The sequence below is a fragment of the Mycobacterium sp. NGS62 genome, from assembly GCF_059812285.1.
The window spans coordinates 169,814-282,845 of the sequence record NZ_JCALCK010000003.1; the positions used below are offsets into that span (position 1 = coordinate 169,814).

A 113,032-nucleotide genomic window follows, 5' to 3' on the forward strand; every position below is an offset into this window, starting at 1 on the left:
GCAGTCCTCCGTCCGTGCGCTTCATGGTCCGAAGATTCTGCAGCACGTCAGGGGACTTGCCGCAAGCCCCCCCGCCTGTCATATGGTGAGAAGGGGAGGACGCAGACCGATCTCGCCGGCAGTCAAACTCCGAACTTTGCGCGTGCCTCTTCGGTGACCGGGGTGAACAGGTTGACGAGATTTCCATCTGGATCCCGAAACAACAGCGCACGATTGCCCCAGGGCATGGTTGTCGGTGCTGTCACGACCTCGTCTATGCGCGCGCGCAGCCGCTCGTACTCGGCGTCCACGTCCTCGACAATGAACTCCATGATCGCGCTGCGGTTGGCCGCCGGCTCGGCGGATCCTTCGCCGAACAGCGGGACGGTCTTGTCGCTGCCGATGGCTAGCGTGCCGATCGGCGTCGGAATCTCGGCGAACAACTCGTTTCCCCATACCGCTGAGACGCCGGTGACCGTTTCATAGAAATCGACCAGACGATTGACGTCGGCTGTGATGATTCGGGTCGAAATGAACTTCATGCAGCCATCCTTGTGAGTCGTTGCGCGCGCCAGCGGCGTGCAGTACCTAACGGCCGGAATGCTAAGCATCGCCTCCGACAACCAATGTGATACGTCACCGTGAGAGGCGCCCGGCGGCGCGCATCTCCTCCGTCACGTCATCGAGTGTGTAGACCTGGCCGTGGTCGGCCTCAGCCTCGACCTCACGTAGCTCGCGCATCAGCTCCTGCTCGCCAAGGATTGCCACGGTTTCCATAATTGAGTCATAGTCGTCGCCGCTCAGAATCGCCGCGGCCCTACGTCCCTGTCGCGTGACTTCGATCCGCTCATGCGTACGGATCGCCTCCTCGACGAGCTTCGACAAGTCCCGAATTCGGCTAGCGGAAGCGTCGCCATGTCCAGAATTACAGCCTGACCGCTCAGTCTGCTGGAGACTTCTCAGCCTGTTCCAGCGCCGCCAAGAGGGCCTTCGTGTCGGGGAGGATGGTCTCTTCAACGACCTTCCCCCACACAACCCGCCCAAAGTAGACACCGCGGTAGACGAGTTGCCCGTCCTGCTCGGTGTGGTAACGCGTTGCGACTCGCGTCGACCACGGCCCACCCTCGACGAGCGTTTCGTCCACGACGAAGCGCAGGTTCGGTAGCCGACGGAGCAACTGGTCGCGCAGCCATTCGCGAACCGCAGCGGCGCCGCGGATATCTGCCGCCAGCGGATGGTCGCCGAGGAACACGAAGCGCATGTCGTCGGCCAAAGGCGTCTCGTCAAACCGTTGTTCGGACAACCGCTGCCATCCCGCGGCCGCCTGCTTGCGCACCAACCAGCGATAGATCATCGTGCGAGCGTAATCAGAATGCTTTGCCGCGACTCGGGAACCGCGGGAGCTAGTGGCCCGCGGTGTTACCGCCAGACGTTGTATGGAATCAGAACTCCGCTACGTCGTCGCGGTCCCGTTGTCGCGCGAAGACGGGAAGCCTTCAAGCCGTCGGGTTTCAGCGACCGCGCGCCGAACTTCCGCATTCTCCCGTTCGGCAGCGGCTTCCCGGCGCTCGGACCCTTCCTCGATCCGTTGTAGTCGCTCGCGCTCACGCTGCGCGGTCGCGCCCTCACGTTCGTCCGCACGCAGTTCTCGGTCGTCCGCTGTCTGCTCGCGATCGCTTGCGATTCGGTCTCGCTCATCGGCAATGCGGTCTCGTTCGTCAGCGACATATTCGCGCCTCAAGAGTTCGCGCTCGCGCCGCGCGAGAGCCGCCTCACGGTTATCCAGGTCAGCCGCACGCTGATCGTTTTCAGCACGAGCGTCGTCCCGTTCTTCGCCGACCACGGCCCAACTCTAACGCCGCACGGGTCACGGCGGGACTAGCGAGGCTTCGCCGCTCGACGTTGAACCGAACGCCAGCGACTGAGACTGAGCGCGTACCTGCGCTTAGCAGCGCCGCCAACGCGAGCAGGAGACCATAGACTGGGCACAACAATTGGAGGCGGTATGGGCACCGGACACGAGCCGCCGTCGCGGCCGCAGCAATCAATCCCACCTGCAGCCGAGTTGCAGCAACCCGGAAGCACACTCCCGGCAGGAGAGTCGGTCACCTCGGAAGACGCCGAAATCGCCGAACGCCGAGCCGAGGAGGCCCGCCAAGGCGCCGCACACTCAGCCCTCTCAGCCGCTCGCAGCTTCGAGGAAACCGCACGCCTCCAAGAAGAGGTCGCGCAAATCGAAGACCAAACCATCGAGCAAGGGTTTGGCCAGTCAGACACACTCCAGGCATCGGCGAAACGCCATCGCCACGACGCCGACGAAGACCGCGCGCTCGCCGAACAGAAGCGCAGAGAAGCCGAAGCCAATCTTCCGCCCGAGACCAGCCACTAGCAACACGACACTGCTTGGTAGTCGGGGCCTACGTCTTGGTTGTTGCTCCGCCTCGCCTCGCCTACACGTTGAACCGGAATTCCACCACATCGCCGTCGGGACTCACGAGAAGGCAGCCCTCAGTTCACGTCACCGAGGAACTCGACGAGCAGTTTTTCTACGGTCGCGGCTTGGTCCACCATCACCATGTGGTTCGCATCATCGACGACCTCGATCCGTGCATTCGGTAGCGATTCGCGCAACATGCCTGCGGCCTTCGGGCCGTTCAGCGCCGACTCGTCTCTGCCGATGACAGCCAGTACAGGAATCGCCATGAGTCGATCTAGATCGAAATCGCTTCGAAGTGGCCAAGGCCGAGGCTGAGGGTTCCTGAAGGACATCTTGAAATCCATTGCACCACAGACGAATTGACGCATAGATGACATCCACGGCTGTTGGCGCAGCAGTTTGCGGCTCTGAGGCACCACCATTGTGTCGAGCACTCGCCAGACGTGCCCCTCCTTGAGTGGCAGAACCAGCGACGCGAGTCCCCGGACCATAAAGCTCGGGCTCATGCCGCCCGCGATGCCAACTGGACACAACAGCGCCAAGCGCTCCACCTTTTCGGGAAAGACAGTCGCGTAGTGAGCGGATATCCACGTGCCACGCGAAGCGGCCACAAACGCCGACCGCTGAATATCTAAAGCGCGCAGCGTTTCATCAAGCCAAGTCACGATGTCAGCGATGGTCTTGGTCGGTTTCGCAGCAACGCTCTTGCCGGCTTCGTCGATAGCATCGATCATGGTGACGCTATGGCTAGCAGTAAGAGCGCCAAGGAGCGGCACCCAGGATGTGGAGCTGATCGACGACCCATGGAGCGCCACAAGCGACGGCTTCGACCGATCGCCCGCGTGAAGCACATGGGTGCTGCCAAAAGATGTCTCGACGTCCGATTCCGTGACTTGGACAGAGCTGGTTGAAAGCGCAGCGTCGTACAGCCGGAGATAGGTGGCACGCGCGTCCTCAGAACGGAACTTCGAGATTCTGGCCATGTTCTCACCTGCCTACTACGCGCTACTGCTTACTCCTACACGTTGAACCGGAATTCCACCACATCGCCGTCGGCCATCACGTAGTCCTTGCCCTCCATGCGGACCTTGCCGGCGGCCTTGGCCGCGGCCATCGACCCAGCGTCGATCAAGTCGTCGTAGGACACGATTTCGGCCTTGATGAAACCTTTTTCAAAGTCGGTGTGGATCACCCCGGCGGCCTTCGGGGCGGTGTCGCCCTGGTGAATGACCCAGGCTCGCGCCTCCTTTGGTCCGGCCGTCAGGAAGGTCTGCAGCTTCAGGGTGTGAAAACCCGCTCGGGCCAACGCATCCAAGCCCCGCTCGTGCTGCCCAATGGACTCCAACAGCTCGGTGGCCGACTCGTCATCGAGCTCGGCCAATTCCGCCTCGATCTTGGCGTCCAGGAAAACCGCATCGGCCGGCGCGACGAGCTCGCGCAGCGCGGCGACTCGGGCCGCGTCGGTCAGCACCGCCTCGTCGGCGTTGAAGACATACAAGAACGGTTTAGTGGTCAGCAGGTTCAATTCCCGCAGCACCGCAGTGTCCAGCCCGGCACCGAATAGGGTCGTTCCACCGTCGAGCACCTGTTGGGCAGCCACGGCAGCCTCGTGCACGGGTTTGCGGTCCTTGTTGTTACGGGCTTCCTTCTCCAGCCTCGGCACCGCACGCTCGAGAGTCTGCATGTCGGCCAGGATCAACTCGGTCTCGATGACCTCGATGTCGGATTTGGGGTCGACCTGTCCGGCGACATGAGCCACGTCGTCATCGGAGAACACCCGCACCACTTGGCAAATCGCGTCGCACTCGCGAATGTTGGCCAGGAACTTGTTGCCCAGTCCGGCCCCTTCCGACGCGCCGGCGACCAGCCCGGCGATGTCGACGAAGGTCACTGGCGCCGGCACGATCCGCTCGGAATCGAACATCGCGGCCAGCTTGGCCAACCGTGGGTCGGGCAGCGGCACCACGCCTTCGTTGGGTTCGATCGTCGCAAACGGGTAGTTGGCAGCCACCACGTCGTTCTTGGTCAACGCGTTGAACAGCGTCGACTTGCCGACATTCGGCAAACCCACAATTCCGAGGCTCAAGCTCACAGGGAGCCAAGTGTAGGGGCGATCGCAAGCGCGGCGAAGCCGGGCGCAGCGGGTCGTCCCTACAAACCAAGGCAGGTCTTTACGGGCCTTTCCGCGCTGAGCCGGTACGGTCGACATGTGTCAGCACAGCGGGCGAGGTCGGCAGTGACGGCAGGTCATCGCTCGATCCACCCCAATTTTCCTGGTGTGCCGTGGTGGGCAGCGATCGTCATCGCAGGGACCGCGACCGCCGTCGGGTTCGCTTTCGACGCTGGCTCGGGCAACAAAGAGTTGACCGAGGTTTTCTCCGCGCTCTACGTGGTGGGCTGCTTGGCTGCGGTGTTGGCGGTCCGGCAGTCAGGCGTGTTCACCGCCGCCATCCAGCCCCCGCTGATCCTGTTCTGCGCGGTTCCCGGCGCGTACTGGCTGTTCCACGGCGCCAGATTCACCGGGCTGAAGGACCTGCTGATCAACTGCGGCTATCCGCTGATCGAGCGCTTCCCGCTGATGCTGTTCACCTCGGCCGGGGTGCTGCTGATCGGCATGATCCGCTGGTATCTGGGAATGGCGGTACGAACGGCCGCGAACACCGAACCCGAAACGGAGGACACCGGCGGGGGTCTCAGCGCCGTCATCGCGAAGCTCGCCGCGATGATCGGTGGCGACGCAGCCGAACCCGAACACAGCAGGAAACCCGCCAAAGCGCCAGCCCGCGCGCGGCGCACCGACACGGCGGGCCGCCGTACCAAATCAACCCAAGCCACCGGAGCCCGGACCGCCAAGCGTCCCGCCCCGACCCGGTCCCGCCATATTCGGCCGCCGCTGGAGGAGCCGCTCGACCCCGCGATCGAACGCACCCGGCGCCGACGCCCGGCCCGTAGCCGCGACGTCGACGCACCAGAGCCGCCCCGCCGCGGCCGAGTGCCGCGCGATCCCGACCTGCGCGGCCGACCGCCGCGGGAGATCCGGCGCGACCCGCATCTGCGTCGCGGCAGGCCGGCGGCCCGCAGCAGCCGCTTCGACCCGTACGAGCCCACCGAGGGTTACGAACCCGCCCCTCCCGCCGAACCGCGTCGCCGCTCCGCACCCAGCGGTGCGACCGCGACGCACCACCCCATTTCACAGGTGCGCTACCGGCGGTCAGCCGGGACCGACGACTCACGCAAACCGCGTAAGTCCAAGGCGGACTCCTGGGAATACGACGTCTGACCGGCCCCGCACGAGCAGGATCAGGAACGGCTGGGGCGGATCTCTCGCGGTAGCGCGAACACCAGCGTCTCATTGGCGGTCGTCACCGGCTGCACCACGTCGTAGCCGGATTCGGCCAGCCGCTCCAGCACGCCGCGCACCAGCACCTCCGGCACCGATGCACCGGAGGTCACACCGACCGTGGTGACGTCGTCCAGCCAGGCCGGGTCGATGTCGTCGGCGCAGTCCACCAGGTGCGCGGCACGCGACCCGGCGCCCAGCGCTACCTCGACCAGCCGCACCGAGTTCGACGAATTGGCCGACCCGACCACAATGACCAGCTCACACTCCGGCGCCATCGCCTTGACCGCGACCTGCCGGTTCTGGGTGGCGTAGCAAATATCGTCGCTGGGCGGATCCTGCAACTTCGGGAAGCGCTCGCGCAGCCGCTGCACGGTCTGCATGGTCTCGTCGACGCTCAACGTGGTTTGGGACAGCCAGATGACCTTGTTCTCATCGCGGACCGTGACCTGCTCGACGGCGTCGGGGCCGTCGACCAGCTGCACGTGGTCGGGGGCTTCACCGGCGGTGCCGATGACTTCCTCATGGCCCTGATGACCGATCAGCAGGATGTCGTAGTCGTCGCGGGCGAAACGCTTGGCTTCGTTGTGCACCTTGGCGACCAGCGGGCAGGTGGCGTCGATGACCTGCAGATCCCGCTCGGCGGCCGAGGTGTGGACGCTTGGCGCGACGCCGTGCGCGGAGAACACCACGATCGCGCCTTCGGGCACCTCGTCGGTTTCGTCGACGAAGATCGCCCCGGCTTTGGCCAGCATGTCCACCACATGCCGGTTGTGCACGATCTCGTGGCGGACGTAGACGGGCGGACCGTGCTTCTCCAATGCGCGTTCGACCGTCTCAACGGCGCGGTCCACGCCGGCGCAGTATCCGCGGGGCTCGGCCAGCAGCACCCGCCTACCGGCTGCTGGCTCGACTGCCGTGCTGGACGCACCGGGAATCCCCATGTTGACGGTCGGAGACATGACAACCAGGGTACGGTCCGGCGACCCGACTACGCCATTTCCCCGCCAGCTTGGAGTTGACCGGCCGGGTAAGGCAGTCTTGGACCCATGGCTACTGCACCGTATGGGGTTCGGCTGCTGGTCGGCGCGGCGACCCTCGCCGTCGAGGAGACGATGAGGCTGCCGAAAACCATCCTGATGTACCCGATGACGCTGGCCAGCCAGGCCGCGCACGTCGTGATGCGATTCCAGCAGAACATGGCCGAACTGGTGATCAAGGGCGACGCCACGCTCGATAGTTTCTTCCCGCCGAAGGACGAACAGCCCGAATGGGCAACCTTCGACGAGGACGTGGACGACGGCGAGCTGGAGGCCGGGCCGGAGCCGGTCGACGCCGAACGCCGCGCCGAAGGACGATTCGCCCTCTACTCGGCGTCGGATGGCGGTGCGCCGGCCGATCCCCCGACCACACCCATGCCCTCCAAACGTGCCAAGAAGCCGGCCGCATCTACGGTGTCGGCGCCGGCCGTGGCCGACGAGCTCGATTACGAAACGTTGACTCTGGCTCAGCTGCGTGCCCGGCTGAACACGCTCGACGTCGACGAGCTCGAGGCGTTGCTGGCCTATGAAGAGGCCACCAGGGCGCGGGCGCCGTTCCAGACGCTGCTGGCCAACAGGATCACTCGCGCGACCGCCAAGTGACCGAAGCGGCGCAGCCGAACTCGGCCGAGAACCCGTTCCCGGTTCGCGCGGTGGCCATCCGGGTGGCCGGCTGGATCGACAAGCTGGGCACCGTGTGGGTGGAGGGCCAACTGACTCAGATCAAGGTGCGCCCAGACGCCAAGACGGTGTTCATGGTGTTGCGCGATCCGGCCGCCGACATGTCGCTGACCGTGACCGCTCCGCGCGATCTGGTGCTGAGCGCGCCGGTCAAGCTGGCCGAAGGCACCCAGGTGGTGGTGTGCGGCAAGCCCAACTTCTATACCGGGCGTGGCACGTTCTCGTTGCGGCTCAGCGAAATACGAGCGGTCGGTATCGGCGAGTTGCTGGCCCGCATCGAGCGGCTGCGCCGGCTGCTGGACGCCGAGGGGTTGTTCGACCCGCGACTCAAACGGCCGATCCCCTTCCTGCCGTGCACAATTGGGCTAATCACTGGCCGGGCCAGCGCCGCGGAGCATGATGTGACGTCGGTGGCCGCTGCGCGCTGGCCCGCGGTGCGCTTCGCGGTTCGAAATACCGCCGTGCAGGGGCCGAATGCCGTCTCGCAGATCGTCGAGGCGTTGTCTGGGCTGGACGCCGACCCGGAGGTCGACGTGATCGTGTTGGCCCGCGGCGGCGGCAGTGTCGAGGATCTGCTGCCGTTTTCCGACGAGACGTTGTGCCGCGCGATTGCGGCATGCCGCACACCAGTAGTCAGCGCGGTCGGTCACGAGCCGGACAACCCGCTGTCCGATCTGGTCGCCGACCTGCGCGCGGCCACACCCACCGACGCGGCGAAGAAGATCGTGCCGGACACCGTCGCCGAGCAGCGTCTGGTCGACGATTTGCGCCGGCGCAGTGCCCAAGCGCTGCGCAATTGGGTGTCCCGGGAAGAACGGGCGCTGGCCCAGTTGCGTAGTCGTCCGGTGCTGGCCGAGCCGCTGGCCGCGCTGCGGGTGCGCGCCGACGAAATTCATCGTGCGCGGTCCGCGGGCCGCCGGGACATCACCCGGCTGGTCGCCGCGGAGACCGATCGGGTCGGCCATCTGTCCGCCCGGCTGGCCACCCTGGGGCCGGCGGCGACGCTGGCCCGCGGCTACGCGGTGGTGCAGACGGTTCCGGCCTCGGGGCTAGCGGCGGTGCTGCGGTCGGTCGACGACGCCCCTCCCGGCACCAAACTGCGGGTACGAGTCGGCGATGGCGCGGTGGCGGCAGTCAGCGAAGGATCTACGGATGGCGAGTGACGAAGCTAAGCCCATTAGTCACCTCGGCTATGAAGAATGCCGCGACGAACTGGTCGAAGTCGTGCGAGCCCTGGAGCAGGGCGGCTTGGACCTCGATGCGTCGCTGAAGCTATGGGACAGAGGCGAACAACTGGCTAAACGGTGCGAAGAGCACTTAGCTGGGGCTCGCAAACGCATCGAGGATGCACTAGCCGCCGACGGGCCTGAAACCGCCGACGAATAGTTGAAATCAGAACCAGTTTGACAAGTTCCGCTCCGAATTGGAACACGTTTCAGTTATCCTCGTCGAATGGGTGATGCATCGTTGACGACTGAACTCGGCCGCGTCCTGGTCACCGGCGGCTCCGGCTTTGTGGGCGCCAACCTGGTGACCACACTGCTGGAGCGCGGACATCAAGTGCGCTCCTTCGACCGGGCGCCGTCGCCCTTGCCGGACCATCCGAAGCTGGACGTCGTCGAGGGCGATATCTGCGATCCTGACACGGTCGCCGCTGCGGTGGCCGGAATCGACACGATCATCCACACCGCGGCCATCATCGAGCTGATGGGCGGCGCATCGGTGACCGATGAATATCGCAAACGCAGCTTCGCGGTCAACGTCGGCGGCACCGAGAACCTGGTGCGTGCCGGGCAGGCCGCCGGAGTGAAACGCTTTGTCTACACGGCGTCCAACAGCGTGGTGATGGGCGGTCAGCGCATTGCCAACGGCGACGAAACGCTGCCCTACACCGACCGGTTCAACGACCTCTATACCGAAACCAAAGTCGCCGCCGAAAAATACGTCTTGTCCCAGAACGGTGTCGGCGACATGCTGACCTGTTCTATTCGGCCATCCGGGATCTGGGGTCGTGGTGACCAGACCATGTTCCGCAAATTGTTCGAGAGCGTGGTCGCCGGTCACGTCAAGGTGCTCATCGGCAGCAAGAACGCCAAACTGGACAACTCCTACGTACACAACCTGATTCACGGCTTCATCCTGGCCGGCGAGCACTTGGTGCCCGGCGGTACCGCGCCCGGTCAGGCCTACTTCGTCAACGATGGCGAGCCGATCAACATGTTCGAGTTCGCCCGGCCGGTGATCGAAGCCTGCGGGCAGCACTGGCCCCGGCTGCGGGTGAACGGTCCGCTGGTCCGCTGGGTGATGACGATCTGGCAGCGGCTGCACTTCCGGTTCGGGCTGCCCAAGCCACTGCTGGAACCTCTTGCGGTGGAACGTCTTTACCTCGACAACTACTTCTCCATCGCCAAGGCAGAGCGTGACTTGGGCTACCGGCCGCTGTTCACCACCGAGCAGGCCACGGCCGACTGTCAGTCCTATTACTGTGAGTTGTTCGAGCAGATCAAGGCCACCACTACGCCGCGTCCGGCGGCGGTCGTTGCTGCACCGCCACCTGAATAGTCGTTACAACTGCGGTTCCATTCCGCGTCGGCGTGTAGCGTAATGCGCCATGGCTGAGACTGCGCTGGTCACCGGAGCGTTCGGACTGGTCGGCTCCGCAACGGTGCGACAGCTGCGTGCCGACGGCCACCGGGTGATCGCCACCGACCTCGACGTGCCGGCCAACCGCAAGGCGGCGGCCAAGCTGCCGGAGGCCGTCGAGGTGCGCTGGGCCGATCTGACCGATGTCGACGCCGTCGACGCGCTCCTGCAGGCGGTTCGTCCAACGACCATCATCCATCTGGCGGCAGTCATCCCGCCGCTGTGCTACGCCCGCCCGGCGCTGGCGCGCAAGGTCAACGTCGACGCCACCGGCCTAGTGCTCAACTCCGCCAAGGCATTACCGGAGCCGCCGCGATTCATCCTGGCGTCGAGCATCGGCGCCTACGGGTCGCGCAACCCGCATCGCATTACCGACTTGCTCACCGCGGAGACCCCGCTGCGCCCATCCGACAATTACGGCGCACACAAGGTGGAATCGGAGCACCTGGTGCGCGACTCCGGGCTGGAGGCAGTTGTCCTCCGGCTCGGCGGCGTGCTGACCGCAGAGCCGCAACTCGATGTGGACCTCGACACGTTGTATTTCGCGGCATCGCTGCCCGTTGACGGGCGAGTCCAGACCGTCGACGTGCGCGACGTCGCCCGCGCATTCGCCGCGGCCACCACGGCCCCCGTCGCGGGTAAGACGCTGCTGATCGGCGGCGACAGTTCACACCGGCAGCTGCAGGGTGATATCGCCGCGGCCACGGCAGCCGCGATGGGATTGGTCGGTGGGATACCTGCGGGCCGGGTCGGCGACCCCGCCAGCGACGACGGCTGGTACCACACCGACTGGATGGACACCACCGAAGCGCAGGGACTGCTTGATTTCCAACGGGTTTCGTGGCCACAGCTGCTGGCCGAGACTGCCGATCGGGTGGGTTGGCGACGCTACCCGGCACGGCTGGTCGCCCCGCTGGCGCATTGGTTCCTCAACCGTCGTTCGCCTTACTTTCGCTATCCGGGCCGCTACGCCGACCCGTGGGCCGTGATCGACGCCAAGTGGGGTAATTCCCGACCCGATAGGAGCACCGCATGAGCAAGCGGACAGCGGTCGTCGTCGGCGGAGCCTCCGGCATCGGACGAGCGGTCGCCCATGCACTGGCCGCCGATGACTGCCGCGTTACGGTCGCCGACCGCAACACCGACGGCGCCCAGGCGGTGGCCGCCGAACTCCGCGGTTCGCATGAAGCCACGACCGTCGAAGTCACCGACGAAGATTCAGTTCAAGAGTTATTCGCAGAGTCGGGTCCGCTCGACGTCGTCGTCAACACCGCGGGATTCAGCGGCGTTGGACTGATCACCGATCTGGCGGTCGAGGAATTCCGATCGGTTGTCGACGTCTGCCTCACTGGCGCCTTCCTGGTGATCAAGCATGGCGCGCCGCAGTTACGCGACGGTGGCGCACTGGTGTCGTTGAGTTCGCTCAATGCCCGCCAGCCCGCGGCGGCGATGAGCGCCTACTGCGCGGCCAAAGCCGGACTGTCGATGCTGACCCAGGTCGCCGCACTGGAATTGGCGCCGCGCCGGGTCCGGGTCAACGCCGTCGCACCCGGTTTCGTGCACACACCGCTGACCGAGCCGGCCACGCTCATTCCCGGGGTACTCGACGACTATCTGGAAAACACCCCGCTCGGCCGGGCCGGCACGCCCGAGGACGTCGCCGACGCAGTGGTGTTTGCGACCAAGGCCTCGTGGCTGACCGGCGAAGTGCTCGACCTCAACGGCGGCGCACACCTGAAGCGATACCCCGACGTGTACGGGCATGTGATGAGACTGGCAGGTGGGCAATGAGTTTCACTGGAAAGCAGGCGATTGTCACCGGCGGCGGCTCGGGAATCGGCGCCGCGCTGTGCCGGGCACTGGTGGCCGCCGGCGCTGACGTCGTGTGCACCGACGTCGACGGCGCCGCTGCGGCACGCACTGCCGATGCCATCACCGGTCCCGGCACCGCGCGCTCGGCCGTCCTCGACGTCACCGACGCTGGCGCAGTACAAGCCTTGGTCGACCAGGTCGTGGACCGGGCTGGTCGGTTGGATTTGATGTTCAACAACGCCGGGATCGCCTGGGGCGGCGACACCGAACTGCTGACGTTGGACCAGTGGAACGCGATCATCGACGTCAACATCCGCGGTGTCGTGCACGGCGTGGCGGCCGCTTATCCGGTGATGCTGCGGCAGGGGCATGGCCACATCGTCAACACCGCGTCGATGGCCGGACTCGCTGCGGCCGGGCAGATCACCAGCTACGTGATGACCAAGCACGCGGTGGTCGGGCTGTCGCTGGCGCTGCGGTCCGAGGCGGTTTCGCGCGGGGTGGGCGTACTCGCGATCTGCCCGGCCGCCGTCGAGACGCCGATTCTGGACAAGGGTGCGGTCGGCGGCTTCGTCGGCCGCGACTACTACCTTCGCGGCCAGGGCATGAAGACCGCCCACGACCCCGACCGGCTCGCCCGTGAGACGCTCAAAGCGATCCAGCGCAACAAGGCGTTATTGGTGGTGCCCAAACGCGCGCACGCCTCCTGGCTGTTCGCTCGGTTGGCACCCGGGCTGCTGCAACGATTTTCGGTCAGATTCATCAGCCAGCAGCGCACACGGCAAGCCGCTCGATCAACTGCTGCACCATGAACACCGAATTCACCCGCACCCAGAAGCGGGCGCTGGCGGTGTTCACACTCATTGCCCTGCTGTTCGCGGCGTACTTCCTGCGCAGCTACTTCGTGCTCATCGTGGTAGCCGCGGTCGGGGCGTATTTGTTCACACCACTTTTCACCTGGTTCGACCGCCGGCTGCCGACCGGACTGGCGGCGACCTGCACGCTGCTGGCGGCGCTGGTCGCCGTCATCGTGCCGATCGGGCTGCTGGTGCTGCTGGCGATCGTGCAGATCTCTCGGATGGTCACCCACGTCGCCGAATGGGTCGAGCGGACCGATCTCAGCCAGCTCGGCGACAAGGGTTTACGCCTGGCGAACGACCTGCTCGCGCGGGTGCCGTTCGTGCACACCACGATTACCGGCGAGTCGCTGCGGAAAGCGATGGTGACGGTTGCGCAGAAGGCCGGCGAATGGTTTCTGCACGTATTGCAGGACACCGCCGGAAGCGTCTTCGGCGCCGTCACGTCGGCCATCATCTTTCTGTATGTGTTCGTCGCGATGCTGACGCATCGCGAGAAACTGTTGACGCTGATCCGCCAGCTCAATCCGCTCGGCGAAGAGGTCACCGACCTGTACCTGCGCAAGATGGGCTCGATGGTGCGCGGCACGGTCAGCGGCCAGTTCGTCATCGCGCTGTGCCAGGGTGTAGCCGGAGCTGCGTCGATCTACATCGCCGGATTTCACCATGGCTTCTTCATCTTTGCGATTCTGCTCACCGCGTTGTCCATCATCCCGTTAGGCGGTGGAATTGTCACAATCCCGTTCGGGATCGGGATGATCTTCTTCGGCAACATCTTTGGCGGCGTGTTCGTGGTGCTCTGGCATCTGATCGTGGTCACCAACCTGGATAACTTTTTGCGTCCGGTTCTGGTGCCGCGGGATGCTCGGCTCAATTCCGCGCTGATGCTGCTGTCGGTGTTCGCGGGTATCGCGATGTTCGGGCCGTGGGGCATTGTCATCGGTCCGGTGCTGATGATCGTGGTCGTCACCACGATCGAGGTCTATCTCGCGGTGTACAAGGGCGTCGAGCTCGAAAATGGCGAGCACGCCGAGAAATCGGCTAAGCCAGCCGCGCAGTGAGGAACTCGACCACCCGCTTGCGGGCCTCGTAGGCCGGGTGGCCGTCGACCTCACGCACCTCGTCGGTCAGCACCGAGTGCGCCATCGTGGTGAAACCGTGCTCGTTGCCTGCACCGGAAGGGATTTCGATGACTTCGAACGCGCCGCCGAGCCGCTTCTTGAGTGTCGCGAAGCGGTCGCCGGGTGACATCTTGTCCTCGCTGAAGCGCAGCCCCATCGCACACAGCCCCTCATTGGCGGCGCGGTCGGCGACCACGTCCAGCTCGATGCGGGAAACGCCCGGGTCGCGCCGCTGCGCCGGCGTCAACGGCAACGGCAACGACGGCTGGCTGAGCACCGGTGCCAGCACACTGTCGTCGACTGCGGCGGCCAGCGCGAAACCGCCGGTGAAGCACTGGCCGATCACCCCGACGCCCTTGCCGGGTGTCGACGCGTTGAGGTCGCGGGCCAGCGCGCGTAAAAACGACGCCACCGGCCGCTGCTTATCGGTCGCGAATGCCGCGAATTCCCTTGCCACACAAGCACGTGCCAGTGTCGTTACCATGCCCAGGACGTCGTCGCGGGGTGCTCCGGGGGTGCCGAACAGTGACGGCATCGCAACCGTGAACCCGTTGTCCACCAGGTGATTTCCCAAGGCCAGCACGCCGGGATGGATGCCAGGTATCTCAGGGATCAGCACCACGCCAGGCCCCTCGCCCTTGCGGTAAACGTCGTGGGTATAGCCGCCGCCGGTGAACGGCGACACCGACCAGCCGGTCAGATCGGCCTCAGGTGCGGTCATTGACGGTCCCTTCTAGCGCGGCAGCGGTGGTTGTGACTGGGTGGCCGCCGCCAGCGTACGGAACTGGTCGACGTTTCCGGCACCGGTTATCGCAATCTGCGCGCGACCGGCCGAACTGTCCAGCCGGGTGGTCCACACGTCCTCGGTTTTCCCGTCACCCTGGTAGACGATCCAGCCGGTGCCGTCGACGTCGACGGTGCCGGTGGGGTACATGGAGGGATGGATCGAGCCGACCAGCTTGTCCTCATCGGCGTTGCTCTGCGTCAGCCTCAAATACATGCCGGTCGGGCTGATGTATCCCACCGTGGACGTCACCGCCCGCATCTTCTGACCGGTCGCCGGGTCGATCCGGCCGTCCGGGATCTCGCCGCGACTTCCGGAGTTGGGTTGCCAGCCTTGCGGCAGCCGGGGCAGCCGGACCGGGAATCCCAGCATCTGGGCATCTGCGTGCAGCGCGGCCGCCGCGTCGTAGGACGGCACCTGTCCCCGGTTGTTCGTGCCGGGCGCGAAGGTGCACATTCCGACCAAGCCGGCCAGCACGATGCACGCGACCACCAGCGGGACCAGCGACCAGAACATGTCCCGGCCGTCCTGCAGCAACCGTGGCTTGGCCGGCGGAGGCGCGGGCTGCGGCTGCGTGGTCACCAGGCCAGTATCCCAGCTCCGGACGGTCGACCCGCCTCTGGGACAATGAGCGCCATGACTGACCCCGGCGCCCCAGGCCAGCCTTCACGCCGCGAAGCGCCCGATCGCAACCTGGCCATGGAGCTGGTCCGGGTCACCGAGGCCGGGGCGATGGCCGCCGGCCGCTGGGTGGGCCGCGGCGACAAGGAGGGTGGCGACGGCGCTGCCGTCGACGCCATGCGCGAGCTGGTCAACTCGGTGTCGATGCGCGGTGTGGTCGTCATCGGCGAGGGCGAGAAGGACCACGCGCCGATGCTCTACAACGGCGAGGAAGTCGGCAACGGCGACGGCCCGGACTGCGACTTCGCCGTCGACCCCATTGACGGCACCACCTTGATGAGCAAAGGCATGACCAACGCCATCTCGGTGCTGGCGGTGGCCGAACGCGGCGCGATGTTCGACCCGTCGGCGGTGTACTACATGAACAAGATCGCCACGGGTCCCGACGCCGCCCACGTGTTGGACATCACCGCGCCGATCGCCGACAACATCCGCGCGGTCGCCAAGGTCAAGGGCCTGTCGGTGCGGGATATGACGGTGTGCATCCTGGATCGGCCCCGGCACGCGCAGTTGATCGACGACGTGCGCGCCACCGGGGCGCGGATCCGGCTGATCACCGACGGCGACGTCGCCGGCGCGATCTCGGCATGCCGACCGGAATCCGGCACCGACATGCTGGCCGGGATCGGCGGGACCCCGGAGGGCATCATCACCGCCGCGGCGCTCCGGTGCATGGGCGGCGAGATCCAGGCCCAGCTCGCACCGACCGACGACGCCGAACGGCAGAAGGCGATCGACGCCGGCTACGACCTCGACCGAGTGCTGACCACCGAGGACCTGGTGTCGGGCGACAACGTGTTCTTCTGCGCCACCGGCGTCACCGACGGCGATCTGCTCAAGGGGGTGCGCTACTACCCCGGCGGCTGCACCACCCAGTCGATCGTGATGCGCTCCAAGTCGGGCACGGTGCGGCTGATCGAGGCCTACCACCGGCTCTCGAAACTCAACGAATACTCCGCGATCGACTTCACCGGCGACTCCACCGCTCAATACCCCCTGCCGTAACCGACAACCTTAGCGAGGATCACCCCCTATGGCCGATAGCGCCGAATACCGCATTGAACACGACACCATGGGCGAGGTCCGGGTGCCGGCAAAAGCGTTGTGGCGTGCCCAGACTCAGCGCGCGGTAGAGAATTTCCCGATCTCGGGACGCGGCCTGGAGCGCACCCAGATCCGGGCGTTGGGTCTACTCAAGGGCGCGTGCGCGCAAGTCAACAAGGACCTCGGGTTGCTGGCGCCGGAGAAGGCCGACGCGATCATCGCCGCCGCCAACGAGATCGCCGACGGCCAGCACGACGACCAATTCCCCATCGACGTGTTCCAAACCGGGTCGGGCACCAGTTCCAACATGAACACCAACGAGGTGATCGCGTCGATCGCGGGGGCCAACGGTGTCACGGTGCACCCCAACGACGACGTCAACATGTCGCAGTCGTCGAACGACACTTTCCCGACCGCTACCCACATCGCGGCCACCGAAGCCGCCGTGCGCCACCTGATCCCGGCGCTGCAGGTGCTGCATGACGCGCTGTCCGCCAAGGCCCGCGAGTGGCGCACGGTGGTGAAGTCGGGCCGCACGCATTTGATGGATGCGGTGCCGGTGACACTGGGCCAGGAGTTCTCCGGATACGCCCGCCAGATCGAAGCGGGTATCGAGCGGGTGCAGGCGACCCTGCCGCGGCTAGGAGAGCTGGCAATCGGCGGTACTGCGGTCGGCACCGGCCTCAACGCGCCCGACGGCTTCGGCGCCAAGGTGGTCGAGGTGCTGGCCGACCGCACCGGTCTGGCTGAATTGCGTTCGGCGTCCAACTCTTTCGAGGCCCAAGCCGCCCGCGACGGACTGGTCGAAGCGTCCGGCGCACTGCGGACGATCGCGGTGTCGCTGACCAAGATCGCCAACGACATCCGCTGGATGGGATCGGGGCCGCTGACCGGGTTGGGCGAAGTTCAGCTGCCCGATCTGCAGCCGGGCAGCTCGATCATGCCCGGTAAAGTGAATCCGGTACTGCCGGAAGCTGTTACGCAGGTTGCCGCCCAGGTGATCGGTAACGACTCGGCGATCGCCTGGGGCGGGGCCAACGGCGCGTTCGAGCTCAACGTCTACATCCCGATGATGGCGCGCAACATGCTGGAGTCGTTCAAGCTGCTGACCAATGTGTCGCGGCTGTTCGCCGAGCGGTGCATCACCGGGCTGGCGGCCAATGTCGAGCGGCTGCGCGAGCTGGCCGAGTCGTCGCCGTCGATCGTGACACCGCTGAACTCGGCGATCGGCTACGAGGAGGCTGCCGCGGTGGCCAAAGAAGCACTCAAGGAGCGCAAGACCATCCGTCAGACCGTGATCGACCGCGGGCTGATCGGCGACAAGCTTTCCGAGGAAGAGCTCGACCGTCGTCTCGACGTGCTGGCGATGTCCAGGGTGGCCGACGAGTCGCGATGATCAGCGACGAGCTTCGGCGGCGCCGGCTGGCGACCATCGAAGAGCACATGGACACCGAGGTGACCAAGGAGTTCGACCGCACGCTGGCAACGTTCAACGGGCACCCGCGCTACGAGATCATGGCCACCGGCCAGGTCTTCGACGGTGACGACGAAGTGATGGGGTACTACCGGACCACCCGGACCGCGTTCCCCGACCAACGCCACGACAACGTCCGATACCACGTCGCCGACGACGCGGTCATCACCGAATTCGACCTGCTGGGCACCAATCTCGGCGAGTTTTACGGCCTGCCGCCGACCGGCAAGGCGTTTCGGGTTCCGATCATCGCGGTGTTCTTCTTTGACGGCGATCGAATCACCAACGAGCGCATCTACTTCGACTCGGCCAGTCTGCTCAGCCAAATCGGACGTAGTGAACTGCTGACGCTCGCTGCTGCCGGCGAGTTGCCGGACCCGGGCAGATAGTCCTCAGCTGCCGTTGTTCGGCCCGCCCGAATTGGCGCCGGGGATGTCGGTGATCGGGAAGTTGGGCATCGGCTGGGGCGACGGCGTATTGGGCAGCGACGGAATCTCGGCGGCCGGGATGTCGTGCAAATCGTTGGCGGGCGGGCCGTTCTCTCGGCTGCCGTAGACACTGCCCGGCGCGCGCGGTCCCAGCAGCTGACTGACCGTCACCAGGTGGTAGCCGTTGGCCTTGAGCACCGGAATGAACTGGTAGACCAGGTCGACAGTAGACGAGTAGGTGTCGTGGAACAACACCACCGAGCCCGGCTTGATCTGCGTCATCAGCACCGCGCGAGTGGCTGCGGTGTCGGAGTCGTTGATCCAGTCATACGGGATGACATCCCAGAGAATGGCGGCCTGACCGAGTTTGGCGGCATCCTGGTTCACCGCCGCGTTGGTCAGCCCGCCGGGGGGCCGCCACAGCGTCGGCGTCATGCCGGTGGCCGCGCGGATCGCGTCGTTGGCTTTCGACAGCTGGCCGGGGACATCGGCGGGCGGGGTCGTCGTCATGTTGGGGTGTTCCCAGGTGTGGTTACCGATCTCCATGCCCGCCTCGGCAATACGCTTGGCGCCCGCCGGGTTGGCGGCGACCTTGTTGCCGATCAGGAAGAAGGTGGCCTCGGCGTTGTTCTGCTGCAGGGTTTCCAACAGCCGATCGGTAAACGGGCTGGGGCCGTCGTCGAATGTCAGCGCCACACACTTGAGTTGCGCGCAGTCGACGTTATCGGCGTCGGCCCGTCGTACATGGCCCGTGCACGCCCCGATCACCAGCACACCGGTGGCCGCGACGACACCGAGAACCGTACGCCAGTACCGCCAGGCCGGGCTGTCGCAGAGTCTCGGCACGCTGGCAGCCTACCGCGGCCGCCGCTACGGCAGCGGCCCCTGGCTGATCTCCTCCAGCATCTCGGTGACCAGCGCGGCGATCGGCGACCGTTCGCTGCGCAGCAGCGTGATATGCGCGAACAGCGGATGTCCTTTGAGCTTCTCGATCACGGCTGCGACGCCGTCGTGGCGGCCCACTCGCAGGTTGTCGCGCTGAGCTACGTCATGGGTCAGAACGACTCGCGATCCTGCGCCCAGCCGGGACAGCACTGTCAGCAGCACGTTGCGTTCCAGCGATTGCGCCTCGTCGACGATCACGAACGAGTCGTGCAATGAGCGGCCCCGGATGTGGGTCAACGGCAGCACCTCGAGCATGCCCCGGGATAGCACCTCCTCGAGCACCGCTGGGCTGGCCAGACCCTCGAGGGTGTCGAAGACCGCCTGCGCCCACGGGCCCATCTTGTCGCTCTCGCTGCCGGGCAGGTAGCCCAACTCCTGGCCGCCAACCGCATACAGCGGGCGGAAGACCACCACTTTGCGGTGAGTTCGCCGTTCCAGCACCGCTTCCAGACCCGCGCACAGCGCCAACGCCGACTTACCGGTGCCGGCTTTGCCGCCCAGCGACACAATGCCCACCGACTCGTCGAGCAACAGGTCCAGTGCCACCCGCTGCTCGGCGGAGCGACCGCGCAGCCCGAACACCTCGCGGTCACCGCGTACCAGTTGAACCTGCTTGTGCACGTTGACTCGCCCGAGCGCATGCGAACTGCCGCCCAGCAAGCGGATCCCGGTGTGGCACGGCAGGTCTCGGGCAGCCGCCAGATCGATTTCGCCGTCGGCGAAGAGAGCGTCGATGTCCTCGGCCGCGGCTTCGATCTCTGCCATCCCGGTCCATCCGGACGTGACGACGTCCTGCGCGTGATATTCGTCGGCGGCCAAGCCGACGGCACCGGCTTTGACCCGCAGCGGAATGTCCTTGCTCACCAACGTGACCCGCTTGCCTTCGGCGGCAAGGTTGGCCGCACAACTGAGGATCCGCGAGTCATTGCTGTCGGTGCGGAAACCCACCGGCAACACCGCCGGATCGGTGTGGTTGAGCTCGACGTGCACCGTACCGCCTTGCGCGCCAACGGCAATGGGCTGATCAAGCCGTCCGTGCTCCAGCCGAAGGTCGTCGAACAAGCGCAGCGCCTGGCGGGCGAACCAACCGAGCTCGTGGTGATGGCGTTTGGCTTCCAGTTCGCTGATCACAACCAGCGGCACCACCACGTGGTGTTCGGCGAACCGGGTACACGCCCACGGGTCGGACAACAGCACCGAAGTGTCCAGCACAAACGTCCGGGGATCAGTCACGGAGCGCTCCTTGCGCGAACCGCGCGGCCCCCGCGCGGATGTGTCGGCGGGGCTGCGGCACCAGGACCGGGGGCGGTCCTGGCGATCGCCAGCGCGGCGGAGCCGGGCGCAGCGGGTCGCCACCATAAGGTCTTGCCGATGTCGTGACAAGAGGTGCCGTCGGGACAGCAGAGCACGTCGCTAGCCATCGAATGCGACGCTACTCCGGTCGGCACATACCCGCCGTGCAGGCGCGCCGGATGCCTGATGCAACAAGGGCGAGTGTGCGTGTTCGTACACGACACGGCGCGCGACTACGTGCAACTGCGCACGTTCGTCACAGAAGAGGGTCAGGCGATGAACTGCTGCAGCTCAGGCTGGTCCGCCAGCCCCCACGCTGTGATGCGGTCGGAAATCACCTGCTGCAGCTGCGAGTCGCCGAAAATCCCGGCGTCGGCCATGCTCTGCACCTTGTCCTGGTAGGCATCGATGTCGCCGCCGACGACGCCGAGCTCGGCTGCGCGAGCGGCGATCGCGGCCAGCGTCTCGTCGCGGGTGTACTCCAGGCAGTGCGCCACGATGTTTGCAAAGAACTCCTCATGGCGCTCTTCGTCTTTGGCGATCCGGGTGATCAGCCCGGCCAGCACGGGCTCTTCGATCTGCGCCGCCAGGTTACGGCAGAACACCGCGTGGGCACGCTCGAAAAACGCCATGAACACCAGGGTCTCGACCTGACTTAAGCGATCGGCGCGGTAGCCCTTCATCACGTGCTCCACCCGGACCTGCTCGTTGGCGGTCGGGTCCACTTCTCGGGTCACCACCAAGTACTCACGCAATGCGATGGCGTGCAGATGCTCCTCGGCGGTCCACCGGCCAAGCCAGCGGCCCCACCAGTCTTCGAGGATGAAATGCTCGACGAGCTCGCGGTGGTAGCCGGCGAGGTTGTCCTTGGTGATGAGCAGGATCTCGCAGGCGTCGGTGATCAGCCGCGGCAGCGACGCCTGCGACGGTTCCCAGTCGCGTCCACCAAGGAAAGCGAAGTTCTCGCCCTGCTCGAATGGCACGTAGTCGTGCGCGAACCAGATGTCCTCGGTGGTCAGATGGCGGTCCAGGTTTGCCTCGACCACCGGATCGAGCTCCAGGATCAGTGCATTAGCTACAGGTTTCTGTGCCATAAAGTAACTGTAACCCAGGTTCACATCTTTCGTGAAATCATCCCGGACGTGTCGTCAGGAGCCGATCAGCTTCCAGTCCTCAAGCCCGTCATAGAGCGGAAATGCCCTGGCCAGCCGGGTCACGCGGTCCCGCAGCGCTGGCACGTCGGCCGCCTCGCCGCCGGCCAGCGCGGTGCCGATGATGTCGGCGACCTCGCTGAACTCGACGTCGCCGAAGCCGCGGGTGGCCAGTGCCGGTGTACCGATCCGCAGCCCGGACGTCACCATCGGCGGTCGGGGGTCGTTCGGCACTGCGTTCCGATTGACGGTGATGCCAACCTGGTGCAGCAGATCCTCGGCCATCTGCCCATCCAGCGGAGAGTTCCGCAGGTCGACGAGCACCAGGTGGACATCGGTGCCGCCACTGACCACCGACACCCCGGCCTTGGCGACGTCAGCTGCCAGCAACCGCTCGGCGAGGATGCGCGCCCCAGTCAGCGTGCGTTGCTGGCGCTCGGCGAACTCCGGCGAGCCGGCGATCTTGAGGGCCACCGCCTTGGCCGCGATCACGTGCATCAGCGGCCCGCCCTGCTGCCCGGGGAACACCGCGGAGTTGACCGCCTTGGCATATTCCTGCTTACCGACGATCAGGCCCGACCGCGGCCCGCCCAGTGTTTTGTGCACGGTGGTGGACACCAGCTGGGCATGCGGCACCGGCGACGGGTGCAGCCCTGCAGCGACCAGGCCGGCGAAGTGGGCCATGTCCACCCACAGCGTGGCGTCGACCTCGTCAGCGATCGAGCGGAACGCCGCGAAGTCGAGGATTCGTGGATAGGCCGACCAGCCGGCGATGATCACCTTCGGGCGGAACTCGCGGGCCTTGGCCCGTACGGCGTCCATGTCGATCAGATGCGTCGCGGGGTCGACACCGTAGAAGCCGACGTCGTAGAGCTTGCCGGAGAAGTTCAGCCGCATGCCGTGAGTCAGATGGCCACCGTTGGCCAGATCCAGGCCCAGCAGCCGCTCCCCCGGTGTCATCAGAGCGTGCAGCACCGCTGCGTTGGCCTGGGCGCCCGAATGCGGCTGCACATTGGCGAATTCGGCGTCGAACAGCGATTTGGCGCGGTCGCGGGCGATGTTCTCCACCGCGTCGACGTGTTCACATCCGCCGTAGTAGCGCCGGCCGGGCAATCCCTCGGCGTATTTGTTGGTCAGCACGCTGCCCTGGGCCTGCAGCACCGAGCGCGGCACGAAGTTCTCCGAGGCGATCATCTCCAACGTGTCACGCTGCCGGCCGAGCTCTTTGCCCAGCAGGTCGGCGACATCGGGGTCGACCTCGGTGAGCGGGGCAGACATCACGGACGTAGCGGTGTCGGGTGCAGCAGTCACGTCGGCCAGTCTGGCATGTAGGGCCCTATACGGTCAGCCCCGGATAGAGCGGGTTGGCGGCCAGCAGTTCGGCTGCGGCAGCGTGCACCCGGTCGGCGGTGCCGTCGGCCAAGGTGTATTTGGCTTTCGATGTGCCCTGCGGTGTGGTGTTAGCCAGCACGTCGACCACGAGTTCGGCCACCCGGTCGAAGTCGTCGGTGCCGAACCCGCGGGTGGTCAGCGCCGGGGTGCCGAATCGGATACCGCTGGTGTACCAGGCGCCGTTGGGGTCGGCGGGGATGGAATTGCGGTTGGTGACGACCCCGGAATCCAGCAGCGCGGATTCGGCCTGCCGCCCGGTCAGCCCGAACGACGTGACGTCCAGCAGCACGATGTGGTTGTCAGTGCCACCGGTGACCAACCGCGCCTTTCGCTTGAGGAACCCTTCGGCCAGCGCCTGCGCGTTGTCGGCAACCTGCTGGGCGTAGCCCCGGAACGCCGGGCGGCGAGCCTCGGCCAGGGCAACTGCCTTGGCGGCCATGACGTGTGCCAGCGGCCCGCCCAGCACCATCGGGCAGCCTTTGTCGACGGCGTCGGCGTACTCCGGTTGGGCCAGGATCAACCCGCCGCGCGGTCCACGCAGCGACTTGTGCGTGGTGGTGGTGGTGACGTGGGCGTGCGGAACCGGATCCTCGTCGCCGGTGAACACCTTGCCGGCGACCAGCCCGGCGAAGTGCGCCATGTCCACCATCAGGGTGGCGCCCACCTCGTCGGCGATCTGGCGCAACGTGGCGAAGTTGATCCGCCGCGGGTAGGCCGAGTAGCCGGCGACCAAGACCAGCGGCTTGAATTCCCGCGCCGACGCGGCGACCGCGTCGTAATCCAGCAGCCCGGTCTCGGGGTCCGTGCCATAGCTGCGCTGGTGGAACATCTTGCCGGAGATGTTGGGCCGAAACCCGTGGGTCAGGTGCCCGCCGGCATCCAGCGACATGCCCAGCAGCCGCTGGTTGCCGAGCTTGTGCCGCAGCGCTTCCCAGTCCTGCTCGGACAGGTCGTTGACGTGTTTGGCGCCAGCCTCGGCCAGCGACGGGGACTCGACCCGCGCGGCCAGGATGGCCCAGTAGGCAACGAGATTGGCGTCGATACCCGAATGCGGCTGCACGTAGGCGTAGGGCGCATCGAACAGCTCGCGGGCATGCTCGGCGGCGACGGTCTCGACGGTGTCCACGTTCTGGCAGCCGGCGTAGAAGCGGTGACCGATGGTGCCCTCGGCGTATTTGTCCGACAACCAACTACCCATCGTGAGCAGCACCGCCGGTGACGCGTAGTTTTCGCTGGCGATCAGCTTGAGCGAAACACGTTGGTCGGCAAGCTCTTTGCGGGTGGCGGCGGCGATCCGGGGTTCGACGGATTCGACGAGCTGCAGCGCTGCCCGGTAAGCGGCGCTCGCGGTGTCCGCGTATTCGGCGTCCATAGTGTCAGCCTAAGCGCAGGGCTGACGGGATCAGCGGCTCGTCGAGCAGCCGGCCGAATCGTTCGATGAGACTGACACCGGCCGGCCGATCATCCAGCCACCCGCGCAGCAATCGATAACCCTCGACGTAGGTGCTGGTGTAGGCGCGCCACAGCGGCGAGGACAGGAAGCGCAGCATCTGCCGGGCGCGGGTGTCGTTGACCAGCAGCCAGCGCCGCAGGAAGTCGGTCACCTCGTCGACGTCGCGGTGTTCGTCGTGCAGCATCAATGCCGCGTCCTGGCGGACACCGGCCAGCGCCGCCGAGGCCTCCGACACCGCCTCGGCCCGGTCACCGTCGAAGCGCAGCCCCAGGTCGGCGTAGATCTCGGTGGCCCAGCTGCCCCAGCCGGCGCCGACCGCGACGTGCAGGGCCAGATCGGCCAGGCCCTCGGCGATCAGGCACTGCGGGGTGTTGACCAAAAAGATGGTCTGCTCAACCTGGCCCAGCCGATTGACCAGCCCGGCTTCTTTGCGGCAGTGCTCGGTGTGGTGCCCCGGGTAGGACTCGTGGGCGACCAGCCGCGGCAGGTTGGACATCAGTTGTTTGAGGTCGGCGTTGACGGCCACCGTCGAGCGGTAGTCGCCCAGGTAGTAGTTGAAGCCTGACCACGGCTTGTCACTGACCACCTGATAGTCGACGGTTTCGGTGTCGGGCAGCGGATACTCGCTGCGCACCCGGTCGCGCAGTGCGCTGGAGAACGCGTCGATGCACTCGGCCAGCCGCTGCGGCGGGATCTCTTCGGCGCCGCGATGGGCGGCCATCCGGTCAGCCAGGGGGCCGCTGCCGCCCAGCACCTCGTCGAGCCGGGTGTGCGCCTGCCGATAGGTGTCGGGGTCTCCCTTGGCGATGTCGACGTCGAAGTAGTCGCGCACCTCCTGCACGAAGCCGACATCTTCTCCGGCGAATTTCCGCCCGGCACAGGCCAGCGCACGCAGGTGAGCGCCGAGGTAGTCGGCGCGGGCCTGGTCAAATCCGTTGCGGCGCGGAATGTCTGGCAGAAGTGCGCTCAGCCGTTCGGCTTGCCGGACAAGGTCGGCCGGGTCCGGCGCCGGTTCGTTGGCCACCTCCCGGCGCAGCGCGGGATCGCCGGTGAACGCGTCGACGTAGCCGGTCTCGACCCGGTCGAAGCGCAAACCCAGCAGCAAGTACTCACGGATCAGCGTGGCGGGCTCCATACCGGTTAACGCTATCCGCGTCGCCCCTGCAAGACTGACGCTATGCCGCGGCTGAGCGAGCCGAGCCCCTATGTGGAGTTCGACCGACGTCAGTGGCGTGCGTTGCGCATGTCCACGCCGCTGCCGCTGACCGAAGAAGAAGTGGTCGCGCTGCGTGGTCTGGGCGAGCAGGTTGACCTGCTGGAAGTCGAAGAGGTCTACCTACCGCTGGCCCGGCTGTTGCACCTGCAGGTCGCCGCGCGTCAGCGGCTGTTCGCCGCGACCGCCGAATTCCTCGGCGAGCCGCAGCAAAACCCCGACCGACCGGTGCCCTTCATCATCGGGGTGGCCGGCAGCGTGGCGGTCGGCAAGTCGACCACCGCCCGTTTGCTACAGGCGCTGTTGGCCCGCTGGGACCACCACCCGCGGGTCGACCTGGTCACCACCGACGGCTTCCTCTATCCCAACGCCGAGCTGGAGCGGCGGAACCTCATGCACCGCAAGGGTTTCCCGGAAAGCTACGACAGGCGTGCGCTGATGCGTTTCGTCACCTCGGTGAAGTCCGGTTCGGAGTACGCCTGCGCGCCGGTCTATTCACACCTGCACTACGACATCGTGCGCGGCGCCAAACACGTGGTGCGCCACCCCGACATCCTGATCCTCGAGGGCCTCAACGTGCTGCAGACCGGGCCGACGTTGATGGTGTCGGACCTGTTCGACTTCTCGCTGTATGTCGACGCACGGATCGAGGACATCGAGCAGTGGTACGTGTCGCGGTTCTTGGCGATGCGCTCCACGGCCTTCGCCAACCCGGCCTCGCACTTCCACCACTACGCCGGGTTGAACGACCCGCAGGCCGTCGTCGCCGCCCGCGACATCTGGCGCTCCATCAACCGGCCCAACCTGGTCGAAAACATCCTGCCCACCCGGCCGCGGGCCACTCTGGTGCTGCGCAAAGACGCCGACCACTCCATCAACCGGCTGCGTCTGCGCAAGCTGTAGTCGTTGGGCGCCGAACGTCGAGTTGTTGTGAAAAATCCGGGGTTTTCGCCCGACAACTCGACGCTCGGCGCGGGTTAGACATGAGCCGGTGCGGGGCCGCGCACCGTAAACCTCAAACGGCGGCGCCCCGCACCGACACCGGAGGGAGTCACGCCGACAGGCGGCGCACTCCGAGGTATTGCAGGTAGCCGAAGAACGCGGTGTACACCCCGCTGGCCAACGTTGCGGCAACACCGGTTGCAGTCAACGGCAGCCAGTCGGCCGCCACGACAGCAACCGTCGCCACGGTGAACACGATGTTGGCGATCGCGACGCCGATGCCGGCCCGGCGCAGGTTGGGCAATGCGGCCACGCTGAACACCACGAGCCCGTAGAGCACGAAGAATGCGCCCAGCGCGTACTCCTGCACGGAGCTCAGTCCGGTCAGCGACGAGATCGGGTCGGCGGCAACAGCGACGGCCAGGCCCGCCAGCCCGGTCAAGGTGGCGTCGGCGCGCATGGCGAACCGCAACAGCGAGTCGGTCGAGTCGGCCAAGGGCCGGGTAGGTAATCCGGTAACGGCGGTCATGTCAAAACTCCTTGGGTGGTGGGTCGAACACCTCTGAGCGTGCCGTTCGGCGACTGCCAGATCGACGCGTGACACTGCCAAGTGATGCCATGCGCAGGTCAACCGGCTTTCGACGGGCGACTGCGCTAGCTCGAAACGGGCACCCGGCCACGCAGGTCGGCAGCGATCAGCCGGGCGGCGGCGTTCTGCCAGTTGTGCAGCGACCGCTGCGGCACTTCGGTGACCAACCACTGCCAGGCTTGCCGGGCCGTCGGATCCAGTCCGGCGGCCGTGGCGTTCTGCGCATAAGCGCGCACGCCGACGACATACGGGAAATACAGCGCGTTGTAGTAGCGCCATTGCTCGGTGGTGCCGAAGTCGCCGCCATCCCGCGGTTTGAGCGCCGTGATGCGATCGGCAAGCAGCGCCTTGAGTTCGATGGCCCGCTCCAGCGGCTGGTCGGGCGCCCCGCGGGCGGCCAGTCGCTGGTCGATGGTGGGCAGCGCGGTCAGCGGACTGGCGACCAGCTTAGACAGGTCGCCGTAGTGACCCAGCGCGCGCCGGGTGAGCCGGGCGAAGCTGTCGTCGTCGACACCGTCGAGCGGGTGACCCGAGCGCAGCGGCAGCGCTGATTCGGTGCGGCGCAACGTCGCCCGGTCGGCGCGCAGCGTCGGCGAACGCGAGAAAGCGAGCCGGTCCAGCAGCCCCGCCAGCGGGTCGGCAAGGACCTGCACGTCGATCGCGATCGCCAAACTGGTAAACAGCAGCACCATCAGCGCGGGCTGCTGGCTTGTCAACGCGATCCCGATGAGCACCTGACCGCCGAACAGCACCGCCACCGCGACGCTGCCCCAGAACGAGCGCAGCATGTCGGCCCGCAGCGCCTGACCCTCGTCGAAGGCGTCCCACAACGCCACCGCCACACCGAGCGCCAGCACGTCGCATCCCGTCGACGCCAGCGCCAGCCAGCTGGGCAACAAGCCCAGCGGAATGATCAGGATGGCGTTGCTCAGCGCGAAGAACAGCGTCGCGACGACGACCAACCCGGCGACCGGGACCGGTTGGGCGGGCCGGACCAACGCCTTGGCCATTGCGCCGAGGGTGGAAAGCGATACCACCGCAAACATCACCCAATGGCCGGACCGGACCGGCCCGTCGACGCTGCCGGCCATCGTCGCTCCGACCAGGACGGCGGCCGCGACCCCGCCGACCAGGAGCAGCTCGCGGGCGCGGCTAGACCAGTGGTCGCACGGTCGCGCTAACTCCAGCAGCACCGCGAACCACGCCACGCCGGGAACAGCCGCCAAGTAGATCTCAACCTGGCTGAGCAAGCCGCTGTGCGTCGCCAGCCGCACCGCGTCCAGCGCCACGACGGCCGCGAAGCTACACAGTCCCGTCGCCGCCAACACCAGCGCGGGCTTGCGCGGATCACGGGCCAGCAGATACGCGCCCAGCCACCAGCTCAGCGCGAACACCACCGCAGACAGCGCAGCCATGGATCAAGTGTGGCACGCGCACCACGCACTCACCGCGCGTGTCTTCAGCGCGAAGCGTTCAACTGCCAGCCGCCGAGCACAACGGCGATCCCGCCGGCGGCGACGAGCGCCCAGTTACCCGACGCACTGAGCGGCAACCAGCCATACAGTGCCGTCACCCACACGACCGGGGCGAAGACGAAGTTGAACGCCCCGAATCCCCGCACCAGGCGGCGCGGAATCGGGCGCATCCGGTTCAGCCAGAACAGTAGGCCGACACCGCCGACGAGAAACGCCAGCCCACCGGCAAGCAACACCGGCTGCGGCACGCTCCACCAGTCACCGAGCGGTCCAGATAGTGCGGCGACGATCGCGCCCGCGAGGCTCCAGAACGCCAGGTCGGCAGCGATCGATTGCCAGCGCCCGCGGTCACCTCCCAGCAGGGGGCGGTTGTGACTACCTGAAATTATTTCGCGGGTCATGTGCCGATGGTGCGGCCGCCAGCAGTGCCAACTCCAGGCACGGCGCTGCCAAACGCTGCCAGCTACGCTGCGTTATCCGCCGTAGCGGCGGTGGCGCTGGCTGTAGTCGCGCAGCGCGCGCAGAAAGTCGACTCGACGGAACGCCGGCCAGTGCGCCTCGGTGAACCACATCTCCGAGTAGGCGCTCTGCCAGAGCAGGAAGCCCGACAGCCGCTGCTCCCCCGATGTCCGGATGACCAGATCGGGGTCGGGCTGCCCGGAGGTGTACAGGTTTTCCGAGATCGCGTCGACGGTGACCGCCTCGACGAGTTCCTCGGCACTGGCTCCGTTGGCGAGTTCCTTGTTCAACAGGCCGCGCACCGCGTCGGCGATCTCCTGGCGGCCGCCATAACCGACCGCCACGTTGACATGAAAGCCGCCGTTCTTCTCGCGGGTGGACTCGACGGCCTCGCGCAGCCGCCGCGCGGGCTCTTCGCCGACCAGCTCCAAATCTCCGACCGTGCGCACACTCCAGTGGTTCACCGGGGCACAGAGCTCCTCGACCACATCGGTGATGATCTCGATGAGCGCGGCCAGTTCGTCGGGATCGCGTTGCAGGTTTTCGGTGGACAGCAGATAGACGGTGGCCATTTCGATGCCGGCTTCTTGGCACCAGCGCAGCATCTCGGCGATTTTGATCGCGCCCATCCGGTAGCCGTAGCTGACATCGTCGTAGCCCGCGCTGCGCGCCCAGCGCCGGTTCCCGTCGCACAGCACCGCGATGTGGCGGGGCAGCGCCGACCGGGAAGCAGCCAGGCCCTGCCGCAGCCGCAATTCATAGATGCGATACAGCGGTTCCTTGAGCCGTGGCGGGATGATGTCCACGAAGAACCAGATTACTGTGAGGGGCAATGGTTACCGGCAATCCCGGAGAGTCCCGGAAAGGCACATCGAGCCAGACCGACGCCGCTTCGCGATCTGATCAGTCTGGACCGATGGCGGCTGTCCAGGAAGTGGCCGACGACATCGTCGAGGGCGCCGCCCAAGTCCTGATCAAGCCCCGGATGCGCGGCTGGATCCACTTCCACTCCGCCTGGTTGGCGCTCATCTGCGGCGCAGCGCTGGTATCGGTGTCATGGGCGGCCGAATCGCGCCGCGCCGGCCACGCGACGCTGATCTACGCCGCGGCCACGGTGGCGATGTTCGCCGTCAGCGCCACCTATCACCGCGTCCAGTGGAAATCGGTGATAGCCCGCAAGCGAATGAAGCGGCTGGACCACTCGATGATTTTCGTGTTCATCGCCGGCAGTTACACGCCGTTCGCAAGGCTGGCCATGCCGCATGACACCGGCCTGCTGGTGCTGTGGATCGTGTGGGGCGGTGCAGTGGCGGGGATCTTGTTGAAGATGTGCTGGCCTACGGCACCACGCTGGGTCGGCGTCCCGCTGTACCTGCTGCTGGGCTGGGTGGCGGTGTGGTTCGCCCCGACGATCGTGCACACCGCCGGGGTTGCCGCGATGGTGTTGCTGGCGGTCGGCGGCGTGCTATACAGCGTCGGCGGCGTGCTGTACGGACTGCGCTGGCCCGACCCGTGGCCGGCCACGTTCGGATACCACGAGTTCTTTCACGGCCTGACTGCGCTGGCCGCGATCTGCCACTACATCGCCATGTGGTTTGCGGTGTTTTACGTCGGCCACCCGCTATAACTGCGTGACGTTCTCCGGCGACCAGTAGGCCTTCATCCCGGCTACCTTGCCGTCGTCGCCGAACACCATCACGTCGATCGGCTCGATCACCATCCGGCTGTCGCCGTATGCCACTGTCAGCCTGAAGTGGAAGGCCGCCTCGTTACCGGCGACCCGCAGTGTCACCAGCTCGCAGTCCCGTTCGCCGGATTCCAGCGCCGCATAGAAGCCGCGGATGGCCTGTCGACCGATGTGTACCTCGCCGCCGACCGGATCCTCGACGGTGGCGTCGTCGGCGTAGAGCTCAACGATGTCGTCGGCGCTGCCCTTGGCGACCAGGCTGATGTAACGGTTGACGGTGTCGGCGATGGTTTCAGCACTCGGCATGTCAGGCACGCTACCGGGCGAGTGCGGCAGCCAGGTCCTCGGTAGTGGTGACCGGCATGTCGCACACCCGCCCACGGCACACGTAGGCTGCGTCGGCGCCGGCGACCCGATCGCGTCCGGCCAGTAGTTCCGAGGAGTCGACCGCCCCGCCAACCACGATGGCCCCGCCGGGTGCGAGTCTGCGCGCATCCGCCAGCAACGACGATCCCGGCGTGTCAGTGGTGGCCACCGCGATCTGCAGCGGCCCACGGACCGCGGCTTCGGCGACCGCCAGCCAATGGCCGGCTGAGCGCGGCGCCCCGGCCAGTAGCGGTGAATGCGCCAACAGCGCGTCGGCCGCTGCTTCTCGGTAGCGATCCGCGCGGTCAGCGCCCACCAGGTGCGCGGCGGTCAGCAGCGCCTCGGCGATCGTCGAGGCGCCGGACGGTGTCGCCCCGTCGATCGGATCCGCGGGCCGATACATCAGTTCCTCGGCGTCGTCGGCGGTGTCGAACCAGCGGCCGGGCCGGTCCGGGTCGGCGAAGCGCGCCAACGCGATGTCGAGCAATTCGGTGGCAGTAGCCAGCCAGGTGTTCTCGGCGGTCAGCTGGTAGAGCGCCAACAAGCCGGTGGCCAGCGCCGCATGGTCGTCCAGGATGGCCGCGGTGTCGCCGACTTGTCCGCCCAGACTGGCGCGACGCAGTCGACCGTCGACCATGTGCAGTTCCACCAGGGCCGCCGCGCAGCGTCGGGCAGCAGACAGCAATTCCGAATCATTCAGGGCCACACTGGCTTCCGCTAACGCGGTGATCGCCAACCCGTTCCAGGCGGTGACGATTTTGTCGTCGCGGTCGGGCTGCGCCCGGGTCAACCGCGCGGCCAGCAGTACGGTGCGGACCCGATCGAAGCGATCCACGTCGTCGGGCTCGCTGCGCAACTGCAGCACCGACGTGCCCTCCTCGAACGTTCCGGTGTCGGCGACGCCGAATAGTGAAGCGGCCCAATCCCCGTCGTCGTCGCCCAACACTTCACGCAGTTGAACGGACGTCCACACGTAGGTCGAGCCTTCCCGGCCCGCGGCGTCGGCGTCCAGCGACGAGGTGAACATGTCGCCGGCACCCAGGTCGTCGATGATGAACCGTGCGGTCTGGCCGGCGACGCGGCGCGCCAATGGGTCTCCGGTGCGACGGGCCAGGTGCGCATAAGCTCGCAGCAGCAGCGCGTTGTCGTAGAGCATTTTCTCGAAATGCGGTACTACCCAAGCATCGTCGACGCTGTAACGGGCGAATCCGCCGGCCAGTTGGTCATAGATTCCGCCACGGGCCATCGCGGTGGCCGCGCGCTCCACGACGCCGAGCGCCTCGGCCGAGCCGGTGCGCTCGTGGTCCCGCAGCAGCGCCTCCAGCAGGGCCGACGGCGGGAACTTCGGCGCCCGACCGAATCCGCCACGCACTGGGTCCTCCTCGCTCAGCACGGCGGCTACGGCCTGATCGCAGAGCGATGGCTTGACGTCCGGCCCTCCTCCCGGCATACCGGAGGCCATCGATCGCAGCTCGCCGGCGATGTGGTCGGACGCCTGCTCGACTTCGTCACGGCGTGTCCGCCAGGTGTTGACGACGGCCGAAAGTAGTTCCAGGAACGCCGGTTTCGGATAGTAGGTGCCGCAGAAGAATGGCCGGCCGTCCGGCGTGAGGAAGCACGTCATCGGCCAGCCGCCGTGCCCGGTGAGCGCGACGGTGGCAGTCATGTAGACGGCGTCGATGTCGGGCCGTTCCTCGCGGTCCACCTTCACGCACACGAACCCCGCGTTCATGACCGCGGCAACGTCGTCGTCCTCGAAGGACTCGTGGGCCATGACGTGGCACCAGTGGCAGGCGGCGTAGCCGACCGAGAGCAAGATCGGCACGTCGCGTTCGACGGCCTCGGCCAGCGCCTGCGGCGTCCACTGCTGCCAGTGCACCGGGTTGTCGGCATGCTGGCGCAGATATGGGCTGGCGGCCCCGGCGAGGGTGTTGCTATTCGTCGGGTTCACGCGGCGATCCGTTGCGATCCGCCGGCTGATCGACGCCGACTGTGCCTTCGTCGGCGGCCTGGTCCGGCTCCGGGTGCTGCGGGTCGAAAGACTCGGGCACCTTCTTCAGCTGCCGGTTCATCGAGCGCACCAGCAGAAAGGTCCCGATCAGCAGCAGCACGATCACGAGCAGCCCGAACGGGCTGGCCTTGCCGAAATCCGGTCCAGTGTTGCGGGGAGCGTCGTCAGCCAAGAACGTCACCACATCGAAAAGCTCAATCACTGGTCGGTCTCGATTCCTGCGAACAGATCGGTCTCGGGAAGGCGCACCGGCACCCGCGAGCGGGCCAACTCGAATTCTTCGGTCGGCCAGAGCCGCTGCTGCCATTCGATCGGTGCGGCAAAGAAATCGCCTTGGGGATCGATCTGGGTGGCGTGGGCGCGCAGGGCGTCGTCGCGCTGGCTGAAATACGCCGAGCACTCAACTCGGGTCGTCACCCGGTCGGCGAAGATGTCGTGCTTGGGGTCCCAGTGTGCCAGCCATTTTCCGAACGGGCCCTGCTGGTCGTGGTTGGCGAACTCGTCCTGCAGCAACTGCATCCGCTCGCGCAGGAAGCCGTGGTTGTAATAAAGCTTGGGCACCGTCCACACGTCGCCGGCCGCCGGGAAGCGGCGGTAATCGCCGGCTGCTTCGAACGCCGCCAGCGAAACCTGGTGACAGCGGATGTGGTCGGGGTGCGGGTAGCCGCCGTTTTCGTCGTAGGTCGTCATGACATGCGGCCGAAACTCGCGCACCACCCGCACCAGCGCCTCGGTGCACGCCTCCAGCGGTGCCAGCGCAAAGCAATCCTGCGGTAGCGGTGGCGGTGGGTCGCCCTTGGGCAGGCCGGAGTCGATGAAGCCGAGCCAGGTGTGCTCGACACCGAGAATTTCGGCGGCCTTGGCCATCTCGTCGCGGCGGATGTCGGCGATACGTCCGTGCACTTCCGGCAGGTCCATGGCGGGATTGAGGATGTCGCCGCGTTCGCCGCCGGTCAACGTCACCACCAGCACGCGATGACCTTCGTCGGCGTAGCGGGCAAGGGTGGCGGCGCCCTTACTGGACTCGTCGTCCGGGTGGGCGTGCACCGCCATCAACCGCAGTTCGCTCACGTGCTCCCTGTCCGTGCGTTGTTGCGCCGATACCCTAATAGTTCCATCCTGGCGGTCCGGGTTCGAAACCGACTGAAGAGATGCGTACAACAATGAGCCAACCTCCGCTGGTGCCTCCGGAGAGCCGCTACGGGCGTGCCCCGCTATCGGCCGCTTCGCGGCGTCGCGTCGTGATCGCACTGGGGCTGCTGGTGGTCGCCGCGGGCATCATCGTCGCGGTCGTCGCCTACCAGCGGCTGGGCACCGGTGACGTGAAGGGCACGCTGGCCGGCTACCGGCTGATCGACGACGAGACGGTGTCGGTGACGATCAGCGTGACGCGGTCGGATCCGTCGCGTCTGGTCGACTGCATCGTGCGGGTCCGCGCCAAAGACGGCAGCGAGACAGGCCGGCGCGAAATCCTGATTCCGCCGTCGCAGGAGGCGACGGTGCAGGTGACGACGATCGTGAAGTCCAGCAAGCCACCCGTGATGGGCGACGTCTACGGGTGCGGCACCAACGTGCCCGACTACCTGCGCAGTTCCTGATCGCGCGGCCACCCGGACGGATGCCGAACTGCGAAAATGTGTCCGGCCGAAGGCTGCGCGGTGCTACCATGTTTTGGTGCACGGTTCCTGCTGGAACCGTGTATTGCTGCATTAGCGGGTATACGCAGCTATAAAGCCGTAGTACACGCGGGGGAACCGCAGGTGCGCAGGCACGCGATTATCGCGCAACCGACACCACAAGGAGCACGACGAGATGACGGACACCCAGGTGACCTGGTTGACCCAAGAGTCACACGACCGACTCAAGGCCGAACTCGACCAGTTGATCGCAAACCGTCCGGTCATCGCCGCGGAAATCAACGACCGCCGCGAGGAGGGTGACCTGCGGGAAAACGGCGGCTATCACGCAGCGCGCGAGGAACAGGGCCAACAGGAGGCCCGGATCCGGCAGCTGCAGGATCTGCTGAACAACGCCAAGGTCGGCGAAGCCCCCACGCAGTCGGGTGTCGCGCTGCCCGGTTCGGTGGTGACGGTCTACTACGGCGACGACAAGTCGGAGACGGAGACGTTTCTGATCGCCACCCGGGGTGAGGGCGTCAACGACGGCGACTTGGAGGTGTACTCGCCGAATTCACCGCTGGGCGGCGCGCTGATCGACGCCAAGGAAGGCGAGAGCCGCAGCTACACCGTGCCCAACGGCAACACGGTCAAAGTGACGCTGGTCAGCGCCAAGCCGTACCACTCCTAGTCACCGCACCGGTGGGGGGATAAGGCCCGCTCAAGCCTGCTGATGGCGCGGATCGCCGAAGATCTACTGCTGTTGCTGCTCGACAATGCGTCGGCGCAGCCCGGGCTGGATCGAGCTTGCCGCGAACGCGTGCTGACCGCGGCGACGCTGCTGGATTTGGCGCATGCCTGCCGTATTCGTCCGGCAGTCGACAGCGAGCCGGTCGAAGCGGGACGACTGGTCGTGTTGAGCGGACCCGATCCTGCCGATCCGGTGCTGGCGCCCGCATTGCAGCTGCTGGGGCGTCGGCCGATGAGTCCGGCCGCCGCGATCACCAAGCTGCGTCGCGTTACCCCCGGTGCGTTACTGACACAGCTCGAATGCCTCGGTCAGATCCGCCAGGTTCAGCTGCAGGGCAATGGATTCAAACGCTCCTACGCGTGGCCGTTGACCGACCGGACCCGGGTGTCGCAGGCCCGTGCGGCGCTGATCGGCGCGCTGTTCGACGACGACAACCCGGACCCGGCGACAGCGACGATCATCTCGCTGCTGCACACGGTCGACGGCCTGGGTGCGGTGTTCAGCCTCAACGACCGTGGTTGGGAATGGGTGCGCAGCCGAGCCGGTGACATCGCCAGCGGCGGGTGGGTCGGCGAGTCGGAGCCCGAACTCGCCGAGGTCAACCTGGCGGTGACGACGGCGGCGATCCGCCACGCATTGCAGTAGCCGCTGGCCCGGTTGGAGGCGCAGCTACTCCGCCAGCGCCTGCTCGAGGTCGGCCAGCAGGTCGGCGACGTCCTCGATACCCACCGACAGGCGCACCAGGTCCTCGGGAACCTCCAACTGCGAGCCGGCCGTCGACGCGTGGGTCATCGCGCCCGGATGCTCGATCAGCGATTCGACCCCGCCGAGTGACTCCGCCAGGATGAACACCTCGGTGTTGGCGCACAGGCTTTCGGCGGCCGCCCGACCGCCCCGCATCCGTACCGACACCATGCCGCCGAATCCGCGCATCTGCCGTGCCGCGACGTCATGGCCGGGATGGCTGGGTAGGCCGGGATACAGCACATCGCCGACGGCCGGATGGCCACAGAGGAATTCGGCGACCGCGGCGGCGTTTTCGCTGTGCCGTTGCATGCGCAGCACCAGCGTCTTGAGGCCGCGGATGGTCAGGTACGCGTCGAACGGGCCCGGCACCGCGCCGGCGCCGTTCTGCAGGAAGCCGAATGCGACGTCGAGTTCCTCGTCGTTGGTGACCAGCGCCCCGCCCACCACGTCGGAGTGCCCGCCGATGTACTTGGTGGTCGAATGCAACACGACGTCGGCGCCCAACGTCAACGGCTGCTGCAGTGCCGGCGAGGCAAATGTGTTGTCCACCAATACTTTCACAGACGGGCCGCTGGCCAGCCCAGCAATGGCGGCGATGTCGGCGATCGACAACAGCGGATTGGTCGGTGTTTCCACCCAGATCAACTTGGTATGTGGCGTGATCGCGGCGCGCACCGCGTCGAGGTCGGACAACTCGACCGGCGTGTACGCGACACCCCATTGGGTGAACACCTTGTCGATCAATCGGAACGTGCCGCCGTAGGCGTCGTCGGGGATGACGACGTGCTCGCCCGGACGCAGCAGCGCGCGCAGGGCGCAGTCGGTGGCGGCCATGCCGGAGCTGAACGCCCGACCGAACCGGCCCTCTTCGACAGCGGCCAGCGAGGCTTCCAGCGCAGCCCGAGTCGGGTTGCCTGAGCGTGCGTATTCGAACCCGGCGCGCAGCTTGCCGACGCCGTCTTGGGCGAATGTGCTGGCCGTGTAGATCGGCGGATTGACCGCACCGGTCGACGGGTCGGTGTGGTAACCGGCGTGGATGGCCTTGGTAGCAAGCCCGGTACGGCGCTGTTGGTTCATCGACGTCCAGCCTAACGAGACCGGGCCATCACACCCGAAGCGCGGGGAACGGGCCGAACGGAAGAATGCGGATCACGAACCAAGCCGACACCACCACCAACGTCACCGGCGCCGCCCAGCGATGGCGCTGCCAACCCCAGATTCGGCGTCCGGTTACGCGCCCATAGGTCCATGCCGCGTATGCCCAACCCAGCAACACCGCCGCCGCCAGGGCCACCGCGTTGAATTTCGCCGCGGCCAGCAAGTCGCCGTGGAGCAGCGAGTACACCATCCGCAACGTGCCGCAACCGGGACAGTCGATGCCGAGCAGCAGCTTGGTCGGGCACACCGGCAGCGGGCCGCCGGGGGTAGTCGGGTCAGCCCACCACACCGCCGCGCATGCCACCATCGCCGCTGCGGCCACCGCGATGGGCGCACCGAGGCGATGCGGAGTCGGCGTGCGCCAACGCCCCTGCAGTTGGGTCAAGAGGTGCCGGCTGAGAACGACACGACCCTAGCCGCGAGCAAGACGATGACGAGGATCACGCCGGCGACGGCCGACCAGATCGCCCACTTCTTGGCGTCCTGGGATGCCTGGTGCGCTTCGGCGTATCTGCCCTGCGCCCACAACCCGGAGACTTGGCTGGATTTCACGATCGACACGATGCCCAGCGGTACGCAGCAGAACAAGGTGGTCAAGATGGCCCAGACGAGATAGGTGTCGGGTTGCGCCGAGTAACCGGGCGGTCCCTGGGGCGGATAGCCCCCGCCTCCGGGTGGCGGTGGCGGCGGGTATCCCCCGGGAGGCGGCGGTGGGTAATTGCCCGACGGCGGACCAGGCGGTTGTTCGGTCATCGGCGCCTTCCTCGATAGGGACTGGGTGTGGCGGTGCAGTACCCTACCCGAGCTGCTACCTGCGTCGTGGGCCCTCGGAGAGAAAGCCCAGCAAGTCGTGGCGGGTGATCACGCCCACCGGTTTGCCTTCTTCCACCACCATCACCGCGTCAAAGTCCCGCAGCGCCTTGGCAACCGCGCTCACCAATTCACCGGCCCCGATCATCGGCAGCGCGGCACTCATGTGCAGACCGACGGCATCGGCCAGCTTGGCCCGGCCCTCGAAGACAGCCGAGAGCAGTTCGCGTTCCGACACGCTGCCGGCCACCTCCCCGGCCATTACCGGTGGTTCGGCGCCGACGACGGGCATCTGAGACACCCCGTACTCGCGCAGGATGCCGATGGCGTCGCGCACCGTTTCCGACGGGTGGGTGTGCACCAGGTCGGGCAGTTCACCGGATTTCCGGCGCAGCACGTCGCCGACAGTGGGCTGTTCGACCGAGCCATCGAGCCGGGTGCGCAGGAACCCGTACGACGACATCCAGCCGTCGTTGAAGATCTTCGACAGGTAGCCACGGCCGCCGTCGGGGAGCAGCACCACGACCAGCGCGTCGGGCCCGGCTTGCTCGGCCACCTTCCGCGCCGCCACTACCGCCATCCCGCAAGATCCGCCGACCAGCATCGCCTCTTCGCGGGCCAGCCGCCGAGTCATGTCGAACGAATCGGAGTCGGATACCGCGATGATTTCGTCGGGCACGCTGGGGTCGTAAGCCTCCGGCCAGAAGTCCTCGCCGACGCCCTCCACCAAGTAGGGACGGCCGGTGCCGCCGGAGTAGACCGACCCTTCCGGATCGGCGCCGATGACGCGCACCGCTCCGCCGGAGACCTCCTTCAGGTAGCGGCCGGCGCCGCTGATCGTGCCGCCGGTGCCGATGCCGGCGACGAAATGAGTGACCTTGCCGTCGGTGTCGGCCCAGATCTCGGGGCCGGTGGTTTCGTAGTGGCTGGCCGGCCCCTCCGGATTGGAGTACTGGTCGGGCTTCCAGGCGCCTTCGATCTCGTGGGCCAACCGGTTGGAGACGCTGTAGTAGCTGTCGGGGTGATCCGGCGGCACGGCGGTCGGGCAGACCACGACCTCGGCGCCGTAGGCGCGCAGCACATTCTGCTTGTCCTCGCTGACCTTGTCGGGGCAGACGAACACGCACTTGTACCCGCGCGGCTGCGCGACCAGCGCCAACCCGACGCCGGTGTTGCCTGAGGTGGGCTCGACGATGGTGCCGCCCGGCTTCAGCTGCCCACTGGCCTCGGCGGCGTCGATCATCTTCGCCGCGATCCGGTCTTTGCTGCTCAGGCCGGGGTTGAGGTATTCCACCTTGGCGACCAGGCGCCCCGCCCCCGGCGGCGCGACCGAGTTCAGCTGAACCAGTGGGGTATTGCCGATGAGTTCACTGATGTGCCGCGCGATCCGCATGCCTTCATGGTCTCAGGTGCGCTCAGCGGCAGCGCGGCGAGCTATCCGGTGGCCTCGCGGATGTACTCGCCGATCTGGCGCAGCGAACGTGTGGCTTCCGGAATCACCGGCGCGGCGAGCTGGAAATCGTGAATCTGGCCGGGCCAGATCCGCACCTCGGCCGGGACGCCCACGGCCGCGAGCCGTCGGGCCGCCAACTGGGCGTCGTGCAGCAGCACTTCGGATCCCGACACGTGGATCAAGGTCCGCGGTAGTCCCGGCTCGACGTGGTCGAGCGGCTCGTAGAGCGTCTCCGGCTCTCCGTTGACGATGTTCTTGGCGGCGGCCTTGGCGACCAGTGCGATCAGCGCGTCGAAGGCCCTGGCCGGGAACATCGTGTCGACCTTGATGTTGGGGTGTGCCTGCTTGGGCTCTTTGGCCAACTGCAGCAACGGCGAGATCGCCACCAGCGCTGCCGGTTCCTCGTCCTCTTCGGCCAGCCGCTGCGCCAGCGCCAACGCCAGGTAGCCGCCGGCCGAGTCACCGGCGAGCACGATCTGCTCGGGGTCATAGCCGCGCAGCCGCAGCCAGCGATAGGCGTCCATGCAATCGTCGAGGGCCATGCCCACCGAGTGCTTGGGGATGAGCCGGTAGTTGACCACCAGCACCGGCGAGTCGGCGTATCGGGACAACGCGTTGACGACCCGGCTGTGCGAGTTCACGCCGCAGGTCAGGAAGGCGCCGCCGTGCAGGTAGAGCACGACGCGCCGGTTTCCGTCGGCCGGCAGTACACCGGGAGCGCGCACCAGTTGCGCGGTGGCGTGCGGCAGACCGATGGTGGCGCGGATCGTGCCGGGAGCGGGGAGTAACACCCGCGATGCGAAGTCGACGATGCCGAACGGCCACGGCATATGCGGAACGCGGCTGCCGATGGCCAGCGTCGGTCGGACCGTCAGATACGTTGCCAGCGAAACCAATCGGGCCGGGATGCTGGGGCCGGTCTCGACGACCTCGACAGGCGCGCCGTCGCTGCTGGGAAATTTTCGCGCCCGGAGCGAATCTCGGGCGCGAAGACGATGTGTCGAAGGGCTCGGAATTTCAGTCGCTGCGGTCATGCTCCCACTTCCTACGTCGGTGTAGTCAGTCGACGAAGTAGCAGAGCATCCGGTTCAGCTAGCTACTAATTGCGGTGTACCCGCGACGGCGCTCAGCCAACCTCGCTAACTTAGCTTGACACCTGTAGAACTTTCAACAATCAAAGAGTCTTATTCGATACCACATTTGGGCCAGTCCGTAATCGAGCCGTGTCGGCGATTTCAGACCGCCGTCATCTGGCGACCTAAACTGATCATGTGGACATTCGCGCGCCGCGGCGATCGATGGTTGCTTTGGCCGCGGCAGGTGCGCTGGCGTCAACGGGCACGGCCTATCTCGGCGCTCGCAACCTGCTGATCGGCCAAGCTGCGCGCGCACGCAGTGTGATCCCCAAAGCTTGGGACGTCCCCCCGCGGGCCGACGGTGTGTACACCAGCGGCGGCGGCCCAGCAGAGCGATGGCAGCGCGAAACGCCGGTGGACTTCCATCTGATGGTCTTCGGGGACTCGACGGCCACCGGCTACGGGTGCAGCAATGCCGACGAGGTGCCCGGTGTGCTGATTGCCCGGGGCCTGGCCGAGCAAACCGGCAAACGCATCCGACTGAGTACCAAAGCGATCGTCGGGGCCACGTCGAAGGGCTTGTCCGGACAGGTCGATGCGATGTTCGTGGCCGGGCCGCCGCCGGACGCGGCAGTGATCATGATCGGCGCCAACGACGTCACCGCGCTCAACGGTGTCACGCCCTCGGCGCGACGTCTGGGTGCGGCGGTACGGCGGCTGTGCGCCAGCGGCGCGGTGGTCGTCGTCGCGACCTGCCCCGATTTCGGTGTGATCACCGCGATCCCGCAGCCGCTGCGGTGGGCCGCGCACACTCGCGGTTTGCGACTGGCCCGGGCCCAGGCCCTCGAGGTCAAGGCGGCGGGCGGGGTGCCGATCCCGTTGGCCGACCTGCTGGCATCGAATTTTCTGCACTCGCCGGCGCTGCTGTTGTCCGAGGATCAGTACCACCCGTCGGCGGCCGGCTATGCGTTGTTAGCCGACCAGTTGCTGCCCGCACTGTGCGACGCGCTGGGAGTCGGCAGCGGCGACCTGACACCTGCGTTGCCGTCGGTGACCGAGGAACTGGATCCCGGCCCCGCCCGGGGCCGCGCCATCGTGTCGCGGCTGCTGCGACGGCACACCACCGGGGTGCCGGCGCCGGTCGTCGTACCTGCGGTGAGGTAACGGCTCGATCCGCTTGCCCGCCTTGCCCGCTGCGGGGTGGGGCGCTCCACGGCCCGCGCCGCCACAAGGCTAGATTTGACGTAGCCAAACCACCCGGGCGCTGCCCAGATGTCCCAGGAGGGAACCGATCGTGCCGGAAGCCGTCATCGTCTCAACTGCCCGCTCGCCGATCGGCCGCGCCGTCAAGGGGTCGTTGGCCTCCATGCGGCCCGACGACCTCGCCACCCAGATGGTGCGCGCCGCGCTGGACAAGGTGCCTGCGCTGAACCCGCATCAGATCGACGACCTGATGATGGGTTGCGGCCAGCCGGGCGGCGAGTCCGGTTACAACATTGCGCGCGTGGTCGCCGTCGCACTCGGCTATGACTTCCTGCCCGGGACCACCGTCAACCGGTACTGCTCGTCGTCGTTGCAAACCACCCGGATGGCGTTCCACGCGATCAAGGCCGGCGAAGGTGATGCGTTCATCTCCGCTGGCGTGGAGACGGTGTCGCGGTTCGGCAAGGGCAGCGCCGACGGCATGCCGGACACCAAAAACCCGGTGTTCGCCGAGGCCCAGGAACGCACGGAGGCAGCGGCGGCCGGCGCCGACGAATGGCATGACCCGCGAAGCGATCAGGCCCTGCCGGACGTCTACATCGCCATGGGCCAGACCGCCGAGAACGTGGCGCTGCTGACCGGGATCAGCCGCGAAGACCAAGACCATTGGGGCGTACGTAGCCAGAACCTTGCCGAAGAGGCGATCAAAAGCGGCCACTTCGAGCGCGAGATCGAGCCGGTCACGCTGCCGGATGGCACCACCGTCAGCGTCGACGACGGCCCACGGCCGGGCACGACCTACGAGAAGGTCAGCCAACTCAAGCCGGTGTTCCGGCCCAACGGCACCGTGACCGCAGGCAACGCATGTCCGCTCAACGATGGCGCCGCGGCAGTGGTGATCACCAGCGACACCAAAGCCAAGGAACTTGGGCTGACCCCGCTGGCCCGGATCGTGTCGACCGGAGTGACCGGGCTGTCCCCGGAGATCATGGGTCTGGGTCCCATCGAAGCGACCAAAAAAGCTTTGATGAATGCAGGCATGTCGATCGGCGATATCGACTTGTTCGAGATCAACGAAGCCTTTGCGGTGCAGGTCCTCGGCTCGGCACGCGAGCTGGGGATCGACGAGGACAAGCTGAACGTCTCCGGCGGCGCGATCGCGCTGGGACACCCGTTCGGCATGACCGGCGCCCGGATCACCGCCACCTTGCTGAACAACCTGCAGACCCACGACAAGACGTTCGGTTTGGAAACCATGTGTGTCGGCGGCGGGCAGGGCATGGCGATGGTGGTCGAGCGGCTGTCGTAGATTCGCGTTGACTCTGCGGCTACCAGGCGTAAGTGCGAGTAGCGTGCCTGGTCAGCGCAGAGTCAATGCATCCCAGGCACGCCGGACCCGGTGCAGGACGTCGCAGCCGCGGTGCTCGGCCAGCACTTTGATGTGCGTCCAGCCGACCCGTTGGATGTACTCCAACCGCTCCACGTCCCACACGTACTGCGGCCTGTCGGAGCGATGTTGGTCGCCGTCGTATTCGACGGCCAGCATGATGTCCTGCCAGCCCATATCCAGGTAGTACAGCGGGTAGCCGTCTGGGCTTAGCACCGGGATCTGGGTCTGCGGCCGGGGGAAGCCAGCGCCGATGAGGAGTAGCCGCAGCCACGTTTCCTTGGGAGATTGCGCGCCGGAGTCGACGAGGTCGAGTGCCCGCTCCAGTTGACGCAGACCGCGGGTATGCGGATGGCGGCCAGCGAGCTCCGCGACATCGTCAACCTTGAAATCGGTGGCCCTCGCAAGCGCATCGAGTCTGGCGACAGCCTGCCCGACGGGTCCGCGCCTGGCTAGATCAAAGGCGGTGCGCTCGGGCGTGGTTACGTACAGTCCCCCAAGCTGTTGGCTTTCCTCCTCCCACAACAGCTCGTGACGAGTCTTCACACCCGTGGGCGCCCTGGCGTTGCGCCAAATCAACTCCACCATGGCGTCGTCATCCACCCACTTCGCGCCGTGGAGAGCTGACGCGGCAACGCCGGCGATGACCGCGCGGCGCTGCGACCACAACCAAGCCGCAAGAATGCGGTGCCGCAACGAGGGCTGCAATCGATTGTCCAGGTAGACGTTCGGCATGATCGCCGTGAAGTATCTGTCCAGCTGATGCCAGCTGACAACGCCGGCGGCAAGGGCCTCGGAACCGATGAACGGCTGCTTTCCCGACTCGCCCATGCGGGCATGTTGCCAACCTGCACCGACATGCTCGTTGACTCTGCGGCTACCAGGCATAAGTGCGAGTAGCTTGTCTGGTCACCGCAGAGTCAACACAAATAAAAGGCCGGCACGCTCAGCGTGCCGGCCTTTTCGGCGAAAGCTAGTCGCTCTGCAGGTAACTGAGCAGACGCAGGATCTCGAGGTAGAGCCAGACCAGCGTGACGGTCAGCCCCAGCGCGACACCCCAGGCAGCCTTCTCGGGCACCCCGGCACGGATCATCTGGTCAGCCGCGTCGAAGTCGATGAGGAAACTGAACGCCGCAATGCCGATGCACACCAGCGAGAAAATGATGGCCAGTGGACCGCCGCTGCGCAATCCCATGCCCTCACCGCCGCCGACACCGAACATCGCCAGGACCAGGTTGCCGATCATCAGTGCCAGCACACCGAACATGCCGGCCACGATCATCCGGGTGAACTTGGGCGTGACGCGGATGGCGCCGGTCTTGTACACGACCAGCATCCCGAAGAACACGCCAAACGTGCCCAGAATCGCTTGCCCGATCAACACCCCGGCATTGCTGCTCGAGACCGCGACGTTGGCCAGAACGAAGGAGATGGCACCGAGGAAAAGCCCCTCGAGCGCAGCGTAGGACAACACGATCGCCGGGTTGTCCTGCTTGCGCCCGAACATGGCGACCAGCACCAGCGCCAAGCCGCCGAAGGCACCGACGAAGGTAAACGGCATGGCCAACGCCATGTTGCCGGCCACCAGGAAGTAGGAGACGACGGCGACAGCCGATAGCACCGCCAGCGTGATCCCGGTCTTCGTGACCACGTCGTCAATGGTCAGCGGGCGGGAAACAGCTGCCCGCTGGTCGACATACGGAGCCGCATACGGGTCCGTCTGATGCCCGTACTGGGTCGCGGCGGCAGCCGCTCCCGTACCGAATTGCGCGTACCCACCCTGCTGTTTGGGCAGCGAGCGAAATACCGGGTTGCTAGTCTCCCGCACCGTCGGATCCTCTCTTGTGCTGTGACTCGAGCTGTGCGAACACCTGCTCAACGAACGGTGGTCCGGCCGAGTTCCCAGCTACCAGGTGGGCTTTGCAGCTATGGTCCGGACCTTCTCCAGCTAAACCTTACCCGCGGGCGCACCGATACGGGTAACGATCTAGATTGCTCGTCAAGGCTTGGCCTATTTGGAAGCCGCTTCCACCGAGGGGAGACCACGCGCGTGACGGGCGAATCCGATGAGATCTTGACCCGCGTCGACGACGGCATCGGCTTTGTGACCCTCAACCGCCCCAAGGCGATCAACTCGCTGAACCAGAACATGGTCACTGTGCTGCGCGCGGTGCTGACCGAGTGGGAGCGTGACGGCGCGGTGCGGGCCGTGGTGCTGGTCGGGGCCGGGGAACGCGGGTTGTGCGCGGGCGGCGACGTGGTGGCGATCTATCACAGTGCGCGCGCCGACGGTGTCGCCGCGCGGCGGTTCTGGTACGACGAGTATTTGCTGAACGCCCAGATCGGCCGGTTCGCCAAACCCTACGTGTCGTTGATGGACGGCATCGTGATGGGCGGCGGTGTGGGCGTCGGCTGCCATGCCAACACCCGGGTCGTCACTGATACCACCAAAATGGCGATGCCCGAGGTGGGCATCGGGTTCATTCCCGACGTCGGCGGTACCTACCTGCTGTCGCGCGCTCCGGGTTCGCTGGGTCTGCATGCGGCCCTGACCGGAGCACCGTTCACCGGCGCCGATGCCATCGCGCTGGGCTTCGCCGACCACTATGTGCCGCACGGCGAGCTGGACGAGTTCAGCCGGTCGATCGTCGCGGCGGGCGTCGAACGTGCGGTCGCCGAGCATGCCGTCGAGCCGCCACCGAGTGACCTTGCCGCACAACGCGAATGGATCGACGAATGCTACGACGGTGACACCGTCGCCGATATCGTCGCCGCGCTGCACGGCCATGATGCCGGGCCGGCCAACGATGCCGCCAACGTGATCGCCACCCGCTCCCCCGTCGCGCTATCGGTGACATTGGAGTCGGTGCGTCGTGCCGCGAAGCTGGGCACCTTGGAAGACGTTTTGACGCAGGAATATCGCGTGTCCTGCGGTTCGCTGCGCTCACACGATTTGGTGGAGGGCATCCGCGCACAACTGGTCGACAAGGACCGAAACCCGCAGTGGAATCCGGCGTCGCTGCCCGAGGTCAGCGCCGCCGATGTCGAAGCGTATTTCCAACCCGCAGAACCTGATCTGACTTTCGAGGAGGAGCGGCGCTGATGACTTACGAGACCATCCTGGTCGAGCGCGACGGGCGCGTCGGCACGATCACGTTGAATCGGCCGCAGGCGCTCAACGCACTCAACAGCCAGGTGATGAACGAACTCACCAGCGCTGCAGCTGAATTCGATAGCGATCCGGGGATCGGGGCGATCATCATCACCGGTTCGGCCAAGGCCTTCGCCGCCGGCGCCGACATCAAGGAGATGTCGGAGCTGTCTTTCGCCGATGTTTTCAGCTCCGACTTCTTCGCCGCCTGGGGCAAGCTCGCGGCGGTCCGCACGCCGACGATCGCCGCGGTGGCCGGGCATGCGCTGGGCGGTGGATGCGAACTGGCGATGATGTGCGATCTGCTGATCGCCGCCGACACAGCCAAATTCGGTCAGCCAGAGATCAAACTCGGTGTGCTGCCCGGCATGGGCGGTTCGCAGCGGTTGACCCGGGCCATCGGCAAGGCCAAGGCGATGGACTTGATCCTGACTGGCCGCACCATCGACGCCGCCGAGGCCGAGCGCAGCGGACTGGTGTCACGGGTAGTGCCCGCCGACGACTTGCTCACCGAGGCCAAGGCCGTCGCCACCACCATTGCCGGGATGTCGCTGTCGGCGGCGCGGATGGCCAAGGAGGCCGTCAACCGGTCCTTCGAATCCACCCTGGCCGAGGGGCTGCTCTACGAACGCCGGCTATTCCATTCGGCTTTCGCTACCGACGACCAATCCGAGGGAATGGCCGCGTTCATCGGGAAACGGCCGCCGAACTTCACCCACCGCTGACAAGCACACCTGCGGCGGCCAACGCGTGATAGCCGCCGACGACGTCGGTGGCGCGGTGCAGACCCAAGTCTTGCAGCGCGGCCGCGGCCAGGCTGGAGGTGTAGCCCTCCGAACAGAGAATCACCCACTCGACGTCGTCGCCAACGGCGTGCGGCAGCCGCGCCGCACTGGTGGGGTCACAGCGCCACTCCAGCACGTTGCGTTCGATCACCAACGCTCCCGGCACGTCGCCCTCGTGCGCGCGCTGGGCCTGCGGCCGAATGTCGACCAGCACGGCGCCGCGGCGCAGCGCGCCAGGCAACTCGTCGGCGGTCAGCCGGCGCAGCCTGCCGCGAGCCGCGTCCAGCAGCCGGTCGACGCGGCTCATGAAGCCTCCGGCTGGTCGGTCAGCTCGGTACGCTCGCGACGCAGCGTGTTGTGGCCGGTGACCTGGTAGTACGACATCACCGTCAGCGGCGGTGAATACGCGTGGACGCTCAGCGTCGGCCCCGGCGGGCCGTCTGTCGGTGCCCAGACCACGTCATGCACCCAACCCAGCGGGAAGCCGGCCTGATCGCCGGCGTCGAGCCGCCGGCGGCGCAACTGTTCGCCGTCCCAGCGGAATTCGTCCAGGGAGCCGGACAGCAGCGTCAATGCGCCCAGCGATCCGCCGTGGTCGTGCAGCTCGGTGGCGTGGCCGGGGACCCAGCTGATCAGCCAGATGTCGAGTTCGTCGTCGCTGTGCAGGCGGGCAAACCAGCGGCCGTCGGCGGGTACGCCGCCCGGCGGCAGCACGTGGTCGTAGTAGCCGCTGAGCACATCGTCGGCGGTGCGGTCGGTGGCGTGCAGCAGATCGGGTAGCCGGAGCCGGGTGGCTCCGGTGACGGATGGGCGTGGCAACACAGGGTCAGCAACGGAGGAAAGCATGGCAGAACACTCCAGAACGGATGGGCGGATAGGAGGCAGGGGCGGTCAGCCCCGACAACACTCCCGAAATGCAATTCGCTCCATCACGGCACACAGTCTTGCATAGATTGGCGGCGTGCATCGGTGCCCGCGTCGCCTCCTGGCGTGGGGCGCCGTTGTCGTGACGACGGCGGTCGGCTGCTCGGCACACCACGGCACCAAAGCCCCGGCGCCGTCCGGTGCGCCCGCTAGCGCGGCGTCGTTGCCGGCCGGGACTATCGCGGTGTCACCTGCCGGAGTGACGACCGCCGTCAATGTCCCGGCCGCATCCAGCGAAGAGGAGTATTTCCAGGCCTGCCATGCCGCAAAGACCTGGATGCAGGAGCGGCCGGGCGATCGGCAGACCCTGATCGAGCCGTATCTCGCCGCCGTTCAGGCACCCGGAGCCAGCGGGTCCGGCACCTGGAATACGACATGGGCGCAACTGCGCCCGGCCCAGCAAGCCGCGGTGATCGTCGCGGTACGCGCGGCGGCCAACGACGAGTGTGGTTGATTCGGATCACGCTGTATTAAAGGGGCCGCGGGCGGCAGGACAATGAGGGAATGGCGCACACCGACGCACTACGCGCCCCGGGTTTCGGGCCGGTCGACGTTCACCGGGCGAGCGGCTCGTCGCCGACCCGGGTGGCGCTGGCGCTGGGTAGCGGCGGTGCGCGTGGCTATGCCCACATCGGGGTGATCGACGAGCTGCGCGAGCGCGGTTATGAGATCGTCGGCGTTGCCGGTTCCTCGATGGGCGCGCTGGTCGGCGGCTTGCAGGCAGCGGGGCGGCTCGATGACTTCGCGGACTGGGCCAGGGCGTTGACCCAGCGTGCGGTGTTGCGGTTGCTCGACCCGTCCATCGCCGCCGCGGGAGTGCTGCGGGCCGAGAAGATCCTCGCCGCGGTCCGGGACATCCTCGGTGCCGTCGTCATCGAGGAATTGCCGATCCCCTACACCGCGGTCACCACCGATCTGATCGCCGGAAAGTCGGTGTGGCTACAGCGCGGCCCGGTCGACGAAGCCATCCGGGCGTCGATCGCAATCCCCGGCGTGATTGCACCGCACGTGGTCGACGGACGCCTGCTCGCCGACGGCGGCATCCTCGACCCGCTGCCGATGGCGCCGATCGCCGCGGTCAATGCCGATCTGACGATCGCGGTGAGTGTGAGCGGCAGCGAGACCGAGGGCGAGCGCGAGGCCGAGTCCCGTTCGGCCACCGAGTGGCTGAACCGCATGGTGCATAGCACGTCTGCGCTGCTCGAGTTGCCGGCAGCGCGGGCGGTGCTGAGCCGGCTCGGCGGGACCAATCCCGAACCCGAGGACGAAACCGACGCTGCCGAGCCGTCTTTCGATGACGACGAGGAGCTGCCCGAGGTGCCCAAACTCGGCGGCCGGTTCGAGGTGATGAACCGCACCATCGACATCGCGCAGGCTGCGCTGGCCCGCCATATCCTGGCCGCTTATCCACCCGACCTGCTGATCGAGGTGCCGCGTTCGGTGTGTCGCAGTCTCGAATTCCATCGTGCAGCCGAGGTGATCGACATCGGCCGGACGCTGGCCGCCCGCACGCTGGACACGCTGGATTCGGCCGAGTTGGACAGCTAAGCCGGTTCGATTCGGGCCGGGACGTGTTTGTGCCAGGGCGTGCCGGCGTAGGCGTCACGCCATTCGGTCGAGGTCAGCGAATTGGGGGCGACGCCCGGAATCAGGGTTGCGCCATCGTCATCGGTGAAGTCAAGCCCATATCCGTTGGGCAGTGACGCGTGCCCGGGCAGCATGGCCTCGCTGATCTCGACGCTCGCCTCGGCACAGCCGGCCGCAGTCGTGATTCGCGCCCGGCCGCCGTCGACCAACCCGAATACTTGGGCGTCTTCGACGCTGACGCGCAAGGCTCCTTCCGCGTCACGCTTGCGCCAAGAGGGATCGCGGAAGATGTCGTTGGCGGTGAACGGGCGGCGCTCACCTGCGGACAGCACGATCGGGAATTCCGGGGTGGTGTAGCGGGCAGGGACGGCGCCCAGTCTGCCGATCTCCTCGAGCAATTCCGGCATCTCGAGGTGAATCTTGCGGTCCGCGTGCCTGATCAACTCAAAGTCGTCCTGGTATTCATGGACGGTGAACGTGACTCCGGAGCGGTTCTGCAGGATCGCGTCGAACAACGCGTTGCCGTCGCGGTGACCCGCGCGGCGAACGGCATCCGGATAGGCGAGCGCAACATTTTGGGCCAGGCCCCACAATGCCGCTGCACCGGCCAGCCCATCCGGCAGGGTGGGCCCGAGGGTTTCATACAGCAGATATGGCAGCACTTTTCCGAATATCGGGTTCGCGCTGACCGCCTGCATGAATGCGAGGGTGTACGCCTCGCGACCTTCGTTGGCCGCATCCCGCAGCGGTTGCAGGTCGGCGTCGTCGACGACACCGAGTGCCCGCACCAGACGAGCCCAGATCTCGGGTTCGGGCAACGTCCCGGGCAACGGCTTCAGCAACGGGTGGCGCAGATGAAAAGTATTGTGCGGGAATTCGAGATTGAAGAACGTCGCCTCGGTCTTCTCGAACTGGCTGGCCGCTGGCAGCACATAATCGGCGAGCCGAGCCGTTTCGGTCATGGCCACGTCGATGACGACCAGGAGTTCTAACGATTCGAAGGCTGCGCGGCAGGCGGCCGAGTCGGCCAGCGAGTGTGCCGGATTGCTGCTCTCCACGATCATCGCCCGGAACCGGTCGGGGTGATCTGACAGAATCTCCTGCGGCACAACATTGCTGGGCACCAGCCCACCAATCAGCGGAGCCTTGGTCACCGGCGTGCGTCCGACTTCGGTGCCATGGCGCATGAGCGGGCCAAAGCTGGAATGCAGATGCTGCCCACCGCGTTTGGCGAAGCTACCGGTCAAAATCCACAGCAGCTTGTTCAGGTAGGAGCACACAGTGCTGTTGGGCGCCTGCTGGATACCCAGATCCTCGAACACCCCGACGCTGTCCGCCTTCGCGATACGCCGTGTGGCAGCACGCAGCAGCTCGGAATCGACTCCGCAGCGCTCGGCATACTCGTCGACGGGTACGTCCTTTAGCGTCTGTCGGACTGCCTCGACACCGGTGACATGATCGGCGAGAAATTTTTCGTCGCACAGATTTTCCTGGACCAGGGCAGCGGCCATCGCGGCCAGACACCAGACATCGGTTCCCGGCCGGACCCGCAGATGAAAGTCGGCCATCTTGGCGGTATCGGTGAGGACCGGGTCAATGACTATCATCGAGCGACGTGGATCCTTGGCGATCTCGTTGAGCACTGTGCGCGCACGGGGGAAACTCTGCGACATCCACGGGTTCTTGCCCACGAACACGGACACCTCGGCATGCTCGAACTCGCCGCGGGTGTGGCCACCGTAGAGATGAGCGTCGACCCAAGCCTCACCGGTTTTCTCTTGCGCCAACGCATTTGAGCGGTACCGAGAACCGATTGCCTTGAGGAACGCGCCGCTGTAGGCGCCACCAAGATGGTTGCCCTGCCCTCCGCCGCCGTAGTAGAAGATCTTGTCTCCGCCGTAGGTGTCGCGGATGTCAGCGACGGCGGCAGCAACTTCGGTAATCGCGGTGTCCCAGTCGATTTCTTCGTAACTGCCGTCGGGGCGACGGCGCATCGGCGATGTCAACCGGTTGCGGTTGTTCTGGTAGTGATCGAGGCGCAACGCCTTGTTGCAGGTGTAGCCGCGCGACGCCGGATGTTCTTTGTCACCGCGGATTTTGGCCAGCCGCCGGTCGTCGAGTTGCACCACAATGCCGCAATTGCATTCGCACAAGATGCAGGCGCTCTGCTGCCAGTCAGTTGTCATGGGTTGATCCCGATCGCCGGATGCTATGCTATGCAACATAGCATAGTGGAGGTGGCGATGGGAACCCGTACGGACACCAGGCACAAGATGCTGCTCAGCTCGATCGAGCTGTTGCGGGAGCGAGGTGCAGGTGGAGTGACGGTTGAAGCCGTGCTGTCGCGCAGCCAGTCACCGCGTGGCTCGGTCTACCACCACTTTCCGGGCGGCCGTAACGAGATCCTTACCGAGGCGCTGGCCCTGGCCGGGGACACCATCAGCGGCATCGTCGAGCAAGCCGCCGCCCAAGGTTCGGGTGCCGCGCTGCGCCGCTTCGGCAAGTTCTGGCACAAGGTCTTGCAGGAGTCCGACTTCAACGCCGGCTGCCCCATCGTCTCCGTTGCTGTCGGCGCATCACCCGACGAGCGACACTTGCAACCCGCCGCCGCTCAGACATTCCAGCGGTTGCATCAGGCGCTGGTCGGGGCGATCGCCGCGGACGGGATGGACGAGCAGCGCGCGGACCGGCTGGCGACCATGGCCGTCGCCGCCATCGAAGGCGCGATCATCCTGTGTCGGGTTCAGCGATCCACCAAGCCGCTCGACGACGTCATCGCCGAATTCGAATCGTTGATTGCGTCAGCCGTTCTCTAAGAATTTCGGCGACGACCCACTGCGCCCGGCTCCGCCGCGCTTGCGATCGCCCCCAGAAACGCGGCGACCGTTGCGGCCTCCCGGCGGCCCTGAGCACGACCGGCCCGCGCCGACGCGGTCCGGCAGCGCGGATCCAGCGGGTTGGAGCCGAACGCCGCCAGCGACTCGTCGTCGGCGAACACCCCCAGCGCCGCACCGCTAAACGCCGCGATCTCGGCGGCCGGTCCCGCGCCGAACGACGACGGCGCCGACGCGCCGGCGGGCACCAGCACCACCGCCACTCCGCAGTCCTCGGCCACGTCCAGGTTGATCGTGCTGCCGATTCCGCCGTCCATGTAGCGGCGGTCGGCGACCGTCACCGGCGGCCAGGCTCCCGGCACCGCGCAACTGGCCGCCACCGCGTCAACCAGTTCGACGCCGCAGTCTTGGTGGAGCACGACGAGTTCGCCGGTCGCGACGTCGATGGCGGTGATCCGCATGGGCCGGTCGGGCCAGTCATGTGACGGTAGCCGGCGGGCGATCACCTCGCGGCGCACCGGTTCGGCTACGGTTTCGGTCGCCAACGCGACCGCCCCGATACGTTGCCGCTTCTGCGCGACCGTTGTTCCCGGGTCGGCCATCGCGCTCAGAAAAAGGTCGGCGATGTCATCGATCTCGACACCGGGGTCGATCTCGGCAGAGCTCTCCTGCACCTGCCGCGCAAACAGTTCGTCGAGGGAGAGCCCGCTGCTGATCTGCGCCGCGACCGCTGAACCGGCCGAGGTTCCCACTAACACGTCGGAATCCAGCAGTGCCTGAGCCAGATCCGGCGATTCGTCGGCGATACCTCGCAGAATGCCTGTCTCCCAGGCAATTCCCACGACTCCCCCACCGGCGAGCACCAAGGCCCGTTTGGTTGTCACGATTATGGAGTGTGCCAGGCCGACTTACGCAGAGGTGTGCTGGGCTGCCTGAACCGCCGGGCTCAGATCGTCGCGGCGCAGTTGGTGCTGCGGCGGGTCGCCGAGCACCACCTCGCGGCCGATCTGCAGCTCGGCGTCGACATGGACCAGCTCCCCGGGACTGATCAACTGCCACCGCGGGTCGTCGTCCATCGGCTCGCTGGCGAACACGACAGCCGGCCTGCCGCGCAATTGCTCCGAGTCCGCCCGAATCCGATTGGTGCGCAGGTGGAATCCATGTGCGGGCGCTCCGTCGCGGCGATCCAACATGTACAACTCATGCGACTCCGGATAGCGCAGCGCCCACATGTCGGTGGCTGTGCTCAGTAACACGTTGACCGCGTAGATCGGTACGTTGGCCGCCAGCCAGCGCATCGCGTCGACCACACCCGCCGAAACATCACCGCCGGTTGCGCGGATCGAGGCGGTGATCAACGCGAACACTCGCTCAGAGTCGGTCTGGCCCAGCACCAGGTCGGCGGTGCCGAGTTCGGTCAGCCGCTCGTCGAGCACATCCAACCCCTCCAGCACGCCGTTGTGCGCGAAGATCCGGTCATCCTGCAGAAACGGGTGGGTATTGACCACATCGTGTGACCCGGCGGTCGCGTAACGCACATGCGCAACGAAGGTGGTGCCGGTCATGTCTTTTGCTTCGGCGGCAAAATCGGTGTCCTGCCACGCCGCGATCGGCTGCTTACGCAACTCCGGCTGTCCCTGCTTGTCGAACACACCCAAGCCGGTGCCGTCCGGGTTGCGCCGACTTTGCGCGGCCAGGTTATCCGGCGCATCCAGCAGCCAAAAGGTGGCAGTGACAACGTTGGTTCCGGCGTGCAGCCCAAAGAGTCGGCACATGGGAAGTTAGCGACTGCCCGCCAAGTGCGCCGACAGCTCCTCGAGCGCCTGTCGCGCATAACCCTTCCACAGCAGCCCGAACACCGGCAGCAGCGGAGCGGTCAGCACCGACCGCGGGTGGATGGTCCAACGCCAGGTGACGGTCGACCGGGCGCCCGCAGACGCGAAGAGCCATTCGCCGTCCACCTTGCTGACCAGCGGCGCCATCGGGCCGGTGATGTCGGTCAGCGTGTAACCGAACGACCGTGGCGGGTCGACACTGGTCAGTTGCTCGCGCATGCTGCCGCCGCCGGTCAGCAGCACGACGCGAGTCTGCCCGGCAGCGTCCCAGTCGCCGGTCTGATCGCGGACTTGCTTGATCGGCGGGATGGGGCCGTACCAGCGACGAAACAGTGTCGGCAGCGAAAGCGGCAACGTGCCGGCAAACGCGTCGTCAACGGCCACCGGCATTGCCCGTGATTGCTCGACGACCTTCGGCGTTGCCATCAGCGGCTCAGCCCGGGGGCGGCCCGGCCGGTGATCAGCGGCAGGTCGAAGAAACTTTGAATACCCGCGGGCGCAGCGCATGTCGCGGGGACGGCGTTGACGCAGTGTGCAGCGGTCGCGACGACGCCGGGGTTGCTTTTCAGGCCGGCTTCTACGCTCTCCGGCTGCCAGCCCTTGATTGTGACGAACGTATCGGGGTTGCCGCGGACCTCCATCTCATAGCGCTCCCGCGCGGGCCCGAAAGACCATGGCGGGTCAAGGTTTTCCTCGCCCATCAGCCAGTTCACCGTGATCCGAACCACCACCGTGTCGCCGACCATCGCCTCCCAGTGGAAGCGGCGTCCGGCGACCTGACCGGGCTCGATCACCCCGATCGGCGAGTCGATCGGCGCGGTCGCAACGGCCACCTCCTGCGATGCGCGGATCTCGGGGTCGGCGGCGAAGCCCAACCGGTCGACGCACAACCGCGCCGACTGGATGAAGCCGCTGTTGAGCATTTTTTGCATCGGCCCGGTCAATGCGTTGTCCGGTGTACCGCCAAAACCCATCACGTAGCGCAGTACGTCCGGCGCGCCGTAGGTTCGTAGGTCGGAAAACTCTTCGCAGCGAACGAAAGTAACACCGGTGGACATCACCGAGAGCAGCAGCGGGAACAACTCGCTGACCGCACCGGGCGCGATGCCGACGCCGTGCAGTGTCGCATTGCCGGCCTGCGCGGCCACTTCCAGCGGGGCGGCCGCCCGTTCACTGGGATAGACCCAGCCAACCGGAGTGACGACGTTCTTGCCTGAGCGCAGCAGCGCGGCGACCTCCTCCACGTTGCCCATCAGCGGTGCATAGATCACCGCGTCGGCGTCCAGCGCGAGGATGTCGTCGATGCTGTCGGTCGCGGTCACCCCCAGCGGCGGCGCGCCGATGATCTCGCCGACGTCCTTGCCGCTCTTGGCTTCCGAGTGGACCCAGCAGCCGGCGAGTTCGAGTTCGGGATGCTCGAGCACACCCTTGATGGCGGCCACCCCCACCGACCCCGTTGCCCATTGGACGACCCGCAGGCTCATCTCACTCCATTCTGGCGGATGCCACTAATCGGCTACCTCGGTGACCTCGTAGGCGTCCTCGGCGTGCCGGGACCGGATGGTCTTCTTGTCGTACTTGCCAACGCTGGTGCGCGGAATCTCGTCGACGAACGTCCATCGTTCGGGGAGCCACCATCGAACCACCTTGTCAGACAGAAATTTCCGCAACTCACCGGCGTCCACCGAAGCGCTTTCTTTGCGAACGATGACAGCAAGCGGCCGTTCCTGCCAGCGCTCGTCGGGAACACCGACGACAGCGGCCTCGATTACGTCAGGATGCGCGATCAGCGCATTCTCCAGTTCCACCGAAGAGATCCATTCCCCACCGGATTTGATGACATCCTTGGTGCGGTCGGTCAGCGTGATGAACCCGCGTTCGTCGATGCGGCCCACATCGCCGGTGCGCAGCCACCCGGATTCGAATTTGGAGTCGTCGGCGCCGCGGTAGTAGGAGCCGGTGATCCACGGTCCGCGGACTTCCAGTTCACCGACGGCATCGCCGTCGTTGGGCAGCACGTTGTCGTCGTCGTCGACGATACGGGCTTCCACGCCGCACACCGGTTGGCCCTGGGTGCCCCGCAGCGGCCAATGCTGGTCATCGGGGGTACCCGGTGGCGGCCAGGCCATAGTGGCCAGCGGCGACGTTTCCGTCATGCCCCACAGTTGGCGGATCTGCACGCCATGTCTGTCTTCGAAGGTGCGCATCAACGACACCGGCACCGCCGATCCCCCGCAGGCGACCAGCCGCAACGACGACACGTCGTGGTCCGAATCCTTCTCCAGGAAGTGCATGACGTCGTTCCAGATGGTCGGCACCGCGCCCGCTACGGTGGGCCGCAGCTTCTCGACCATGTCGACCAGCGATTTGGCGTCCATGTGACGGTCGGGCAGCACTAGGTCAGCGCCGGCCATCAGCGCCGCATACGGTAATCCCCACGCGTTGGCGTGAAACATCGGCACGATCGGCAGCACCCGATCACTGGAACCGATTCCGATCCCGTTGGTGGTGCAGGCGGCCATCGTGTGCAAGAAGCTCGAACGATGACTGTAGACAACACCTTTCGGGTTGCCGGTGGTGCCGCTGGTGTAGCACATCGCGGCGGCGGTGTTCTCGTCGATGTCCGGCCAATCGAACTCGGTCGACTCGCCGGCGAGCAATTCGGCATAGCGCAACACCGTCTTGCCCGACTTCTCCAGCACCGCCATATCGCCGTCTCCGACGGCGATCACGGTGTGCACGGTTTCCAGGCGGTCCAGCACGGGTGCCAGGAGTTTGGCGAGCGACAAGTCCACCAAGACGACCTGATCTTCGGCTTCGTTGGCGACATAGATGATCTGTTCGGCGAACAGCCGGATGTTGAGCGTGTGCAACACGGCACCCATCGCCGGTATGGCCAGGTAGGCCGCCACGTGCTCGGCGTTGTTCCACATGAAGGTGGCCACCCGCTGGTCTCCGGTGATACCGAGGCGGCGTAACGCGTTCGCCAACTGCGCCACCTGGGCGCCCAACTCTGCGTAGCTGCAATGCCGGTAACCATCGCCGGTCGCAGTCGTCACGCTGCGTGCGCCGTGAACGCCGGTGGCGTGCCGCAGGATGGCAGTAATCGTCAACGGGTAATTCTGCATGGTGCTGTACATCGAGGTACAGCTTATGGTTCTCGGCGCGATGTCGCGCTGTGTTCAGCTCGCCCGTCAGGTCATGGCCGGCTCGAGCTGCAGCAGCTCGGGCATGGCCCACGCGTGCGGAGCGGTGGGCTCGTCGTCCGCCGACATCAGCAGTGCGGCGGCGGTCGAGGCGATCGTGAACACAGTGATCGACCCGGCGTAGTCGGCGACGTAAAGGTGGGTACCGTCCGGGCTTTCCACTGCACACGACGGCGCACCGGCCACGGTGATGCTGCCGGCGATGTCGTGGGTGTGCGTGCTCAGGACAGTCACGCGCTCGTCGTCGACGAGGTAGGCGCGTTCACCGTCGCGGCTGAGCGCCAGCTGCACGAGCAGACCATTGATCTCGGCGATCTTGCTGGTGGCGGCGATCATGTTGGTGCGGGTATCGACGACGTCGAGAACCGCGCCGAAGTCAGGACCGCAACTGGCCACATAGACCCGTGACCCGTCCCAACTGGGCGCGACATCGCGGATCGGCGAGCCGATCTCCACGGTGTCGACGACACGCTGCTCGCGGGCGTCGACGACGGCGAGTTTTCCGCTCGACGCTCCGTTGGTCGCGACGTACACCCGGCGTCCGTCCGGGCTGACCCGGACGCATTCGGTGCTGGTGCCCGCGGCAGCCTCGATGCCGATCGCATCGACGCTACCGGTCCTGGTGTCCAGCACTGCCAGGTCGGCGCCGCCGGCTGCCGTTCGTCCGGCATAGACCCGCTCCCCGTCGGCGCTTACCGCGAGGTCGCGGACGCTACACGCGACAGGGTGGACCCCCACGACGCGGTTGGTGTCGATGTCCACGGCGACAATCGCGTCATACGCCGCCGTTACCGTGCTGACGTAGGCTCGCCGGCCGGCGGTGGCTATGGCGAACGGTTCATTGAGTCCGGTCAGGGACCGCACGGCAGCACCTGAACCCGCGTCGATCGTCGAGACGCTGTCAGCGCCGTAGTTCGTCACCATCAGCCGGCCTTCCGGGCCGACGGCGATCCCGCTGATCGGGCCGCGGGGTACGCGGATGTCGCCGACCTTTGCGAAACTCAGTGCAGTGCCGACGTCCATCGACGACTTGCCGCTGACCGGATCCCGGTCGTTGGCATAGCTGAGATCGCGCACGGTGGCACCTGCCTTTGCTCGTTCGCCCGACGTGTCTCGGACGGTGACACCGAGTGGCCTGGCCGGGCGTTAAGGTTTTGCGGCCCCGATGTCATCTGTATTCGCGCCTTCCAGCGCTGCTTCGGAGCGAGTCTAGTGGCCGAATTCGGCCGTAAACGTGTGCGTTTCGACGCACTGTCTCTTGCGTCACGCCGTTAACTCAGGCTGCGCTTAGACAAAGATTCGCGGCGTATTACGACGGCTGGATAGAGCGAACGCGACGGCGTCTTTGGCCAGGCTGTTTTGCTTGAGAAGCTAACGGCGGTCCCGGTTATGGCGCTGATTGTGCGCGACTAAGATTCTCTTAATCTTTGTGCCGCAAGAGCGGTCAAAATCACATACTTCCTAGGTCGACGCGCCCGGGATCGCCGGCGGTGGGCACGAACCAGCGCGTCAATGCGCCGCTTAACCGATCGAGGTCGTCATTTCCGCAACTGTTGCTCGCCCAGGCCACGTAACCATCGGGCCGGATCAGCATCGCAGCAGGTAACTCCGGCCCCTGCGCGACGACGACGTTGACCCGCTCGGGGCAGCACACCGCCGATTCCGCGACTGCGCCGCCGGCGAGGTCGAGCAGCACCGGACGGCCCGGGCGCATGAGTTCAGCGACCCGTTGCCCGTTCGCCAATCTCAGGTCGGGAATCAATCGTCCCGACAGCACGTGGCTGTCGCCGACGTCGTAACGCACATCCGACCCGGCGAGCAGGTGTGCGATATGCGCTGCGGTGTCCGGCTTGGCCAACAATTCAGCGAAGAGCGTCCGCAGCGCACCAACCTCGGGCCCGGGCGCCATCAGGGCACTTTGGGACATCGACTGCATCATGACCCGCTGCCCCACCGGGTAGCGCTCGGAATGGTAGGTGTCGAGCAATCCCTCTGGCGCCCAGCCATTCACCGCGGCCGCCAGTTTCCATCCCAGATTGACCGCGTCCTGCAAACCAAGGTTGAGGCCGGGACCGCCCATCGCGGAGTGCACGTGCGCAGCGTCACCGACAAGAAAGACGTTGCCGTCCCGATAACGCTCGGCCTGCCTGGTGTTTTGACCGTCGATCCGGCGCAAGGCATGCGGCCCCGGCCCCAGCGGCGGCGCAATCGGCACGTCAACTCCGAGCACCCGGCACAGGCTCTCACGCATCTCCTGCACCGTCATCGGCGTCTCGACGGCTAACGGATCGGCACCGAACTCCACGGTGCCGATCAGTGGGCGGCCAGGCTCGAATTCGGCGAAGATGAACGTCCCGCCGTCCATTCGGTTGTGCGGAAAGGTAATTCGGCCCACACCCGGTATGTCCAGACTGCCGTCGGCGGCGCGGAACTCGTCCGGTATCGACACGTGGGCCAGCCGGCCCACCACCGGCGCGGTGCTGCCGGGAAACTCGATACCCACGTTCTTGCGCACCAGGCTGCGTCCGCCGTCGGCGCCCACCAGGAATCTCGTCGCAAGCCCGTAAGAGCCGTGCGGCGCGGCGATATTGAGATCGACCCTGTCTTCCCGCTGGGCTAAGTCGACCAGCTCGTGGCCCCACCGGATATCAACCCCGAGGTCCCGAGCGCGCTGTTCGAGCAGCCGCACCAGCCGCGGTTGCTGAATCCCCAGCGCATACATCGGGTTGTCGGCTACCTCGCCGAAAGAAACCGGCATCCCGCTGAAGATGTAGCCGGGAATCGGCTCCGGAGCATCAGGCGTTCCAGGGACCATCGTGTAGAGGCCGCGCATGTCGAGTATTCGAATCACCTGGCCGACAAGCCCGTTGGCCTTTGGCTCCGTACTGGGCTCCGGAAGGGCGTCAAGGACGACCGGTCGCACGCCGGCGAGTGCCAACTCGCATGCCACCATGAGGCCGGTCGGTCCGGCGCCGGAAATGACCACGTCGACCGGGTTTTCGTGCACGGCAGAGCCTCTCAGTTCATCTCGCCACGGTCACCGGGCAGTCGACGGTGGCAGCCCGGCAGCAACGCTGGAAAACCCGTTGTTCAGCAGGGTGACGATATTCACCGGTGGATCCGCATGGACATAGGTATCGAGTGCGGCTTCGACGACGGCTCGGACCACGCCGGCAACCAAACGCGGGTACATGTCTCGCAGCGGGTCGGTCCCAGTACGCTCGGCGACCACCTCGACCCAGTCCGCGAAGACCTCGTTGGAGATCGCCATCCGAGCCTCGGGCGCCAACAACAGCGTGCGCAACTCGGTCTGAAGTGCGGTGCTCGGCAGGAAATCGTCGGCACCGTCGGCCTCCAGGGGTTCGCTCACCGCCGCGCTGATCGCTGCCCAGATCGGCTCGCCGGCGGGCCGGGCCCGTAACACGACCAAACTGCGCCGCACCCGTTCGACCTGTCGATACGCCAGCACGTCGTACTTGCCGGCGAAGTAATTGCCGAAGGTGCGTACCGACACGCCCGCCCTAGCGGCGATGTCCTCGCGGGTGACATTGTCCAAGCCCCGCTCGAAAACCAAACTCAGCGCCGCGTCGCTCAGCGCTTTGCGGGTATCGAGCTTTTTGCGGTCCCGCAACCCTAACGACCGGCTCACAGGACCAACATAGCGAAATTTTTGCCCACTAGGCAATATTGCCTAGTGGGCAATGGGTTGGTTAGGAACGCAGCGCTTCAGTAGCGCCGATCAGAGGTGTTCGGGGCAGTAGGCGCTCGCCGCGTCCACCGCAAAGATCGCAGCATGTTGGGGGGTGAAGCCGGGGTTGGTGGTGCGCACCGCGTTGACGGTGTCCATCGGCGTCAAGCCGCCGTCCATCAGCTCGCAGACCGCCCTGCCAGCGGCAATGGCCTGGCCGTTGCCACGGTGGGAGATTCCGTGTTGGTTGAGCGCCGCGAGGAAGCTCGCATCGCCACCGCCGCCGGACTCATCGGCGTATGCAGGCGCGGCGAGCCCGACAAGGGCGGCGGCGCTGGCCAGCAGCAGGACTGTGCGTTTCATAGCTCGAAGTCTGCCGAGCAGCCGTTACAGCAGTGTTACCGATCTTTTAGGGCCCCTCGCCGAACTGTTAAATCGGCGTTACGCCCCCTTGCGGCCTCGTCGACAGTGCCCCCAGTCGGACTCGAACCGACACTGGACGGATTTTAAGTCCGCTGCCTCTGCCAATTGGGCTATGGGGGCCCGGCGGCGAATGTAGCGCGAAGCCGCACCCGCCGGCCCGGCGGTCCCTGCCGACAGCGCCAGGTGACAACGATGTGTCCTGCGACGCCACGGTGTTAAGAGTTGCGGCTCAGCGGTTACGAAGCAGTTAACCAGCTATCACTCAGGCTTGTTTTTGGGCAACTGTAGAGCCGTGAAATCGGTAGTGCGACAGCACCGTAATGGCCGCACCTGCTTTGTGGGTCGGCTCGCTTTCCTTAAGGAGGAGTCATGTCTTTCGTGACCACTCAGCCCGAGGCGTTGCTGGCTGCGGCCGGCAGCCTGCAGGGAATCGGCTCGACGATGGCCGCCCAAAACGCAGCCGTGGCGGCTCCGACCACTGGTGTGATTCCCGCTGCCGCCGACGAGGTTTCGGCGTTGACGGCCACCCAGTTCGCCGCGCACGCCACGCTGTATCAGGCGGTCAGCGCCCAGGCCGAAGCCATTCACGAAATGTTCGTCAGCACGTTGGGCACCAGCGCCGGGTCCTATGCGGCGACCGAGGCCGCCAACGCGATCGCGGCCGGGTAGGAGACACTCCCGTGTTCGATTTCGGAGCGCTCCCGCCGGAGGTCAACTCCGCCCGCATCTACGCCGGCCCCGGCCCGGGGCCGATGATGGCCGCCGCCTCGGCATGGAACGCATTGGCCGCGGAGTTAAGCACGACAGCAGCCTCCTATGAGTCGGTGATCTCCGGACTGGCCAGCCAAGAGTGGATTGGCCCGGCCTCGGCGTCGATGGCGACCGCGGCCACGCCCTACGTGGCATGGATGAGTCAGAGTGCCGCCCAAGCTCAAAAGGCTGCCAGCCAAGCCCAGGCGGCCGCGGCCGCCTATGAGGCCGCGTTTGCGATGACGGTGCCCCCACCGGTCGTCGCCGCCAACCGCACGCAGTTGGCCACGCTGGTGGCCACCAACTTCCTGGGGCAGAACACCCCCGCCATCGCGGCCACCGAAGCCCACTACGGCGAAATGTGGGCCCAAGACGCCGCAGCGATGTACGGCTACGCGGCCACTTCGGCGGTGGCCGCCCAATTGACGCCGTTCAACCCACCGAACAACAACACGAATCCGGCCGGCGTCGGCAACCAGGCCGCCGCAGTGACTCAAGCGACCGCCAGTGCAGCAGGCACACACAGCCAAATCAGTCAACTGATGACCACGCTGCCCAACGCATTGCAATCAATGTCCTCGCCACTGCAGTCCACGTCCGCCGCGTCGGGACTGCTCAGCGCGGCCCCGAGTGCGCTCTCGTCGTCGGACGCGCTGGATGTGATCTTGAACGGGATCTCGTCCGGAGGCGCAACAGCCGTGATGTATATACCTTCCACGTTGATTCCCAGCATGATTGGTTACTTCGCCGGGCCAGGCTTCAACGCCGCGGGAGGTGGCGCAGTGGGCAGCGGCCTGGGGTCACTCCTGGCTCCTGGTGGCGCGCTGGGGAACCTGGGCGCACTCGGTGGCAGTGTCGGCAGCGGGATCAGTGGCGCGGGCACGGCCAGCTCGGCGGTATCCGCGGGTGTGGGGCAAGCTACGACTGTCGGATCGCTGTCGGTTCCTCCGACATGGGCCGCGGCCACGCCGACCGGTGCCGCCGCTCCGACAGTGCAGGGCACCGGCTGGGCTGCCGCCCCCGAAACCAATTCGGTGGCGGCCGTGCCCCCCGGGATGACCGGAGCCGGTATGGGCAACCGCGGTTATGGCTTTGGGGCGCCGCGGTACGGGTTTAAGCCGACGGTGATGGGCCGGCCGGTGGTGGCGGGATAGGGGGAAAAGGAAAACAACATGTCACACGTTTGAAGCCGCCCGTTCAACCCCAGGTCGTACCCTGGGAATATCACGGGCCAGCACCCTCACACCGAGACTGACTTCACCTGAAGGAGACCGTTATGACTACCCGGTTTATGACCGACCCGCACGCCATGCGCGACATGGCCGGCCGCTTTGACGTGCACGCCCAAACCGTCGAAGACGAAGCCCGCAAAATGTGGGCCTCGTCCCAAAACATCGCCGGAGCCGGCTGGAGCGGAACCGCCCAGCTGACCTCGCACGACACCATGGGCCAGATGAACACCGCGTTTCGCAACATCGTCAACATGCTCCACGGCGTGCGCGACGGGCTGATCCGCGACGCCAACAACTACGAGCAGCAAGAACAAGCATCCCAGCAGATCCTGAGCAGCTAGGAGAACCCGCAATGACCATCAACTACCAATTCGGTGACGTCGATGCCCACGGCGCGCTGATCCGCGCCCAGGCCGCCTCCCTAGAAGCCGAACACCAGGCCATCATCCGCGATGTCCTTGCCGCCGGCGACTTTTGGGGCGGCGCGGGCTCAGTGGCCTGCCAGGAATTCATCACCCAGTTGGGCCGCAACTTCCAAGTCATCTACGAACAAGCCAACACCCACGGCCAAAAAGTCCAAACCGCCGGCAACAACATGGCCTCCACCGACTCCGCCGTCGGCTCCAGCTGGGCCTAACCACAACCACAACCGTGGCCCGCACACCCCCGGGTGTGCGGGCCACACTTATGTCAGCGGCCTGATGGAGACCGCGCACCTGGCAGGTGACAGGAAACCGTCAAGGAATATCGCCGCAGCGTTAAGAAGACGTTAACGACTTCTCACACCGCGTTCTTCGCGGGGAACTGTGGAAGACGTGGCTACGGTAATGCGGCACCACGTCAGTGCCCGGCCCCGGTACGCGGGTCGGCTCGTTTTCCGTGAGGAGAAGTCATGTCTTTCGTGACCACCCATCCTGAAGCCTTGACGGCCGCGGCGGCCAGCTTGCAGGGAATCGGCTCGACGTTGACCGCGCAGAACGCGGCGGCCGCGGCCCCGACCACCGGCGTGGTCCCCGCTGCCGCCGACACGGTATCCGCCTTGCAGGCAACACAATTCGCTGCCTACGGCACGCTGTATCAACAGGTCGGTGCACAAGCCACCGCGATTCACGAGATGTTCGTGAACACGCTTGGCGCCAGCGCCGGCGCATACGGCGCCACCGAGGCCGTCAACTCGGCCCAGGCCGCCGCCACCGGCGGCAGCGGCGGACTCCTCGGTTTGTTGACCGGGTCCGGGTCGTCCTCGTCGGGCTCGGGGTTCTTCAGCAACGTGGGAAGTGCCTTCACGACTCAGGTAGGGAACTTTGGCTCCGCCGCGTCGGACCTGCTGCAACTCGGGAGCTCCGGTTTCCTCGCTCCAGGCGAACTGACGGGCGCTGGGGCTACGACCACCGGGGCACTCCCTCCGGTGGGCTTGGGCGCGGCGGCCCTGGCGAACGCGGCGGGGCCGGCAGGTACTGGCAGCTTCAATGGGGCGCCGGTGTCGGCAGGTTTGGGCCGAGCATCCTCCGTCGCTGGATTGTCGGTGCCGCCGAGTTGGGCCGGTGCGGCCGCCCCGTCCAGCCCTGCCCCCACGACGTTGACGGGCGCGGGCTGGACCAGTGCCGCCCCGCACAGCTCGACGATGGCCACCATGCCGGCCGGGATGCCGTCGGCGGCTTCGGCCGGACGCGGCGGCATCGGCTTCGGCGCTCCACGCTACGGCGTCAAGCCGACCGTGATGCCCAAGCCTGCGGTCGTCTAGCGCCTCGTCAGGCAAATCGGCTACTGAGGAAACGAGGTTGGAAAGAAATGGACTTCGGAGCGTTACCACCGGAAATCAACTCCGCACGCATCTACGCCGGCCCCGGCGCGGCGCCGATGATGGCCGCCGCGTCCTCCTGGAGTGCGCTGGGCGCCGAGCTGTCCACTGCGGCAGCCTCCTATGAATCGGTGATCTCCGGTCTGACCAGCGAAGAGTGGCTGGGACCGGCATCGACGGCGATGGCAGCTGCGGCCGCGCCGTACGTGGGGTGGATGAACACCACGGCCGCGGCCGCCGAGCATGCCGCCGCCCAGGCAATGGCATCTGCCGCGGCCTACGAGGCGGCGTTCGCGATGACGGTGCCCCCGCCGGTGATCGCGGCCAACCGGGCTCAGCTGGCCGCATTGGTGGCCACCAATTTCCTCGGCCAAAACACCCCGGCGATCGCGGCCACCGAAGCGCTCTATGCCGAAATGTGGGCCCAAGACGCCGCGGCCATGTACGGCTACGCGGGCACCAGCGCGATCGCCGGACGATTGCAGCCGCTGACCTCCCCGACGCCAAACAGCAACCCGGCCGGGCTGGCCGGCCAGGCCGCCGCGGTCTCGACCGCTGGCACGCAGACGGGGCTGTCCCAGCTGGTCTCCGCTTTGCCCAGCGCGATGCAAGGACTGGGCTCTCCGCTGGCTGCATCACCTGGATTGGGCGGGCTCGACAACCTCCTGGGCAACGGCTTGCTAACGAATGTCATCGGCCAGGCAGGAAACATCACGGCCTGGAACATGTTCGCCGGCATATCGGCAGGGGTCGGGCTTGCAAATGCTGAGGGCGCGGGACTTGGCGGTGTCGACGGTGCGCTGGGAGCGGGCCTGGGCGGCGGCCTCGGGCCAGTGGGCGCGGCCGGCCTAGCCGGCGCGGGGGCGCCAGCAAGCTCTGCCGCCGTCGGCGGCGCGCCGGTGTTGGCGGGTGTGGGCAGGGCAGCCACGGTCGGCGGCTTGTCGGTACCGGGCAGTTGGTCGGCGGCTACGCCGGCGGGCACCGGTTCTGCGACGTTAGCGGGCACCGGGTGGACCGCCGCCGCCGAGGAAAGCACGGCGGTGGCCAGCGTGCCGGCCGGGATGCCCGGGGCGGCCGGTATGGGCAACCGCGGTTATGGCTTTGGTGCGCCGCGGTATGGGTTCAAGCCGACGGTGATGGGCCGGCCGGTGGTGGCCGGATAGGGGGAAAAGGAAAACAACATGTCACACGTTTGAAGCCACCCGTTCAACCCCAGGTCGTACCCTGGGAATATCACGGGCCAGCACCGGCACCCAAGACTGACTTCACCCTAAGGAGAACCCAATGACTACCCGGTTTATGACCGACCCGCACGCCATGCGCGACATGGCCGGCCGCTTTGATGTGCACGCCCAAACCGTCGAAGACGAAGCCCGCAAAATGTGGGCCTCGTCCCAAAACATCGCCGGCGCCGGCTGGAGCGGAACCGCCCAGCTGACCTCGCACGACACCATGGGCCAGATGAACACCGCGTTTCGCAACATCGTCAACATGCTCCACGGCGTGCGCGACGGGCTGATCCGCGACGCCAACAACTACGAATCCCAAGAACAAGCGTCCCAGCAGATCCTGAGCAGCTAGGAGAACCCACAATGACCATCAACTACCAATTCGGTGACGTCGATGCCCACGGCGCGCTGATCCGCGCCCAGGCCGCCTCCCTAGAAGCCGAACACCAGGCCATCATCCGCGATGTGCTTGCCGCCGGCGACTTTTGGGGCGGCGCGGGCTCAGTGGCCTGCCAGGAATTCATCACGCAGTTGGGCCGCAACTTCCAAGTCATCTACGAACAAGCCAACACCCACGGCCAAAAAGTCCAAACCGCCGGCAACAACATGGCCTCCACCGACTCCGCCGTCGGCTCCAGCTGGGCCTAACTACACCCACAACGTGGCCCGCACACCCCCCGGGTGTGCGGGCCACAACCTTTTGCGGCTACCCCGCCATCGGCGAGTGCGGGACCACGCTGGACCGGAAGCCGATGGCCCGGACCGCACCGTCGACCTCACGCCCGGACACGCCCGGCATCACCAGCTTGGGCACGGCAGTCCCGCCCGGCGCTACCGCCGGAGCGGCGGCACCGAGATTGGTGCTCGGCAACGGCATGGCGCTGGCCGGGTGGATCGCTCCTAACGGGGCGGACCCGAACCAGTTCTGCGGCACCGACATCCCACTCAGCGAGGCCGCCTGCCCGACGCCTGCTGAGGCTCCGGCACCGCCCAAGCCGCCACCCAAGCCGCCGAGGCCGTGCAGCGGTCCTAACCCTCCTAGACCTCCGAAGCTCCCCAACGGTCCGAAGCCCCCGCCCTCGGTCAGCGTGTCGGCGCCCAGGAAATCGAGGCCCAGGCCGCCGAAATCGACGCCCAAGCCGCCGCCGTCCAAGCCGACCAGACCGACCCCGTCCTCGGCAAAGCCGGCCGTGTCCAGAGCCAGGCCAATGCCGCCCGCATTGCTTAACTCCGGCAGAGCGCCAGGCAGGGCAGCCGCCGACGCGCCCAGGCCGGCACCCTTGCCGGCACCCTTGAGGGCCCCTTTGCCCGACGCACCGGTCATCCCCGTGAGCATGCTGGCCGGCGTGGTGGCCGCCGAGGTCGCGGCGGACGTCCCGGTGCCCAGCGCCATCTGCGACATTCCCGCCGTGGACGACGTTGACTGCACCGGCTGGGCGAGCCCCTGCAGAGTTTGGGGCACATTCGACAGCGACGACGTCATGGTTTGCGCATGGGTGCCGGCAGACGTGCCGGCGGTATGCGCGACGGCGGCAGTTTGGCTGGCCAACCCGCCCGGGTTGGTGTTTTGCGGCGGCGGGGCGAACGGCGTCAACGTCGAGGCAGCCCCCGCGCTGCCCGCATAGCCGTACATTGCTGCAGCGTCCTGGGCCCACATCTCGCCGTAATGGGCCTCGGTGGCCATGATCGCCGGGGTGTTCTGACCCAGAAGGTTGGTGGCAATCAGGGTCATCAACTGAGCGCGGTTGGCGGCGATCACCGGAGGCGGCACCGTCATCGCAAACGCCGCCTCGTAGGCGCTTGCCGCCGCTTTGGCCTGAGTCGCGGTCTGTTCAGCCTGGGCGGCGGTTGCGCTCATCCAGGTCACATACGGTGCGGCCGCGGCCGCCATCGACACCGACGCGGGCCCCTGCCACGACCCGGCGGTCAACCCCGTGACCACCGATTGATAGCCGGCGGCCGCGGAATGCAGGTCGGCGGCCAGCCCGTCCCAGGCGGTCGACGCGGCCAGCAGCGGCCCCGGACCCGCGCCCGCGTACATGCGCGCGGAGTTGATTTCCGGCGGCAATGCGCCAAAATCCATCGCCTCTACCCTTTCGTTGCGTTAGCTGGCCTGCTCAAATTCGGGCCGCATTGGCGGCCTCGGTGGCCGCATACGAAGCTGCGCTGGTCTGCAGCGTGGTCACGAACATCTCGTGGACCGCGGCAGCTTGGGCACCGATGGCTTGATAGTTCCCGGCATGCGCGACAAACTGCGCCGCGGTCAACGCCGACACCACGTCGGCGGCCGCCGGTACCACCGCGCCGGTCGGGCCGGCCGCCGCTGCATTTCCCGCGGCCATCTGCGAGCCGATGCCATGCAGATGGCCGGCCGCAGCCGCCAGCGCCTCCGGGTGCGTGTTGACAAATGCTGCGAAAGACATTGATGTCTCCTAACTTTCTCCAAAACCGAAGCTGGCCACTACTCGACACTTGCCGTGCGCAAACTCCGCGGCGACGGGCAATGGCCGCTAGCGGCCGCCTAAGATCGCGGGCGTCAATATCAAAGCTGTTTGCGCGCAGGCGATTAGAACGGCGCACTCCGCTGTACGTCATGTCGTGGCTCAACGGCTATGCACCACCGTATTTTTCGTATACAAGCCATATCAAGTAGGCTCATGGAATACATAGAAAACGCATATCTGTCGGTACGGGGCACCGGACCGGGCGGGTGCCCGCTACATTTGAGAACTCTATGAACTCCGTGACAACCTCATGTGTGCCAGGGAGAATGTAGGAACATGACCGCAATGTCCGGTTACGCACGCGAACAGCGGCCACGCCAGGCCATCCTCGGGCAGCTGCCCCGGATTAACCGGGCCGACGGATCGCCGATCCGGGTTTTGCTGGTTGACGACGAGCCGGCGCTGACCAATCTGGTCAAGATGGCCCTGCATTACGAAGGCTGGGTTGTCGACGTCGCGCACAACGGCCGCGAGGCCGTCGCCAAGTTCGACAAGGTCGGCCCGGACGTGCTGGTGCTCGACATCATGCTTCCGGATATGGACGGACTGCAGATCCTGCAGCGGGTGCGTGAATCAGACGCCTACACCCCGACGCTGTTTTTAACCGCCCGTGATTCGGTGATGGACCGGGTCACCGGCTTGACCGCGGGCGCCGACGATTACATGACCAAACCGTTCAGCCTCGAGGAGCTCGTCGCCAGGCTGCGCGGACTGCTTCGGCGGTCCAATCACCTGGCGCCGCCGGCCGAGGAGGTCCTGACCGTCGGCGACCTCACCTTGGACGGCGCCAGCCGCGAGGTCACCCGCGGTGAAACACTGATCTCGCTGACGTCGACCGAGTTCGAACTGCTGCGATTCCTGATGCGCAATCCGCGTCGCGCGTTGACCCGCACCGAAATTCTGGACCGAGTTTGGAACTATGATTTCGCGGGGCGGACCAGCATCGTCGATTTGTACATCTCGTATCTGCGGAAGAAGCTCGACTCCGGCAGAGATCCGATGATCCACACCGTTCGCGGCGTCGGATACATGCTGCGATCGCCGGAATGATCCGACGTCGGGTCACGCCGTGGTGGCGGACGCGATCCGTGCGCAGGCAGTTGGTGTTGAGCGTATCCGCCGTTGTCTGTGTGGTTTTGGTGGCAGTCGACATTGTCTCGGTGTTAAGCCTGCGCGCATACGTCACGACGATGAACGACGCCGAGGTTGTCGAATCGCTGGACGCACTGAGCCACTCGGTCACCCGCTACCGCAGCGGAGAGGGAGCGCACGGCGGCATACCCATCGAGACGGCGATGCTGGGTTTCACCGGCCAAACGCCCGAAAACCTGATCGCGATACTGCATGACGGCACGGTGGTCGGCTCGGCTGTCTTCTCCGAAGACGAGCCGCACCCGGCGCCTGCCGACGTAGTTCGCGCCATCGAGTCACATACCTGGGCCGACGGCCCGCCACGCACCGAACAGCTGGGCAGCTTGGGCTCCTACCGAGTCGACAGCCGCGCCGACGGCGCGGACCGTCTGCTGGTCGGGGTATCGCTGAACCTCGCCAATCGTACGATCGAACGCCGAACGGTCACCGCCACAGCGCTTCTGGCCGGAGCCCTGTTGGTCACAGCGATCCTGACGATTTGGGTGGTCGGCTACGCGCTGCGGCCGCTGCGCCGGGTGGCCGCAACTGCCGCCGAGGTCGCGGCCATGCCACTCATCGGCGACGAGCACCGCATCACCACGCGGGTGCGCCCCGACGACACCGACCCGAACAACGAAGTCGGGATTGTCGGACACACATTGAATCGCTTGCTGGACAACGTCGATGGCGCGTTGGCGCACCGCGTCGAATCCGACCGCCGGATGCGGCAGTTCATCACCGACGCCAGCCACGAACTGCGCACCCCGTTGGCGGCGATTCAGGGCTACGCCGAACTCACCCGCCAGGACAGCTCGGCCTTGCCGCCGACGACCGAGTATGCGCTGGCCCGTATCGAGTCCGAGGCACTGCGGATGACATCGCTCGTCGACGAATTGCTACTGCTGTCTCGATTGGGTGAAGGCGAGGATCTGGACACCGAAGAGGTTGATCTGGGCGACGTCGTCATCAACGCGGTGAACGACACGGCAGTAGCGGCGCCGACGCACCGTTGGGTCAAAGACTTACCCGAGGAACCGGTATGGGTGCGCGGAGACCGCCACCGTCTGCATCAACTGGTGAGCAACCTGTTGAGTAACGCGCACGTGCACACGCCAGCCGGAGTCACCGTGACGACGGCGATCGCGCGTCATCCCTCGACCACGGATGGGCCCTACGCCGAATTGACCGTCACCGACAACGGGCCCGATATCGAGCCTGCTCTGCTGCCGCACCTGTTCGAGCGATTCGTGCGCGGCGACGTGTCGCGGTCTAACGGCTCCGGCAACGGGTTGGGACTGCCGATCGTCGCGTCGATCGTCAAGGCGCACCATGGAACTGTCACCGCCGAATCCGCAGACGGTCAAACAGTCTTCCGAGTCCGGCTGCCCATGAGCGCGCCGCCAACCGGTTAGCGCGCAGCACCGTCAACGTCGCGGTTGCACCCGTAAAGAAAGCGTCAACGACCCCGCCGCTCGATGCGGCGCGGCGTTAGCGTCGTTGCAGCCCTAGTCGCTGAGGGCGAATTGATGCTGGGTGAACGGAGACGACATGTCTGTTGTGCTCTACCTGCTGTTGAGCGCCGCAGTGTTCGCCCTACTCGGCCTGGTCGTGAAGATGGTCGACGGCCGATGAATCTCGCCAACGCTGTCGGCCTGGCGCTTGCCGTACTCGTTGCGGTGTTCCTCGTTGCGGCGCTGGTCTTTCCGGAGCATTTCTAGTGAATAGTGCCACGGCCGGCCTGCTGTTCCTTGCGCTGCTGATCGTGGCGCTGGCCGTAGTCCACCTGCCGCTCGGCGACTACATGTATCGGGTCTACAGCTCCGAGAGGCATTCGCGTGCAGAACGGTTCGTCTACCGGGTGATCGGCGCAGACCCGTCCACCGAACAAGGCTGGGCGACCTATGCCCGTAGCGTGCTGGCGTTCTCGGCTGTCAGCCTCGGCTTCCTGTTCGTCCTCCAACTCGTCCAAGGCAAGCTCCCGCTGCATCTTCGGCACCCGGCGACACCCATTACTCCGGCGCTGGCGTGGAACACCGCGGTAAGTTTCGTCACCAACACGAATTGGCAGGCCTATGCGGGCGAATCAACGCAGGGCCATCTAGTGCAGATGGCCGGTCTGGCGGTACAGAACTTTGTGTCGGCTGCGGTCGGTATGGCGGTCGCCATCGCGTTCGTTCGCGGCTTTGCCCGCCGGCACACCGCTGAACTCGGCAATTTCTGGGTGGATCTGGTCCGCGGCACACTGCGCATCCTGTTGCCGATCGCAATCATTGGCGCGGTGGTGCTGATCGCAGGCGGCGTCGTGCAGAACTTTCATCTGCACGACCAGATGGTCACCACATTGGCCGGATCGTCGCAGACCATCACCGGCGGCCCGGTGGCCAGCCAGGAGGTGATCAAGGCGCTCGGCACCAACGGCGGCGGCTTCTACAACGCCAACTCGTCGCATCCCTTCGAGAACCCGACCCCCTGGACGAACTGGGTCGAAATCTTTCTGCTGTCGGTGATCAGCTTCTCGTTGCCACGCACCTTCGGCCGCCTGGTCGGCGACACCAAGCAGGGCTACGCGATCGCCGCGGTCATGGCGATCATCGCCGGGGCCAGCCTCACCCTGGTGATGCAGTTGCAGGTGCAACACCACGGCACCGTCCCCACCGCAGTGGGCGCCGCGACAGAAGGTGTCGAGCAGCGTTTCGGGGTCGCCGACTCCGCGGTGTACGCCGGCACGACCACCCTGACATCGACCGGCGCGATCGACTCCGCGCACGACTCCTACACCAGCCTGGGCGGGATGATGCCGCTGTTCAACATGCAGCTGGGTGAGGTGGCGCCCGGCGGCGTCGGCTCCGGCCTGTACGGCATGCTCATCCTGGCCGTGATCACTGTGTTCGTTGCCGGGCTGATGGTCGGGCGAACCCCGGAATATTTGGGCAAGAAGATCACGCCGCGCGAGATCAAGTTTGCGGCAAGCTATTTCCTGATTACCCCGCTGGTCGTGCTGCTCGGCACCGCGATCGCGCTAACCCTGCCCGGCCAGCGTGCCGGCATGGCCAACACCGGACCGCACGGCCTATCGGAAGTCCTGTATGCGTTCACCTCGGCGGCGAACAACAACGGTTCGGCGTTTGCCGGACTCGCCGCCGACACCGTCTGGTACAACACCGCACTCGGTCTCGCGATGCTTATCGGACGGTTTCTGCCGATGATTCTGGTGCTGGCGCTGGCCGGTTCGCTGGCTCGTCAGGGCACGACGCCGGCGTCGATCGGCACCCTGCCCACCCACAAGCCGCAGTTCGTCGGGTTGGTCGTCGGTGTGACGATCATCCTGGTCGCGCTGACTTTTCTGCCAGCGCTGGCCGTCGGCCCCCTCGCCGAGGGCCTGCACTGAAATGCGCGGTCCGACAACAAACTCAGCGGGCGGGCTACTCGACCCGCAGATGCTACTGAAGTCGCTACCCGGCGCGCTACGCAAACTCGATCCTCGCACCTTGTGGCGCAACCCGGTGATGTTCGTCGTGGAGATCGGCGCCGTGTGGTCAACGGTGCTGGCAATCGGCGAGCCGAGTTGGTTCGGCTGGCTGGTGGTGTTCTGGTTGTGGCTGACGGTGGTATTCGCCAACCTGGCCGAGGCGGTGGCCGAAGGGCGCGGCAAAGCGCAGGCCGACACGTTACGCAAGTCCAGAGCCGGCACCCAGGCCCGCCGGCTGGTCGGCTGGTCACCGACCGCCGGCGGTATCGAAGAGCAGGTCCCCGCGTTGCTGCTGCAGCAGGGCGACTTCGTCGTCGTCGAAGCCGGCCAGGTTATCCCCGGCGATGGAGACGTCGTGGAAGGCATTGCGTCGGTGGACGAGTCGGCCATCACCGGCGAATCGGCACCGGTGATCCGGGAATCCGGTGGAGATCGCTCGGCGGTGACCGCCGGGACCACCGTGCTCTCCGACCGCATCGTCGTCAAGATCACTCAACAGCCCGGTCAAGGCTTCGTGGACAGGATGATCGCACTGGTGGAAGGCGCCAACCGGCAAAAGACACCCAATGAGATCGCGTTGAACATCCTGCTCGCCGCCGTCACGATCATTTTCGTGTTTGCGGTGGCCACCCTGCAGCCGCTGGCGATCTACTCCAAGACCAACAACCCCGGAGTGCCGGATACCGCCGCCCTCGACGAAAATGGCATCACCGGAATCGTTTTGGTGGCGCTGCTGGTGTGCCTGATCCCCACCACGATCGGTGCGTTGCTGTCTGCCATCGGCATCGCCGGGATGGACCGGTTGGTCCAGCGCAACGTGCTGGCGATGTCCGGGCGCGCGGTCGAGGCAGCCGGCGACGTCAACACCCTGCTACTGGACAAGACCGGAACGATCACGCTCGGTAACCGCGAGGCCTCCGAGTTCATCCCGGTCGACGGTGTGACCTTTGAGGAACTTGCCGACGCCGCTCAGCTGGCCAGCCTGGCTGACGAAACCCCGGAGGGCCGCTCGATCGTCGTCTATGCCAAAGATGCCTACGGGCTGCGGGCCCGGTTGCCCGGTGAGCTCGATAACGCCAATTGGGTGGAATTCACCGCGGTGACGCGGATGTCGGGCGTCGACATCGACGGACGGCAACTGCGCAAGGGCGCAGCCAGTTCGGTCGCGGAGTGGGTGCGTGGTCATGGCGGCACGGTGTCGGCACAAGTCGGGCAGGTCGTCGACGGCATCTCGGCTGCCGGCGGAACCCCGTTGGTGGTGGGCCAGGTAGGCGGCACCACAGCGCGGGTGCTTGGCGTCGTCTACCTCAAAGACGTGGTGAAGCAGGGCATGCGCGACCGGTTCGACGCGATGCGCCGAATGGGCATCCGCACCGTGATGATCACCGGCGACAATCCGCTGACCGCCAGGGCGATTGCCGACGAGGCCGGCGTCGACGACTTTCTCGCCGAGGCCACGCCGGAAGACAAGCTGGTCCTGATCAAGGGTGAGCAGGAAGGCGGCCGACTGGTCGCGATGACCGGCGACGGCACCAACGACGCGCCGGCGTTGGCCCAGGCCGATGTCGGGGTGGCGATGAACACCGGCACCAGTGCGGCCAAAGAAGCCGGCAACATGGTGGACCTGGACTCAGACCCCACCAAACTGATCGAGATCGTCGAGATCGGCAAGCAGTTGCTCATCACCCGCGGTGCGCTCACCACGTTTTCGATCGCCAACGACATCGCCAAGTATTTCGCGGTCATCCCGGCGCTGTTCGTGGTGCTCTTCCCCGGCCTGGACCTGCTCAACGTGATGCGGTTGCACAGCGCGGAGTCGGCGATCCTCTCGGCGGTGATCTTCAACGCGCTCGTGATCGTCGGCCTGATTCCGCTGGCGCTGCGCGGAGTGCGATATACCCCGAGCGATGCGTCAAAACTGTTGAGCCGCAACCTCGCAATCTACGGGCTGGGTGGGATCGTGACCCCGTTCATCGGTATCAAGCTCATCGACCTGGTGCTCCAACTGCTTCCCGGAATGGCCTGACAATGAGTAATTCGGTCCTGGTTCGCCAGCATTGGGCAGCGCTGCGCGCGCTGCTCCTCTTCACGGTGATCCTGGGAATCGGCTACCCGCTGTTCGTTTGGCTGGTCGCGCAGTGTCCCGGTTTGCGCCCGCAAGCAGAGGGCTCGATCATCCGGATCGACGGAAAACCGGTTGGCAGCGCACTGATCGGCCAGTCGTTCACCGATGCCGCCGGTCGGCCGCTGCCACAGTACTTTCAGTCGCGGCCCTCGGCGGCCGGTGCCGGTTATGACCCGTTGAGCAGCGGTGCAAGCAATCTGGGACCCGAAGACGTGGTGGATACGCCGACGCGGCCGAGCCTGCTCACCCTGGTGTGCTCACACAGCAAGGCAATCGGTGACCAGGAAGCGGTGGACGGATCGCGCCCGTTCTGCACGGCCGGCGGTGTCGGCGCCGTCCTGTCGGTGATCGGCCCTCGCGATGCGCGGGGCAATGTCAGCCGGCCTATTCGAGTGGTCAGCGTCAATGAACCGTGCACAGCCGTGACCCGTCCGTTCGTGAGCAGCTACGCCGGGGTGCCTGTGCAGTGCGCACAGTCCGGGCAGGACTACTCGACCGGCCAGCTTGTGCCGGTCCGTGGTGTCGCACCCGGTGACCCGCGAGTGCCCCCCGACGCAGTCACCACGAGCGGCAGCGGTCTGGACCCGGACATCTCGCCGGCCTATGCCGAGATTCAAATCGCTCGGGTAGCCGCGGCTCGGCGTGTCGCCCCCGATCGAATCCGCGATGTGGTTCGGGCCAACAGCAGCGGCCGCGATCTCGGCATATTCGGTGAGCCCCGGGTCAACGTGCTGCGACTCAACCTCGCACTGGACCAGTCGTACCCCGGTCCTGGTGGATGATGGTTGGGTGAGTGTCGAGCACCGTCGCAAACGCGGGGAGCTGCGCATCTATCTCGGCGCGGCCCCGGGTGTGGGTAAGACGTATGCGATGCTCGGCGAAGCGCACCGGCGCCTGGAACGCGGCACCGACCTGGTGGGGGCGGTGGTCGAGACGCACGGCCGCCGAAAAACCGCCGAGCTGATTGCGGGGATCGAGATGATCGCGCCCCGCTTCCTCGACTACCGCGGCAAGCGCTTTCCCGAACTCGACGTACCGGCAGTGCTGGCCAGACAGCCGGACGTGGTCCTGGTCGACGAGCTCGCGCACACCAACGCACCCGGCAGCAAGAACCACAAGCGATGGCAGGATGTCGAAGAGCTGCTCGATGCCGGCATCACCGTGATCTCCACGGTCAACATCCAGCATCTGGAAAGCCTCAACGACGTCGTCGCCCAGATCACCGGAATCGTTCAGCAGGAAACGATACCGGATTCGGTGGTGCGGCAAGCCGCCCAGGTCGAGTTGATCGACGTCGCACCAGAAGCGCTGCGGCGCAGGCTATCTCATGGAAATGTGTATGCTCCGGAGAAGGTTGATGCGGCGCTGTCCAACTACTTCCGCAGCGGAAACCTCACCGCGCTGCGAGAGCTCGCCTTGCTGTGGCTGGCCGACCAAGTCGATGCGGCGTTGGCCAAATACCGCGCGGACGAAAGGATCACCGACACCTGGGAAGCGCGTGAACGCGTGGTCGTCGCGGTCACCGGCGGACCCGAATCGGAAACGTTGGTCCGGCGGGCTTCGCGGATAGCAACGAAGTCCACCGCCGAGCTGCTGGTGGTGCACGTCTTGCGCGGCGACGGGCTCTCCGGCGCGTCGGCTCCGCGGATCAGCAAGATCCGTGAACTGGCCGTCAGCCTCGACGCGTCGATGCACATCGTCGCCGGTGACGACGTGCCCACCGCGCTCCTGGATTTCGCCCGCCAGATCAACGCCACTCAGCTGGTGATCGGGACGTCGCGCCGCTCGCGTTGGGCGCGCATCGTCGAAGAGGGCATCGGCGCCAGGGTGATCCAACTGTCGGACAAGATCGACGTGCACATCGTCACCCACGAGGAGTCCAAACTCGGCATTCGACGCACACCGGTCTCGCCTCGCCAGCGACGCGCCGCATCATGGCTGGCGGCGGTCGTTGTGCCGTCCGCGATTTGTGCGATCACCCTCGCCTGGCTGGATCCGTTCCTGGAGACCAGCGGAGAAAGCGCAATGTTCTTCGTCGGGGTGCTGGCGGTGGCCCTGTTGGGCGGCGTCGCGCCGGCTGCGCTTTCTGCGGTGTTGTCGGGTCTGCTGTTGAACTACTACCTGACGACGCCGCGGCACAGCTTCACCATCGCCGAACCCGACGCGGCCGTGACGGAGCTGGTCCTGCTGGTGATCGCCGTCGCGATCGCGGTTCTGGTCGACGGCGCGGCCAAACGCGCCCGCGAAGCCGGCCGCGCATCCCAGGAGGCAGAGCTGCTCACGCTGTTCGCGGGATCAGTGCTGGGCGGCGCCGACCTGGAAACACTTCTCGAACGGGTACGGGAAACCTACTCACAGCGCGCCGTGAGCATGGTGCGCAAGGACAGCCGCCTCGTCGCGTCAGTGGGTATGAACCCATGCAGCACAATAGATTCCGCCGACACTGCAATCGAGGTCGGCGATAACGAATTCTGGATGCTGATGGCCGGCCGGAAGCTGGCCGCCCGCGACCGTCGCGTGCTTTCGGCGGTGGCCACACAGGCCGCGGGCCTGATACGGCAGCGCGAATTGACGTTGGAGGCCGGCAGGGCCGCGGCGATCGAGCAAGCAGACGAGTTGCGGAGATCGCTGTTGTCGGCGGTCAGCCACGACCTACGCACCCCGCTGGCAGGGGCCAAGGCCGCGGTGTCGAGCCTGCGCGCCGGTGATGTCGACTTCTCTCCCGAGGACACCGCCGAATTGCTGGCCACCATCGAGGAATCGATCGACCAGCTCACCGCACTGGTCGGCAACCTGCTCGATTCGTCGCGGTTGGCCGCCGGGGTTATTCGACCTGAGCTGCGCCGGGTGTATCTGGAGGAAACCGTGCAACGGGCGCTGGTCGGTATCGGCACAGGCGCCACCGGGTTCCTGCGACCCGGCATCGACCGCGTCAAAGTCGACGTCGGCGGCACACAGGTGATGGCCGATGCCGGCCTGCTGGAGCGGGTACTGGCCAACCTGATCGACAACGCGCTGCGCTACGCGCCCAATTGCGTCGTGCGCGTCAATGCCGGCCAGGTGGGCGAGCGCGTGTTGATCAATGTCATCGACGAGGGGCCGGGTATCCCGGCGGGCAGCGAGGAAGGCCTCTTTGCGGCGTTTCAGCGGTTGGGCGATCACGACAACACCACCGGCGTCGGACTGGGGTTGTCGGTAGCACGCGGTTTCGTCGAGGCGATGGGCGGCACCATCCAAGCGACCGATACTCCGGGCGGTGGTCTGACCGTCGTCGTGGAACTGGCTGCACCAGAAGAGCGGCGCCAGTGACTCGAGTACTGGTGATCGACGACGAGCCGCACATTCTGCGCGCGCTGAAGATCAACCTGTCGGTTCGGGGCTATGAGGTGATCACTGCCTCCACCGGTGCCGGTGCGTTGCGCGCCGCCGCCGAACACCGTCCCGAAGTGGTGATCCTGGATCTGGGTCTGCCCGACATCTCCGGCATCGAAGTGCTGGCGGGGCTGCGGGGCTGGCTGAGTGCTCCGGTCATCGTGCTCTCCGCGCGCACCGATTCATCGGACAAGGTCGAGGCGCTGGACGCCGGCGCCGACGATTACGTCACCAAACCGTTTGGGATGGACGAGTTCCTCGCCCGGCTGCGTGCCGCGGTGCGCCGCAACGCCGCCGCGTCCGAAACCGATCAACCGGTCATCGAAACCGCGGCGTTCACTGTCGATTTGGCGGCGAAGAAGGTCGTCAAGAACGGCGCAGAAGTGCACCTGACGCCGACCGAATGGGGCATGCTCGAGGTGCTGGTCCGTAACCGGGGCAAGCTGGTCGGCCGCGAGGAACTCCTCAAAGAAGTGTGGGGCCCTGCATATGCGACCGAAACACATTACCTGCGTGTCTATTTGGCGCAGTTGCGGCGCAAACTCGAGGCCGACCCGTCCAGACCGCAGCACCTGCTGACCGAAGCGGGCATGGGCTACCGCTTCGAGGTGTGAACCTCGGCGGGCGCCCAACGTCGAGTTGTTGGGCCGGTATGCGGGCCGGCGGCACAACAAGTCGACGTTCGCGGTCAACATATCGACAGCGTGATGCCTTGGCCGTCGTGGATTACATTCTGGTAAAACCTTTCTCTGACGGTACGCCCGGCGCGGGGCCGACGAAACGGCCCGCCTGAGTCTGTCTGCTCGCCGCCGGCGCAGCCGCCAGGTCGATCATGAGACGGGAAATGGCTTGTCGGAGAACCACGTTTGATTCCCTAATTGTCGGCGGAACAATTTTGCCAGCTTTCTCATCGGAAAGGTGCAGCATTTTCCCAGCAGCATGCGTTAAGTGGCTTGCGATGGACGCTGGGATTTCCCCGCAGTACAAGCCGGTGCGGGTGCCCGCTGGTCGATTTATAGTGCGACTGAACGGTGGCGCTAGAAGAGTGGGTTTCAATGACGGACGACCTAATTCGATCGCGATCGGGATTTCCCCAGTAGTGGGTCAGACATGGACCGCCACATCATTGTCAGCGGGGAAGACGCGCTCGCGACGACGATCATCGAGGAGCTGAACAACGCCGGCGCAAGCATCGTCAAGCTTGCCAATCTCGCCGACGCCGGCGTCAAGAGCGAGCTCACCTCCGCGGGGGTCACCCGTGCGGCGGCGGTGGTTTGCGCCGGTGATGACGACGCGACCAATCTCGAAATCGCCCTGCTGGCCCGCAAAGCCAACCCGAAGATCCGCGTGGTGGCGCGGCTGACCAACGACGTGCTGCGGGAAGCGGTGGCCGCCGATAACGGACCTGGCGCTATCCTCAACGTCGCAGACCTGGCGGCGCCGTCGGTCGTCGAGGCGTGTCTGGCGCACACCGTGCACCCGTTCGAGGCGGCGGGCATCAAATTCGTCGTCTCCAGCAGCCGCGCGCCGCGGGACGCAACGCAGCGTGAGGTCTACGGGAACCTGGCCCCCGTGGCGGTGATTCACCGCGAGAACTCCGCCTCCCCCGGCGAGATGGTGGTGTGTCCGGGGCGGGATCTGCCGGTGCGAGCCGGTGACTGGACGGCGATGATCGGCACCGTCGAGGAGTTGGCCGCGCGCGGCATCAAGGTTCCCCGCACCACCGGGACACGCGCACGCCAAAGTTGGCTGCGACGCGTCCTCGACGGCGCACGCACTCTGCGCGAGGACTGTGCTGCGCGAGATTTTGGGGCCGCGGGTATGGCGCGACGTCAACAGGTGGCTCGACGTCCCGATTGTGATGCGGGTCTATGACCGCGCGCTCGGCTTCGAGGTGGCGCAGCGTTTCGATTTCCAAAACGTCCGCTCCACAGTCGAACTGGCCGCACCCTGGTTCATCGGCGCCGCGATGGGTCTGCAGGTGCTCGGGACGTTTTCGGTCGGGCAGAGCTCGTTCGTGGTCGGCGGAATGCACGTGGCCGTCGGCAGCGAACTCGACGGGCTGCGAATGTTCGACCTGTCCACCCACACCCGCGTCATCGCGATCACCCGGCCCGGCGAACAGGTCCGACTGCACCCGCGCCGCAAAGGGCAGCCGCCGCCAAGGCAGATTACCGTTGATCAGTACACGGCGCCGGTGGGTCGCGCAAATTCTGTGCGCTAGCTATTGCTCACTGCCGCGCCAAATTAAGTGCTGTTTAACGGTTTGTTACCCATGCGAGGAGCCGCTGTCTGCGGACCCATAATGGATTTGCCCGCTCGGTGAGTTTCGCGATGAGGGTTCTTTTGGAGTAAAGAACGCCGTCGTTTTTTGGCGGTCTGCGGCCGTAAATGGGAATGGCCGCGAGCTGGCGACAGCGCGGGCGGGCCCGCTGTCGCTGCGACTGTTCTAAGGATTGTGCTGCAATGGATTTCGCGATTTTGCCGCCGGAGGTCACCTCCGGCCGAATGTATGCCGGTCCCGGGTCGGGAACGATGTTGGCCGCCGCGGCGGCCTGGCACACATTAGCCGCCGAGCTGCATTCGACGGCGAATTCGTATCGGTCGGTGGTGACGACACTGACCGCCGGGCCGTGGCTGGGTCCCACCGCGGCGTCGATGGGCGCGGCGGCCGCTCCCTATGCGGTGTGGATGAGCCTCACCGCTGAACAGGCCGAGCACACCGCCGCGCAGGCTCAGGCAGCGGCCGCCGCGTACCACACGGCGTTTGCCGCGACGGTGCCGCCTGCGGTCATCGCGGCCAACCGCAGTCTGCTGATGGCGCTGGTGGCAACGAATCTCTTTGGGCAGAACACCCCGGCGATCGCGATCACCGAGACGCAGTACGCCGAGATGTGGGCACAGGACGCAACGGTGATGTACGGCTATGCGAGTGCATCGGCAGCCGCGACGACGCTGACGCCGTTCAGCGCACCACCGCCGAGCGCCAGTCCGGGCGCTGCGGCAACCCAAGCCGCCGCGGTGAGCCGAGCGACGGGCACGTCCGCCAGCAAGGTGCAGGGCACAATGTCGTCGACACAGCAAGCTTTTTCGGCGGTACCTAATGCGCTATCCAGTCTTGCATTCGCGGACCCACCCGCCACGTTGACGCCATTGGACCTGCTCGACGCGGTCGGCAGCCTCAGTGGCATCTTTGTCGACCCGTCGTTGGGCGTCGTGGGCGGATCCCTGGGCACAGTGGCTCTGCCCTACGACGTTGCCGGGGCGCTGACCGGGTTCCACACCGATGACATCATCAGCGGCTGGGCCGGGCTACAGTCCTGGCCGGGGACGGCGCCGGTGCCCCCATCGCCGTTCCCGGTGGTCACGAGCGCCGGCCCGGGCCTCTCACCGGTGCCATCGGTGTCGGCAGGCCTGGGCCAGGCGCACGCGGTCGGGACATTGTCGGTGCCACCGACCTGGACCGCGGCCACCCCTGCAGTCCGCCCGGTCGCATTGGCGTTGCCGACTACCAGCGCAAGCGCCGCCGGGGCGGTAATGGAAGTCAGCTCGGAAAGCACGCTTAGCGAGATGGCGCTGGCGGGTATGGCCGGACGCGCCATGGCCAGCACCCTCGGGTCGGGCGGCGGGCGGGAGCGCGGCAAAGCTCTTACCGCCGAGCGGGCGGTGGCCACCGCTGAAAAGCACTCGGCTGCCGGTGAAGTCGCATCACAGACCTCCCCGCGCATCGCTGTCACCGGAATCGCAGCCGAGATACGTGAGCTCGCCAAACTGCGCGACGAGGGCATCCTGACCGCGGATGAGTTCACCGAGCAGAAGAACCGGCTCCTCGGGCGGTGAAGCCGCGGGCAGATCAGTCGGCGACCGAGAGCGCGATGCCGTCCAGGATGTCGTGTTCGCTGACGACCAACTCGTGTATGCCGGCGCGTTCGCGCAACGCCAATGCCAACTCCTCCACCACGATTGCGCCGGCACCGATCACGTCGGCGCGGCCCGCGTGCATCGGCCCCAGCGCCGCTCGCTGCGCGCGTGTCATGCCGATCAGTCCCTCGCACACCTGCAATAACCGCTCGATGCCGACGCGCGAAAGATGAATGTTCGCCGCGTCATACACCGCCATATCCTGGGCCAACGCCGCCAGTGTCGTCATCGTTCCGGCCACCCCCACCCAGGTACGGGCGCGCTGCACGGGGACCGCACGTAGCGCCTCGCCGAGCCGGTCGCGGACCAGCTGGCGGGCGGCGGTCACCTCGTCCGCGGTGGGCGGGTCTGAGTGCAGGCAGCGCTCGGTGACCCGCACGCAGCCGATGTCGGCCGAGAAGCTGGCCTCCACGGCATCGTCTCCGAGCACAATCTCGGTCGAGCCGCCGCCTAAGTCAACCACCACGAAAGGTGCTTCGGCAGGGTCCAATTCGTCGACCGCTCCGGTGAACGACAACGTGGCTTCTTCCGTGCCGGTGACCACTTCGGCGCTCACCCCGAGCACGTCGGTCGTCATCGCGAAAAAGACGTCGCGATTGGCGACGTCCCGGGCCGCCGAGGTGGCCACCATCCGGATACGGTCGACATCGTGGGCAGCGCACAATGCCGCATAGTCGACGAGCGCGGCGCGGGTGCGCGCCAACGCCTCCGGCGCGAATTCACCCGTCGCGTCGACACCTTGCCCCAACCGCACAATGCGCATCTCGCGGTGCACGTCGCGTAGATGACCGCCGACCGGATCGGCGATCAGCAGGCGAATCGAGTTGGTACCGCAGTCGATTGCCGCGACGCGACTCACGTCCACTGCTCCTTGTCGAGAATCCCGGCCATCACCGGCTCGGCGGCCAGCACGGCCAGTGCCTGATCGCCCAGCGGGTTCACTCCGCGGCCTTTGGCCAGTGCATGCGCGATCAACACATGCAGGCATTTGACCCGTTCGGGCATACCGCCGCCGGAGAACGTGGTGCCCAACGGCTCGATCGCATCCCGCTCCGCCAGATAGGACTGGTGTGCACGCCGGTAGCCGGCGGCCAGATCGGGGTCATGCTTGAGCCGTTCGGTCATCTCCCGCATCATCCCTGACGACTCCAGCCGGCTCGCAGCGGCGGTCAGCACCGGATGAGTCAAGTAGTACAACGTCGGAAACGGTGTCCCATCCGGCAGTTTCGGTGCTGTCTTCACGACGCCGGGCTCACCGTTGGGACAGCGGTAGGCGACCTCGAGCACCCCGCGCGGCCGGCGACCGAGTTGGCGCGCCACCGCGTCGAGGTCGGCGCGGTCAACCACCGGCCGGCGCGGGTTCCGGCGGCCCGGGTGGCGCCGGCGCCGGCGGTCCGTGCGGAGCGTCGGCGATGGTATGCCACAGCGACGTGTACCAGGGGCCGTTGCTCGTCGGGGCCGCCGCCTCCGAGCCCGGTTCGGTGGGAAGCGTCGCCGACGGCGGAAGCTGCACCTGATAGGGGACTTCTCCGGGCATCACGAACCCCAGCCGCTCGCGCGCCTGCGCCGCGATGTAGGCCGGATCAGCCAGTTTGACTTTCTGCTCCTCGAGCGTGGCGATTTGGCGGCGCAGCGCGGCTTCGGATGCGGCCAACTGTTTCATCTCGGTGCGTTGCGCGAAGTAGGTGCGCACCGGACCGGCGATGGTCAACGTCAGCACACAGACCACGGCGGCCAAGATCGCCGCCCGCCGCGCGGTCAGGCCCAGCCGCTGCTCGGACCGTTGCTCGGCCGACGCGACGATGGCGCGCCTGATCGGCTCGACCGGCTCAGGCTGCGCACGCGACCCGTTGGAAGCCCGGCGCCCCGCCGCCGACTTGCGCGGGCGGCCCGGAGCCGAATCGCCGGCCCGTCCCGGCCGCGGCGCTCGTGAGCGCCGCTTGGGATCAGGCCGTTTCGCGTCGGGCATCGCGATCGGCTATCTGGCGTCCAGCACGTAGCGCGGGAAGGCGAGATCACCGGCGTAGCGGGCCGCGTCGCCGAGCGCTTCTTCGATCCGCAGCAGTTGGTTGTACTTGGCGACGCGCTCGCTGCGCGCCGGCGCCCCGGTCTTGATCTGGCCGCACCCGGAGGCCACCGCCAGATCGGCGATCGTGGTGTCCTCGGTCTCGCCGCTGCGATGGCTCATCATGGTGCGGTAGCCACTGTGGTGGGCCAGCGCCACCGCGTCCAGTGTCTCGGTCAGCGTCCCGATTTGGTTGACCTTGACCAGTAACGCATTCGCCGCGCCCCGCTCGATTCCCTCTTCGAGCCGTTCGGGATTGGTGACGAAGAGATCGTCGCCCACGATTTGCACCCGGTCACCGATGGCGGTGGTCAGCGAAACCCACCCGTCCCAATCGTCCTCGGAAAGCGGATCTTCAATCGATACAAGCGGGTACGAGTCAAGCAGCTCGGCGTAAAACTGAGCCATCTCGTCGGCGCTGCGGGTGTTGTTCTCGAACGCATAGCCGCTGCCGTCGGTGTAGAACTCGGTAGCCGCTGCGTCGAGGGCCAACGCCACGTCCGAGCCGAGTCTGAAGCCGGCGGATTCGATGGCCAGGCCGATGACATCGAGCGCCGCCTTGGTGCCCGGCACATCCGGGGCGAAACCGCCCTCGTCACCCAGCCCGGTGCTCAGGCCCTGCTTCTTCAACTCGGCCTTGAGCGCGTGGTAGATCTCCGCGCCCCAGCGCAGCGCTTCGGAGAAACTCGCAGCGCCGATGGGCGCCACCATGAACTCCTGGATATCCACACCGGTGTCCGCGTGCGCCCCGCCGTTGAGGATGTTCATCATCGGCACCGGCAGGATGTGGGCGTTGGGACCGCCGACGTAGCGGAACAGCGGTAGTTCGGCGGAATCGGCGGCGGCCTTTGCCACGGCCAGCGACACGCCGAGGATCGAGTTTGCGCCCAACCGCGACTTGTCCGGGGTGCCGTCGAGGTCCACCAGCGCCTGGTCAACCAGCCGCTGATCGTCGGCGTTCAGACCGATGACAGCCGGGGCGATTTCGTCGAGGACGGCCTGCACGGCCTTCTTCACACCTTTGCCGCCGTACCGGTCGCCGCCGTCGCGCAGTTCGACGGCCTCGTGTTCTCCAGTGGACGCACCAGAGGGCACCGCTGCCCGCGCAAATGTCCCGTCGATGAGCGCAACCTCGACCTCGACAGTCGGGTTGCCGCGCGAATCGAGGATCTCGCGGGCCCCGACCTGCTCGATAATGGGCACTGGGTTCTCCTTGCTGGTAAAGGCAACAGACCGGGTCTAAGCCTAAAGCCTGGCTCAGAGCGGGTGACCTGCCGCATAGGCGGTGGCCCAGTCGCGCACCGCGCGCGCATACGGATCGGAATCGTTGTAGGCCCGCAGTGCGGTGATCCATCCCCTGGGCGTAGCGAGATCCTTTCCGCGCCAGCATAAGTAACCGGCGGCCGACAGCGCGGCATCGTCGATGTTGTCGACGCTGACGATTCCGTCGTTGTTGGCGTCCACCCCGTAGAGGCGCCACGTCTCCGGAATGAACTGCATCGGGCCCATCGCCCGCACCACACCGTCGTCGTCGGCTAAATCCCCCGCTTCGCTGTCGACGATGTGCAGAGTGCCGCCGCTGCCGTCGAGGCGCACACCGCGAATCGGTGGGTGCACATCGCCGTTGGGCGCCACCCGCGCGTGCCGGTAGGTGCCGTGATGGCTTTCGATTTCACCGATGCCGGCCAACGTGGTCCACGACAGATGGCATTTGGGGTTTTCCACCTCCGCAACCCGCGCCGCATAGGCGTATGCCTCCAGCGCGATCACCGGAATGTCAAGCCTCGGAGCCCGCTCGGCCGCCCAGTCGTAGAGCTGGTCGGCGGGCCGACCCTTGGCGTGGGTGTCGACCGACGGCACCGGGTCCCCGGCCGGAGGCGGCACGCCCTTGGGGATGGGCGTGCCCAGCTGCCAGGTACAACTGGAGGCCAGGAGCAGCGCGGTCGCCCCCACGACAGCGACCGCCCGTAGCCAACGCACCGGCGACACAAAGCTCCCCTTAGACTCCCCTAAACCGTCTTTCCCAGCCATGGTCGCATGGGAAGCGACTACGTCGCCGCGTCGCCGCGGCCTACGCGCGCTGGCTACTCCGATTCCACGCTATCGCGCTGGCCGGCCGGGTCTCGGTCATCCGGGCCCGACTCGCCGGGTTCGATGTCCGCGTCAGCCGCCACTTCTACGGCGTCCGACGACGGCCAGTACGTCCGCCACTCCTCCTCGGTGATCGCGCCAAGCGGTGTGACATCGAGCTCTTCGGGAACGTCTGCTCCCCGGCGCTCGGCGGCGATCAGCTTCTCGGTATCACGAACGGTATCCATGAACTCCAAAACAGCAGCGCGCAGCACGTTTTCGGCATCGGCACCGGCGGTCACGCTGATCGAGGTGATCGCTTCCGGAATCAGGTCGGTGGGAAACCCCGCCTGGTTGGCTCGTTGAATGGCCTTCTGCGCCAGCGCCAATGCCGGTTGCGCGGTGGGGACATTGTCCATCGCGGAGTTCTGCGGCTTGCCTTTCTTTTCTAACGCCTTGCCCTCTTCCCATTGAGCCAACTGCTCGTCAAGCGAAATCGCCTCTCCGGCAAGCACTCCGGGTACGCGATTGCCGAGTTTGCGCAGCAGGGTGTCGGCCACGTCGTCGATGCTGAACGGATGTTGCGGCGCGTCCTCGGCGATCCGGGCGTGGAAGAGCACCTGCAGCAGCACATCGCCGAGTTCCTCGCGAAGCTCGTCGGCGTTGCCGCTGCGCACCGCGTCGAAGAGCTCGTAGGTCTCCTCGAGTAAAAACCGGCGCAGCGAGTCGTGGGTTTGCTCACTTTCCCACGGTCCGGCGGTGCGCAGCTTGTCCATCATGGCGACCGCATCGATGAGCCGTTCGCCGGGCTGCTGGTCGGGTGCCGATATCAGCCGGTCACCAGCGGCTAAGCGGGCGGTGACCGCCGGATGCTCGGGGTCCGATGACAGCAACACCGGGGCGTCGTGTCCGGTGTGCGCGGGGCGCGCGGTCGGCAGCGTCCAGGGCACCGCGACCGGCATCTCTTCGGTGTACTGCACCTCGCCCATCAGCAGTTCGATGGCTTCTACCGGAACCAGTGACGGGCGCCGTGGGTCGACCAAGACGACGGTCATGCGCCGCTCGCCCCCGCAAGCGGGAGGTGCCCCCGCCTCATCGCTCAGTGCCAATTCGTCGCCGGCGCGAGTCATGCGCGCCGTTCCTCGCTGGTCGCCACGGCATTGGTTATACCAACTTTGTCCTGCGGTTTTCCATCGAGCGCCGCCACCAGCTTGGCCACCATGGCGACCAGCTCCACATCGCGAATGCGCGGGGCGCCGACGCCGCCGGCACGCGGAATCGGAACCTGCACCGTCGACGTGGTCGCACGGTGGTGCGCGCCCGGATACATCCGTGCCAGCCGTACCTGGGCGGAGTCCGGAAGGGTCAGCGGGGACAGCCGCACCGTCGCCGCCGAGGCGGCCGTCACTTCAGTAATCCCGGCGGCCCGGCACAGCAACCGCAGCCGGGCCACCGCGATCAGCCGCTGAGCGGGTTCGGGCAACGCGCCGTAGCGGTCGTTCAGTTCCTCGACAACGGCGTCTACTGCGGCATCGTCCGGCGCCGCGGCCAGCCGCCGGTATCCCTCCAAGCGCAGCCGGTCGCTGGGGATGTAGTCCGGCGGCAGGTGCGCGTCCACCGGCAGGTCGATGCGCACGTCCTTGGGCTCCTCGGCGGTGGTGACCAGATCGCCCCGGTAGGCCGCTCGGTATGCTTCAACGGCCTCGCCGACCAGCCGCACATACAGGTCGAAGCCCACCCCCGCGACGTGGCCAGACTGCTCCACGCCCAGCACGTTGCCCGCACCGCGGATCTCCAGGTCCTTCATCGCCACCGCCATCCCGGCGCCCAGCTCGTTGTTCTGCGCGATCGTGGCCAGCCGGTCATAGGCGGTTTCGGTCAGCGGGGCGTGCTGCGGGTACAGGAAATAGGCGTAGCCGCGTTCCCGGCTGCGCCCGACCCGGCCGCGCAGCTGGTGCAGCTGGGCGAGCCCGAAGGTGTCGGCGCGCTCGACGATCAGTGTGTTGGCGTTGGAGATGTCCAGGCCGGTCTCCACGATCGTGGTGCACACCAAGACGTCGTATTCGCGGTTCCAGAACCCTTGCACGGTGGATTCGAGCAAGTCTTCTTGCATCTGCCCGTGCGCCACGACCACGCGAGCCTCCGGCACCAGCGTCCGCACCCGCGCGGCCGCCTGGTCGATGGAGCTGACCCGGTTGTGTACATAAAAAGCCTGGCCGTCGCGCAGCAGCTCGCGTCGCAACGCCGCCCCGACCTGCTTGTCGTCCTGCGGCCCGACGTAGGTCAGCACCGGGTAGCGCTCTTCGGGCGGGGTCAGGATCGTCGACATCTCCCGGATGCCGGCCAGGCTCATCTCCAGCGTGCGCGGGATCGGGGTGGCGCTCATCGTCAGCACATCGACGTGCGTGCGCAGCGACTTGATGTGTTCCTTGTGTTCGACGCCGAACCGCTGTTCCTCGTCGACAACGACCAGCCCGAGGTCTTTCCAGCGCACGCCCGTCTGCAGCAGCCGGTGAGTGCCGATCACGATGTCCACACTGCCGTCGGCCATGCCGTCGATCACCGCGCGCGACTCGGCGGGATCGGTGAAGCGGGACAGCCCCTTGACGGTCACCGGGAACCCGGCCATCCGCTCCCGAAATGTCTCCAAATGCTGGTCTGCCAACAACGTGGTGGGCACCAGCACGGCGACCTGCTTGCCGTCCTGCACCGCCTTGAAGGCCGCGCGCACCGCGATCTCGGTCTTGCCGTAGCCGACGTCGCCGCAGATCACCCGGTCCATCGGCACCGGTTTTTCCATGTCGGCCTTGACCTCGGTGATGGCGGTGAGTTGGTCGACGGTCTCGGTGAAGCCGAAAGCGTCTTCCATTTCCGCCTGCCACGGGGTGTCGGGCCCGAACGCGTAGCCCGGCGCGGCTTGCCGCTTGGCGTAGAGCGACACCAGCTCGCCGGCAATCTCGCGGACGGCGCGACGGGCCTTGGTCTTGGTGGTGGCCCAGTCGCTGCCGCCGAGCCGGGACAACGCCGGCGCCTGCCCGCCCACATACCGTGACAGCTGGTCGAGCGAGTCCATCGGCACGAACAGTTTGTCGGTCTGTTTGTCCGCACCGCGCCGGCTTGAGGCGTACTCCAGCACCAGGTATTCGCGCCGGGCGCCGCCGACGGTGCGCTCGGTCATCTCCACGAACCGCCCGATGCCGTGCTGGTCGTGCACCACCAGGTCGCCGGCGGTCAGCGCCAGCGGGTCAACCACGTTGCGCCGCTTGGCCGCCAGCCGCTTGCCCTCGGTGGCGGTCACCCGGTTTCCGGTCAGGTCGGTTTCGGTGATGACGACGAGGTTGGCCCCCGGAAGTACCGCCCCGTCATGCAGCGGGCCCTGGAGCACTCCGACGACGCCCTGTTTGGGTGCGACGCCCGGCTCCAGCATCGTTGCGGGCGTGTCGGCTTCGGCTAACTGCTCCACGACGCGATGGGCGGTCCCGGTTCCGGGTGCGACGACGGCGGCGTAGCCACCGGTGGCCACGTGGGCGCGCAGCATCGCGAAGATGCCGTCGATGTCGCGCTGATGGCCGCGGGCCGAGGGCGCCGAGCGGATGTCGAGTTCGATCGCCGACTCGTCGGACAGCTGGCTCAGCGTCCACCACGGGTGGCCGGCCTGTCGCGCCGCGTCCCGCGCCTCGTCGAGCTCACGGAAACCCGATCCGCCGAGCTGCTCGACGTCGATCGGTGCGTCTGCCCCCAGCGCCGCCACCGACCAGGAGGCTTCGAGAAATTCCCGGCCCGTTTTGATCAGGTCGGCGGCGCGGGTGCGGACCTTTTCCGGGTCGCAGACCAGCACCGGAGCGCCGTCGGCCAGCTGGCCGGTCAGCAGCGACAAGTCGTCGGGCCGCAGCACCGGCAGCAGCGCCTCCATGCCGTCGACGGGAATCCCTTCGGCAAGCTTGGCCAGCATGTCGGCGACGCTGCCGGTCACGGCGTTTTCTGCTGACGGGCGCTGGGCGCTGAGTTCGGCTGCCCGCGCCCGCACCGCCTCGGTGAGCAGCAGTTCGCGGCAGGCGACCGCGACCAGGCTGTCGACGTTGATCTCGGCGATCGAACGCTGGTCGGCCACCGCGAACATCCGCATTTCGCTGACTTCGTCGCCCCAGAACTCCACTCGCACCGGATGCTCGGCGGTCGGCGGGAAGACGTCGAGGATGCCGCCGCGGACCGCGAACTCCCCGCGCCGGCCGACCATGTCGACCCGGGTGTAGGCGAGTTCGACAAGTCGGGCGATCACCCCCTGGAAGTCGACCTCGTCGCCGACGGCAAGGGTCAGCGGTTCCAGCCGGCCCAGCTGCGGGGTCATCGGTTGCAGCAGGGAGCGCACGGCAGTGACCACGACCTGCAGCGGCGGCCCCAGTCTGGTGTCGGCGGGGTGGGCCAGCCGGCGCAGCAGCATCAACCGCGCGCCGACGGTGTCGACGCCGGGTGAGAGCCGTTCGTGCGGCAGTGTTTCCCAGGACGGGAACATCGCCACCGTCTCGCCGAAAACGCCGCGCAGCTCGGCGGTCAGGTCGTCGGCTTCCCGGCCGGTCGCGGTGACGACCAACAGCGGGCCCCCGCGCGCCAGCGCACTGGCGACGAACACTCGCGCGCTGGCCGGGCCGACCAGCGTCAACTCGGCGGGTCGGTCGGCTGCGTGCTCGATGAGTTGGGTAAACGTGGGCGCGCTGAGCGCTAACTCCATCAGCCCCGCGATCGGGGTTACGGTCATGATCGCGCCACGACGATGCAGAACGTAGCGATGAAGAGGAGTGGCGCCATGATTACCACCATTCTATGCGTCGCTCGATTCACGTTGCGGCACTGGCCAACCCGACGTGATCGCCACCACACGACGCGCGAGCGGCGCGGGATCTTGACCGCGCCTGCGATCGCAGCCAGCGCTATTCGTCCTGCAGACGCGGATCGGCCTCCAAACCGATCAGGCCGTTCCACATCAGGTTGACCAGATGCGCGGCGACGACCTCCTTCTTGGGCTCGCGGGTGTCGAGCCACCACTGCGCAGTCATCGACACCGAACCGACCAGCGCCTGGGCATACAGCGGCGCCAGATCAGGATCCAAACCGCGCCGGGCGAAGTCGCCGGCCAAAATCGAGCTGACCTGGCTGACGGCGTCGTTGAGCAGGCTGGAGTAGGTGCCCGAACTGATCGAGGCCGGCGAGTCGCGGATCATGATCCGGAACCCGTCGGTGCGTTCCTCGACGTAGGTCAGCAGTGCCAACGCCACCCGTTCGACGCGCACCCGCGACCGGTTGTTGGTCAACGACGACGTGATGCCATCCAGCAACGCTGACATCTCCCGGTCCACGACGACCGCGTACAGCCCTTCTTTGCCGCCGAAATGCTCGTAGACTACTGGTTTGGACACGTTGGCCCGCAACGCGATCTCCTCGATCGAGGTGCCGTCATAGCCACGCTCGGCAAACAGAGACCGGGCGATGTCGATGAGTTGGTGCCGGCGCTCGCTGCCGGTCATCCTGGCGCGCGGCGCACGCACTTCCTTATCCGGCGCTGCCACGCCTATCAGGTTATCGGGTCGCAGACCGCCACGAGGTCTGCATCGTCGTCGGGCTGGGTTGGATTGCCCGATTCCTCCTCAGACCGCCACGCGGTCTGCATCGTCGTCGGGCTAAAGTCGTCGCTGGCATCCCGATCCGTCGTGGTGTAATCGGCAGCACATCAGATTTTGGTTCTGAGAGTTCAGGTTCGAGTCCTGGCGACGGAGCTTTTTGGCCCGCTTTTGCGGCGAGCATGCGGATAATGACACGCTGAACGGCGTGTCGGCGGACCAACACGCACACTCGCGGCAGGAGTGTCTATGACGACCCAAGGCGAAACGGCGGTCCTGGTATTGGCAGCGGGAGCTGGCACCCGGATGCGTTCCGATACCCCGAAGGTGCTGCATCCCATTGCCGGGCGCAGCATGCTGGCGCATTGCCTACAGGCCATCGGCAAGCTGGCGCCGCAGCATCTGGTCGTGGTGCTGGGCCACGACCACGAGCGCATCGAACCGGTCGTCGCCGAGCTGGCAGACAGCCTGGGACGCCCCGTCGACGTGGCGCTGCAGGACCAGCAGCTGGGCACCGGAGATGCGGTGCAGTGCGGGCTGTCCGCGCTGCCCGCCGACTTCGCCGGCGTCGTGGTGGTCACCTCCGGTGATATTCCGCTGCTGGACGCCGATACGCTGGCCGACCTGATCGCCGTGCACGGCTCCCAACCGGCGGCCGTCACCGTGCTGACCACGACGCTCGCCGACCCCACCGGCTACGGGCGCATCCTGCGTACCCAGGACCACGAAGTCATCGCGATCGTCGAACAGGCGGACGCGACACCGTCGCAGCAGCAGATCTGCGAAGTCAACGCCGGCGTGTACGCCTTCGACGTCGCGGCCCTGCGCTCGGCGCTGGGCCGACTGTCCGCCGACAACGCCCAACAGGAGTTGTATCTCACCGACGTAATCGCCATCGTGCGGCAAGACGGCCAAGCCGTGCGCGCCCGCCACGTCGACGACAGCACGCTGGTGGCCGGTGTCAACGACCGGGTCCAGCTCGCCGAACTGGGCGCCGAACTCAACCGCCGCATCGTGGCCACCCATCAGCGAGCCGGCGTCACCGTCGTCGATCCGGCCACCACCTGGATCGACATCGACGTCGGTATCGGCCGCGACACGGTCATCGAGCCGGGCGCCCAACTGCGCGGCCACACCCGCATCGGCGGACACTGCGTCATCGGCCCGGACACCACCTTGACCGACGTCACCGTCGGCGAGCGCGCCTCGGTGATCCGCACCCACGCCACGTCGGCGGCGATCGGCGACGGCGCGACGGTCGGTCCGTTTGCCTATCTGCGGCCGGGTTCGGTGCTCGGGCCCGACGGCAAGCTGGGTGCATTCGTCGAGACCAAGAACTCCACCATCGGCACCGGTACCAAGGTGCCGCACCTGACCTATGTCGGCGACGCCGACATAGGCGAGCACAGCAATATCGGCGCATCCAGCGTGTTCGTCAACTACGACGGCGAATCCAAACAACGCACTCGGATCGGCTCGCACGTGCGCACCGGCTCGGACACCATGTTCGTCGCCCCGGTCACTGTCGGCGACGGCGCGTACACCGGGGCCGGCACGGTGGTGCGCGACGACGTCCCGCCGGGAGCGTTAGCGGTGTCGGCGGGCCCGCAGCGCAACATCGAAGACTGGGTGCAGCGCAAGCGCCCAGGCAGCGCCGCCGCCCAAGCCGCTGACAAGGCGCGCGCCGCCACCGAGCCGGAGGCGCCCAGTGAACCTTCTTGATGTCACCCCGGCGCCAAACCGGGCGATTTTGTCCTTAATATATGTAGGCCAGCCAACAGGCAGTCATCTCGATCCGAACGGCGGGGGCAGCGCGTGAGCCACGAGTGGACCGACAACCGCAAAAATCTGATGCTCTTCTCGGGTCGCGCTCATCCGGAGCTGGCCGAGGAGGTCGCCAAGCAGCTCGACGTCCACGTCACGGCGCAGACCGCCCGCGATTTCGCCAACGGTGAGATCTTCGTGCGGTTCCAGGAGTCGGTGCGCGGTTGCGACGCGTTCGTCCTGCAGTCACACCCGGCGCCGGTCAACCAGTGGCTGGTCGAGCAGCTGATCATGATCGACGCGCTGAAGCGGGGCAGCGCCAAGCGGATCACCGCGGTGGTGCCGTTCTACCCCTACGCCCGGCAGGACAAGAAGCACCGCGGCCGTGAACCGATTTCGGCGCGACTGGTCGCCGACCTGCTCAAAACCGCCGGCGCTGACCGGATCGTGACCGTCGACCTGCACACCGACCAGATCCAGGGCTTCTTCGACGGGCCGGTAGACCACATGCGGGCGCAGCCGCTGCTCACCGGATACATCAAGGACAACTACCCCAACGGCGACATGGTCGTGGTCTCCCCCGACTCCGGACGGGTGCGCATCGCCGAGAAATGGGCCGACTCATTAGGCGGCGTTCCGCTGGCCTTCATCCACAAGACCCGCGACCCCCGGGTGCCCAACCAGGTGGTGTCCAACCGGGTGGTGGGCGATGTCGAGGGCAGAACCTGCGTGCTGATCGACGACATGATCGACACCGGCGGCACCATCGCCGGGGCGGTCAAGCTGCTGCACGACGACGGCGCAGGCGATGTCATCATCGCGGCCACCCACGGTGTGCTCTCCGAACCCGCATCGGAGCGGCTGGCGGCCTGCGGCGCCCGCGAAGTGATCGTCACCAACACGCTGCCGATCGGCGAGAACAAGCGCTTCCCGCAACTGACGGTGTTGTCGATTGCGCCGCTGCTGGCCAGCACGATTCGAGCCGTCTTCGAGAACGGTTCGGTCACAGGTCTTTTCGATGGAGACGCCTAGATGCCTGACAACGTGATCTATCACAACCCGCGCTGCTCGACTTCTCGCAAGACCCTGGAATTGTTGCGCGACAACGGTATCGATCCCACAGTGATCGAATATCTCAAAACACCGCCAAGTCGCGACGACTTGGCCAAGATGATCCGCGATGCCGGTATCGATGTGCGCGACGCGGTGCGGAAAAACGAAGACGTGTACCGACAGCTCGGCCTTGACGACGCCGGCGACGACGAGTTGCTCGACGCCATGGCCGAGCATCCAATCCTCATCCAGCGGCCGTTCGTGGTCACCGCCAAGGGCACTCGACTGGGACGGCCGATCGACGCGGTGCGCGAAATTCTGTGAGACGTTTGGTTTTCGTAACGGCAGTCATGCTGGTTACGGTCGGCTGTGGGCCGGAAACGCCTGACTACCAGTCGATCTGGACGACGACCACGACAACGACGGAGGCTCCTGCCGAGCCGCCTGTCCCATTTTCGCAGTACCTGGAGGACAGCGGCGTCGGCCAGCAGCGGGTGGCGCCCAGTGCGCTGACCGACTTGACGGTGTCGATGCCCACCCCGCCGGGCTGGGAAAAGTACACCAACCCCGCTATCCCGCCGGAAACGGAAATGTTTGCCAAGGACGGCAACCTTCCGAACGCGATGCTGGTGGTTTCCAAGCTGAACGGTGATTTTGACGCCCACGAAGTGGCCAAGCATGCCAACGCCGATGCCGTGCTGGCGCAGAACTTCAAACAGCTGGACGCGTCCAACGCCGACTTCCAGGGCTTCCCCTCGTCGATGGTTCAGGGCAGCTACGACCTCAACGGCAGGCGATTGCACACCTTCAACCGAGTCGTCATCGCCACCGGAGCACAGCCGGACTCTCAGCACTACCTCGTGCAACTCACGATAACCAGCCTGGCCGACCAAGCCGTCGCCCAAGCCGCCGACGTCGAGGCGATCATCCGCGGCTTCACCGTCGCACCCAAGTAGCGGCCGCCGCGCGTCCGACCCGCGCATTAGTGTGTCTGCCATGACTGCCTGGACCGCCGCAGACCTACCGTCGTTCGCCGGACGCACCGTCGTCGTCACCGGCGCCAACAGCGGCCTGGGCGCGGTGACAGCCCGCGAACTGGCCCGTGTCGGTGCTCAGGTCATCCTGGCCGTCCGCAACACCGGCAAGGGCGAGGCCGCCGCTCAACACATGCCCGGGGACGTCGAGGTACGCCAACTGGACCTGCAGGAGCTGAGATCGGTGCGTCGCTTCGCCGACGGCGTCGATGGCGTCGACGTGCTGATCAACAATGCCGGCATCATGGCCACCCCGCATGCGGTGACGTCCGACGGCTTCGAAAGCCAGATCGGCACCAATCATCTCGGCCATTTCGCGTTGACCAACCTTTTGCTGCCCAAGCTCACCGACCGGGTGGTCACGGTGTCGTCGATCATGCACTGGATGGGGCGCCTCAGCCTCACCGATCTGAACTGGACGGCGCGGCCCTACTCGGCCTGGCAAGCATATGGGCAGGCCAAGCTCGCCAACCTGCTGTTCACCAGCGAGCTGCAGCGGCGCCTCGAGTCGGCCGGATCGGCGCTGCGAGCCCTGGCCGCCCACCCCGGTTATTCGCACACCAACCTGCAAGGGCGTTCCGGTCATAAGTTCGGGGATGCGGTGGTGTCGTGGGGCACCCGCATGCTGGCCACCGACGCCGACTTCGGCGCCCGGCAGACGCTGTATGCGGCATCCCAGGAACTGCGGGGCGACACGTTCGTCGGGCCGCGGTTCGGCATGTTCGGCTCGACCCGGCCGGTCGGCCGCAGCCCACTGGCCAAACGCGCCGACACCGCCGGCGAACTCTGGGACCTGTCCGAGCGTCTCACCGACACCAAATTTCCGCTCTGAGGTGCTGATGCGCTAACCTGGCCGGGCGTCACGGCGAGGGTGGCTGAGGCATTTTGGCAAGCCACCGTTATCGACGGGGACCGACATTCCGGTTGTCGCGATGCTGGCCGTGCCCCGACCAACACAGGAGCGACACCATGGCTAAATCCGCGACTTCGTCCGCCAACCAGCTCAGCGTTTCCGTACGCACTGAGACCGGCAAAGGCGCCTCCCGACGGGCGCGCCGCGACGGCAAGATTCCCGCGGTCCTCTACGGGCACGGCAGCGAGCCGCAACACCTGGAGCTGCCCGGACACGACTTCGCCGCGGTGCTGCGACACGCCGGCACCAACGCCGTGCTGAGCCTCAAGATCGACGGCAAAGAGCAGTTGGCGTTGACCAGGGCGTTGGACATCCACCCGATTCGCCGCACCATTCAGCACGCTGATCTGCTGGTGGTGCGCCGCGGCGAGAAGGTGGTCGTCGAGGTCACCGTCGACGTGGAGGGCGAAGCTGTCCCGGGCACTCTGGTGACCCAGGAGACCAGCACCATCGAGATCGAGGCCGAGGCGCTGTCGATTCCCGAGCAGCTGACGATCTCGGTCGAAGGCGCCGAACCGGGCACCCAGTTCACCGCCGGCGAGATCACCTTGCCGTCAGGCGTCAGCCTGGTGTCCGACCCCGAGCTGCTGGTGGTCAACGTGGTGAACGCGCCGACTGCCGAGGAACTCGAAGGCGAGGGCGCCGGCGAGGTGACCGCGGCCGCGGAGGGCGAGGAGCCGGCCGAGGAGGCCACTGAAGAACGGGCAGCCGAAGCCCCACCCGAGTCCGAATAACAGATGGCCGAGCCACTGTTGGTGGTCGGCCTCGGCAACCCGGGACCAAACTATGCCCAGACCCGGCACAATCTGGGGTTCATGGTCGCCGATCTGCTTGCCGCGCGGCTGGGGTCGAAGTTCAAGGCGCACAAGAAGTCTGGCACGGAGATCAGCACCGGCCGGCTCGGTGGGCGCTCGGTCGTCCTGGCCAAACCGCGCAGCTACATGAACGAGTCAGGACGTCAGGTGGGGCCGCTGGCGAAGTTCTACTCCGTGCCGCCCGGCGACGTCATTGTCATCCACGACGACCTCGACCTGGACTTCGGTCGGGTACGGCTCAAGATCGGCGGCGGCGAGGGCGGCCACAACGGGCTGCGCTCGGTGGCGTCAGTGCTGGGCACCAAGGACTTTCAGCGGGTGCGGATCGGTATCGGGCGTCCGCCCGGACGCAAGGACCCGGCGGCTTTTGTGCTGGAAAACTTCACCGCCGCCGAACGTGCGGAGGTTCCCACGATCTGCGAGCAGGCCGCCGACGCCACCGAGCTGCTGCTCGAGTTGGGTCTGGAGCCCGCTCAGAACGTCGTCCACGCCTGGTAAGTGGGCTGCCGTGGTCGGCCGCGAGCGTGCGTGTCCCCGGTCGACACGCCGCATTAATAGCCGGGTTTGCGCACACTCGCGCAGTTAGGCGCAGAAACGCTAGGTGACCAGCGTGACCGAGTTGGCCCGCCGCAGCTTGCCCGACGGGGTCTTCGGAATCGTGCCGGGGCCAAGCACCACGACGTTGCGGGGCCGGACGTCCACCTCGGCGACGACCTCGTGGGCCACCTGATGCTCGATGCGGCGGACTTCGGCCGGGCTCTCGAAGGCGTTGGACTCCACCGCGACGGCGAACGTCTCCCGCGAATGTCCGGCGTCCAGTCGCACAGCCACCGCGCAGCCCGGGCGGACCCCGTCGACGCGGCAGGCGGCACGCTCGATGTCGGTCGGATAGATGTTGCGGCCCGCCATGATGATGACGTCCTTCACGCGGCCGCACACCACGATGTGGCCGTTCTCCATCTGGTAACCCAAGTCGCCGGTGTCATACCAGCCGTGCTCGTCCTGCGCCGGGATAAAGCCGCCCATCGTGATGTAGCCGGGCGTCACCGGCTCGCCACGCAGCTCGATCACCCCGACACCGCGGGGCGGCAGCACACTGCCGTCCTCATCGATGATGCGGGCCTCCAGCCCTTCCAGCAGCGGACCCAGGGAGGCGAACCGGCGGGTATTGCCCTTGGCGGCAGGCACCGCGCGGCGCAGCGCGCCCAACAGGTCGGCGTCCACCTCGTCGACGACCAGTCCGTCGCCCAGTTCGGAGAACGACACCGCCAACGTGGTCTCGGCCATCCCGTAGGCCGGCATGACCGCCTCGGGCCGCAGGCCGAACGGCTTGCCCGCCTCGATCAGGTCCTCGACGTCGGCGGGTTCGACAGGTTCGGCTCCCGAGAGCGCAAACCGCAGTGTCGACAGGTCGAACTGGCCGGGCTTGGCCTGCTTGCGCAGTCGCTTGGCGAACAGCGAGTAGGCGAAGTTGGGCGCGGCGGTCATCGTGCCCTTGTACTTGTCGATCAGCTTGGCCCACAGCAGGGTGTCGCGCAGGAAGTCCATCGGGGTGACCTTGACCAGCTCGACGCCGAAGTACATCGGTACGGTCAAAAAGCCGATCATGCCCATGTCGTGAAAACACGGCAGCCAACTGAGCATCACGTCGTTGCCGCTGGGATCCATCTTGGCGCCGATGAACATCGCCTCGGCGTTGGAGTAGATGTTGCGGTGGGTGATCTGAACGGCTTTGGGCGATCCTGTCGAGCCGGACGTCAGTTGCATCAACGCCAGATCGTCTTCGTCGGTGTCGATCGGGTCGATCGGGTCCGACGCCAGCAGCTGCTCGACGGTCATGACCTTGATACCGCGCTCGGCCAGCACCGGCGCGGCCGCCATGAACGGGTCGGAGACGATGACCGCCTTGGCCTCGATCATGTCGATGACGGTGGTGGTGTCCTCCGCCCATATCACCAAGTCGGTGCGCGGCGTGGGCTGGTGCAGCATGGTCAGGCTGGCACCGCGCATCCACAGCCCCTGGGCGGTCGGCGCGATTTCCACCGGTGCGCCGGCCAGCACGCCGACCGCGTCGCCGTGGCCGATCCCCGCAGCGGCCAGGCCGCCGGCCACGCGGCGGGCACGCTCGTGGACCTCGAGCCAGGTGTGCCGGACCGGCTGGTGCGGTTCGCCGGTCACCATGCCCTTCGTGCTCTCGTGAGCGTTACGGAACAAGTTCTCGGTAAACCTGCTCACGACAACCTCCTCGGTTCCAGCGCAACGTCCCTGGATCTCAGGTTGCCCCTGTTAGGGGGTACTGCACAGGAGGCGCGCATACACAATTGGGGAGCGGTTCTGTCTCGAAGCGGTGATGAATCAGTAACCTCGCGCAACGGCGCGGCGTCGACAAGGACACGCCGTGGCCGTCGACTCAAAAACCGCCTGCCCAACCGTTCGGCAGGCGACAGAATCGGGCGCGCTTCTGGACCGCTATTCGTCACCGCCGATCATCTTAAACTCCTCTTAAGTAACGTCCAAACTTCGACGTCAAAGAGGTGTCACACCTCACTAACGGGCGCCGGCACCACGCGGGCGCCGTGGACCGGCCCGCTTGCGACCCGCACCGTGCGGCAGACGCCGGCTCCGGACAGCTGGGTGCCGACGTCGACCGCGGCGGGGGCCGAGCGGCACAAGAACGCACACGTCGGCCCGGAGCCCGACACGATGCCTGCCAGCGCGCCTGCTTCAGCGCCGGCGCGCAGTACGCGCCGCAGCGCGGGTTCCAGGCTCACCGCGGCCGCCTGCAACTCGTTGCCCATCAGCGGCGCCAGTTGCTCGGGGTCGCCGGCGGCCAGCGCCGCCAGCACCGGTCCGGGCTCATCGAGCCGCGGCGGCGACCCGGCATCGCGAAGCCGGTCGAGTTCATCGAACACACCGGGGGTAGACATGCCGCCGTCGGCGAATGCCAGCACCCAGTGGAAGGTGTTGCGCGCCAGTACGGTCGCCAGCTCTTCGCCCCGACCGGTGCCCAACGCAGTGCCGCCGTGCAGCGCGAACGGCACGTCGCTGCCCAGCTTGGCGGCCAGTGTGTGCAGGTCGCGACGCGGCACGCCGAGTTCCCACAGCGCGTTGATGGCGACCAGCACCGCGGCGGCGTCTGCACTGCCGCCGGCCATGCCGCCGGCTACCGGGATGGATTTGTTGATGGCGATCGAGACATCGGGAGCCCGGCCGACGTGCTCAGCCATCAGCTCGGCCGCCTGCCAGGCCAGATTGCGCTCGTCGACCGGCAGTTGATCGGCGCCCTCGCCGGAGAACTCCAGCGACAGCACATCGGCGTTTCGCACCGTCACCTCGTCGACCAGGGAGACGGCGTGAAAAACCGTGGTCAGCTCGTGATAGCCGTCGCCGCGGCGGTCACCGACGGCCAGATAGAGGTTGACCTTCCCGGGAACCCGGACCGTGACCGAGCCAGTGGGCACCCACTGAGCAGCGGTGTTTCCGTCCAACGGCACCGCACGAGACTATCGCCGGAACCTACGCTGTGGGCATGGTTGAGGCCGGCGAGCAGCTCGACGGCTACGTCGTCAACCAGGAGGTTGGCCGCGGCGGCTACGCCACGGTGTATCGGGCACACACCACCGAAACCCCTGAGCGGGTGGTCGCACTCAAGGTGCTCCGCGCCGACCATCGCAGCTCGGCGGAACTGGCCCGGCTCAACCGCGAATTCGAATTTGCACATCGGCTGCGCCATCCGCACATCGTCACGGTGTACGAAGAAGGGCCGTTCTGGCTGGCAATGCAGTTCGTCGACGGCGGCAAGTCCACCACGTTGCAGCGGCTGGACCACCAGCTGGCGGCGCTGGCGCAAATCGCCGACGCGCTGGATTATGTGCACCACCAAGGGATCGTTCACGCCGACGTCAAGCCAGCTAATATCCTTGTCGCCAAGGACTTTTCGCGTGACGGTGCATGTTTGATCGATTTCGGCGTGGCACATGCGGTCGTCGACGATGTCCTTCGTCGGCCCAAAGACATTCAGGCGTCCCTGTCGTATGCCGCCCCGGAGGTGCTGCGGGGACAAGCGCCGACGGCTGCCACCGACGAGTACGCGCTGGCCTGCTCGGTTGTTGAATTACTCACCGGCACAACGCCATTTCCAACCGATACTTCGGCCGAGTTGATCAGAGCGCACCTACGGGGCATCCCGCCGCGGGTATCTGGCAGGGTTGCATGGGCATCACGGGCGTTCGACACCGTGGTCGCCAGAGCCATGGCGCGAGATCCCGAGGTGCGCTACCGATCCTGCGCGGAATTGGTCGAGCACGTCATCCGTGCTGTCGACAGCTAGCTGGCCGGGGCGTGCCGGTGCGGCGTGGGCCGATCGGCGTCGGCTTCGCCGGAACGCCGGAACAGCCGCACGAAGTCCTCGATGGTCAGCGTTTCCCCGCGCCGCGCAGGGTCGATGCTGGCGGCCAGCAGCCGGTTCGCCGACTCGTTGCCCGATCCCGCCCACTCGGCGAAGGCATTGCGAGAAGTCTTGCGCCGCTGCGCGAAAGCTATATCGATCAGTTCGAAAATGTGCTGACGGAAAGTGTCATCAGTCGGCCAGGGCGGCGTTTCGTACCGGTCGATACGCACCAGCCCCGAGTAGACCCGCGGGATCGGCCAGAACACCGTAGGAGACACCGTGCCGTGACGGCGCACGCGCCCGAAGAAGCGGACCTTCACGCTGGGCACGCCGTAGTCCTTTCCACCCGGCTCGGCGGCGAGTCGTTCGGCAACCTCGGCTTGCACCATCACCATCAGGGTGCGGATGGAGGGAAATTCGGCAAGCAAATGCAAGAGCGCCGGAACAGCGACGTTGTAGGGCAGATTAGCCACCACCGCGGTCGGCTCGCCCGGTAGGTCGGCGGGACCGACAGACAAGACGTCGCGGTTGTAGACGTGCAGCCGGTGAATCTCGCTGTGCGAGTGCTCGGTGATGGTTTGCGGCAGTCGCTCGGCCAGCACCGGATCGATTTCCACCGCGCTGACCGCCGCGCCCCGCTCCAGCAATGCCAGGGTCAGCGATCCGAGTCCCGGCCCGACCTCCAGCACATGGTCGTTGCGGTGGACACCGGATGTCGCCACCACCCGGCGCACGGTATTGACGTCATGGACAAAGTTTTGGCCCAGTGATTTCCGTGGCCGAAATTCGAGTTCTTTGGCCAGCCGCCTGATCTCGGTCCGCCCGAGCAGCCGGATGGTCAGCGCCGACTCCCGCACACCGGCCAGGCTCCCCAGCCCTGGCGCGCCCGCGTCACCTCGGCGATCGCGATCTGCTCTTCCCGGGTGGCGAGGTCGGCGCGTTCCGCATACCGCAGGCCGCCGTTGCGCTCCCAGGTGCTCTGGTCGAACTGCACGCCGCCGTAGTAGCCGTTGCCGGTGTTGATGGCCCAGTTTCCGCCGGCCTCACACCTCGAGATGGCGTCCCAGACAGAGCCATTGCCGACGTCGGGAACCTCGGTTCCCGGTTTGGCGCCGACGCGCACCACGGCCTGGCGCGCAGGTGTCACCACGGTGTTGGCGACGGGCAGTCGCCCGGTCTCGACGCCGTTGACCTTGGCCACCGCGAACGTCACGTCCTGCACGCCCGGAGCACCCGGGTCCTCGACGATTTCGCGACTGATGTTCATCTCCGGGTCTTCGATGCGCTGCGCCTCGGGGGCCAGCGGAACCCGCTCGGTGACCTTCTCGATCCGGTTACGCGTCACCTGGACGTGCATGCCGTCGATCACCGGCGCGGCCGCGCCCGGACTCACCTGGTCACTCTGCTCCAACGGTGTCCCGGCGGCGGCCAGCAGTTCCCCGACGTTGGGCGCGGCCAGATGCACGTTGCGCAGGGCTCCCCCGTCGTCGATCTCCACGGACTTGGCGCTGACGACGGGCAGGGCCATTCCGGCCAGCGGAACGCGGCTGCCGCGCGAGGCCGCGGCCGGCGCGGTGTCGGTCATCGCGAGTTGCGCCAGTGCCTCGTCGACCGTGGAGGCGGTTGTCCACACCTGCTTGGTGTCCTGGCCGTCCAACGAGATCTGCAGCGGCCGGCTGCGGCGCAACACGATGGTTCCGGCATCGCGCACCTGCTCGGCGCCGGCCGGATAGAGGTCGTCGCGTTCACCGACGTCGAAGCCGTTCTCTTTGATGATGTCGATGACCCGCGACTTCATCGTGGTCACCGTCATCGCGGTTCCATCGATGGTCAGCGTCACGGTTTTGTGGGCGGCGACCGCCAAACCTCCGGCGATGCTCAATACCATCAGCAGCGCGGCGACCAAAAGTCGCAGAATCGGCGATGGGGTCTGGTGCAGTCTGGTGAGTACGTTCAATGTCTATTAATTCCCGACCTCAGCGTTACCTTCAGCAACAACCCAGTGACATAGCAAAGGGGCCACTCAGGGCCCCACCGTACGATCACAAGACGGTAACGAACCGGCCTCCTTTGAGCAACTCCGGCGCCGGGCTCTTAGTGGACTCTTAAGCACTGACACCGTAGGCCCGGCGAGCATTGGCCGTGGTGACCTGGGCCAATTCCTCGGCCGGCCGGTCAACGAGTTCAGCCAACGCTCGCACAGTGTAGGGCAAGCAATACGGCTCGTTGGGGGCGCCCCGGTACGGGTGCGGCGTCAAAAACGGCGCATCGGTTTCCACCAACAGCTGGCTGCTCGGGATCACCCTCACGGCATCGCGCAAGTCCCGGGCATTACGGAAACTCACCGTGCCGGACAGGCTGACCAGCCAGCCGGACTCGACGCAAGCCCGCGCCATGGCCGTGTCCGACGAGAAGCAATGGAAGATCACCGTGTCGGGCGCACCCTCGGCGCCCAGCACGTCGAGCACCTCGGCGTCGGCGTCCCGGTTGTGGATCATCAGCGGTTTACCGATCCGCTTGGCCAAGTCGATGTGCCAGGCGAACGCCTCCCGCTGCACGCCCGGTTCCGCGCAACCCTCCAGCCGCCCGGGCCAATACAGGTCCATACCGGTCTCGCCGACCGCCACCACCCGCGGCTGGGCGGCGAGCCGCTCGATCTCGGCGCGGGCCGCATCAGTGAGGGCTCCGGCTCGGGTGGGATGCAACGCCACCGCGGCATAGACCCGCTCGTCCCACTCAGCGGCCCGGGTCACCCAGCGCGCCGAATCCATGTCGTCGGCAATCGTGACGACCGCTTCGACGCCGACGGCGGCGGCGCGGTCGACGATCGCGCGCACCGCTTCGGCATCGTCGGCCCCGCACGCGTCGAGGTGGGTGTGCGCGTCGACCAACGGGCTCAACGGCTCCGGGGCCGGTGGCGGCGGACGTCGGGAACCCATCCGCACACAATAGGGTGAGAGCCAATGAGGCCCTACTACGTCACCACGGCGATCACCTACCCCAACGGTGCGCCGCATGTCGGACACGCCTACGAGTACATCGCCACCGATGCGATCGCCCGGTTCAAGCGACTCGACGGCTTCGACGTGCGCTTCTTGACCGGAACCGACGAGCACGGCCTCAAGATGGTCGAGACCGCCGCGGCCGAGGGTATTCCGACCGCCGAGTTGGCCCGGCGCAATTCCGATGTCTTCCAGCGGTTGCAGGAGCAGCTCGGCATTTCCTTCGATCGGTTCATCCGCACCACCGACGCCGACCACCAGGAGGCATCCAAGGCGATCTGGCGACGGATGGTCGACGCCGGTGACATCTACCTGGACGCCTACTCGGGTTGGTATTCGGTGCGCGACGAACGGTTTTTCGCCGAGTCGGAGACCATGCGTCTCGACGACGGGACTCGAGTGGCCACCGAAACCGGCGCACCGGTGACGTGGACCGAGGAGCAGACCTACTTCTTCCGGCTCTCGGCGTATGCCGAGAAACTGCTGGCGCACTACGAAACCCACCCCGATTTCATCGGACCCGAGGTCCGGCGCAACGAGGTGGTCAGCTTTGTCTCCGGCGGGTTGCGGGATCTGTCGATCTCCCGTACCTCGTTCGACTGGGGTGTGCCGGTGCCCGAGCATCCCGACCACGTCATGTATGTCTGGGTCGACGCGCTGACCAACTACCTGACCGGGGTTGGCTATCCCGATACGGAGTGCGAGATGTTTCGCCGCTTTTGGCCGGCCGATCTGCACATGATCGGCAAGGACATCATCCGCTTCCACACCGTTTACTGGCCGGCGTTTCTGATGTCTGCCGGGATCGAGCTTCCCCGAAGGGTTTTCGCGCATGGGTTCCTTTTGAACCGCGGCGAGAAGATGAGCAAGTCGGTCGGCAATGTCATCGACCCGGTCGAGCTGGTCGAAAGGTTCGGCGTCGACCAGGTGCGCTACTTTCTGCTCCGCGAAGTACCGTTCGGCCAGGACGGCAGCTACAGCGACGAGGCGATCATCACCCGGATCAACGCCGACCTGGCGAACGAGCTGGGCAACCTTGCGCAGCGATCGCTGTCGATGGTGGCCAAGAACCTCGACGGAATCGTGCCGCAGCCGGGCCAGTTCACCGCGGACGACGCCGAGCTGTTGGCCAACGCTGACGCGCTGCTGGACCGAGTGCGCACCGAATTCGACGCGCAGGCAATGCATTCGGGGTTGGAGGCGATCTGGCTGATGCTCGGTGCGGCCAACCGCTATTTCTCCGCCCAGCAGCCGTGGGTGCTGCGCAAAAGTGCGGCCGCGGCCGATCAGGCCCGGTTCGGCACCGTGCTCTACACCACGCTGGAAGCGGTGCGAATCGCCGCGTTGCTGATTCAGCCGGTGCTGCCGGAGTCGGCAGGCAGGCTGCTCGATTTGCTCGGCCAGCCCGCCGACCAGCGGACGTTCAGTGCGATCGGCGCCCGGTTGGCGCCCGGCACGGTGTTGCCGTCGCCCACTGGGGTATTTCCGCGGTATCAACCGGCCGACCGCGAGCCGACCCAAAACGACACGCAGGCCGCCGGCCGTTGAGTGCGACCGCAGCGGCGGCTTACTGACGCTGTGCCAACTATTTCGTGATAGTTCACCGGCGGGCGGTGGGTGATAATCGGCGGATGGAGCGGCGACGAAACTGGCCCAGTCAATCACCGGCGGTCACTCTGACCCAGTTACCCGCATCGGTGGTTTTAGAGCGGATCCCGGTTCCGGTGCTCGCCGTCATGCAGGACGGGACCATCCTGTTCGCGAATTCCGCCTTTGCGGAGATGCTGGGTTACGACCCCGAGGAGGTCCTGTCCCTCGAGTTTCAGCACATTTTCCACACGGCGCCGGCCGCCGACTCCACCCTCTCCGTCGTCCACGCGCTGGCGAACATGGTGGTCGAGCTTGCGCACCGCGACGGCTCGACGGTCCGTGCGCTGATGAGCAAGTCCGCACTGATGCGCTCCGACGACGACGTCGCGCTGGCAACGTTCCAGGATCTGACCGAGCAACTCTGGGTCGAGGAACGCTGACGGCTCCGGCAGGTCCGCGACCACCAGACCGCCGACCGGAAGTATGAAATTCACGGAGTTTGTGTAACTCGTAGTACGGTGGGCGGGTAATCAGGACTCGCGCGGATTTGACTGCCTACATTTGGCGGCGCGCGCCGATCGGCGAAGCCAACGGCAAGGTTCCCGTCATCGGCGAGGACGTCTACATCTATCCGCTCGCGATGATCCTCGGCGCCGACGTCGGAAGCCGTGTCGGATCCATGCCGGCGCAGAGGTCACCACATCATTGCCCGACGATGTCGAGGTGGCCGGCATACCCGCCCGGATCGTCAGAGCAGACCGTGCGAGTGCCGAAACCGTGCCCGCTGGAAACGGTTTCGGCTAGCCGCGACGCCCTGGACGTTGCCGGCGAGCCGTTGGCGCTGCATATGGCCATCGACGTGTTCGAGCAGCGAATTGGAGAAGACCAGATCGAAGTGATCTCGGGTGACCTAACTCGGCAAGTCGCAGGCATCGCCTGGGATCGCCACGATGTCGGAAGACCATGACATCAGTGGCAGTAGGTTCACAGTGGTGACCGATTGAAGCCGAACCGGCGCGATCCGCCACGACTCCGGTGTACCGCCGAGGTCCAGCACTCGCATCTCAGCGAATGACGGAAAGGTCTCGAGCAGGTGACGCCACCGCCGGGTGCGGGCGCGGGCAGGGAGTGATCGCTGCGAATTGACGTCCGTCGCGACGTCGCGCAACCAGTTGGACATCGCTACGAGGCGTAACGGCCCGGTATTCCGACTGCGGCAAATAGCATTGCAGCAGTTGCTTTTCGCGGCGCGGGCTCAGCGCCGCCAACCGGATGCCGCCACCGTAGTGGTCGAGGACACGCGGGTCCATCACGCAACGCCACAACGGCGGGATCATCGCCGGTAGCAGCGTGATGCCATAGCCATTGGGTACGACCAGCTCTACGTCAACGACGGCTTGCTGTTGCCCGGTTACCTCGGCTGCAATCCTTTCATGTCCACTACCGCGCTGGTGCAGCGCAATACCGCGGGAATCCTGCAGGGGCAAAACTGACTAACTCTCGGATTGAGCCGGCAGAAAGCCGCGTTATCGGCGCAGCGCCTCGCGCGCCAGAAACTCGCGGAAATATGGCAGTGATGCATCCGCTGCGATGGCCGGCAGTAACAATTCCCACATTCGACTGAGTCCCCCGGCGAAGTCCCTGTCGGGTATTGAATTGGCCAACAGACGAGTTCCGAACATGGCGGTGACGACCGAATCGCTGACCGCTTCGGGTTCCAGACTGTCTCGAAGATCGCCTTCACCGATCGCCCGTCGCGCCTGGGCGGCCATTGCCTCCAGCCAATCGGTGTACACCTTTGCGGCCGCCGCGCTGAATCCGCCAGCGGCGAAGCTCAGCTGCTCGGCCGCGCGGGCGACTTTGTCCGAAGCGAACAGGTCGGAGGCGGCGAACGTGCCGTGGATCATGTTTTCCAACGCCGGCGAGGATGATCCGCACATGCTGCAAAACGCGTTGAGGACTATTCCCGAACCCTCGTCGATGATGGCGGATGCCAGCGATTCCTTGGAATCGAAATGATGATAGAGAGCTCCTTTGGTCATCCCGGTCCGCTCGATGATCGCGGCCCAACCCGCGGCGGCATAACCGACCTCGCCAAACACCTCGATTGCGGCGTCGATGATCTTTCGCCGGGTCGCTTCCGATCGAATTTGGCGCGCCATCGCCCTGCACCTCCGGAGTTCCCTTGATTTGCTTAGACTCCGGACCCTCGGCGTCTCACATATCCGGGCAGCGCGCCCGAGCCTAACATTCGTCGACCCAGTGGCCGCGACCGTCTAACCGGGTGTCGAACCCGAGATCATCTGCCGACTGCCGATTTTTCCGCAGCGTTGATCGCGAGCGCCGTACGCCGCCTGATGAATTGGCGAAAGTAACTTATCCGGTCGGCGTCGACGATCCCGGGCAGCAGGAGTACCCAGGACTTCTCGAGGTCGAGGAAAAAGCGCTTGGCGTCGTCGAGCTTGCTGGTATAACGCAGCCCCAGATACAGCGACACGATGAGACCTCCGATGTCGTGTGGATCGCAGCCGTCGATGATATCGCCCTCATCAATGGCGCGGCCGGCAACCAGCGCAATGCCTTCTTTCCAGTCATCGAGCAACTTGGTTTGAAACTCTTCGGCCCGGCCAACCGTATTGAGCAGGTGCAGAGCTGCCCGAGTCCGGTCCTCGCCGATATCTTGAACCGCGATCAGGTAGATGAAGTCAATGAGAGTTTCCAGTCCAGAGAGCTTTCGCCCGAGCAGGTCCTCGATCGCGGCGGTACCCGCGGAAGTTCGCGCTTCGATGATGGCCAGCGCCAGGGCGTGCTTTGATCGGAAGTGGAAATACATTGCGCCCTTAGTCAACTCGGCGTCAGCCAGGATGTCGTCCAGGCCGACATCCTGGTATGGCCGGTGGGCGAATTGGTGTGCGGCCGCACGCAGGATCTGTTGCCGTGTGGTATCGGCTCGGCCGTCGGCGGGTTCGCTCATTGCTGATCCGCGCGACCCTGCGGTGCCCTGACTCGCAAACAGACGACGGCAGCGGGCCGGCGTAGACCCGAGTCGGTCATTGCGGTCATCGGCTTCACGGTGCGACTTCTTCCTCGAACAGAGCCGCCTGCGGACGTAGCCAGTGGTGCAGCAGGTAGGTCTGAGGTGTGAGCAGTCTCTGCTCGACTGCCGCGTTCGCAAGCTTAAGTCATCTGCTGCGCAAATAGGATACCACCAGTCGGTGTCACGCGTTTACATCATTCAGATAGTATGTATTATCCCCTTGTAGCGCATTGGCAGTTTGTTCGTCGCTGGGCTTGGCCAGCGAGCATGAGACCAGGTGGGTCGCCGCCCGCACACCGGGCGGTCTCCTGTTAGGAGAAGCAGATGTCGTTCGTGACCACCCAGCCGGCAGCGCTGGTCTCGGCTGCAGGCAAGCTGCGAGACGTCGGCGCCGCGATCAGCACCCAAAACACCGCCACGGCAGCGCCCATCACCGGGGTGGCGCCGGCGGCCGCCGACGAGGTGTCGGCCCTGACCGCGACGCAATTCGCCGCACACGCGCGGACGTATCATGCTGTCAGCGCACAGGCCCAGGCGATTCACGAGATGTTCGTGAACACGCTGAGCACCAGCGCGGAGTCCTACGCGACTACTGATGTCGCGAACCCGGCCACGATTGGAGCCTGGCGGCTCGGGTGCTGTCGTCATCGCCGACCACCACGGGCGACGCGCCGCAATTCGCGCGGCGAGCGCGGTCCTTGCGGTTGGTGGTCGACCGAACGCACATGGCGGGGCGGCCGGGGCCGGGCGACGGGCGGGAAGTGTGGCGGCGCATGCACGGCAAGGCCGGGAAGCAACCGGACAGCCGCGCGACCGCCAGGCCGATCCGGGACTTGTCCCGCCTGGAGTTGATCCGACTCCTCGACGGCGCAGATCTCATCGTGCCTGCCCTGGGCGGCTATCGACTGGCGAGCATTCCGGTATTCGACGTGAGGGGTCGCCGAATACCGGAATGCTCGCAACAGGGTCCCACCGTTGGGCCGGATTCTCGGTTGCTCACTGCAGTATGGATGCCTTGGTGACATTCCGGTCGCGGAACTGGCTGAAGTACCCGAAGCGCCGCAATGCTGTCCTCCGGCGTTGGCCCCGGTGTGTCCAGCGCGTCACGCAGGTAGGCGTTGTGGTTCTCGCGGAAGTTGCCGTATCCGGAGAACTCGAACACGCTGAGCCGCTCGTCGCGGTCGTGGCGGCGGCCGAGCGCGCCGAGCAGCTGCTCGAACCCGCCAGATACTCGGGATGGTCCTGGTTCGGTACGACCCACGTAACCACCTGCGCCCGGGACACTCGTCGATGCGGGATACCTGGTGGTCGTTCCAGGCAGCGCACGCACCTAGTCCGGTATTGCGACATTGGTGTTGTCCGGATACACCGCATCGCAGCAAGAGTTGTAGGAGTACACCCGCAGCGTCAGCCGGATGCCGCGGCCGGCCAGCTGGGTCAGCGTGTCGTCGATCAGGCTGAAGTCGTATTTGCGGTCATCGGAAGATCGGGTGTAAGCGTGTTCGGGTCAGTCGGCTGCAGTTGTCGCCAAGGCACCCGCCAACTGGGGTCGTACGATTTGGGCCAGGGCCGGTAGCGCCGTTGTGTCGGATTACCTTGTGGAAAAAGTGGTTTCAGCAGATCCTCGTACTGCCCGCGCAAACGGGTTCGCAATCTCCTGAACTGTGCGTGGTATCACCGGCGCGCTGATCGCCGCCAGCGGACCCACCCGCCGGGCTGCGCCACATCCGCCCATCGCCGCCAGCACCTGGCACACCACGAATACTGCGGCGATGTCTCGGATCCGGCGAATCATCGTCGCTAGATCGCGCCCAGGGTCAGGGCTTCGCGGTCAGCCAAGAACGGCATCGGCATCCAGCCCGTGGATAGCAGCGCGGCCATGTCATCGGCGGGGATCGGGCGAGACAACAGGTATCCCTGTGCGCGGTGACACCCATGGCGCATCAACGTCAGTGCGGCAGCTGGAGTTTCGACTCCCTCGGCGACCAACTGCAGGTCGAACGCCTCAGCCAATCCGATAATTGCGCGAACGATCGCCAAATCGGTGGGGCTGGTACCCAGCTCACGCACGAACGTCGTGTCGATCTTGAGCACGTCGACCGGAAGGGATTTGAGGTAGGACAGCACAGCATAGCCCGTGCCGAAGTCGTCGATGGCGATCTGCACACCCACCTCCTTCAACTCCTCGAGCGTTCGTCGAGTGGTTTTGATGTCGCGAA

At 66.3% G+C, this 113,032-nt stretch carries 114 protein-coding genes, 2 tRNA genes and 4 pseudogenes (1 of these 120 only partly in view); 57 read left to right on the forward strand and 63 right to left on the reverse strand.

What is annotated here, in order from left to right:
• Positions 1-122 precede the first annotated feature (122 nt).
• From AC5Y49_RS10195 to AC5Y49_RS10210, 4 genes are all read right to left on the reverse strand, one after another.
• Entirely contained in the window at positions 123-521 is a 399-nt protein-coding gene (locus tag AC5Y49_RS10195; protein WP_499886623.1) for a VOC family protein, read from the reverse strand.
• Positions 522-615: 94 nt separating this feature from the next.
• The gene (locus AC5Y49_RS10200) at positions 616-864 is read right to left on the reverse strand and encodes a type II toxin-antitoxin system Phd/YefM family antitoxin (RefSeq protein WP_499886625.1); all 249 of its coding nucleotides are present in this window, start codon (positions 862-864) and stop codon (positions 616-618) included.
• Between the two features lie 55 nt (positions 865-919).
• Entirely contained in the window at positions 920-1,333 is a 414-nt protein-coding gene (locus AC5Y49_RS10205; protein WP_499886627.1) for a nuclear transport factor 2 family protein, read from the reverse strand.
• 99 nt (positions 1,334-1,432) lie between these two features.
• Positions 1,433-1,822, reverse strand: coding sequence for a hypothetical protein (locus AC5Y49_RS10210; protein WP_499886629.1), 390 nt, complete (start codon positions 1,820-1,822; stop codon positions 1,433-1,435).
• 162 nt (positions 1,823-1,984) lie between these two features.
• Here AC5Y49_RS10210 and AC5Y49_RS10215 point away from each other — a divergent pair, with 162 nt between their 5' ends.
• On the forward strand, positions 1,985-2,368 hold the full coding sequence (locus AC5Y49_RS10215; RefSeq protein WP_499886631.1) for a hypothetical protein: 384 nt from the start codon (positions 1,985-1,987) through the stop codon (positions 2,366-2,368).
• A gap of 119 nt (positions 2,369-2,487) precedes the next feature.
• On the opposite strand, the gene AC5Y49_RS10220 is transcribed toward AC5Y49_RS10215, so the two are convergent.
• Both AC5Y49_RS10220 and ychF read right to left on the reverse strand, forming a co-directional pair.
• The gene (locus AC5Y49_RS10220) at positions 2,488-3,399 is read right to left on the reverse strand and encodes an alpha/beta fold hydrolase (protein WP_499886633.1); all 912 of its coding nucleotides are present in this window, start codon (positions 3,397-3,399) and stop codon (positions 2,488-2,490) included.
• Positions 3,400-3,434: 35 nt separating this feature from the next.
• Positions 3,435-4,508, reverse strand: coding sequence for a redox-regulated ATPase YchF (ychF, locus tag AC5Y49_RS10225; protein ID WP_499886635.1), 1,074 nt, complete (start codon positions 4,506-4,508; stop codon positions 3,435-3,437).
• Between the two features lie 117 nt (positions 4,509-4,625).
• Here ychF and AC5Y49_RS10230 point away from each other — a divergent pair, with 117 nt between their 5' ends.
• Positions 4,626-5,696, forward strand: coding sequence for a DUF6542 domain-containing protein (locus tag AC5Y49_RS10230; RefSeq protein WP_499886636.1), 1,071 nt, complete (start codon positions 4,626-4,628; stop codon positions 5,694-5,696).
• A 20-nt stretch (positions 5,697-5,716) separates the two neighbouring features.
• Here the strand turns inward: AC5Y49_RS10230 and AC5Y49_RS10235 are convergent, their stop codons facing one another.
• Positions 5,717-6,718 carry a 4-hydroxy-3-methylbut-2-enyl diphosphate reductase gene (locus tag AC5Y49_RS10235; RefSeq protein ID WP_499886638.1) on the reverse strand — a complete coding sequence of 334 codons (1,002 nt, stop codon included), beginning with the start codon at positions 6,716-6,718 and terminating at the stop codon, positions 5,717-5,719.
• 87 nt (positions 6,719-6,805) lie between these two features.
• On the opposite strand from AC5Y49_RS10235, the gene AC5Y49_RS10240 reads away from it, so the two are divergent.
• From AC5Y49_RS10240 to AC5Y49_RS10275, 8 genes are all read left to right on the forward strand, one after another.
• Entirely contained in the window at positions 6,806-7,399 is a 594-nt protein-coding gene (locus AC5Y49_RS10240; RefSeq protein ID WP_499886639.1) for a lipid droplet-associated protein, read from the forward strand.
• Positions 7,396-8,640, forward strand: a complete 1,245-nt coding sequence (xseA, locus tag AC5Y49_RS10245) for an exodeoxyribonuclease VII large subunit (protein ID WP_499886640.1) — start codon at positions 7,396-7,398, stop codon at positions 8,638-8,640. The genes AC5Y49_RS10240 and xseA overlap by 4 nt, the downstream gene beginning before the upstream one ends.
• Positions 8,630-8,863 (forward strand): exodeoxyribonuclease VII small subunit, encoded by a 234-nt coding sequence (locus tag AC5Y49_RS10250; protein WP_499886642.1) that lies wholly within the window; start codon positions 8,630-8,632, stop codon positions 8,861-8,863. The genes xseA and AC5Y49_RS10250 overlap by 11 nt, the downstream gene beginning before the upstream one ends.
• A 66-nt stretch (positions 8,864-8,929) precedes the next feature.
• Entirely contained in the window at positions 8,930-10,039 is a 1,110-nt protein-coding gene (locus AC5Y49_RS10255) for a 3-beta-hydroxysteroid dehydrogenase (protein ID WP_499886644.1), read from the forward strand.
• A 49-nt stretch (positions 10,040-10,088) separates the two neighbouring features.
• Positions 10,089-11,156: an NAD-dependent epimerase/dehydratase family protein gene (locus AC5Y49_RS10260; RefSeq protein ID WP_499886646.1), complete on the forward strand. Its 1,068-nt coding sequence runs from the start codon at positions 10,089-10,091 to the stop codon at positions 11,154-11,156.
• Complete coding sequence (locus AC5Y49_RS10265) at positions 11,153-11,911, forward strand: SDR family NAD(P)-dependent oxidoreductase (RefSeq protein WP_499886648.1); 759 nt, start codon at positions 11,153-11,155, stop codon at positions 11,909-11,911. Before AC5Y49_RS10260 ends, AC5Y49_RS10265 begins: the two co-directional genes overlap by 4 nt.
• Positions 11,908-12,744: an SDR family NAD(P)-dependent oxidoreductase gene (locus tag AC5Y49_RS10270; protein ID WP_499886650.1), complete on the forward strand. Its 837-nt coding sequence runs from the start codon at positions 11,908-11,910 to the stop codon at positions 12,742-12,744. Before AC5Y49_RS10265 ends, AC5Y49_RS10270 begins: the two co-directional genes overlap by 4 nt.
• Entirely contained in the window at positions 12,741-13,850 is a 1,110-nt protein-coding gene (locus tag AC5Y49_RS10275) for an AI-2E family transporter (RefSeq protein ID WP_499886652.1), read from the forward strand. Before AC5Y49_RS10270 ends, AC5Y49_RS10275 begins: the two co-directional genes overlap by 4 nt.
• Here AC5Y49_RS10275 and AC5Y49_RS10280 read toward each other — a convergent pair.
• Positions 13,831-14,631 carry a dienelactone hydrolase family protein gene (locus AC5Y49_RS10280; RefSeq protein WP_499886654.1) on the reverse strand — a complete coding sequence of 267 codons (801 nt, stop codon included), beginning with the start codon at positions 14,629-14,631 and terminating at the stop codon, positions 13,831-13,833. The genes AC5Y49_RS10275 and AC5Y49_RS10280 overlap by 20 nt on opposite strands.
• A 12-nt stretch (positions 14,632-14,643) precedes the next feature.
• Positions 14,644-15,276 (reverse strand): DUF4245 domain-containing protein, encoded by a 633-nt coding sequence (locus tag AC5Y49_RS10285; protein WP_499886656.1) that lies wholly within the window; start codon positions 15,274-15,276, stop codon positions 14,644-14,646.
• 54 nt (positions 15,277-15,330) lie between these two features.
• Here AC5Y49_RS10285 and glpX point away from each other — a divergent pair, with 54 nt between their 5' ends.
• The 3 genes from glpX to AC5Y49_RS10300 are packed head-to-tail and all read left to right on the forward strand — an operon-like array spanning position 15,331 to position 18,282.
• Entirely contained in the window at positions 15,331-16,380 is a 1,050-nt protein-coding gene (glpX, locus tag AC5Y49_RS10290; RefSeq protein ID WP_499886658.1) for a class II fructose-bisphosphatase, read from the forward strand.
• 28 nt (positions 16,381-16,408) lie between these two features.
• Positions 16,409-17,815, forward strand: a complete 1,407-nt coding sequence (locus tag AC5Y49_RS10295; protein WP_499886660.1) for a class II fumarate hydratase — start codon at positions 16,409-16,411, stop codon at positions 17,813-17,815.
• Complete coding sequence (locus AC5Y49_RS10300; RefSeq protein WP_499886661.1) at positions 17,812-18,282, forward strand: ester cyclase; 471 nt, start codon at positions 17,812-17,814, stop codon at positions 18,280-18,282. The genes AC5Y49_RS10295 and AC5Y49_RS10300 overlap by 4 nt, the downstream gene beginning before the upstream one ends.
• 3 nt (positions 18,283-18,285) lie before the next feature.
• On the opposite strand, the gene AC5Y49_RS10305 is transcribed toward AC5Y49_RS10300, so the two are convergent.
• From AC5Y49_RS10305 to AC5Y49_RS10330, 6 genes are all read right to left on the reverse strand, one after another.
• Positions 18,286-19,167, reverse strand: a complete 882-nt coding sequence (locus AC5Y49_RS10305) for a polysaccharide deacetylase family protein (RefSeq protein WP_499886663.1) — start codon at positions 19,165-19,167, stop codon at positions 18,286-18,288.
• Positions 19,168-19,191: 24 nt separating this feature from the next.
• Entirely contained in the window at positions 19,192-20,499 is a 1,308-nt protein-coding gene (gene phoH2 / locus AC5Y49_RS10310; protein ID WP_499886665.1) for an RNA 5'-3' helicase PhoH2, read from the reverse strand.
• 329 nt (positions 20,500-20,828) lie between these two features.
• Positions 20,829-21,653, reverse strand: a complete 825-nt coding sequence (locus AC5Y49_RS10315) for an acyl-ACP desaturase (RefSeq protein WP_499886667.1) — start codon at positions 21,651-21,653, stop codon at positions 20,829-20,831.
• Between the two features lie 54 nt (positions 21,654-21,707).
• Positions 21,708-22,988: a serine hydroxymethyltransferase gene (gene glyA, locus AC5Y49_RS10320; RefSeq protein ID WP_499887239.1), complete on the reverse strand. Its 1,281-nt coding sequence runs from the start codon at positions 22,986-22,988 to the stop codon at positions 21,708-21,710.
• 58 nt (positions 22,989-23,046) lie between these two features.
• Positions 23,047-24,474: a glycine hydroxymethyltransferase gene (locus tag AC5Y49_RS10325; protein ID WP_499886668.1), complete on the reverse strand. Its 1,428-nt coding sequence runs from the start codon at positions 24,472-24,474 to the stop codon at positions 23,047-23,049.
• A gap of 4 nt (positions 24,475-24,478) precedes the next feature.
• Entirely contained in the window at positions 24,479-25,690 is a 1,212-nt protein-coding gene (locus AC5Y49_RS10330) for a DUF885 domain-containing protein (protein ID WP_499886670.1), read from the reverse strand.
• 42 nt (positions 25,691-25,732) lie between these two features.
• On the opposite strand from AC5Y49_RS10330, the gene coaA reads away from it, so the two are divergent.
• Positions 25,733-26,671, forward strand: coding sequence for a type I pantothenate kinase (coaA, locus tag AC5Y49_RS10335; protein ID WP_499886672.1), 939 nt, complete (start codon positions 25,733-25,735; stop codon positions 26,669-26,671).
• Between the two features lie 148 nt (positions 26,672-26,819).
• Here coaA and AC5Y49_RS10340 read toward each other — a convergent pair whose 3' ends face one another.
• From AC5Y49_RS10340 to AC5Y49_RS10355, 4 genes are all read right to left on the reverse strand, one after another.
• A complete protein-coding gene (locus tag AC5Y49_RS10340) occupies positions 26,820-27,239 on the reverse strand; it encodes a hypothetical protein (protein WP_499886674.1) in 420 nt (139 codons plus the stop codon).
• 125 nt (positions 27,240-27,364) lie between these two features.
• The gene (locus AC5Y49_RS10345) at positions 27,365-28,714 is read right to left on the reverse strand and encodes a hypothetical protein (protein WP_499886675.1); all 1,350 of its coding nucleotides are present in this window, start codon (positions 28,712-28,714) and stop codon (positions 27,365-27,367) included.
• Between the two features lie 44 nt (positions 28,715-28,758).
• On the reverse strand, positions 28,759-29,175 hold the full coding sequence (locus AC5Y49_RS10350; RefSeq protein ID WP_499886676.1) for a hypothetical protein: 417 nt from the start codon (positions 29,173-29,175) through the stop codon (positions 28,759-28,761).
• A gap of 72 nt (positions 29,176-29,247) precedes the next feature.
• A complete protein-coding gene (locus AC5Y49_RS10355) occupies positions 29,248-30,039 on the reverse strand; it encodes a (2Z,6E)-farnesyl diphosphate synthase (RefSeq protein WP_499886677.1) in 792 nt (263 codons plus the stop codon).
• A 110-nt stretch (positions 30,040-30,149) separates the two neighbouring features.
• On the opposite strand from AC5Y49_RS10355, the gene trhA reads away from it, so the two are divergent.
• Positions 30,150-30,860 (forward strand): PAQR family membrane homeostasis protein TrhA, encoded by a 711-nt coding sequence (gene trhA / locus AC5Y49_RS10360; protein ID WP_499886678.1) that lies wholly within the window; start codon positions 30,150-30,152, stop codon positions 30,858-30,860.
• Here trhA and AC5Y49_RS10365 read toward each other — a convergent pair.
• Genes AC5Y49_RS10365 through mca form a run of 4 tightly spaced genes read right to left on the reverse strand, consistent with a single transcriptional unit; the run spans position 30,855 to position 34,368 of the window.
• Entirely contained in the window at positions 30,855-31,226 is a 372-nt protein-coding gene (locus AC5Y49_RS10365) for a nuclear transport factor 2 family protein (protein ID WP_499886679.1), read from the reverse strand. The two genes, trhA and AC5Y49_RS10365, sit on opposite strands and share 6 nt — an antisense overlap.
• 10 nt (positions 31,227-31,236) lie before the next feature.
• Positions 31,237-33,237 carry a thioredoxin domain-containing protein gene (locus tag AC5Y49_RS10370; protein ID WP_499886680.1) on the reverse strand — a complete coding sequence of 667 codons (2,001 nt, stop codon included), beginning with the start codon at positions 33,235-33,237 and terminating at the stop codon, positions 31,237-31,239.
• A complete protein-coding gene (locus tag AC5Y49_RS10375; protein WP_499886681.1) occupies positions 33,221-33,499 on the reverse strand; it encodes a hypothetical protein in 279 nt (92 codons plus the stop codon). The genes AC5Y49_RS10370 and AC5Y49_RS10375 overlap by 17 nt, the downstream gene beginning before the upstream one ends.
• Entirely contained in the window at positions 33,496-34,368 is an 873-nt protein-coding gene (gene mca, locus AC5Y49_RS10380) for a mycothiol conjugate amidase Mca (protein ID WP_499886682.1), read from the reverse strand. Before mca ends, AC5Y49_RS10375 begins: the two co-directional genes overlap by 4 nt.
• A gap of 92 nt (positions 34,369-34,460) precedes the next feature.
• Between mca and AC5Y49_RS10385 the strand changes: the two genes are divergently transcribed.
• The 3 genes from AC5Y49_RS10385 (at position 34,461) to AC5Y49_RS10395 (ending at position 36,309) form a co-directional block, all read left to right on the forward strand.
• Positions 34,461-34,895: a DUF4307 domain-containing protein gene (locus AC5Y49_RS10385; RefSeq protein ID WP_499886683.1), complete on the forward strand. Its 435-nt coding sequence runs from the start codon at positions 34,461-34,463 to the stop codon at positions 34,893-34,895.
• A 214-nt stretch (positions 34,896-35,109) separates the two neighbouring features.
• Complete coding sequence (gene greA, locus AC5Y49_RS10390; RefSeq protein ID WP_499886684.1) at positions 35,110-35,604, forward strand: transcription elongation factor GreA; 495 nt, start codon at positions 35,110-35,112, stop codon at positions 35,602-35,604.
• Positions 35,605-35,646: 42 nt separating this feature from the next.
• On the forward strand, positions 35,647-36,309 hold the full coding sequence (locus tag AC5Y49_RS10395; protein ID WP_499886685.1) for a GOLPH3/VPS74 family protein: 663 nt from the start codon (positions 35,647-35,649) through the stop codon (positions 36,307-36,309).
• A 24-nt stretch (positions 36,310-36,333) separates the two neighbouring features.
• Here AC5Y49_RS10395 and AC5Y49_RS10400 read toward each other — a convergent pair whose 3' ends face one another.
• From AC5Y49_RS10400 to AC5Y49_RS10420, 5 genes are all read right to left on the reverse strand, one after another.
• Positions 36,334-37,488: a cystathionine gamma-synthase gene (locus tag AC5Y49_RS10400; protein ID WP_499886687.1), complete on the reverse strand. Its 1,155-nt coding sequence runs from the start codon at positions 37,486-37,488 to the stop codon at positions 36,334-36,336.
• A gap of 28 nt (positions 37,489-37,516) precedes the next feature.
• Complete coding sequence (locus AC5Y49_RS10405) at positions 37,517-37,876, reverse strand: DUF2752 domain-containing protein (RefSeq protein WP_499887241.1); 360 nt, start codon at positions 37,874-37,876, stop codon at positions 37,517-37,519.
• Positions 37,877-37,950: 74 nt separating this feature from the next.
• Positions 37,951-38,322 carry a CD225/dispanin family protein gene (locus AC5Y49_RS10410; RefSeq protein WP_499886688.1) on the reverse strand — a complete coding sequence of 124 codons (372 nt, stop codon included), beginning with the start codon at positions 38,320-38,322 and terminating at the stop codon, positions 37,951-37,953.
• Positions 38,323-38,377: 55 nt separating this feature from the next.
• On the reverse strand, positions 38,378-39,772 hold the full coding sequence (locus AC5Y49_RS10415) for a cystathionine beta-synthase (RefSeq protein WP_499886689.1): 1,395 nt from the start codon (positions 39,770-39,772) through the stop codon (positions 38,378-38,380).
• Positions 39,773-39,813: 41 nt separating this feature from the next.
• A complete protein-coding gene (locus tag AC5Y49_RS10420; protein ID WP_499886690.1) occupies positions 39,814-40,866 on the reverse strand; it encodes an alpha/beta hydrolase in 1,053 nt (350 codons plus the stop codon).
• A gap of 237 nt (positions 40,867-41,103) precedes the next feature.
• On the opposite strand from AC5Y49_RS10420, the gene AC5Y49_RS10425 reads away from it, so the two are divergent.
• Positions 41,104-42,072, forward strand: coding sequence for an SGNH/GDSL hydrolase family protein (locus AC5Y49_RS10425; protein WP_499886691.1), 969 nt, complete (start codon positions 41,104-41,106; stop codon positions 42,070-42,072).
• 130 nt (positions 42,073-42,202) lie between these two features.
• Entirely contained in the window at positions 42,203-43,420 is a 1,218-nt protein-coding gene (locus tag AC5Y49_RS10430) for an acetyl-CoA C-acetyltransferase (RefSeq protein WP_499886692.1), read from the forward strand.
• A gap of 51 nt (positions 43,421-43,471) precedes the next feature.
• On the opposite strand, the gene AC5Y49_RS10435 is transcribed toward AC5Y49_RS10430, so the two are convergent.
• Entirely contained in the window at positions 43,472-44,329 is an 858-nt protein-coding gene (locus AC5Y49_RS10435) for a type IV toxin-antitoxin system AbiEi family antitoxin (RefSeq protein WP_499886693.1), read from the reverse strand.
• A 142-nt stretch (positions 44,330-44,471) separates the two neighbouring features.
• A complete protein-coding gene (locus AC5Y49_RS10440) occupies positions 44,472-45,326 on the reverse strand; it encodes a Bax inhibitor-1/YccA family protein (RefSeq protein ID WP_499886694.1) in 855 nt (284 codons plus the stop codon).
• 222 nt (positions 45,327-45,548) lie between these two features.
• On the opposite strand from AC5Y49_RS10440, the gene AC5Y49_RS10445 reads away from it, so the two are divergent.
• Positions 45,549-46,601, forward strand: a complete 1,053-nt coding sequence (locus AC5Y49_RS10445) for an enoyl-CoA hydratase/isomerase family protein (RefSeq protein WP_499886695.1) — start codon at positions 45,549-45,551, stop codon at positions 46,599-46,601.
• Positions 46,601-47,374, forward strand: a complete 774-nt coding sequence (locus AC5Y49_RS10450) for an enoyl-CoA hydratase (protein WP_499886696.1) — start codon at positions 46,601-46,603, stop codon at positions 47,372-47,374. Before AC5Y49_RS10445 ends, AC5Y49_RS10450 begins: the two co-directional genes overlap by 1 nt.
• On the opposite strand, the gene AC5Y49_RS10455 is transcribed toward AC5Y49_RS10450, so the two are convergent.
• Both AC5Y49_RS10455 and AC5Y49_RS10460 read right to left on the reverse strand, forming a co-directional pair.
• Positions 47,361-47,741 (reverse strand): rhodanese-like domain-containing protein, encoded by a 381-nt coding sequence (locus tag AC5Y49_RS10455; protein ID WP_499886697.1) that lies wholly within the window; start codon positions 47,739-47,741, stop codon positions 47,361-47,363. The genes AC5Y49_RS10450 and AC5Y49_RS10455 overlap by 14 nt on opposite strands.
• Complete coding sequence (locus tag AC5Y49_RS10460) at positions 47,738-48,280, reverse strand: cysteine dioxygenase (RefSeq protein ID WP_499886698.1); 543 nt, start codon at positions 48,278-48,280, stop codon at positions 47,738-47,740. Before AC5Y49_RS10460 ends, AC5Y49_RS10455 begins: the two co-directional genes overlap by 4 nt.
• 160 nt (positions 48,281-48,440) lie before the next feature.
• On the opposite strand from AC5Y49_RS10460, the gene lpqV reads away from it, so the two are divergent.
• Together lpqV and AC5Y49_RS10470 are read left to right on the forward strand one after the other, a co-directional pair.
• Positions 48,441-48,812: a lipoprotein LpqV gene (lpqV, locus tag AC5Y49_RS10465; protein ID WP_499886699.1), complete on the forward strand. Its 372-nt coding sequence runs from the start codon at positions 48,441-48,443 to the stop codon at positions 48,810-48,812.
• A gap of 131 nt (positions 48,813-48,943) precedes the next feature.
• Positions 48,944-49,906, forward strand: coding sequence for a patatin-like phospholipase family protein (locus AC5Y49_RS10470; protein ID WP_499887243.1), 963 nt, complete (start codon positions 48,944-48,946; stop codon positions 49,904-49,906).
• Here AC5Y49_RS10470 and AC5Y49_RS10475 read toward each other — a convergent pair.
• On the reverse strand, positions 49,903-52,131 hold the full coding sequence (locus tag AC5Y49_RS10475) for a molybdopterin-dependent oxidoreductase (RefSeq protein ID WP_499886700.1): 2,229 nt from the start codon (positions 52,129-52,131) through the stop codon (positions 49,903-49,905). The genes AC5Y49_RS10470 and AC5Y49_RS10475 overlap by 4 nt on opposite strands.
• Before the next feature lie 57 nt (positions 52,132-52,188).
• Between AC5Y49_RS10475 and AC5Y49_RS10480 the strand changes: the two genes are divergently transcribed.
• On the forward strand, positions 52,189-52,761 hold the full coding sequence (locus tag AC5Y49_RS10480) for a TetR/AcrR family transcriptional regulator (protein WP_499886701.1): 573 nt from the start codon (positions 52,189-52,191) through the stop codon (positions 52,759-52,761).
• Here AC5Y49_RS10480 and AC5Y49_RS10485 read toward each other — a convergent pair.
• The 10 genes from AC5Y49_RS10485 to AC5Y49_RS10530 all read right to left on the reverse strand — a co-directional run bounded on the left by AC5Y49_RS10485 (position 52,758) and on the right by AC5Y49_RS10530 (position 62,051).
• A complete protein-coding gene (locus AC5Y49_RS10485) occupies positions 52,758-53,663 on the reverse strand; it encodes a patatin-like phospholipase family protein (RefSeq protein ID WP_499886703.1) in 906 nt (301 codons plus the stop codon). The genes AC5Y49_RS10480 and AC5Y49_RS10485 overlap by 4 nt on opposite strands.
• Positions 53,664-53,687: 24 nt before the next feature.
• A complete protein-coding gene (locus AC5Y49_RS10490) occupies positions 53,688-54,554 on the reverse strand; it encodes a class II glutamine amidotransferase (protein ID WP_499886704.1) in 867 nt (288 codons plus the stop codon).
• Between the two features lie 6 nt (positions 54,555-54,560).
• Complete coding sequence (locus AC5Y49_RS10495) at positions 54,561-55,040, reverse strand: SRPBCC family protein (protein WP_499886705.1); 480 nt, start codon at positions 55,038-55,040, stop codon at positions 54,561-54,563.
• On the reverse strand, positions 55,040-56,098 hold the full coding sequence (locus tag AC5Y49_RS10500) for an NAD(P)H-dependent amine dehydrogenase family protein (protein WP_499886706.1): 1,059 nt from the start codon (positions 56,096-56,098) through the stop codon (positions 55,040-55,042). The genes AC5Y49_RS10495 and AC5Y49_RS10500 overlap by 1 nt, the downstream gene beginning before the upstream one ends.
• A gap of 24 nt (positions 56,099-56,122) precedes the next feature.
• On the reverse strand, positions 56,123-57,754 hold the full coding sequence (locus AC5Y49_RS10505) for a long-chain fatty acid--CoA ligase (RefSeq protein WP_499886707.1): 1,632 nt from the start codon (positions 57,752-57,754) through the stop codon (positions 56,123-56,125).
• 54 nt (positions 57,755-57,808) lie between these two features.
• A complete protein-coding gene (locus AC5Y49_RS10510) occupies positions 57,809-58,897 on the reverse strand; it encodes a YncE family protein (protein ID WP_499886708.1) in 1,089 nt (362 codons plus the stop codon).
• 373 nt (positions 58,898-59,270) lie between these two features.
• Positions 59,271-60,827 (reverse strand): FAD-dependent monooxygenase, encoded by a 1,557-nt coding sequence (locus AC5Y49_RS10515; protein WP_499886709.1) that lies wholly within the window; start codon positions 60,825-60,827, stop codon positions 59,271-59,273.
• Between the two features lie 30 nt (positions 60,828-60,857).
• A complete protein-coding gene (locus tag AC5Y49_RS10520) occupies positions 60,858-61,469 on the reverse strand; it encodes a TetR/AcrR family transcriptional regulator (protein ID WP_499886710.1) in 612 nt (203 codons plus the stop codon).
• Between the two features lie 90 nt (positions 61,470-61,559).
• Positions 61,560-61,871 (reverse strand): DUF732 domain-containing protein, encoded by a 312-nt coding sequence (locus AC5Y49_RS10525; protein WP_499886711.1) that lies wholly within the window; start codon positions 61,869-61,871, stop codon positions 61,560-61,562.
• A gap of 106 nt (positions 61,872-61,977) precedes the next feature.
• A tRNA-Leu gene (locus AC5Y49_RS10530) sits at positions 61,978-62,051 on the reverse strand.
• A 249-nt stretch (positions 62,052-62,300) separates the two neighbouring features.
• Here AC5Y49_RS10530 and AC5Y49_RS10535 point away from each other — a divergent pair.
• From AC5Y49_RS10535 to AC5Y49_RS10575, 9 genes and pseudogenes are all read left to right on the forward strand, one after another.
• On the forward strand, positions 62,301-62,600 hold the full coding sequence (locus AC5Y49_RS10535) for a PE family protein (protein WP_499886712.1): 300 nt from the start codon (positions 62,301-62,303) through the stop codon (positions 62,598-62,600).
• A gap of 11 nt (positions 62,601-62,611) precedes the next feature.
• A complete protein-coding gene (locus AC5Y49_RS10540) occupies positions 62,612-63,835 on the forward strand; it encodes a PPE family protein (protein ID WP_499886713.1) in 1,224 nt (407 codons plus the stop codon).
• A 122-nt stretch (positions 63,836-63,957) separates the two neighbouring features.
• Positions 63,958-64,254: a WXG100 family type VII secretion target gene (locus AC5Y49_RS10545; RefSeq protein WP_499883910.1), complete on the forward strand. Its 297-nt coding sequence runs from the start codon at positions 63,958-63,960 to the stop codon at positions 64,252-64,254.
• A gap of 11 nt (positions 64,255-64,265) precedes the next feature.
• Positions 64,266-64,550, forward strand: coding sequence for a WXG100 family type VII secretion target (locus AC5Y49_RS10550; RefSeq protein ID WP_499883909.1), 285 nt, complete (start codon positions 64,266-64,268; stop codon positions 64,548-64,550).
• A gap of 255 nt (positions 64,551-64,805) precedes the next feature.
• Positions 64,806-65,099: pseudogene (locus AC5Y49_RS10555) on the forward strand (PE family protein); the annotation flags it as partial.
• A gap of 294 nt (positions 65,100-65,393) precedes the next feature.
• Positions 65,394-65,657 carry a PE/PPE C-terminal domain-containing protein gene (locus AC5Y49_RS10560; RefSeq protein WP_499887245.1) on the forward strand — a complete coding sequence of 88 codons (264 nt, stop codon included), beginning with the start codon at positions 65,394-65,396 and terminating at the stop codon, positions 65,655-65,657.
• Between the two features lie 47 nt (positions 65,658-65,704).
• Positions 65,705-66,877 (forward strand): PPE family protein, encoded by a 1,173-nt coding sequence (locus AC5Y49_RS10565; RefSeq protein WP_499886715.1) that lies wholly within the window; start codon positions 65,705-65,707, stop codon positions 66,875-66,877.
• A gap of 121 nt (positions 66,878-66,998) precedes the next feature.
• The gene (locus AC5Y49_RS10570; RefSeq protein WP_499886717.1) at positions 66,999-67,295 is read left to right on the forward strand and encodes a WXG100 family type VII secretion target; all 297 of its coding nucleotides are present in this window, start codon (positions 66,999-67,001) and stop codon (positions 67,293-67,295) included.
• A gap of 11 nt (positions 67,296-67,306) precedes the next feature.
• Positions 67,307-67,591 (forward strand): WXG100 family type VII secretion target, encoded by a 285-nt coding sequence (locus AC5Y49_RS10575; protein WP_499883909.1) that lies wholly within the window; start codon positions 67,307-67,309, stop codon positions 67,589-67,591.
• A gap of 58 nt (positions 67,592-67,649) precedes the next feature.
• Here AC5Y49_RS10575 and AC5Y49_RS10580 read toward each other — a convergent pair whose 3' ends face one another.
• Together AC5Y49_RS10580 and AC5Y49_RS10585 are read right to left on the reverse strand one after the other, a co-directional pair.
• On the reverse strand, positions 67,650-69,026 hold the full coding sequence (locus AC5Y49_RS10580; RefSeq protein ID WP_499886718.1) for a PPE family protein: 1,377 nt from the start codon (positions 69,024-69,026) through the stop codon (positions 67,650-67,652).
• Positions 69,027-69,060: 34 nt separating this feature from the next.
• Entirely contained in the window at positions 69,061-69,366 is a 306-nt protein-coding gene (locus AC5Y49_RS10585) for a PE family protein (RefSeq protein WP_499886720.1), read from the reverse strand.
• Positions 69,367-69,723: 357 nt separating this feature from the next.
• On the opposite strand from AC5Y49_RS10585, the gene AC5Y49_RS10590 reads away from it, so the two are divergent.
• The 10 genes and pseudogenes from AC5Y49_RS10590 to AC5Y49_RS10635 all read left to right on the forward strand — a co-directional run bounded on the left by AC5Y49_RS10590 (position 69,724) and on the right by AC5Y49_RS10635 (position 83,384).
• Entirely contained in the window at positions 69,724-70,497 is a 774-nt protein-coding gene (locus AC5Y49_RS10590; RefSeq protein WP_499886722.1) for a response regulator transcription factor, read from the forward strand.
• Positions 70,494-71,990: a sensor histidine kinase gene (locus AC5Y49_RS10595; protein WP_499886724.1), complete on the forward strand. Its 1,497-nt coding sequence runs from the start codon at positions 70,494-70,496 to the stop codon at positions 71,988-71,990. Before AC5Y49_RS10590 ends, AC5Y49_RS10595 begins: the two co-directional genes overlap by 4 nt.
• A gap of 216 nt (positions 71,991-72,206) precedes the next feature.
• On the forward strand, positions 72,207-72,296 hold the full coding sequence (locus AC5Y49_RS10600; RefSeq protein WP_499886726.1) for a potassium-transporting ATPase subunit F: 90 nt from the start codon (positions 72,207-72,209) through the stop codon (positions 72,294-72,296).
• On the forward strand, positions 72,296-73,966 hold the full coding sequence (kdpA, locus tag AC5Y49_RS10605; protein ID WP_499886728.1) for a potassium-transporting ATPase subunit KdpA: 1,671 nt from the start codon (positions 72,296-72,298) through the stop codon (positions 73,964-73,966). Before AC5Y49_RS10600 ends, kdpA begins: the two co-directional genes overlap by 1 nt.
• 1 nt (position 73,967) lies before the next feature.
• Positions 73,968-76,073, forward strand: coding sequence for a potassium-transporting ATPase subunit KdpB (gene kdpB / locus AC5Y49_RS10610; RefSeq protein WP_499886730.1), 2,106 nt, complete (start codon positions 73,968-73,970; stop codon positions 76,071-76,073).
• Between the two features lie 2 nt (positions 76,074-76,075).
• The gene (locus tag AC5Y49_RS10615) at positions 76,076-76,954 is read left to right on the forward strand and encodes a potassium-transporting ATPase subunit C (RefSeq protein WP_499886732.1); all 879 of its coding nucleotides are present in this window, start codon (positions 76,076-76,078) and stop codon (positions 76,952-76,954) included.
• The gene (locus AC5Y49_RS10620; protein ID WP_499887247.1) at positions 76,944-79,481 is read left to right on the forward strand and encodes a DUF4118 domain-containing protein; all 2,538 of its coding nucleotides are present in this window, start codon (positions 76,944-76,946) and stop codon (positions 79,479-79,481) included. Before AC5Y49_RS10615 ends, AC5Y49_RS10620 begins: the two co-directional genes overlap by 11 nt.
• Positions 79,478-80,158, forward strand: coding sequence for a response regulator (locus tag AC5Y49_RS10625; RefSeq protein ID WP_499886733.1), 681 nt, complete (start codon positions 79,478-79,480; stop codon positions 80,156-80,158). Before AC5Y49_RS10620 ends, AC5Y49_RS10625 begins: the two co-directional genes overlap by 4 nt.
• A 496-nt stretch (positions 80,159-80,654) precedes the next feature.
• Positions 80,655-81,768: pseudogene (locus tag AC5Y49_RS10630) on the forward strand (NAD-binding protein).
• 242 nt (positions 81,769-82,010) lie between these two features.
• Positions 82,011-83,384: a PPE family protein, SVP subgroup gene (locus tag AC5Y49_RS10635; protein WP_499886735.1), complete on the forward strand. Its 1,374-nt coding sequence runs from the start codon at positions 82,011-82,013 to the stop codon at positions 83,382-83,384.
• A 13-nt stretch (positions 83,385-83,397) separates the two neighbouring features.
• On the opposite strand, the gene AC5Y49_RS10640 is transcribed toward AC5Y49_RS10635, so the two are convergent.
• From AC5Y49_RS10640 to AC5Y49_RS10675, 8 genes are all read right to left on the reverse strand, one after another.
• Positions 83,398-84,330 (reverse strand): Ppx/GppA phosphatase family protein, encoded by a 933-nt coding sequence (locus tag AC5Y49_RS10640; RefSeq protein WP_499886737.1) that lies wholly within the window; start codon positions 84,328-84,330, stop codon positions 83,398-83,400.
• On the reverse strand, positions 84,321-84,812 hold the full coding sequence (locus AC5Y49_RS10645) for a DUF501 domain-containing protein (RefSeq protein ID WP_499886738.1): 492 nt from the start codon (positions 84,810-84,812) through the stop codon (positions 84,321-84,323). The genes AC5Y49_RS10640 and AC5Y49_RS10645 overlap by 10 nt, the downstream gene beginning before the upstream one ends.
• Complete coding sequence (locus AC5Y49_RS10650; protein ID WP_499886740.1) at positions 84,805-85,434, reverse strand: FtsB family cell division protein; 630 nt, start codon at positions 85,432-85,434, stop codon at positions 84,805-84,807. Before AC5Y49_RS10650 ends, AC5Y49_RS10645 begins: the two co-directional genes overlap by 8 nt.
• 9 nt (positions 85,435-85,443) lie before the next feature.
• Complete coding sequence (gene eno / locus AC5Y49_RS10655; RefSeq protein WP_499886742.1) at positions 85,444-86,733, reverse strand: phosphopyruvate hydratase; 1,290 nt, start codon at positions 86,731-86,733, stop codon at positions 85,444-85,446.
• A 54-nt stretch (positions 86,734-86,787) separates the two neighbouring features.
• On the reverse strand, positions 86,788-87,519 hold the full coding sequence (locus tag AC5Y49_RS10660) for a lytic transglycosylase domain-containing protein (RefSeq protein ID WP_499886743.1): 732 nt from the start codon (positions 87,517-87,519) through the stop codon (positions 86,788-86,790).
• Positions 87,520-87,614: 95 nt separating this feature from the next.
• Positions 87,615-88,655 carry a nucleoside triphosphate pyrophosphohydrolase gene (locus AC5Y49_RS10665; protein ID WP_499887249.1) on the reverse strand — a complete coding sequence of 347 codons (1,041 nt, stop codon included), beginning with the start codon at positions 88,653-88,655 and terminating at the stop codon, positions 87,615-87,617.
• Between the two features lie 71 nt (positions 88,656-88,726).
• The gene (mfd, locus tag AC5Y49_RS10670; RefSeq protein WP_499886745.1) at positions 88,727-92,356 is read right to left on the reverse strand and encodes a transcription-repair coupling factor; all 3,630 of its coding nucleotides are present in this window, start codon (positions 92,354-92,356) and stop codon (positions 88,727-88,729) included.
• 172 nt (positions 92,357-92,528) lie between these two features.
• Complete coding sequence (locus tag AC5Y49_RS10675; RefSeq protein WP_499887250.1) at positions 92,529-93,122, reverse strand: TetR/AcrR family transcriptional regulator; 594 nt, start codon at positions 93,120-93,122, stop codon at positions 92,529-92,531.
• 177 nt (positions 93,123-93,299) lie between these two features.
• Between AC5Y49_RS10675 and AC5Y49_RS10680 the strand changes: the two genes are divergently transcribed.
• The 8 genes from AC5Y49_RS10680 (at position 93,300) to pth (ending at position 99,292) form a co-directional block, all read left to right on the forward strand.
• Positions 93,300-93,371: transfer RNA gene (locus AC5Y49_RS10680), tRNA-Gln, on the forward strand.
• 93 nt (positions 93,372-93,464) lie between these two features.
• Complete coding sequence (gene glmU, locus AC5Y49_RS10685; RefSeq protein WP_499886747.1) at positions 93,465-94,937, forward strand: bifunctional UDP-N-acetylglucosamine diphosphorylase/glucosamine-1-phosphate N-acetyltransferase GlmU; 1,473 nt, start codon at positions 93,465-93,467, stop codon at positions 94,935-94,937.
• Between the two features lie 93 nt (positions 94,938-95,030).
• The gene (locus AC5Y49_RS10690; RefSeq protein WP_499886749.1) at positions 95,031-96,011 is read left to right on the forward strand and encodes a ribose-phosphate diphosphokinase; all 981 of its coding nucleotides are present in this window, start codon (positions 95,031-95,033) and stop codon (positions 96,009-96,011) included.
• The gene (arsC, locus tag AC5Y49_RS10695) at positions 96,012-96,356 is read left to right on the forward strand and encodes an arsenate reductase (glutaredoxin) (RefSeq protein ID WP_499886751.1); all 345 of its coding nucleotides are present in this window, start codon (positions 96,012-96,014) and stop codon (positions 96,354-96,356) included. It begins immediately after the preceding gene.
• A gap of 26 nt (positions 96,357-96,382) precedes the next feature.
• Positions 96,383-96,988, forward strand: a complete 606-nt coding sequence (locus tag AC5Y49_RS10700; RefSeq protein WP_499886753.1) for an LpqN/LpqT family lipoprotein — start codon at positions 96,383-96,385, stop codon at positions 96,986-96,988.
• A 40-nt stretch (positions 96,989-97,028) separates the two neighbouring features.
• Positions 97,029-97,898 (forward strand): oxidoreductase, encoded by an 870-nt coding sequence (locus AC5Y49_RS10705; RefSeq protein ID WP_499886755.1) that lies wholly within the window; start codon positions 97,029-97,031, stop codon positions 97,896-97,898.
• A gap of 137 nt (positions 97,899-98,035) precedes the next feature.
• Positions 98,036-98,713, forward strand: coding sequence for a 50S ribosomal protein L25/general stress protein Ctc (locus AC5Y49_RS10710; RefSeq protein WP_499886757.1), 678 nt, complete (start codon positions 98,036-98,038; stop codon positions 98,711-98,713).
• A gap of 3 nt (positions 98,714-98,716) precedes the next feature.
• A complete protein-coding gene (gene pth / locus AC5Y49_RS10715) occupies positions 98,717-99,292 on the forward strand; it encodes an aminoacyl-tRNA hydrolase (protein ID WP_499886759.1) in 576 nt (191 codons plus the stop codon).
• Positions 99,293-99,391: 99 nt separating this feature from the next.
• Here the strand turns inward: pth and AC5Y49_RS10720 are convergent, their stop codons facing one another.
• Together AC5Y49_RS10720 and AC5Y49_RS10725 are read right to left on the reverse strand one after the other, a co-directional pair.
• Positions 99,392-101,029: a fatty acyl-AMP ligase gene (locus AC5Y49_RS10720; RefSeq protein WP_499886761.1), complete on the reverse strand. Its 1,638-nt coding sequence runs from the start codon at positions 101,027-101,029 to the stop codon at positions 99,392-99,394.
• A 302-nt stretch (positions 101,030-101,331) separates the two neighbouring features.
• The gene (locus tag AC5Y49_RS10725; RefSeq protein ID WP_499886763.1) at positions 101,332-102,288 is read right to left on the reverse strand and encodes a 4-(cytidine 5'-diphospho)-2-C-methyl-D-erythritol kinase; all 957 of its coding nucleotides are present in this window, start codon (positions 102,286-102,288) and stop codon (positions 101,332-101,334) included.
• Positions 102,289-102,323: 35 nt separating this feature from the next.
• Between AC5Y49_RS10725 and AC5Y49_RS10730 the strand changes: the two genes are divergently transcribed.
• Positions 102,324-103,124 (forward strand): serine/threonine-protein kinase, encoded by an 801-nt coding sequence (locus AC5Y49_RS10730; RefSeq protein ID WP_499886765.1) that lies wholly within the window; start codon positions 102,324-102,326, stop codon positions 103,122-103,124.
• Here AC5Y49_RS10730 and rsmA read toward each other — a convergent pair.
• The 3 genes from rsmA to AC5Y49_RS10745 form a co-directional block, all read right to left on the reverse strand.
• Positions 103,121-104,050 (reverse strand): 16S rRNA (adenine(1518)-N(6)/adenine(1519)-N(6))-dimethyltransferase RsmA, encoded by a 930-nt coding sequence (rsmA, locus tag AC5Y49_RS10735; protein ID WP_499887252.1) that lies wholly within the window; start codon positions 104,048-104,050, stop codon positions 103,121-103,123. The two genes, AC5Y49_RS10730 and rsmA, sit on opposite strands and share 4 nt — an antisense overlap.
• On the reverse strand, positions 104,023-105,141 hold the full coding sequence (locus tag AC5Y49_RS10740) for a resuscitation-promoting factor (protein ID WP_499886766.1): 1,119 nt from the start codon (positions 105,139-105,141) through the stop codon (positions 104,023-104,025). Before AC5Y49_RS10740 ends, rsmA begins: the two co-directional genes overlap by 28 nt.
• A 148-nt stretch (positions 105,142-105,289) precedes the next feature.
• Positions 105,290-106,123, reverse strand: coding sequence for a TatD family hydrolase (locus tag AC5Y49_RS10745; RefSeq protein WP_499886767.1), 834 nt, complete (start codon positions 106,121-106,123; stop codon positions 105,290-105,292).
• 24 nt (positions 106,124-106,147) lie between these two features.
• Between AC5Y49_RS10745 and metG the strand changes: the two genes are divergently transcribed.
• The 3 genes from metG to AC5Y49_RS10760 all read left to right on the forward strand — a co-directional run bounded on the left by metG (position 106,148) and on the right by AC5Y49_RS10760 (position 108,743).
• A complete protein-coding gene (gene metG / locus AC5Y49_RS10750; RefSeq protein ID WP_499886769.1) occupies positions 106,148-107,734 on the forward strand; it encodes a methionine--tRNA ligase in 1,587 nt (528 codons plus the stop codon).
• Between the two features lie 83 nt (positions 107,735-107,817).
• A complete protein-coding gene (locus AC5Y49_RS10755) occupies positions 107,818-108,216 on the forward strand; it encodes a PAS domain S-box protein (RefSeq protein ID WP_499886770.1) in 399 nt (132 codons plus the stop codon).
• 107 nt (positions 108,217-108,323) lie between these two features.
• A complete protein-coding gene (locus AC5Y49_RS10760) occupies positions 108,324-108,743 on the forward strand; it encodes a hypothetical protein (RefSeq protein ID WP_499886772.1) in 420 nt (139 codons plus the stop codon).
• Positions 108,744-108,840: 97 nt separating this feature from the next.
• Here AC5Y49_RS10760 and AC5Y49_RS10765 read toward each other — a convergent pair whose 3' ends face one another.
• The 3 genes from AC5Y49_RS10765 to AC5Y49_RS10775 form a co-directional block, all read right to left on the reverse strand.
• Positions 108,841-109,263 carry a hypothetical protein gene (locus AC5Y49_RS10765; RefSeq protein ID WP_499886774.1) on the reverse strand — a complete coding sequence of 141 codons (423 nt, stop codon included), beginning with the start codon at positions 109,261-109,263 and terminating at the stop codon, positions 108,841-108,843.
• A gap of 39 nt (positions 109,264-109,302) precedes the next feature.
• Positions 109,303-109,938 carry a TetR family transcriptional regulator gene (locus tag AC5Y49_RS10770; RefSeq protein ID WP_499886776.1) on the reverse strand — a complete coding sequence of 212 codons (636 nt, stop codon included), beginning with the start codon at positions 109,936-109,938 and terminating at the stop codon, positions 109,303-109,305.
• A 137-nt stretch (positions 109,939-110,075) separates the two neighbouring features.
• Positions 110,076-110,750 (reverse strand): TetR family transcriptional regulator, encoded by a 675-nt coding sequence (locus AC5Y49_RS10775; RefSeq protein ID WP_499886778.1) that lies wholly within the window; start codon positions 110,748-110,750, stop codon positions 110,076-110,078.
• A 438-nt stretch (positions 110,751-111,188) separates the two neighbouring features.
• Between AC5Y49_RS10775 and AC5Y49_RS10780 the strand changes: the two are divergent.
• Positions 111,189-111,434: pseudogene (locus AC5Y49_RS10780) on the forward strand (PE family protein); the annotation flags it as partial.
• Between the two features lie 378 nt (positions 111,435-111,812).
• On the opposite strand, the pseudogene AC5Y49_RS10785 reads toward AC5Y49_RS10780, so the two are convergent.
• Positions 111,813-112,608: pseudogene (locus AC5Y49_RS10785) on the reverse strand (hypothetical protein); the annotation flags it as partial.
• Between the two features lie 5 nt (positions 112,609-112,613).
• A protein-coding gene (locus AC5Y49_RS10790) for a putative bifunctional diguanylate cyclase/phosphodiesterase (RefSeq protein WP_499886779.1) crosses the window boundary here: on the reverse strand, positions 112,614-113,032 show its end. 1,429 nt of this gene lie beyond the right edge of the window; the window shows 419 of its 1,848 coding nt (coding positions 1,430-1,848); its start codon lies beyond the right edge, outside the window; it ends in the stop codon at positions 112,614-112,616.

Bases quoted from the DNA above. Each gene is read 5' to 3' on its own strand.
- AC5Y49_RS10195 (WP_499886623.1), bottom strand. From the start codon at position 521: ATGAAGTTCATTTCGACCCGAATCATCACAGCCGACGTCAATCGTCTG.
- AC5Y49_RS10205 (WP_499886627.1), bottom strand. From the start codon at position 1,333: ATGATCTATCGCTGGTTGGTGCGCAAGCAGGCGGCCGCGGGATGGCAG.
- AC5Y49_RS10215 (WP_499886631.1), top strand. From the start codon at position 1,985: ATGGGCACCGGACACGAGCCGCCGTCGCGGCCGCAGCAATCAATCCCA.
- AC5Y49_RS10220 (WP_499886633.1), bottom strand. From the start codon at position 3,399: ATGGCCAGAATCTCGAAGTTCCGTTCTGAGGACGCGCGTGCCACCTAT.
- AC5Y49_RS10235 (WP_499886638.1), bottom strand. From the start codon at position 6,718: ATGTCTCCGACCGTCAACATGGGGATTCCCGGTGCGTCCAGCACGGCA.
- AC5Y49_RS10240 (WP_499886639.1), top strand. From the start codon at position 6,806: ATGGCTACTGCACCGTATGGGGTTCGGCTGCTGGTCGGCGCGGCGACC.
- AC5Y49_RS10250 (WP_499886642.1), top strand. From the start codon at position 8,630: ATGGCGAGTGACGAAGCTAAGCCCATTAGTCACCTCGGCTATGAAGAA.
- AC5Y49_RS10255 (WP_499886644.1), top strand. From the start codon at position 8,930: ATGGGTGATGCATCGTTGACGACTGAACTCGGCCGCGTCCTGGTCACC.
- AC5Y49_RS10260 (WP_499886646.1), top strand. From the start codon at position 10,089: ATGGCTGAGACTGCGCTGGTCACCGGAGCGTTCGGACTGGTCGGCTCC.
- AC5Y49_RS10265 (WP_499886648.1), top strand. From the start codon at position 11,153: ATGAGCAAGCGGACAGCGGTCGTCGTCGGCGGAGCCTCCGGCATCGGA.
- AC5Y49_RS10270 (WP_499886650.1), top strand. From the start codon at position 11,908: ATGAGTTTCACTGGAAAGCAGGCGATTGTCACCGGCGGCGGCTCGGGA.
- AC5Y49_RS10275 (WP_499886652.1), top strand. From the start codon at position 12,741: ATGAACACCGAATTCACCCGCACCCAGAAGCGGGCGCTGGCGGTGTTC.
- AC5Y49_RS10280 (WP_499886654.1), bottom strand. From the start codon at position 14,631: ATGACCGCACCTGAGGCCGATCTGACCGGCTGGTCGGTGTCGCCGTTC.
- glpX (WP_499886658.1), top strand. From the start codon at position 15,331: ATGACTGACCCCGGCGCCCCAGGCCAGCCTTCACGCCGCGAAGCGCCC.
- AC5Y49_RS10295 (WP_499886660.1), top strand. From the start codon at position 16,409: ATGGCCGATAGCGCCGAATACCGCATTGAACACGACACCATGGGCGAG.
- AC5Y49_RS10300 (WP_499886661.1), top strand. From the start codon at position 17,812: ATGATCAGCGACGAGCTTCGGCGGCGCCGGCTGGCGACCATCGAAGAG.
- AC5Y49_RS10315 (WP_499886667.1), bottom strand. From the start codon at position 21,653: ATGGCACAGAAACCTGTAGCTAATGCACTGATCCTGGAGCTCGATCCG.
- glyA (WP_499887239.1), bottom strand. From the start codon at position 22,988: ATGTCTGCCCCGCTCACCGAGGTCGACCCCGATGTCGCCGACCTGCTG.
- AC5Y49_RS10325 (WP_499886668.1), bottom strand. From the start codon at position 24,474: ATGGACGCCGAATACGCGGACACCGCGAGCGCCGCTTACCGGGCAGCG.
- AC5Y49_RS10330 (WP_499886670.1), bottom strand. From the start codon at position 25,690: ATGGAGCCCGCCACGCTGATCCGTGAGTACTTGCTGCTGGGTTTGCGC.
- coaA (WP_499886672.1), top strand. From the start codon at position 25,733: ATGCCGCGGCTGAGCGAGCCGAGCCCCTATGTGGAGTTCGACCGACGT.
- AC5Y49_RS10340 (WP_499886674.1), bottom strand. From the start codon at position 27,239: ATGACCGCCGTTACCGGATTACCTACCCGGCCCTTGGCCGACTCGACC.
- AC5Y49_RS10345 (WP_499886675.1), bottom strand. From the start codon at position 28,714: ATGGCTGCGCTGTCTGCGGTGGTGTTCGCGCTGAGCTGGTGGCTGGGC.
- AC5Y49_RS10350 (WP_499886676.1), bottom strand. From the start codon at position 29,175: ATGACCCGCGAAATAATTTCAGGTAGTCACAACCGCCCCCTGCTGGGA.
- trhA (WP_499886678.1), top strand. From the start codon at position 30,150: ATGGCGGCTGTCCAGGAAGTGGCCGACGACATCGTCGAGGGCGCCGCC.
- AC5Y49_RS10365 (WP_499886679.1), bottom strand. From the start codon at position 31,226: ATGCCGAGTGCTGAAACCATCGCCGACACCGTCAACCGTTACATCAGC.
- AC5Y49_RS10385 (WP_499886683.1), top strand. From the start codon at position 34,461: ATGAGCCAACCTCCGCTGGTGCCTCCGGAGAGCCGCTACGGGCGTGCC.
- greA (WP_499886684.1), top strand. From the start codon at position 35,110: ATGACGGACACCCAGGTGACCTGGTTGACCCAAGAGTCACACGACCGA.
- AC5Y49_RS10395 (WP_499886685.1), top strand. From the start codon at position 35,647: ATGGCGCGGATCGCCGAAGATCTACTGCTGTTGCTGCTCGACAATGCG.
- AC5Y49_RS10400 (WP_499886687.1), bottom strand. From the start codon at position 37,488: ATGAACCAACAGCGCCGTACCGGGCTTGCTACCAAGGCCATCCACGCC.
- AC5Y49_RS10405 (WP_499887241.1), bottom strand. From the start codon at position 37,876: ATGGTGGCATGCGCGGCGGTGTGGTGGGCTGACCCGACTACCCCCGGC.
- AC5Y49_RS10410 (WP_499886688.1), bottom strand. From the start codon at position 38,322: ATGACCGAACAACCGCCTGGTCCGCCGTCGGGCAATTACCCACCGCCG.
- AC5Y49_RS10415 (WP_499886689.1), bottom strand. From the start codon at position 39,772: ATGCGGATCGCGCGGCACATCAGTGAACTCATCGGCAATACCCCACTG.
- AC5Y49_RS10420 (WP_499886690.1), bottom strand. From the start codon at position 40,866: ATGACCGCAGCGACTGAAATTCCGAGCCCTTCGACACATCGTCTTCGC.
- AC5Y49_RS10435 (WP_499886693.1), bottom strand. From the start codon at position 44,329: ATGGGCGAGTCGGGAAAGCAGCCGTTCATCGGTTCCGAGGCCCTTGCC.
- AC5Y49_RS10450 (WP_499886696.1), top strand. From the start codon at position 46,601: ATGACTTACGAGACCATCCTGGTCGAGCGCGACGGGCGCGTCGGCACG.
- AC5Y49_RS10455 (WP_499886697.1), bottom strand. From the start codon at position 47,741: ATGAGCCGCGTCGACCGGCTGCTGGACGCGGCTCGCGGCAGGCTGCGC.
- AC5Y49_RS10460 (WP_499886698.1), bottom strand. From the start codon at position 48,280: ATGCTTTCCTCCGTTGCTGACCCTGTGTTGCCACGCCCATCCGTCACC.
- AC5Y49_RS10475 (WP_499886700.1), bottom strand. From the start codon at position 52,131: ATGACAACTGACTGGCAGCAGAGCGCCTGCATCTTGTGCGAATGCAAT.
- AC5Y49_RS10480 (WP_499886701.1), top strand. From the start codon at position 52,189: ATGGGAACCCGTACGGACACCAGGCACAAGATGCTGCTCAGCTCGATC.
- AC5Y49_RS10490 (WP_499886704.1), bottom strand. From the start codon at position 54,554: ATGTGCCGACTCTTTGGGCTGCACGCCGGAACCAACGTTGTCACTGCC.
- AC5Y49_RS10495 (WP_499886705.1), bottom strand. From the start codon at position 55,040: ATGGCAACGCCGAAGGTCGTCGAGCAATCACGGGCAATGCCGGTGGCC.
- AC5Y49_RS10500 (WP_499886706.1), bottom strand. From the start codon at position 56,098: ATGAGCCTGCGGGTCGTCCAATGGGCAACGGGGTCGGTGGGGGTGGCC.
- AC5Y49_RS10505 (WP_499886707.1), bottom strand. From the start codon at position 57,754: ATGTACAGCACCATGCAGAATTACCCGTTGACGATTACTGCCATCCTG.
- AC5Y49_RS10525 (WP_499886711.1), bottom strand. From the start codon at position 61,871: ATGAAACGCACAGTCCTGCTGCTGGCCAGCGCCGCCGCCCTTGTCGGG.
- AC5Y49_RS10535 (WP_499886712.1), top strand. From the start codon at position 62,301: ATGTCTTTCGTGACCACTCAGCCCGAGGCGTTGCTGGCTGCGGCCGGC.
- AC5Y49_RS10545 (WP_499883910.1), top strand. From the start codon at position 63,958: ATGACTACCCGGTTTATGACCGACCCGCACGCCATGCGCGACATGGCC.
- AC5Y49_RS10550 (WP_499883909.1), top strand. From the start codon at position 64,266: ATGACCATCAACTACCAATTCGGTGACGTCGATGCCCACGGCGCGCTG.
- AC5Y49_RS10565 (WP_499886715.1), top strand. From the start codon at position 65,705: ATGGACTTCGGAGCGTTACCACCGGAAATCAACTCCGCACGCATCTAC.
- AC5Y49_RS10570 (WP_499886717.1), top strand. From the start codon at position 66,999: ATGACTACCCGGTTTATGACCGACCCGCACGCCATGCGCGACATGGCC.
- AC5Y49_RS10575 (WP_499883909.1), top strand. From the start codon at position 67,307: ATGACCATCAACTACCAATTCGGTGACGTCGATGCCCACGGCGCGCTG.
- AC5Y49_RS10580 (WP_499886718.1), bottom strand. From the start codon at position 69,026: ATGGATTTTGGCGCATTGCCGCCGGAAATCAACTCCGCGCGCATGTAC.
- AC5Y49_RS10585 (WP_499886720.1), bottom strand. From the start codon at position 69,366: ATGTCTTTCGCAGCATTTGTCAACACGCACCCGGAGGCGCTGGCGGCT.
- AC5Y49_RS10590 (WP_499886722.1), top strand. From the start codon at position 69,724: ATGACCGCAATGTCCGGTTACGCACGCGAACAGCGGCCACGCCAGGCC.
- AC5Y49_RS10595 (WP_499886724.1), top strand. From the start codon at position 70,494: ATGATCCGACGTCGGGTCACGCCGTGGTGGCGGACGCGATCCGTGCGC.
- AC5Y49_RS10600 (WP_499886726.1), top strand. From the start codon at position 72,207: ATGAATCTCGCCAACGCTGTCGGCCTGGCGCTTGCCGTACTCGTTGCG.
- kdpB (WP_499886730.1), top strand. From the start codon at position 73,968: ATGCGCGGTCCGACAACAAACTCAGCGGGCGGGCTACTCGACCCGCAG.
- AC5Y49_RS10615 (WP_499886732.1), top strand. From the start codon at position 76,076: ATGAGTAATTCGGTCCTGGTTCGCCAGCATTGGGCAGCGCTGCGCGCG.
- AC5Y49_RS10635 (WP_499886735.1), top strand. From the start codon at position 82,011: ATGGATTTCGCGATTTTGCCGCCGGAGGTCACCTCCGGCCGAATGTAT.
- AC5Y49_RS10650 (WP_499886740.1), bottom strand. From the start codon at position 85,434: ATGCCCGACGCGAAACGGCCTGATCCCAAGCGGCGCTCACGAGCGCCG.
- AC5Y49_RS10665 (WP_499887249.1), bottom strand. From the start codon at position 88,655: ATGACCGTCGTCTTGGTCGACCCACGGCGCCCGTCACTGGTTCCGGTA.
- mfd (WP_499886745.1), bottom strand. From the start codon at position 92,356: ATGACCGTAACCCCGATCGCGGGGCTGATGGAGTTAGCGCTCAGCGCG.
- AC5Y49_RS10675 (WP_499887250.1), bottom strand. From the start codon at position 93,122: ATGACCGGCAGCGAGCGCCGGCACCAACTCATCGACATCGCCCGGTCT.
- glmU (WP_499886747.1), top strand. From the start codon at position 93,465: ATGACGACCCAAGGCGAAACGGCGGTCCTGGTATTGGCAGCGGGAGCT.
- arsC (WP_499886751.1), top strand. From the start codon at position 96,012: ATGCCTGACAACGTGATCTATCACAACCCGCGCTGCTCGACTTCTCGC.
- AC5Y49_RS10700 (WP_499886753.1), top strand. From the start codon at position 96,383: ATGCTGGTTACGGTCGGCTGTGGGCCGGAAACGCCTGACTACCAGTCG.
- AC5Y49_RS10705 (WP_499886755.1), top strand. From the start codon at position 97,029: ATGACTGCCTGGACCGCCGCAGACCTACCGTCGTTCGCCGGACGCACC.
- AC5Y49_RS10710 (WP_499886757.1), top strand. From the start codon at position 98,036: ATGGCTAAATCCGCGACTTCGTCCGCCAACCAGCTCAGCGTTTCCGTA.
- pth (WP_499886759.1), top strand. From the start codon at position 98,717: ATGGCCGAGCCACTGTTGGTGGTCGGCCTCGGCAACCCGGGACCAAAC.
- AC5Y49_RS10730 (WP_499886765.1), top strand. From the start codon at position 102,324: ATGGTTGAGGCCGGCGAGCAGCTCGACGGCTACGTCGTCAACCAGGAG.
- AC5Y49_RS10745 (WP_499886767.1), bottom strand. From the start codon at position 106,123: ATGGGTTCCCGACGTCCGCCGCCACCGGCCCCGGAGCCGTTGAGCCCG.
- metG (WP_499886769.1), top strand. From the start codon at position 106,148: ATGAGGCCCTACTACGTCACCACGGCGATCACCTACCCCAACGGTGCG.
- AC5Y49_RS10755 (WP_499886770.1), top strand. From the start codon at position 107,818: ATGGAGCGGCGACGAAACTGGCCCAGTCAATCACCGGCGGTCACTCTG.
- AC5Y49_RS10770 (WP_499886776.1), bottom strand. From the start codon at position 109,938: ATGGCGCGCCAAATTCGATCGGAAGCGACCCGGCGAAAGATCATCGAC.
- AC5Y49_RS10775 (WP_499886778.1), bottom strand. From the start codon at position 110,750: ATGAGCGAACCCGCCGACGGCCGAGCCGATACCACACGGCAACAGATC.